General features: G+C 63.1%; 97 protein-coding genes, 1 tRNA gene and 3 pseudogenes (2 of these 101 only partly in view). 50 read left to right on the top strand and 51 right to left on the bottom strand.

Features of this window, described 5'->3' with window-relative positions:
* The 7 genes from AC1VON_RS10615 to AC1VON_RS10585 form a co-directional block, all read right to left on the bottom strand.
* Positions 1–284: the 5' end (the start) of an ROK family protein gene (locus AC1VON_RS10615; RefSeq protein ID WP_483122012.1), read on the bottom strand. The gene continues 577 nt to the left of window position 1, outside the view; only the first 284 of its 861 coding nucleotides appear in the window; the start codon lies at positions 282–284; its stop codon lies beyond the left edge, outside the window.
* Complete coding sequence (locus tag AC1VON_RS10610; RefSeq protein ID WP_483122010.1) at positions 281–1390, bottom strand: L-tyrosine/L-tryptophan isonitrile synthase family protein; 1110 nt, start codon at positions 1388–1390, stop codon at positions 281–283. Before AC1VON_RS10610 ends, AC1VON_RS10615 begins: the two co-directional genes overlap by 4 nt.
* Before the next feature lie 34 nt (positions 1391–1424).
* Positions 1425–2213, bottom strand: a complete 789-nt coding sequence (locus AC1VON_RS10605) for an amino acid ABC transporter ATP-binding protein (protein WP_483122008.1) — start codon at positions 2211–2213, stop codon at positions 1425–1427.
* Between the two features lie 8 nt (positions 2214–2221).
* Positions 2222–3109, bottom strand: coding sequence for an amino acid ABC transporter permease (locus tag AC1VON_RS10600; protein ID WP_483122006.1), 888 nt, complete (start codon positions 3107–3109; stop codon positions 2222–2224).
* Between the two features lie 10 nt (positions 3110–3119).
* Positions 3120–4022, bottom strand: a complete 903-nt coding sequence (locus AC1VON_RS10595; RefSeq protein ID WP_483122005.1) for an ABC transporter substrate-binding protein — start codon at positions 4020–4022, stop codon at positions 3120–3122.
* 56 nt (positions 4023–4078) lie between these two features.
* Entirely contained in the window at positions 4079–4549 is a 471-nt protein-coding gene (locus AC1VON_RS10590; protein ID WP_483122003.1) for a hypothetical protein, read from the bottom strand.
* 169 nt (positions 4550–4718) lie between these two features.
* Positions 4719–5468: a GntR family transcriptional regulator gene (locus tag AC1VON_RS10585; protein ID WP_483122001.1), complete on the bottom strand. Its 750-nt coding sequence runs from the start codon at positions 5466–5468 to the stop codon at positions 4719–4721.
* A 153-nt stretch (positions 5469–5621) separates the two neighbouring features.
* Between AC1VON_RS10585 and AC1VON_RS10580 the strand changes: the two genes are divergently transcribed.
* From AC1VON_RS10580 to AC1VON_RS10555, 6 genes are all read left to right on the top strand, one after another.
* The gene (locus tag AC1VON_RS10580; protein WP_483121999.1) at positions 5622–6869 is read left to right on the top strand and encodes an enolase C-terminal domain-like protein; all 1248 of its coding nucleotides are present in this window, start codon (positions 5622–5624) and stop codon (positions 6867–6869) included.
* Positions 6870–6932: 63 nt separating this feature from the next.
* Positions 6933–8021: a substrate-binding domain-containing protein gene (locus AC1VON_RS10575; protein WP_483121997.1), complete on the top strand. Its 1089-nt coding sequence runs from the start codon at positions 6933–6935 to the stop codon at positions 8019–8021.
* Between the two features lie 13 nt (positions 8022–8034).
* Complete coding sequence (locus AC1VON_RS10570) at positions 8035–9525, top strand: sugar ABC transporter ATP-binding protein (RefSeq protein ID WP_483121996.1); 1491 nt, start codon at positions 8035–8037, stop codon at positions 9523–9525.
* A gap of 46 nt (positions 9526–9571) precedes the next feature.
* Positions 9572–10492, top strand: a complete 921-nt coding sequence (locus AC1VON_RS10565; protein WP_483126303.1) for an ABC transporter permease — start codon at positions 9572–9574, stop codon at positions 10490–10492.
* Positions 10489–11427, top strand: a complete 939-nt coding sequence (locus tag AC1VON_RS10560; RefSeq protein WP_483121994.1) for an ABC transporter permease — start codon at positions 10489–10491, stop codon at positions 11425–11427. The genes AC1VON_RS10565 and AC1VON_RS10560 overlap by 4 nt, the downstream gene beginning before the upstream one ends.
* Entirely contained in the window at positions 11424–12137 is a 714-nt protein-coding gene (locus tag AC1VON_RS10555; RefSeq protein WP_483121992.1) for a cyclase family protein, read from the top strand. Before AC1VON_RS10560 ends, AC1VON_RS10555 begins: the two co-directional genes overlap by 4 nt.
* Before the next feature lie 5 nt (positions 12138–12142).
* Here the strand turns inward: AC1VON_RS10555 and AC1VON_RS10550 are convergent, their stop codons facing one another.
* The 10 genes and pseudogenes from AC1VON_RS10550 to AC1VON_RS10505 form a co-directional block, all read right to left on the bottom strand.
* The gene (locus AC1VON_RS10550; RefSeq protein WP_483121990.1) at positions 12143–13159 is read right to left on the bottom strand and encodes a Zn-dependent oxidoreductase; all 1017 of its coding nucleotides are present in this window, start codon (positions 13157–13159) and stop codon (positions 12143–12145) included.
* Between the two features lie 362 nt (positions 13160–13521).
* Positions 13522–14649, bottom strand: coding sequence for an ABC transporter ATP-binding protein (locus AC1VON_RS10545; RefSeq protein WP_483121988.1), 1128 nt, complete (start codon positions 14647–14649; stop codon positions 13522–13524).
* Between the two features lie 40 nt (positions 14650–14689).
* Positions 14690–16093, bottom strand: a complete 1404-nt coding sequence (locus AC1VON_RS10540; RefSeq protein ID WP_483121986.1) for an NAD(P)/FAD-dependent oxidoreductase — start codon at positions 16091–16093, stop codon at positions 14690–14692.
* A gap of 547 nt (positions 16094–16640) precedes the next feature.
* Positions 16641–16958: pseudogene (locus AC1VON_RS10535) on the bottom strand (PfkB family carbohydrate kinase); the annotation flags it as partial.
* Positions 16955–17800 (bottom strand): sugar phosphate isomerase/epimerase family protein, encoded by an 846-nt coding sequence (locus AC1VON_RS10530; protein WP_483121984.1) that lies wholly within the window; start codon positions 17798–17800, stop codon positions 16955–16957. The pseudogene AC1VON_RS10535 and the gene AC1VON_RS10530, both read right to left, overlap by 4 nt.
* Before the next feature lie 10 nt (positions 17801–17810).
* Entirely contained in the window at positions 17811–18671 is an 861-nt protein-coding gene (locus tag AC1VON_RS10525) for a carbohydrate ABC transporter permease (protein WP_483121982.1), read from the bottom strand.
* Positions 18668–19633 carry a carbohydrate ABC transporter permease gene (locus tag AC1VON_RS10520; protein WP_483121980.1) on the bottom strand — a complete coding sequence of 322 codons (966 nt, stop codon included), beginning with the start codon at positions 19631–19633 and terminating at the stop codon, positions 18668–18670. The genes AC1VON_RS10525 and AC1VON_RS10520 overlap by 4 nt, the downstream gene beginning before the upstream one ends.
* Before the next feature lie 13 nt (positions 19634–19646).
* A complete protein-coding gene (locus AC1VON_RS10515; RefSeq protein WP_483121979.1) occupies positions 19647–20972 on the bottom strand; it encodes an ABC transporter substrate-binding protein in 1326 nt (441 codons plus the stop codon).
* A gap of 83 nt (positions 20973–21055) precedes the next feature.
* The gene (locus tag AC1VON_RS10510) at positions 21056–22069 is read right to left on the bottom strand and encodes an SIS domain-containing protein (RefSeq protein WP_483121977.1); all 1014 of its coding nucleotides are present in this window, start codon (positions 22067–22069) and stop codon (positions 21056–21058) included.
* Between the two features lie 164 nt (positions 22070–22233).
* Entirely contained in the window at positions 22234–23253 is a 1020-nt protein-coding gene (locus AC1VON_RS10505) for a LacI family DNA-binding transcriptional regulator (protein WP_483121976.1), read from the bottom strand.
* Positions 23254–23550: 297 nt separating this feature from the next.
* Here AC1VON_RS10505 and AC1VON_RS10500 point away from each other — a divergent pair, with 297 nt between their 5' ends.
* The 6 genes from AC1VON_RS10500 (at position 23551) to AC1VON_RS10475 (ending at position 29792) form a co-directional block, all read left to right on the top strand.
* The gene (locus AC1VON_RS10500; RefSeq protein ID WP_483121975.1) at positions 23551–24633 is read left to right on the top strand and encodes a LacI family DNA-binding transcriptional regulator; all 1083 of its coding nucleotides are present in this window, start codon (positions 23551–23553) and stop codon (positions 24631–24633) included.
* Between the two features lie 90 nt (positions 24634–24723).
* A complete protein-coding gene (locus AC1VON_RS10495) occupies positions 24724–25749 on the top strand; it encodes an ABC transporter substrate-binding protein (RefSeq protein ID WP_483126302.1) in 1026 nt (341 codons plus the stop codon).
* Positions 25750–25820: 71 nt separating this feature from the next.
* On the top strand, positions 25821–27344 hold the full coding sequence (locus AC1VON_RS10490) for a sugar ABC transporter ATP-binding protein (RefSeq protein ID WP_483121974.1): 1524 nt from the start codon (positions 25821–25823) through the stop codon (positions 27342–27344).
* Entirely contained in the window at positions 27341–28378 is a 1038-nt protein-coding gene (locus AC1VON_RS10485) for an ABC transporter permease subunit (RefSeq protein ID WP_483121972.1), read from the top strand. The genes AC1VON_RS10490 and AC1VON_RS10485 overlap by 4 nt, the downstream gene beginning before the upstream one ends.
* A gap of 63 nt (positions 28379–28441) precedes the next feature.
* On the top strand, positions 28442–28909 hold the full coding sequence (locus tag AC1VON_RS10480) for a hypothetical protein (RefSeq protein ID WP_483121971.1): 468 nt from the start codon (positions 28442–28444) through the stop codon (positions 28907–28909).
* A gap of 82 nt (positions 28910–28991) precedes the next feature.
* Positions 28992–29792, top strand: a complete 801-nt coding sequence (locus AC1VON_RS10475; protein ID WP_483121969.1) for a hypothetical protein — start codon at positions 28992–28994, stop codon at positions 29790–29792.
* Positions 29793–30824: 1032 nt separating this feature from the next.
* On the opposite strand, the gene AC1VON_RS10470 is transcribed toward AC1VON_RS10475, so the two are convergent.
* The 3 genes from AC1VON_RS10470 to AC1VON_RS10460 form a co-directional block, all read right to left on the bottom strand.
* Positions 30825–32147 carry an integrase gene (locus AC1VON_RS10470; protein WP_483121967.1) on the bottom strand — a complete coding sequence of 441 codons (1323 nt, stop codon included), beginning with the start codon at positions 32145–32147 and terminating at the stop codon, positions 30825–30827.
* 169 nt (positions 32148–32316) lie between these two features.
* Positions 32317–32393 (bottom strand) — tRNA-His (locus tag AC1VON_RS10465).
* 355 nt (positions 32394–32748) lie between these two features.
* Positions 32749–33207 (bottom strand): phasin, encoded by a 459-nt coding sequence (locus AC1VON_RS10460; RefSeq protein WP_056566362.1) that lies wholly within the window; start codon positions 33205–33207, stop codon positions 32749–32751.
* A gap of 247 nt (positions 33208–33454) precedes the next feature.
* Here AC1VON_RS10460 and AC1VON_RS10455 point away from each other — a divergent pair.
* A pseudogene (locus AC1VON_RS10455) lies at positions 33455–37397 on the top strand (PAS domain S-box protein).
* Positions 37398–37642: 245 nt separating this feature from the next.
* Here the strand turns inward: AC1VON_RS10455 and AC1VON_RS10450 are convergent.
* Positions 37643–39613 (bottom strand): acetoacetate--CoA ligase, encoded by a 1971-nt coding sequence (locus AC1VON_RS10450; protein WP_483121965.1) that lies wholly within the window; start codon positions 39611–39613, stop codon positions 37643–37645.
* Between the two features lie 199 nt (positions 39614–39812).
* On the opposite strand from AC1VON_RS10450, the gene AC1VON_RS10445 reads away from it, so the two are divergent.
* Positions 39813–41666: an AsmA family protein gene (locus tag AC1VON_RS10445; RefSeq protein WP_483121963.1), complete on the top strand. Its 1854-nt coding sequence runs from the start codon at positions 39813–39815 to the stop codon at positions 41664–41666.
* Positions 41667–41755: 89 nt separating this feature from the next.
* On the opposite strand, the pseudogene AC1VON_RS10440 reads toward AC1VON_RS10445, so the two are convergent.
* The 6 genes and pseudogenes from AC1VON_RS10440 to AC1VON_RS10415 all read right to left on the bottom strand — a co-directional run bounded on the left by AC1VON_RS10440 (position 41756) and on the right by AC1VON_RS10415 (position 48724).
* Positions 41756–42572, bottom strand: a pseudogene (locus AC1VON_RS10440) (ABC transporter permease).
* Positions 42569–43537 carry an ABC transporter permease subunit gene (locus tag AC1VON_RS10435; protein ID WP_483121961.1) on the bottom strand — a complete coding sequence of 323 codons (969 nt, stop codon included), beginning with the start codon at positions 43535–43537 and terminating at the stop codon, positions 42569–42571. Before AC1VON_RS10435 ends, AC1VON_RS10440 begins: the two are co-directional and overlap by 4 nt.
* 9 nt (positions 43538–43546) lie before the next feature.
* Positions 43547–44686, bottom strand: coding sequence for an ABC transporter ATP-binding protein (locus AC1VON_RS10430; RefSeq protein WP_172352197.1), 1140 nt, complete (start codon positions 44684–44686; stop codon positions 43547–43549).
* An 81-nt stretch (positions 44687–44767) separates the two neighbouring features.
* Positions 44768–45865: a polyamine ABC transporter substrate-binding protein gene (locus AC1VON_RS10425; RefSeq protein WP_172352198.1), complete on the bottom strand. Its 1098-nt coding sequence runs from the start codon at positions 45863–45865 to the stop codon at positions 44768–44770.
* Between the two features lie 321 nt (positions 45866–46186).
* Positions 46187–47140, bottom strand: coding sequence for a DMT family transporter (locus tag AC1VON_RS10420; protein ID WP_483121959.1), 954 nt, complete (start codon positions 47138–47140; stop codon positions 46187–46189).
* Positions 47141–47275: 135 nt separating this feature from the next.
* The gene (locus tag AC1VON_RS10415) at positions 47276–48724 is read right to left on the bottom strand and encodes a helix-turn-helix domain-containing protein (protein ID WP_172352200.1); all 1449 of its coding nucleotides are present in this window, start codon (positions 48722–48724) and stop codon (positions 47276–47278) included.
* A 227-nt stretch (positions 48725–48951) separates the two neighbouring features.
* Here AC1VON_RS10415 and aceA point away from each other — a divergent pair, with 227 nt between their 5' ends.
* The 3 genes from aceA to AC1VON_RS10400 all read left to right on the top strand — a co-directional run bounded on the left by aceA (position 48952) and on the right by AC1VON_RS10400 (position 51227).
* Positions 48952–50241, top strand: coding sequence for an isocitrate lyase (aceA, locus tag AC1VON_RS10410; protein WP_172352201.1), 1290 nt, complete (start codon positions 48952–48954; stop codon positions 50239–50241).
* Positions 50242–50298: 57 nt separating this feature from the next.
* The gene (locus AC1VON_RS10405; RefSeq protein WP_006202762.1) at positions 50299–50541 is read left to right on the top strand and encodes an SMc00767 family acetate metabolism repressor; all 243 of its coding nucleotides are present in this window, start codon (positions 50299–50301) and stop codon (positions 50539–50541) included.
* A gap of 242 nt (positions 50542–50783) precedes the next feature.
* Complete coding sequence (locus AC1VON_RS10400) at positions 50784–51227, top strand: response regulator (RefSeq protein ID WP_172352202.1); 444 nt, start codon at positions 50784–50786, stop codon at positions 51225–51227.
* Between the two features lie 11 nt (positions 51228–51238).
* Here AC1VON_RS10400 and AC1VON_RS10395 read toward each other — a convergent pair whose 3' ends face one another.
* Positions 51239–51955, bottom strand: a complete 717-nt coding sequence (locus AC1VON_RS10395; RefSeq protein WP_172352203.1) for an HAD family hydrolase — start codon at positions 51953–51955, stop codon at positions 51239–51241.
* A gap of 147 nt (positions 51956–52102) precedes the next feature.
* Between AC1VON_RS10395 and AC1VON_RS10390 the strand changes: the two genes are divergently transcribed.
* The 3 genes from AC1VON_RS10390 (at position 52103) to AC1VON_RS10380 (ending at position 56151) form a co-directional block, all read left to right on the top strand.
* On the top strand, positions 52103–53539 hold the full coding sequence (locus AC1VON_RS10390; protein WP_172352204.1) for a glutamine synthetase family protein: 1437 nt from the start codon (positions 52103–52105) through the stop codon (positions 53537–53539).
* 93 nt (positions 53540–53632) lie between these two features.
* A complete protein-coding gene (locus AC1VON_RS10385; protein ID WP_172352205.1) occupies positions 53633–54919 on the top strand; it encodes an NAD(P)/FAD-dependent oxidoreductase in 1287 nt (428 codons plus the stop codon).
* 377 nt (positions 54920–55296) lie between these two features.
* Entirely contained in the window at positions 55297–56151 is an 855-nt protein-coding gene (locus tag AC1VON_RS10380) for an SH3 domain-containing protein (RefSeq protein ID WP_483121954.1), read from the top strand.
* A gap of 188 nt (positions 56152–56339) precedes the next feature.
* Here AC1VON_RS10380 and AC1VON_RS10375 read toward each other — a convergent pair whose 3' ends face one another.
* Positions 56340–57086 (bottom strand): SDR family oxidoreductase, encoded by a 747-nt coding sequence (locus AC1VON_RS10375; RefSeq protein ID WP_483126301.1) that lies wholly within the window; start codon positions 57084–57086, stop codon positions 56340–56342.
* A gap of 309 nt (positions 57087–57395) precedes the next feature.
* Here AC1VON_RS10375 and zwf point away from each other — a divergent pair, with 309 nt between their 5' ends.
* The 3 genes from zwf (at position 57396) to edd (ending at position 61457) form a co-directional block, all read left to right on the top strand.
* The gene (gene zwf / locus AC1VON_RS10370; RefSeq protein ID WP_172352207.1) at positions 57396–58865 is read left to right on the top strand and encodes a glucose-6-phosphate dehydrogenase; all 1470 of its coding nucleotides are present in this window, start codon (positions 57396–57398) and stop codon (positions 58863–58865) included.
* Positions 58847–59563 carry a 6-phosphogluconolactonase gene (gene pgl, locus AC1VON_RS10365; protein ID WP_483121952.1) on the top strand — a complete coding sequence of 239 codons (717 nt, stop codon included), beginning with the start codon at positions 58847–58849 and terminating at the stop codon, positions 59561–59563. Before zwf ends, pgl begins: the two co-directional genes overlap by 19 nt.
* Positions 59564–59633: 70 nt before the next feature.
* Positions 59634–61457, top strand: coding sequence for a phosphogluconate dehydratase (gene edd, locus AC1VON_RS10360; protein WP_483121950.1), 1824 nt, complete (start codon positions 59634–59636; stop codon positions 61455–61457).
* Positions 61458–61522: 65 nt separating this feature from the next.
* Here edd and AC1VON_RS10355 read toward each other — a convergent pair whose 3' ends face one another.
* From AC1VON_RS10355 to AC1VON_RS10335, 5 genes are all read right to left on the bottom strand, one after another.
* Entirely contained in the window at positions 61523–63190 is a 1668-nt protein-coding gene (locus AC1VON_RS10355) for a vWA domain-containing protein (protein WP_483121948.1), read from the bottom strand.
* Between the two features lie 86 nt (positions 63191–63276).
* Entirely contained in the window at positions 63277–64659 is a 1383-nt protein-coding gene (locus AC1VON_RS10350) for a tetratricopeptide repeat protein (RefSeq protein ID WP_483121946.1), read from the bottom strand.
* Between the two features lie 202 nt (positions 64660–64861).
* Complete coding sequence (locus AC1VON_RS10345) at positions 64862–65860, bottom strand: GlxA family transcriptional regulator (protein WP_246740789.1); 999 nt, start codon at positions 65858–65860, stop codon at positions 64862–64864.
* 28 nt (positions 65861–65888) lie between these two features.
* Entirely contained in the window at positions 65889–66788 is a 900-nt protein-coding gene (folD, locus tag AC1VON_RS10340) for a bifunctional methylenetetrahydrofolate dehydrogenase/methenyltetrahydrofolate cyclohydrolase FolD (protein WP_483121944.1), read from the bottom strand.
* A 183-nt stretch (positions 66789–66971) separates the two neighbouring features.
* Positions 66972–69539, bottom strand: a complete 2568-nt coding sequence (locus AC1VON_RS10335) for a GumC family protein (protein WP_483121942.1) — start codon at positions 69537–69539, stop codon at positions 66972–66974.
* A 199-nt stretch (positions 69540–69738) separates the two neighbouring features.
* Here AC1VON_RS10335 and AC1VON_RS10330 point away from each other — a divergent pair, with 199 nt between their 5' ends.
* Entirely contained in the window at positions 69739–71034 is a 1296-nt protein-coding gene (locus tag AC1VON_RS10330) for a lipopolysaccharide biosynthesis protein (RefSeq protein ID WP_483121940.1), read from the top strand.
* A gap of 13 nt (positions 71035–71047) precedes the next feature.
* Here the strand turns inward: AC1VON_RS10330 and AC1VON_RS10325 are convergent, their stop codons facing one another.
* The 3 genes from AC1VON_RS10325 to AC1VON_RS10315 are packed head-to-tail and all read right to left on the bottom strand — an operon-like array spanning position 71048 to position 73934.
* Complete coding sequence (locus AC1VON_RS10325; protein WP_483121938.1) at positions 71048–71974, bottom strand: DUF6492 family protein; 927 nt, start codon at positions 71972–71974, stop codon at positions 71048–71050.
* Complete coding sequence (locus AC1VON_RS10320; RefSeq protein WP_172352217.1) at positions 71971–72765, bottom strand: WecB/TagA/CpsF family glycosyltransferase; 795 nt, start codon at positions 72763–72765, stop codon at positions 71971–71973. The genes AC1VON_RS10325 and AC1VON_RS10320 overlap by 4 nt, the downstream gene beginning before the upstream one ends.
* Complete coding sequence (locus tag AC1VON_RS10315; RefSeq protein ID WP_483121937.1) at positions 72762–73934, bottom strand: glycosyltransferase family 4 protein; 1173 nt, start codon at positions 73932–73934, stop codon at positions 72762–72764. The genes AC1VON_RS10320 and AC1VON_RS10315 overlap by 4 nt, the downstream gene beginning before the upstream one ends.
* 171 nt (positions 73935–74105) lie before the next feature.
* On the opposite strand from AC1VON_RS10315, the gene AC1VON_RS10310 reads away from it, so the two are divergent.
* From AC1VON_RS10310 to proC, 3 genes are read left to right on the top strand one after another with little or no spacing between them, the layout of a single operon-like run.
* Entirely contained in the window at positions 74106–75104 is a 999-nt protein-coding gene (locus tag AC1VON_RS10310; RefSeq protein WP_483121935.1) for a glycosyltransferase family 2 protein, read from the top strand.
* Complete coding sequence (locus AC1VON_RS10305) at positions 75073–76437, top strand: O-antigen ligase family protein (RefSeq protein WP_483121933.1); 1365 nt, start codon at positions 75073–75075, stop codon at positions 76435–76437. The genes AC1VON_RS10310 and AC1VON_RS10305 overlap by 32 nt, the downstream gene beginning before the upstream one ends.
* A gap of 24 nt (positions 76438–76461) precedes the next feature.
* On the top strand, positions 76462–77277 hold the full coding sequence (gene proC, locus AC1VON_RS10300) for a pyrroline-5-carboxylate reductase (RefSeq protein ID WP_483121931.1): 816 nt from the start codon (positions 76462–76464) through the stop codon (positions 77275–77277).
* Between the two features lie 2 nt (positions 77278–77279).
* On the opposite strand, the gene AC1VON_RS10295 is transcribed toward proC, so the two are convergent.
* Positions 77280–78596 carry an NAD(P)H-dependent oxidoreductase gene (locus tag AC1VON_RS10295; protein ID WP_483121930.1) on the bottom strand — a complete coding sequence of 439 codons (1317 nt, stop codon included), beginning with the start codon at positions 78594–78596 and terminating at the stop codon, positions 77280–77282.
* A 340-nt stretch (positions 78597–78936) separates the two neighbouring features.
* On the opposite strand from AC1VON_RS10295, the gene AC1VON_RS10290 reads away from it, so the two are divergent.
* The 3 genes from AC1VON_RS10290 (at position 78937) to AC1VON_RS10280 (ending at position 81187) form a co-directional block, all read left to right on the top strand.
* Complete coding sequence (locus AC1VON_RS10290; protein ID WP_483121929.1) at positions 78937–80343, top strand: PTS galactitol transporter subunit IIC; 1407 nt, start codon at positions 78937–78939, stop codon at positions 80341–80343.
* 74 nt (positions 80344–80417) lie between these two features.
* Positions 80418–80879: a PTS sugar transporter subunit IIA gene (locus tag AC1VON_RS10285; protein WP_483121927.1), complete on the top strand. Its 462-nt coding sequence runs from the start codon at positions 80418–80420 to the stop codon at positions 80877–80879.
* Between the two features lie 20 nt (positions 80880–80899).
* On the top strand, positions 80900–81187 hold the full coding sequence (locus AC1VON_RS10280; protein ID WP_140513359.1) for a PTS sugar transporter subunit IIB: 288 nt from the start codon (positions 80900–80902) through the stop codon (positions 81185–81187).
* Positions 81188–81226: 39 nt separating this feature from the next.
* Here AC1VON_RS10280 and AC1VON_RS10275 read toward each other — a convergent pair whose 3' ends face one another.
* Positions 81227–82621 carry a multicopper oxidase family protein gene (locus AC1VON_RS10275; RefSeq protein ID WP_483121925.1) on the bottom strand — a complete coding sequence of 465 codons (1395 nt, stop codon included), beginning with the start codon at positions 82619–82621 and terminating at the stop codon, positions 81227–81229.
* A gap of 230 nt (positions 82622–82851) precedes the next feature.
* Positions 82852–83670, bottom strand: a complete 819-nt coding sequence (locus AC1VON_RS10270; protein ID WP_172352226.1) for an alpha/beta fold hydrolase — start codon at positions 83668–83670, stop codon at positions 82852–82854.
* Between the two features lie 191 nt (positions 83671–83861).
* On the opposite strand from AC1VON_RS10270, the gene AC1VON_RS10265 reads away from it, so the two are divergent.
* From AC1VON_RS10265 to AC1VON_RS10245, 5 genes are read left to right on the top strand one after another with little or no spacing between them, the layout of a single operon-like run.
* Positions 83862–85115, top strand: a complete 1254-nt coding sequence (locus tag AC1VON_RS10265; protein WP_172352227.1) for an ABC transporter substrate-binding protein — start codon at positions 83862–83864, stop codon at positions 85113–85115.
* Positions 85116–85118: 3 nt separating this feature from the next.
* Entirely contained in the window at positions 85119–85856 is a 738-nt protein-coding gene (locus AC1VON_RS10260) for an ABC transporter ATP-binding protein (RefSeq protein ID WP_483121923.1), read from the top strand.
* Positions 85853–86566, top strand: coding sequence for an ABC transporter ATP-binding protein (locus AC1VON_RS10255; RefSeq protein WP_483121922.1), 714 nt, complete (start codon positions 85853–85855; stop codon positions 86564–86566). Before AC1VON_RS10260 ends, AC1VON_RS10255 begins: the two co-directional genes overlap by 4 nt.
* Positions 86567–86576: 10 nt before the next feature.
* The gene (locus AC1VON_RS10250; protein ID WP_115144875.1) at positions 86577–87452 is read left to right on the top strand and encodes a branched-chain amino acid ABC transporter permease; all 876 of its coding nucleotides are present in this window, start codon (positions 86577–86579) and stop codon (positions 87450–87452) included.
* Positions 87449–88483, top strand: a complete 1035-nt coding sequence (locus tag AC1VON_RS10245) for a branched-chain amino acid ABC transporter permease (RefSeq protein WP_483121920.1) — start codon at positions 87449–87451, stop codon at positions 88481–88483. Before AC1VON_RS10250 ends, AC1VON_RS10245 begins: the two co-directional genes overlap by 4 nt.
* A 21-nt stretch (positions 88484–88504) precedes the next feature.
* On the opposite strand, the gene AC1VON_RS10240 is transcribed toward AC1VON_RS10245, so the two are convergent.
* From AC1VON_RS10240 to AC1VON_RS10200, 9 genes are all read right to left on the bottom strand, one after another.
* Entirely contained in the window at positions 88505–89821 is a 1317-nt protein-coding gene (locus AC1VON_RS10240) for a M20 family metallopeptidase (RefSeq protein WP_483121918.1), read from the bottom strand.
* A 41-nt stretch (positions 89822–89862) separates the two neighbouring features.
* Positions 89863–90768, bottom strand: coding sequence for a MurR/RpiR family transcriptional regulator (locus tag AC1VON_RS10235; protein WP_172352231.1), 906 nt, complete (start codon positions 90766–90768; stop codon positions 89863–89865).
* A 170-nt stretch (positions 90769–90938) separates the two neighbouring features.
* A complete protein-coding gene (locus AC1VON_RS10230; RefSeq protein WP_483121916.1) occupies positions 90939–92588 on the bottom strand; it encodes a peptidoglycan L,D-endopeptidase MepK in 1650 nt (549 codons plus the stop codon).
* Positions 92589–92826: 238 nt separating this feature from the next.
* On the bottom strand, positions 92827–93969 hold the full coding sequence (locus tag AC1VON_RS10225; protein ID WP_483121915.1) for a hypothetical protein: 1143 nt from the start codon (positions 93967–93969) through the stop codon (positions 92827–92829).
* A gap of 213 nt (positions 93970–94182) precedes the next feature.
* Positions 94183–94722, bottom strand: a complete 540-nt coding sequence (locus AC1VON_RS10220) for a prepilin peptidase (protein WP_172352234.1) — start codon at positions 94720–94722, stop codon at positions 94183–94185.
* A 9-nt stretch (positions 94723–94731) separates the two neighbouring features.
* Complete coding sequence (locus AC1VON_RS10215) at positions 94732–95286, bottom strand: tetratricopeptide repeat protein (protein ID WP_483121912.1); 555 nt, start codon at positions 95284–95286, stop codon at positions 94732–94734.
* Positions 95287–95338: 52 nt separating this feature from the next.
* On the bottom strand, positions 95339–96286 hold the full coding sequence (locus AC1VON_RS10210) for a type II secretion system F family protein (protein WP_445299289.1): 948 nt from the start codon (positions 96284–96286) through the stop codon (positions 95339–95341).
* A 19-nt stretch (positions 96287–96305) separates the two neighbouring features.
* A complete protein-coding gene (locus tag AC1VON_RS10205) occupies positions 96306–97277 on the bottom strand; it encodes a type II secretion system F family protein (protein WP_172352236.1) in 972 nt (323 codons plus the stop codon).
* Complete coding sequence (locus AC1VON_RS10200; protein ID WP_483121910.1) at positions 97277–98665, bottom strand: TadA family conjugal transfer-associated ATPase; 1389 nt, start codon at positions 98663–98665, stop codon at positions 97277–97279. Before AC1VON_RS10200 ends, AC1VON_RS10205 begins: the two co-directional genes overlap by 1 nt.
* Positions 98666–99196: 531 nt before the next feature.
* Between AC1VON_RS10200 and AC1VON_RS10195 the strand changes: the two genes are divergently transcribed.
* From AC1VON_RS10195 to AC1VON_RS10145, 11 genes are all read left to right on the top strand, one after another.
* On the top strand, positions 99197–99376 hold the full coding sequence (locus AC1VON_RS10195; RefSeq protein ID WP_172352238.1) for a Flp family type IVb pilin: 180 nt from the start codon (positions 99197–99199) through the stop codon (positions 99374–99376).
* A 117-nt stretch (positions 99377–99493) separates the two neighbouring features.
* Entirely contained in the window at positions 99494–99673 is a 180-nt protein-coding gene (locus AC1VON_RS10190) for a Flp family type IVb pilin (protein WP_483121908.1), read from the top strand.
* Positions 99674–99747: 74 nt separating this feature from the next.
* Positions 99748–100803, top strand: a complete 1056-nt coding sequence (gene cpaB, locus AC1VON_RS10185; protein WP_172352240.1) for a Flp pilus assembly protein CpaB — start codon at positions 99748–99750, stop codon at positions 100801–100803.
* Positions 100804–100858: 55 nt separating this feature from the next.
* Entirely contained in the window at positions 100859–102304 is a 1446-nt protein-coding gene (locus AC1VON_RS10180; RefSeq protein ID WP_483121906.1) for a type II and III secretion system protein family protein, read from the top strand.
* Positions 102305–102308: 4 nt separating this feature from the next.
* On the top strand, positions 102309–102587 hold the full coding sequence (locus tag AC1VON_RS10175) for a hypothetical protein (RefSeq protein WP_246740790.1): 279 nt from the start codon (positions 102309–102311) through the stop codon (positions 102585–102587).
* A gap of 78 nt (positions 102588–102665) precedes the next feature.
* The gene (locus AC1VON_RS10170; protein WP_483121905.1) at positions 102666–104147 is read left to right on the top strand and encodes a TadE/TadG family type IV pilus assembly protein; all 1482 of its coding nucleotides are present in this window, start codon (positions 102666–102668) and stop codon (positions 104145–104147) included.
* 6 nt (positions 104148–104153) lie between these two features.
* Entirely contained in the window at positions 104154–104702 is a 549-nt protein-coding gene (locus tag AC1VON_RS10165) for a TadE/TadG family type IV pilus assembly protein (RefSeq protein ID WP_172352244.1), read from the top strand.
* A 2-nt stretch (positions 104703–104704) separates the two neighbouring features.
* The gene (locus AC1VON_RS10160; RefSeq protein ID WP_483121903.1) at positions 104705–105343 is read left to right on the top strand and encodes a TadE/TadG family type IV pilus assembly protein; all 639 of its coding nucleotides are present in this window, start codon (positions 104705–104707) and stop codon (positions 105341–105343) included.
* Positions 105340–106491, top strand: a complete 1152-nt coding sequence (locus tag AC1VON_RS10155; protein WP_483121902.1) for a CpaE/TadZ family protein — start codon at positions 105340–105342, stop codon at positions 106489–106491. The genes AC1VON_RS10160 and AC1VON_RS10155 overlap by 4 nt, the downstream gene beginning before the upstream one ends.
* Positions 106488–107078 (top strand): L,D-transpeptidase, encoded by a 591-nt coding sequence (locus AC1VON_RS10150; RefSeq protein WP_483121900.1) that lies wholly within the window; start codon positions 106488–106490, stop codon positions 107076–107078. Before AC1VON_RS10155 ends, AC1VON_RS10150 begins: the two co-directional genes overlap by 4 nt.
* Positions 107075–107650 carry a hypothetical protein gene (locus AC1VON_RS10145; protein WP_483121898.1) on the top strand — a complete coding sequence of 192 codons (576 nt, stop codon included), beginning with the start codon at positions 107075–107077 and terminating at the stop codon, positions 107648–107650. The genes AC1VON_RS10150 and AC1VON_RS10145 overlap by 4 nt, the downstream gene beginning before the upstream one ends.
* Positions 107651–107721: 71 nt before the next feature.
* Here AC1VON_RS10145 and AC1VON_RS10140 read toward each other — a convergent pair whose 3' ends face one another.
* Entirely contained in the window at positions 107722–108258 is a 537-nt protein-coding gene (locus AC1VON_RS10140) for a hypothetical protein (RefSeq protein WP_483121897.1), read from the bottom strand.
* 446 nt (positions 108259–108704) lie between these two features.
* Between AC1VON_RS10140 and AC1VON_RS10135 the strand changes: the two genes are divergently transcribed.
* From AC1VON_RS10135 to AC1VON_RS10120, 4 genes are read left to right on the top strand one after another with little or no spacing between them, the layout of a single operon-like run.
* Positions 108705–110153 carry a TolC family protein gene (locus AC1VON_RS10135; protein WP_483121895.1) on the top strand — a complete coding sequence of 483 codons (1449 nt, stop codon included), beginning with the start codon at positions 108705–108707 and terminating at the stop codon, positions 110151–110153.
* Positions 110154–110193: 40 nt separating this feature from the next.
* Positions 110194–112326 (top strand): type I secretion system permease/ATPase, encoded by a 2133-nt coding sequence (locus tag AC1VON_RS10130; RefSeq protein ID WP_483121893.1) that lies wholly within the window; start codon positions 110194–110196, stop codon positions 112324–112326.
* Positions 112327–112371: 45 nt separating this feature from the next.
* Positions 112372–113661, top strand: coding sequence for an HlyD family type I secretion periplasmic adaptor subunit (locus AC1VON_RS10125; protein ID WP_483121892.1), 1290 nt, complete (start codon positions 112372–112374; stop codon positions 113659–113661).
* Positions 113651–114292: a ribbon-helix-helix domain-containing protein gene (locus tag AC1VON_RS10120; protein ID WP_172352253.1), complete on the top strand. Its 642-nt coding sequence runs from the start codon at positions 113651–113653 to the stop codon at positions 114290–114292. Before AC1VON_RS10125 ends, AC1VON_RS10120 begins: the two co-directional genes overlap by 11 nt.
* 147 nt (positions 114293–114439) lie before the next feature.
* On the opposite strand, the gene AC1VON_RS10115 is transcribed toward AC1VON_RS10120, so the two are convergent.
* Positions 114440–115343, bottom strand: the 3' portion of a protein-coding gene (locus tag AC1VON_RS10115) for a transglutaminase-like cysteine peptidase (protein ID WP_483126300.1). The gene runs 41 nt beyond the window's last position; 904 of the gene's 945 nt are visible here — the last part of the coding sequence; the start codon falls outside the window, past its right edge; it ends in the stop codon at positions 114440–114442.

The following is a 115343-nucleotide window of genomic DNA, read 5'->3' as shown; positions in this document are numbered from 1 at the left end:
TCCGTCAGGAAGGTTTCGAGCGGAAAGCCGACGCGGCCGCCCATCAGCGAGGAATAGATCACGGTGCCTCGGTCGAGTACGCCGTTGAGGCTGACCGCCACGCGCTCGCAGCCCGGCGGCGCGACCGAGCGGACAAGCTGGGCGAGGTCGCTGGCGAAGGCCGTCGTGCCCCGCCGCATAAGCGCGCTCGGCGTGCGGCCAAGTGGCGTCACGCTCATGTCAGCCCCGATCGCGCAGAACTGTATCTTGGTGCCGCCGATATCGACTCCGAGCGCCGCGCTCATGCCACGGCCCTGTAGGCGATCGGTAACGGATCGGCATCGCCGCTGAGATGCAGCGCCTCGAGCCGGCCATAGGACGCGCCCAGCGCGCCGAAATAGGCGATCTCCCAGCGGTCCTCGGCCGTCAGCACCGGCACGCCGTGATAGGGCAACACCCGCGACCAGCCATTGACCGGCACCACCGCCAGATTCTCGGGCTTGGGCGAGACGGTCAGCTTGAGCGCGTGCGGGCGCAGATCATGCAGATAGCCGGTGGAATCGCGCAACGACAGCAGCGAGCGATAGGCGAAGAACTGCCGGTGGGCGACCTTGTCGACATAGTCTCGAACATAGCGCAGGGCGGAATCGCTCTGTTCGGGATCATAGGCCCTGGCCAGCACCTGCGGATCGTAATCGAATGTCGGCACGGAGGTCCGCGATGCCGCCACGGTGGTCGCATAGGTCGCGCGGACGTCCGCATCGCCCTGCTGCCAAAGCTCGCGCATCCGCTCCTGCTCATGGATCCAGCGTGCTTCAAAATTGGGAATTGTCGTCACCATGTCGTCAAGGCTGTGGAAGCCGATCCGGTCGGGATCAATGCCCGAAAGGGCCGCAACGCCGGAAATGCCGGCCCGATAGGCGGCGATGCGGCGTGGGTCGACGCCCTGGCAACGTCCCAAGATGCCTTCCTCGAGGATGGTCAACCGCCCGCCTGGAGGGTAGACGGCGCCGGTCGCGTCGAGCACGGCCTGGAAGCGCCGCAGCATCAATGCCTCGCCAAGGTCGGGCGCCTGCCGCTGCGTTTTCAACGGATTCGGCACCTTGTAGGGGAAAGCCATGGCGACGAATTCGATGGGTTTGTTCCTCGCAATGAAGACGTTCAGCCGATCGAGCCACATCTGACGGTTGGCGACGATGAAGGTCGGGTCGCCGAACAGCACCTCGGGATGGCTGAAGATGGACAGCAGCCGCTCGGCGACGCCCCCCTCCCCCGTGGCCGCGATCGCGACATCGTTGACACTCATCAGTTCGCGCAGCCCGGCGGCGTCCAGCTCCGCCTTGCCGGCGATTTCAGGCGGCGTGAAAGTTCTGGGCAAGGTGGCGTTGATATAGATGTAGGGGCTGGACATGCTCATGCTTTCGGAAAGTCAGGCTTTCAGTCAATCAGTCGGGCTTGCGGATGCGGGCCAGGAATTCGGCGGTGCGCGGGTTGTTCGAATGGCGGATCAGATCGGCGGGTCGGCCCGATTCCGCGACCTTGCCAGCGTCGATGAAATGCACGACATCGCCGACATCCTCGGCAAAGCTGATCTCGTGGGTGACGATCAGCATGGTCATGCCGTCACGGGCGAGATCGCGCATCACCGCCAGCACCTCGCCGACCAGTTCGGGATCGAGCGCCGAGGTCGGCTCGTCGAACAGCACGATGCCCGGATTGGCGGCAATCGCCCTGGCGATTGCGACACGCTGCTGCTGGCCGCCGGACAGTTGCGATGGGTAGGAATCGCCGCGGTCGCCGAGGCCGACGCGTGCCAGCAATTCCCTGCCCCGTTCGAAGGCCACTCTTTCCCCCTGTTTGAGGACCAGGCGCAGGCCGGCGGTCACATTCTCCAGCGCCGTCATGTTGGGAAACAGGTTGAAGCGCTGGAACACCATGCCTATGCGCGCCCGACGCGCTGCGGTGACCTTGGCCGAGGCTTCGATCCAACCGCCGCCGCGCCGTTCGGCGCCGACCAGATAGTCGTCGACCCAGAGCTCGCCGCCATCATAGCTCTCCAGGCTGTTGACGCAGCGCAGCAGCGTGCTCTTGCCGGACCCGGAAGGCCCGATGATGAAGGCCACCTGGCCCCGCGCCACCGTCAGGTCGATGCCGTTGAGGGCGCTATAGCTGCCGAACGATTTCCTGAGGCCATTGATGCGGACCGCGTCCGACTGGGGATTTGTCGCCATCATCGCCATCCCTAGAGGTTCGGCCTGGCGGTTGGGCTCGGCCCCGCGCCCACGCCCTTGGCCAGGTGCGCCTCCAGCCATGACTGGCCGGCCGAGGCGATGGAGACCAGCACCAGATACCAGAGCGAGGCCACGATCAGCATTTCGATGACGTAGAAATTCTGCGCGGCGATGCCTTGCACCGTGCCCAGTATCTCCTTGGTGCCGATCACATAGACAAGCGAGGTCGCCTTCAGAAGGTCGATGGCGAGATTGCCCGCCGCCGGCAGGATGACACGGATCGCCTGTGGCAGCACGATGCGCAGCAGAGCGCGGCGCGGCGTCATGCCGATCGACAGCGCCGCCTCGGTCTGGCCGGTATCGACGGCAAGAAGTCCACCACGGATCACCTCACACATGAAGGCACTGACATTCAGGAACAGGCCGAGCAGCGCCGCCGTGGTCGGCGTCACCAGCGTGTTGGTCGAGACTGTGAAGCCGGCAATGCTGAGCCGCGGCAGGAACAGTCCGAGATTGAACCAGAACACGATCTGCACCAGAAGCGGCGTGCCACGGAAGAACCAGATATAGCCCGCCGCTATGACGCGCAGCACCGAGTTCTTCGAGATCCGCATCGCCGCCAACAATGTGCCAAGCACCGCCGAGCCTGCAAGCGACACGACGGTGAGCATCAGTGTCGTGGCGACGCCGCTCAGCATCACCGGCGCGAAGAAATATTCGCCGATTACTTCCCAATGGATGCTGCCGCTGCCGACGACGATCCCTGCCAGCGCCAGCACCACGACCAGCGCGGCGACGGCGGTGAGGGTCGAGAAGATCCGGGCGCCTGGCCGGCGGCGGATGTGCGGGCCAGGTGCCGCGTCCACGCTGCTGGGAGAGATCTCGGTGACCAAGGTCAAGGCAGCGGGTCTAGAAGAGCGCCGCATTGATCAGGATGGGGTTGAGCCCGCCATCGCCGACCTGCCACTTGTCCATGATCTTTTTGTAGGTGCCGTCCTCGACCATCCCCTGCATGGCGCCGGCGAGTGCCGCCACCAGGTCCGGCGTCTTCTTGGAGAAGGCGATACCCTGGTTCGCCGGCGCGAACAGCGCCACCGGCGACAGCTCCAGCTTGGTCTGGATGCCTTCGGTCGCGGTCTTCAGCGTATAGTTGCTGACGCCATAGGTGTTCATGGTCGCGTCGGCCTGGCCGCTGGCGACGGCAAGATAGGGCCCGGTCTGGTCAGCGGTTTCGCTAAGCACCACCGGCGAAGAACAGCTCTCGTTCAGCTTCTTGACAATATCGGGGAATAGCGAGCCGGTGACGATCGCGACGCGTTTGCCGCACAGATCTTCCATCTTGGCGATGTTCTGCGGATTGCCTTTCGGCACGATGACGCCAGAGCCTTCCTTGGAGTAAGCGATGAAGTCGACGACCTTCTCGCGCGCCAGCGTGTCGGCCATGGCGCTGACATAGAAGTCGAAGCGTCCGGACTGGACGCCGGGGATGCCGGCAGTGAACTGAACGTCGCTCCAGTTGACGGTGAGCCCGAGCCGCTTTGCCGCTTCGTTGAGGAGATCCGCGTCGACGCCAGCCGGTTTGCCGGTGGCCTGATCGATGAACGACCAAGGCGCATTGCCATCGGTGGTCGCGCCGTTGAGCACGCCGCGCGCCTTAACGTCACTGGGCAGACGCTTGGCGAGATCGGCGGATGCCTTCATGTTTCCCGTGATCTCGAACGGCGCCTGCGCCGCACTGGGTCCGGCCGAAAGCAGGAAGGCGGCGATCACAGCGGCGGCAGCAAGGCTGCCTCTTAAGCGTGGTGAGTTCATCTGGCTCTCCCTTAGCCTTGAAAACAGGTACGTTAAAAGGGATACTCTTTTTACCTTTAAAGTGCAATAGAGTTTCTCTTTGAATGTTCCATGCTGGAAACCCCGACTCTCGTTGCGGCGGCCGCATTCCACTTGCCCGCGACTTCCGTCGAGGCCAGCCACCTTGTTGAGGTGAAGTCGCCAGAGTCCGAAAGGCTGTTGCCGGAGCGGCCCCAGCCGGCCCGCAGCATCCAGAACATCTGGTCGGTGAGGCTCACAGTGGCATACGGGCCGGCCATCCAGCCGGTGCCGGAAGCCGTCGTGCCGGATGTCTGGTTCATCGTGTCGACCTGGGTGAACCCGCCAATCAGCAAATTGGGATTGATCACATAATCCGTGCCGACGGTGAACAGGCCAAACCGGCCGCTGCGTTCGCCATTGTAACCGGCATAGGTGCCCTCCACCCAGAGGTCGAAGGGCGGGTAGGAATGCGAGACGCCGCCATCCGAACCGTTCACGCCAAGTGCCGCATCCTGCCACTTCCTCATCTGTGACAGCGAGCCGTGGAACGAAGCGGCAAAGCCGTCACGGGCATTCAGCGTGGCATCAAGGTAGTCAACACAAAAACGGACGGACGATCGCCCGATCCCAAAGCCCATTACCGCCACTCGGCATCGCTGGCTCACGTTCGCCGTCGGGAGAGGCGCTTCTTATCAGTTATCCGAACAGATCGGGACGCGTCGCGTTTAGGTGCTGCACGGTGCGCAGCACTTCGCGCAGATGCGCCGTCATATGCTGGCCGGCCTGTTTGGGATCGCCTTTTTCGATGGCCTCGAAGATCGCCGCGTGCTGGGCGAGCAGTGTTTCGAGGTGGCCGGGATCGGGCAAGCTGAGATAGCGCACGCGGTCCATCTGCAGCTTGACCACCTGGATCACCCGCCAGCTTCTTGACAGGCCGGCCTCCTCGCACAGGCTGCGGTGGAAGGCTTCGTCGAGTTCGAGGAACTGCTCGCGATCGTCACCGGCCACGGCCTGCTTCTGCAGGACGAGATTGGCCCTGACGGCGGCAAGGAAGCCATTCGAGCCATGGCCGGCCAGCCGCTGCACGACCGCCACCTCCAGCGCCTCGCGGATGAACTGCGCCTCCTCGACATCGCTCAGCCTTATTGGCGCGACGAAGCTGCCGCGCTGCGGCAGGATGTCGATCAGCCCCTCGTCGGCCAAGCGGATCAACGCCTCGCGCACCGGGGTGCGGCTGACGCCGAGCTGCTGGGCAAGATCCTGCTCGCTCAAAGCCTCCGAAGGCAGCATGACCAGCGTGGTGATGGCACGGCGCAGCCGCTCATAGATCTGCGGCGAGATCGGCAAGCGGTTGTTGACCGGCTCCAGCACCCGCGACGGATCGCGCTGGCCGGCGGTCTTGCCGCGGCCGGTTGAAAGCCTCGTCTCCGGAAGCTTGGTCTCCATGACTAAATCCTGCCGCCGATCCGACGTCTCCCTCTGCTCCGGTCATGACACCGCGCGCGCCGCAACTCAAGCGCCAAAGCCCGCTTCATTCACAATTGACATACTACCATGGTAGTGTGTATGACACCTCCAGCTGATGGGTGAGGAGCCGGCATGAAGATCACGGACATCAGGGCGACCACGGTCACCGTGCCGCTGGAGGCGGCGCTGCGCCACAGCAACGGCACTCATTGGGGCCGCTTCGTGCGCACCGTGGTCGAGGTCGAGACCGACGAAGGCATCACCGGTCTCGGTGAAATGGGTGGCGGCGGCGCCAGCGCGGAAGCGGCCTTCGCCGGGCTGAAGTCCTACCTCGTCGGCCATGACCCCTTCGATCTCAACCGCATGCGCTATGCCATCTGCAATCCGACGGCATCGCTCTACAACAACCGCACCCAGCTGCATGCGGCGCTGGAATTCGCCTGCCTCGACATCATCGGCAAGAAGCTCGGCGTACCCGTCTACCAGCTGCTCGGCGGCAAGGTGCGCGACAGTGTCGGCTTCGCTTCCTATCTGTTCTTCCGCTATGCCGACCGCCGCACCGGCAAGGGCGAGGTGCGTACCGTCGAACAATTGCTCGACCACGCCCGCACGCTGAAGGCCGAGCACGGCTTTCGCGCCCACAAGCTCAAGGCCGGCGTGTTCCATCCGGACTTTGAGTTGGAGTGCTTCCGGGCGCTGGCAGCGGAATTCCCGGGCGACACGCTGCGCTACGACCCGAACGCCGCACTCTCGGTCGAGCAGGCGCTGCGCTTCGGCCAGGCAATCTCGGACCTCAACAACGACTATTTCGAGGACCCGACCTGGGGGCTCGCCGGTATGCGGCGGCTGCGCGAAAAACTCTCCATCCCGCTTGCCACCAACACGATCGTCATCGATTTCGAGCAGCTTGCCACCAATGTGCGCGACCCGGCGGTCGACGTCATCCTGCTCGACACCACCTTCTGGGGCGGCATACGGGCCTGCGTGCGCGCCGCCCAGACCTGCGACACATTCGGCCTCGGCATCGCCGTGCATTCGTCCGGAGAGCTTGGCATCCAGCTCGCCTCGATGCTGCATCTCGGCGCCGTGCTGCCCAATCTCGTCTTCACGGCCGACGCGCACTACCACCATCTCCGAGACGACATCATCGTCGGCGGCAAGATGCGCTACGAGAACGGCGCCATCGCCGTGCCGGAGGCGCCGGGCCTCGGCGTCGAACTCGACCGCGACAAGCTCGAGACCTATGCCGAGCTCTACCGCTCGCTTGGCGGCTATGCCTATGACCGCGATCCTGGCCGCCCAGGCTGGTATCCGCTTTTGCCCAACACCGACTTCGCCGACCACAAGGATGCAGCCGTGCCCGATCTCGGGCTCGGCTGACGATTTTTGCCTCGTACGGGTCGGCGGGAGGACGCTATGACTACCAACCGGAGGAGAACGACAATGACAAGCACCAGAACGGCCCGCACAGCCTTGTTCGCCGCAGCTCTGCTCGGCTGCACCTGCCTCGCTGCGATCGGCGCGCGCGCCGATGACGGCATCGCTAAGGGCGACACGTCGGCCAAGAAGATCGCCTTCAGCAATTCCTACGCCGGCAATTCCTTCCGCCAGGTGATGATCAAGAGTTTCGAGGAGATGGGCGCCAAGGCCGTGGCCAACAAGCAGGTCGCCGCCACCGCCGTCGTCAGCTCCAACAATTCGGTGACCGAACAGGCTAGCCAGATCGAGAACCTGATCCTGCAGGGCTATGACGCGATCATCGTCCTTGCCGGCTCCGACACCGCGCTCAACGGCGCCATCAAGGATGCTTGCAATGCCGGCATCACCGTGGTCGCCTTCGCCAGCGGCGTCACCGAACCCTGTGCCTACGTCGTCGACTACAACCTCGATTCCTATGCCAAGGCCGAACTCGATTTCATCTCCAGCAAGCTCGGCGACAAGCCGGCCAACATCCTCGAAATCCGCGGCATGGCCGGCGATGGCTTCGACAAGCGCCTGCATGAAGGCGTCGAGAAGGCGATGAAGGCTCACGCCAGCTACAAGGCCGTCGGCGAGGTCTATGGCCAGTGGACGGCGACCGTGGCGCAAAAGGAAGTGTCGGGCATCCTGCCGTCGCTGCCTCAGGTCGACGCGGTGCTGACGCAGGGCGGCGACGGTTATGGTGCCGCGCAGGCATTCAAGGCCGCCAACCGGCCGCTGCCGATCATCATCATGGGCAACCGCCAGGATGAGCTGGCGCTGTGGAAGCAGGAGCACGATGCGAGCGGCTACCAGACCTTCTCCTTGGGCGCGACGCCGAGCGTGTCGCAGGTCGCCTTCTGGGTAGCGCAGCAGATCCTGGCCGGCAAGAAGGTGCCAAAATTCGTCGAGGTGCCGCTGCTGCAGATCAACCAGCCCGATCTCGACGCCTGGCTGAAGACGGTGCCGGAAGGGGGCGTCGTCAATGCCGAATATCCGCAGGAACTGGTGGCCAAGATCATCGACGCCAACGTAAAGAAGGAGCCTCTGCCGGGCGTTCCCGCGCCGAAATGAGCAGCATGGCTGAATGATGAACGATCCCACGCCGCCCAAGATGGACTCAGCAGAGACATGCAATGCTGACAGCCTCCTCATCGAGGTACGCGATGTCCGCAAGCACTATGATGCCGTGCATGCCCTGGGCGGCGTGGATTTTTATCTGAAACCCGGCGAGGTCGTCGGCCTCGTCGGCCACAATGGCGCCGGCAAGTCGACGCTGATGAACGTGCTTGCCGGCACGGTCGAGCGCAGCAGCGGCGACTTCCACCTCGGCGGGCGCGAGATTGGTGCCTGGAGTGCTGCTAGCGCCCAGCAGGCCGGACTGCGCTGCATCTTCCAGGAACTGTCGCTTTGCACCAACCTGACGTCGGCGGAAAACACCCGCATCGTACACAGGCCTCTGCGCGGACCGGGCTGGCGTCGACGCGCCCGCCAGGTGATCGGGCCGGTGCTGGACGAGATCTTCCCCGGTCACGGCATCGATCTCGACAGGAAAGTCGCTGACCTGACGATCGGCGAGCGACAGATGGTCGAGATTGCGCGCGCCTTCACGCAGACCGGCATCAAATTGCGCGCCGTCATTCTCGACGAGCCGACCTCGGCGCTCGGCCACGAGGCGACGGAACAATTGCTCGCTCATATCCGCCGCGCGGCAGGGCGCGGCATTGCCTGCATTTTGATTACTCATCGCCTGAACGAGATCCTCGCCGTCTGCGACCGCACCGTCGTCATGGTCGACGGCAAGGTCGTCGCCGAGCGACCGACCGCTGGCCTGTCACGCACCGCACTGGTCGAACTGATGGGCAGCATCGAACGGCCGCGCGACCGCTCCGGCGGCAAGGCGGCCTCGGTGCAAGGTCCGGTGATCCGGCATGCCGGTCGCGACACCGCCGATCTGGCCATTGAAGTCGGCAAGGGCGAGATCATCGGTTTCGCCGGGCTCGATGGCCACGGCCAGCGCGAGCGGCTGCGCGCCATGTTCTATGCCGCGCGCCGTCAGCGCGAGCCCTTGCCGGGCGCCTATGTCGCTGGCGACCGTGGCTCGGAAGGCGTGTTCTCGCTGTGGTCGATCGCCGATAATCTGACCATCCGCAGCCTGAATGCGCTGACGCGCGGCGGCATGATTTCAAGCGCCGCCGGCCGCAAGCTGGCCGAGACCTGGTCGGAACGGCTCAAGGTCAAGGCGCCTTCGATCGACACGCCGATCCTGTCGCTGTCCGGCGGCAACCAGCAGAAGGTGCTGTTCGCCCGCGCGCTGGCGTCGGACGCGCAAGTGATCTTCCTTGACGATCCGATGCGCGGCGTCGATGTCGGCACCAAGCAGGAGGTCTACCGGCTGATCCGCGCCGAGGCCGAGAACGGCCGCTCCTTCGTCTGGTACACAACCGAGCTCGAAGAGCTCACCAATTGCGGGCGCATCTACGTTTTTCGCGAGGGCCGCGCAGCCACGCGGCTGGAGGGCGATGCCATCGAGACCGGCAGCATCCTGCAGGCCTCGTTCGGAGGGGAGCATGGCTGAGGCCGCCGCAGCCCGGTTCGGCGCCCCACGCGCGACGCGCACGGGCATGCTGCTCAACGCGCTGCAGGTCGGCCTGCCGGCGATCGCGCTTTTGGCGATGCTGGCGGTCATCTTCTGGATCCGGCCAGCGGCGATGAGCTATTTCGGCTTCAACCTTCTGTTCAAGCTCTCCGTACCGCTGGTGCTGGCGGCACTTGCGCAGATGATGGTGATCATGCTGGGCGATATCGATCTGTCGAACGGCGCCTTTGTCGGCCTCGTCACCTGCGTCACCGCGCTCTACCTCAATGACTGGCCGGCGCTGACGATGCTTGCCTATCTTGCAGCGGTCGCCGCCTATGCCGGTTTCGGCCTGCTCATCCATACCAGGCAACTGCCGTCAATCATCGTCACGCTCGGCATGTCCTTCGTCTGGCTGGGCATCGCCGTGATCCTTTTACCGGCGCCGGGTGGCCTGGCGCCGGCCTGGCTCTCAGGCTTCATGAGCTGGCAGCCGCCGCTGATGCCCCTGCCGCTCTGGCTGGCGCTGATCGCAGCAGGGGCCGGGCATCTAGTCATCACGCGTTCGTCCTATGGCGCGGTGCTGCGCGGCGCCGGCGGCAATCCGCGTGCGGTGGAACGTGCCGGCTGGTCAATCACCGGTATCCGCGTCGCCGTATATGCCGCCGCCGGCCTGCTTGCCTGCCTCGCCGGGCTGACGCTGACCGGGCTCACCACCTCCGGCGACGCCAATGTCGCGCCGGCCTACACGCTGCTCGGCGTCGGCGCGGTGATCCTCGGCGGCGGCGCCTTCACCGGCGGAGTGGTCTCTCCGGTTGGCACGGTGATCGGCGCGCTGACGCTGTCGCTCGCCGGCTCGCTGCTCGCCTTCCTGCAGGTGCCGCCGACCTGGCAGATCGGCGCACAAGGCGTCATCCTGTTCCTGGTGCTGGCCGGGCGCGTACTACTTGCGGAGCGCACCCGATGACAGGCCGCCTGAGCCTTGCGCCCTGGACCTACGGCTTCATCGTGGCTTTGGCCATGTGGGCGGCGACGACCGCCTATTCGGGCTTCGGCAGCGCCGGCGCTACACTTGCCGGGGCGCTTGCCTTCGGCGCCTTCAGCGTCGTCGTCGGCACCGGACAGATGCTTGTCGTCGCCTCCGGACCGGGCAACATCGACCTGTCAGTGCCGTCGGTGCTGACCCTTGCCGCCTATGTGTCAATGACGGTGATGCAAGGCGCCGACGGCATGCTGCTGCCGGGGCTGCTTGCTGCGCTGGCCGTCGGCGCAGCGGCGGGCACGGCAAACTACTTTGCCATCGCAATGCTGCGGCTGCCGCCGATCATCGCCACGCTTGCCTGGAGTTTTGTCTTCCAGTCACTAGCCTTCAATCTAGGCGGCCAGGCGACGCTGAAGCCGCCGGCCGCCCTGTCCCGTTTCACCGCGATGAACATAGCCGGCGTGCAGGTGATGCCGGTGGCGGTGATGACGCTGACGTTGCTCGCAATGCTGGTGCTGAAGCGCAGCGTCTGGGGCCGGCAGTTGCTAGCCACCGGACAAAGCGAGGCGGCGGCGCGACTTGCCGGCATCGAGGTGGGGCGCGTGCGCCTCATCGCCTATATGCTTTGCGGCACAGCCGCGGCACTCGCCGGCTTCCTGCTTGCCGGCTTCAGTGGGGGAGCCGCCCTTAACATGGGCGATGCGTATCTGCTGGAATCGATCGCTGTCGTCGTGCTCGGCGGCACCAGCGTCGCCGGTGGACAGGCCAACGCGTTGGGCATATGGGGAGCGGCACTGTTCTTCAATCTGATGTCCACCATGCTCAACACCTTCGGCATCCAGGCAGGCGTGCGCTTCCTTCTGACTGGAGCGCTGATCATCCTGATCGTGGCGTTGGTGCCGAGGCCCCGCGCAAGATGAGCGACACGCTTTCCAAACTGTTCGACACCAGGGCCGTGAGTTTCGTCGATCTCACGCACCCGATGAAAGTCGGCATGCCGGTGTGGCCGACGCATCCGCATTATTGCCAGGAGATGGTCGAGAGCTGGGACCGCGGCGATCCCGCTTGCAACCACGCGCTGGCGATGAGCGAGCACACCGGCACGCATTTCGACGCGCCGGTGCATTTCATCCGCGGCGGCGCGACGATTGCCGAAATCCCGGTCGAGCGCTTCTTCGGCCGCATGGTCAGGATCGACGCGCGCGATTGCGGGCCAAGGCAAGCGGTGGAACCGGAGCGCATGCTCGCTTTCGAAGCCGAGCATGGCGCTATTCAACCCGGCGACGCCGTCTTCTTCCATTTCGGCTGGGACAGGTTCTGGGACGACCCGGCCGACCATGCTTCGTTCCTCGCCGACTGGCCCGGCCTGTCGCGGCAGGCCTGCGACCTGCTGATCGAGCGCGGCGCGCGCATCGTCGGCACCGACTGTCTGTCGGTCGACTGCTTCGGCAACGAGGATTTCCCCGCGCATAACGCGCTGCTTTCGGCCGGCATCCTGATCGGGGAGAATTTTGCCCGGCTCGGCGAGCTGCCGCCCTTCTCGTTCCTGATCACCTTGCCACTGCCGATCGAGAACGGCACGGGATCGCCGCTGCGCGCCGTGGCTTTGATCGACGGTTCGGCTTCCTAGCCGGCTCAGGAAAAATGCAACTGCACTTTAAGCGTGCGCTGCGGCTCCTTCTCGATCAGCTCGAAGGCGGCATGCGCATCCTGCGCCGGAAAGACCTGCGTGATCATGTCTTGCGGATCGAGGCGCTTTTCGGCCAGCCATTCGACGACGCGCGGCAAGAGCCGCCGGTTCAGCCGTGAACCGACGATTGTCAGTTCCTTGCGTACCACCTCCTGCTGGCTGAGATTGGATGGCGCATCGGAGAAGCCGAGCAGGCCGATGCGCCCGGCCGGGCTCACCACCCGGCAAGCTTCGTCGAGCAGTGCGGGAATGCCGGCGCCGTCGATGACCAAAGTCGGGCCGAGACCATCATTTTCGGCCCGCACCGCTGCCGGCACCTTTTCTCGCGCCGAGTCGATGACCCGATCGGCGCCGAAGCGGGTTGCCCGCTCAAGCCTTGCTTTGTCGATATCGGCGACGATGCAGCGCGCACCGCAGAGTTTTGCGACCTGCAGCACGGTGACACCGACGGTGCCGGCGCCGTAGATCAGCACGGTATCCTCCGGCCCGCATCCCGTGCGGTCGAGCACGTTGGCGGCGATGGAAAACGGTTCGGCAAGTGCTGCCAGCCCGAACGGCATGTCGGCCGGCACCGGCACGGCGTTTCGCGCCGGCACGGCGACATGGTCGCGAAAGCCGCCGTCGCGATGGACGCCCATCACCTCGAGGTTGGCGCAGACATTGGAGCGGCCGATCCGGCAGGGATAGCAATGGCCGCAGGACACGACGGGATCGACCACCACATGGTCGCCGATGGCAAGACCGCTGACGCCCTCGCCCAGCGCCGTCACCGTGCCGGCGAACTCATGGCCGATGATACGCGGATAGACGGCGAATGGATTGGAACCATGCAGGATGTGAATATCGGAGCCGCAGATGCCAGCTTGATCGACTCGAATGACGACATCTCCCGGACTAGGTTCGGGCATTGATCCCTGACGGATCTGCAAGTCCCGCGGTGCATGGACAATGATTTCGATCACGTGGCGCCTCTGACTTGTATACTAGTCGACAATTGCTCATGACAGACTAAGCGTCAAGCGTTCGGCGCTGAGCACACCACATAAGCTCCTGAGATCATTGGAAAAGCAGACTGAACGGGAGTGCCATGCGTCGGGGCCGTCGTCCGGAAAGCCCGTGTGCCTTTAAACCAAAAACCGTCCCGGTTAGACCGGGACGGTTATTGATTTATGATGAAATTGGTTGCGGGGACACGCGTCGCGGGGTAGGGCGGAAGAAGCAAATGGGGCTGCAAGTGGCGACCATGGCTATTGCTAAGTTGATTTGCTGAACCGAGTTCGAATTCCGCCTGAAGTGCCTGGGTACGGGCGCGATCGGGTTATAGTTAGTCGTCGGTTAGACTGTCGAGCCCGCTCACAACCGGAACGACGTATCCACAGGCGTCAAAGATGTGTATATCCCGCCGCCGCACGGTGAAATGGACGCTCTGCGAGCGCGCAACGGAACTCTCCCCATCCACCTTGACCAGGAACTTTTCGCTGACGCCGGGCAGGTCCACATAGAGGATCTGCACCTCTCCGAGATGCTCGACGAGATCGATGGATCCGACAAATGCAGGATCGGGCCCCTTGCCCTCGGCGATCCGCAGGTTTTCCGGGCGGACGCCGATGCTGACGGCCTCGCCTTTCGAAACCCTGCCAGGTTCCACAGCGAGATCGAGAGTGATGCCGCAGTCGAGTTGGCAGCGCGCCGATGTCCCGGTGCTGTCGACGACCGTTCCTTTCAGGATGTTCATTGCCGGCGAGCCGATGAACTGGGCGACGAAGAGGTTCGCGGGCTTCCGGTAAAGATCGGTCGGTGTGCCCAACTGCTCGATATTGCCATCCTTGAACACGACGATCCGGTCCGCCAGCGTCATCGCCTCGACCTGGTCGTGGGTGACGTAGATCATCGTCACGTCGGGCATGCTCTGCTTCAGCTTGGCGATCTCGATGCGGGTGGCGACGCGTAACGCGGCGTCGAGGTTGGAGAGCGGCTCGTCGAACAGGAAGACACGCGGATTGCGCACGATGGCGCGGCCGATCGCCACGCGCTGCCGCTGGCCGCCGGAAAGCGCCTTCGGCAGGCGCTCGAGATATTTGTCGAGTTGAAGGATTTCGGCGGCCTTGCGCACCCGCTCATCGATCTCGGCCTTGATCATTCCGGCTATGCGCAGCCCGAAAGCCATGTTCTCGTAGACCGTCATGTGCGGGTAGAGCGCATAGGATTGGAACACCATGGAGATGCCACGCTTCGAGGGCGCGACGGCATTCATTCGCTCGCCATCGATGACGAGTTCGCCGGAGGTGATCGTCTCGAGGCCGGCGATCGATCGCAGCAATGTGGATTTTCCGCAGCCCGACGGGCCGACGAAGACGATGAGCTCTCCCGACTTGATCTCAAGGTCGATGCCGTGCAGGACCTCCAAATCGCCATAAACCTTGCGAATGTTTCTTAGCGACAAATCGGCCATCGTTCCCATCCCATTGGTTTGATTTCGGAGGCATGCACAGTCAGGGAGCTAGCCCGGCCAGAAATCGCGTCACCGCGTCCGGCCTCCTGTTGAGGATTTCGAGGTCGTTCTTTCGCCGGATGGCGCGGCGCACGACTCGGGCGCCGAGATAGCGCAGGGGTTCGGGCGGAAGCCGCGTGCGCTTGCCGATGCCGACGAGCCCGCACCGGCTCCACGCATCGTCACGCCCGAGGACGAGGCTTGCCATGATGCGGCCGGCGACAGGGGTCTGCGCGATCCCCGTGCCGTTGAAACCCATCGCGTAGAAGATGTTCGCGTGGTCCTTCAGATGTCCGAAGACCGGCAGGTGCTCCGCCGTGCAGTCGATCGGGCCGGTCCAGTCGCAAAGCACCGGCACGTCCTTGAGTTGCGGATAGACCCGGTGCAATTCCCGGATGTTGTCCGCGCCGCCGTCGCCGCTGCGGTTGAACCGGCCATCGATGCGGTCGCCATAGGCGATGCCGCCCGTGCCCCGCCCGAAGATGACCGTGCCTTCCGGCGTGCGCTGGTAGTAGAGTACATGGTGCTGCGCGTCGCAGATCGAGGCGCCCTCGGTCCAGCCGATCCGCTCGAGAATGTCGGGCGCCGGCGCGGTCGCGATGACCTGGCTGCTCACAACATAGAGGTAGGGATGCAGTTCCGGAATGGCCGAAAGCCAGGCATTGGTGGCGAGCACCACCTTGCCGGCGGCAAGCACCCCCCCGGCCGTGCGCAGTCGTGGCCGCGGACCGGGCGTGATTTCGACGACCGGGCTCCGCTCGTGGATGACGATGCCCCTTTCAAGGGCTAGCCGGCGCAGGCCGATGGCGAGCTTGGCGGGCTGCACGGTCCCCGCCCTCTCCTCGACGATCCCGACATAGGAAACGTCCGAGCCGGTGCGGCGCAGGATGTCGGCGCGCTGAAGCGGCTGGAAGCGCTCTTCGCCGAGCGCGAGGCAGAGGTCGCGGGCGGCGGCCCAGGCCCCTTCCTGCGCGGTCGAACTTGCGGTCCACAGCCAGCCGTCCAGCCTGAGGCCCATATCCACGGCGCCGGAGGTCTGGAGGCCGTTCAGTTCCTCGATGGCGTTGGCGGTCGCCCGGCACAGCATCAGCGCATCGTCCTCGCCGACAAGCGCGCGCAACATGTCGATCTCGGCGAACCAGCTATGAACCTGGCCGCCATTGCGGCCTGAGGCGCCGGAGCCGCAGAAATCGGCTTCGAGCACGGTGACGCGCGTTTCAGGCGACTGTTCCTTGATCCGCAGGGCCGTCCACAGGCCGGCATATCCGCCGCCGACGATTGCCACATCGCAGTCCGCCGCGCCCTGCAAGGACTCGGTGGCGGCGTCGGCCGCAATGCTGCACAGCCAGTAGGAACGGTCGGCCTTCGCCGCCGCGACGGGCGGCCGCATCGTGATGGTATTCATGTTCCGGTCCTCTGCGTGCCGCGGATGACATCGTCATATTTGGCGAGCAACCATTGCGGGATCGCCCGGATGGGCTGCGGGAAGCCGCCGAGATGGGTGCAGGTTTCCGATGCCCTTTCGGCGGCGAGATCGAGAGCGGCCCTGCCCGAACGCTCCGCGAAGAAGCGCGACGTGATGAAGGTCGCGATGAAGCTGTCCCCGCGCCGCAGGTGTCGACGACGGCGACCGGCACCGAACCCGCCTCGGTCACGCTGCCGCCGTCATCGTAGAAGGAGCCGCGCTTGCCGCAGGTGACCACGATCTGGCGCGCGCCCGCTGCCCTGAACCGCGCTATCAGCGGTTCCACGGCCTCGGCCGGATCGTCCGGGCCGGAGGCGAAGACCAGCGGCACGCCTTCCAGCGAAAGCTCGAAATGCCGGGTGGACACATCGATGCTGAAGGGCATGCCATCCGCGACGAGCCTGCGGACGAGCTCTTGGCCGGAGTTCGTCCCGAGATGCACCCAATCGGCCTGCCGCAGCGCCTCGTAGCGTTCGGGGCTGGGAACGTAATTCTCGCCCACGCCAAGCGACTCGAGAAGGAACCGTCGTTCGCCGGCATCGTCGGCAAGCAGGGTTACAGCGGAAGAGCCGGGACGTATTTCGACATCGCTCCTGTCGAGCCCCGCCTCCGCAATGGCCTCCAGCATGATGTCGGCTTCCGTATCCTGCCCCAGCGCCCCGAAATAGCGGGCGTTCAGCCCGTGCCGCCGCCATTGCACGGCGACATTGAGCGCGTTGCCGCCCACGGTGACGAAACCCTTGGTCAGGTAGGCGTCGAGACAATTGTCGCCGACGGCGATCAGCTTGGGATTGGCTTTTGTCATTCCTGGTCCGCCCGATCGAGATGAGGTGCGATCGCGTCCAGGCATCGCCGCCAGGCGGAAACGGGATCGAGCGCATAGGATCCGTTGCCGAAGGGTTCGAAGGTCAGCGTGCCGGCAAACCCCTGCGCGCGAAGCTGGCCGAGATGGTGGTCGAGCGGCAGGTTGCCGTCGCCCCACGCAAGGTGGCCCGCCGGCGTCCCGTCGACGACATGGACATGCGCGACGCGCTTTCCGAAGCGCTCGAAATAACCGCCGACGCTGTCGCCGGCTGTCGCCATGGCAACAAGATCGAGCACCACGTCGATGTCGTCGCCGTCGAGCGCGCGCCAGAAGGCGTGAAGCTCATCCGCGTTGGTGACGATGTTGCTTTCGAGGCGCTGAAGCGGCTCCAGCAGGCAGGAAACCCCGAGCGACCTCGCATGCGCCGCGATCCGGTTGATCGAGACGACCGAATGCTCCCAGGCGGTTTGCCTGCTTTCGCATTCGAACCCGCGGCCCGGCGTCAGGAAGAGATAGGTCGCGCCGAGTTCGGCGCTGATATCGGCCGCGCGCATGAAGCGCTCGACGCTGGCCTCCCGATAGGCGCCGTCGCCGGACGCGATGTTGATCGGATAGAGAACCTGCTCCGGCGTGAAGCAACGGACGGTCAGGCCGTTGTCGGCGAGAATCGCCTTTACCTCGGCGAGCCGCGCGCGGTTGTCATGGAAGAGGTCGAGATGCGGGGCGACGCCCCAGAATTCCATCCGGTCGAACCCCATGGCGCTGAGCTTTTCGGCGGCCCAGCGGAAGGGATGGTGCTGAAAGGAGAAATTCGCACCGATGAGCTGTCTGCGTTTCAACATGAACCTTGCCCTATTTCCCGATGCCTTCGGCAAGCCCGCGGATGAAGAAGCGCTGAGCGGCGAAGAAGACCATGACGATGGGAAGCGCCGAGAGCGTCATGGCGGCGAAGACGACGGCATAGTTCGTGCCGTGTTTCGCCATGATGGAGGTCAGGCCGACGGGCAGCGTCTGAAGGTCCGCGCCGCTGGTGAAGATCATCGCGAAGAGATACTCGTTCCAGGCGAAGAGCACGTGCAGGATGACGCAGGACACCAGGATCGGCTTGCACAGCGGCAGCGTCACCTTCCAGAAGATCTGGCCTTCGCTGGCGCCATCCATGATGGCGGCTTCGTCGAGGTCGCGCGGCAGGCCGAGCATGTAGGCGCGGATCAGGAAGGTTGTGAAGGGGATGCGGAAGGCGGTGTAGAGGATGATCAGCGCCCAGTAGGTGTTGTAGAGGCCGAGGTCCTGCATCATGCGCACCAGCGGGATGACGGCGACCGTCGGGCTCAGCATCAGGCCGCCGAGCACGATGCCGACGAAGAACGGCTTGCCCGGGAGCTTCGAGCGGGTCAGGCCGTAGGCGGTCCAGGCACTAACCAGCACGGTGCAGAAGGCCGATCCGATCGTGACGATGACGCTTGTCGCGATATAGTTGCGAATGCCCTGGTTCCAGGCGGCGATGTAGTTCGTGATGTTGAAGCCGCTTGGCAGCGCGAACGGGTTGCCGAAGATCTCCGCGTTGGTCTTGAAGCCGTTCAGGGCCATCCAGAACAGCGGATAGAGCACGACGATGCCGAGGCTGGTGAGGAAGGTGACAAGGCAGACCTTCGCCAGCACGGCGACGAAGTCCGTTCGCTCCGTCTGGCGCGGCTCATAGGAGTGGCTCACAGCTCGACCCTCCGCCTTTTCGTGTACCAGAGCTGTGCAAAGCCGGTCATGAGCGTGATGACGAAGATGACCGATGCGATCGCCGCGCCGTAGCCGAAGTCGTTCTCGATGAAACCCTGCTGATAGAGCCACGTGCCGAGCACCTGGCTGCTGTTGTTGGGCCCGCCGCCGGTCATCACCATGACCTCGTTGAAGACCTGGAACGCGCCGGTGATGGTGATGATCACCATCAGGCCCGTCATTTCCCGCGTCAGCGGAAAGGTGATGCTCCACAGGCGCCGCCAGGTTCCGGCCCCGTCCATGATCGCCGCGTCATAGAGATCGCGCGGGATCTTCTGGATGGCGATGGCGAACAGCAGCGTCGAATAGCCGAAACCCTGCCATTGGCTCATGGCGATGATGGCATAGATGGCCGTCCCTTCCTCGCCGAGCCAGGCGCGCGACCATCCCGCAAGGCCGACCTGTGTCAGCGCCGAATCCAGAAGGCCTATGTCCGGTTGATAGATGAAGTAGAAGAGAAGGCCGGTCACGGTGATCGAGATGGCCGAGGGCACGAAATAGACGGCGCGCCAGAAACGCCGCCATCTCTCCTCGGCGAGCCCTTCGATCAACGCCGCCAGCACGAAGGCGCCGAAGACCTGGAAGACGACCGAGATGACGGCATAGAGCGTGTTGTTGACGATCGAGGTCCAGACCACCGGATCGGCTTGCAGGCGGCGGTAGTTTTCCAGTCCGACGAAAGCGGTTTCGCCGGTGAAGATGTCCTGGTTCTTCGTGCTGACGACAAAGTTGTCGATGATTGGATAGTAGACGAACCAGAGGATCAGCACGAAGGCGACGAGGATCCAGCGGAACGACCAAACCGCGGCCAGAGGGCCGAGCCAGTCCCTCGCGGACCGGCTCGGCCCGGCAAAGCCGATTCTGACGGCTTCACCCTTGTGCCCAGGCTGCATGGCGGTCATCGCTGGCCAATCCCTACTTCGACGAAACCGCCGCTTCCTTCACGCGTTCCATGACCTGTTCCGGGGTCATCGAGCCGCCGATCAGCGCCTGCAGGCCGGAGAGCCAGGCGGCCGCCACGCGCGGCGGGTTCGCCGTATCGAGCCAGGGCATGAGGTAGGAGGAATTGGCGATCACCTTCAGGCCGTCGACGACGGTCGGGTTCATGCTTTCTGCCGAATAGCCGCCGACCGTTGCGCTCGGCTGGCCATAAGGTGGCGCCGACAGAATCTTACCGTTTTCGGCCGAGGTGACAAAGCGCATGAAATCGATCGCCAGAGGGACGTTCTTCGAGGCTGCGTTGATCATGTAGCCTTCCGGCGCGCCTTCTATGGCCTTGACGTCGCCCTTGGCATCCTTGGGGACGGGCAGCTTGAAGAAACCGAAATCCTCGCGCTTCAGCGCGCCGTCGGCCGTCGACTGATCGAACTCGATGATCTCCTGATAGTACATGGCGGACTTACCGTTGCTGAACTGCTGCAACGCCGAGGCATAGGAGGAACCGTTGGTGCCCGGTCCGTCCGAACATTCATCGATGATCTGCTTGTATTGCTTCAGGCTCTCGACATAGCCGGGATCGGTATATTCGGCCGTGGCCGGAACGAAATCCTTCTCGAGGATCGCCTGAGGCACATTGTAGGCGAGGAGCTGCCCCGCATAATGCACGCCTGGCCACCCTTCCTTGTTGCCGAAGGAGATTGGCGTGACGCCGGTCTTCTTGAGGGCCGCGCAGGCGCTCAGCAAGTCATCGAAGGTCTTGGGCTCGGCAATGCCGGCCTTTTTGAACAGGCTCTTGTTGTAGCCCATGAACTTGGCGTCGAGATAAAGCGGAACGCCGTAGAGCTTGCCATTGTACTGGAAGGCGGAGACGGCGGCGGCCGCGAGCGTCTTGCCCCATTCCGTGTCCGGTCCGATAACGGGGGTTAGATCGACCGCGCGCTTGCCGCGCACGAAGTTCTCGCCCCAGCTACCTGTCCAGGTGAAGTAGACGTCCGGCAGAGAATTAGAGGCGACGAGCGCCTTGGTCTTGCCCTTTACGCTGTCGTCGCTTTCCTGGATGAGCTCGACCTTCACGCCGGGATGAAGCGCCTCATATTTCTTCGCGGCATCGACGAAGAAAGGAGAAAGCTGCTGCAGGCCGAATTTCGTCAGGACGCTGACCGTGCCGGAATAGTCAACCTTCGCATTGGGATCAGCCACGGCCGCGTCTCCAGCCGCTGCGGCACTGACGCCGCCGAATACAAATGCGGCGGCAGTGATTGCGGCGAGGCTGGGCGTGATCAAGAACATATTGGCTTTCATTTGGCAGTTCCTCTCTGTTGTTTTTGTCTCGTCAGGCATGCAAGGCAGGCGTGCGGTCCGGCGGCTCCGCCGGACCGCAAAGCTCAATATTCGACGCGCTTGTAATATCGGCGCGTGGTCAGCGGATGGTCGCGCAGCACCTCCAAATGGGCGCTGAGGCGCTCCAGCATGGTTGCGAGGATGATCGGTGATATGAGGCCGCGCGTTTTGGCCGATATACCCGGCAGGTTGGCGGAAGCTGCATCGAGGACGCGCACCTTGCTGGTGTAGCGCTTGGCGAAGTTCTCCACCCGGTCAGACAGCGGCCGGAACGCATCCTCGCCCTTGAAGACGAAGAGGCTGACGCCCGGCTCCACCAGTTCGAGCGTGCCGTGGAAGAAGTCGGATGCCTGCACCGGGCGGGTGCGGATCCACTGCATCTCCTCGAGGATGCACATGCCGTAGTAGTGGGCTTCCGGCCAGACGGAACCGGCGCCCGTGAAGATGTGGTAGGTCTCGTCCTTGATCTCCTTGGCGAGGGCGGCGGCCTCGGCCTCATAGCCTCCCTTCACCGAAACCAGCAGCTTCGGCAGCAGCGCCAGCTCGGCCACCGTCGCATCGAAATCGGCATATTCGCCGCGTTCGGCCAGCAGGGCGAGGACGATGAGAAGGGCCTGGAGGTAAAAGGATTCGGAAGACGTGTCGTCCTCGGCAAAGTTGGTGAAGTTGTAGTCGGCGTCACGGCCGAGCGGCGTATCCTTGTGGCCGGTGAGCGACAGCGTCTTGACACCACGCTCCTTCAGGAAGGCGAGGAGTTGCACGCTTTCCTTGGTGGTGCCGGACAGCGAGGGCAGAACGACCAGCGCCTTCTCGTCGAGGCCCGCCGGGGGTTCCAGCACGACCTGCGCGGAATAGGCCGCGGAAACCGGGAAAAGTGTCGTGTTGCGGGCAAGCTCGATGGCCGGCAGGGTCAGAAACTGCACGCCGCCGGTTCCCATGAAGAAGATGCGTTCCAGACCGCCGTCCAGCAGACCGCGCATCAGGACACGCACGTCATTGGCGATTGCAACCGCGCCGCTTTGGATCTTCACAAAGCGATCCCTATCGAAGTTGAGCATTTGAACCTTCCCGTTTGCATTCCGCACTGGTCTCGAACCACGCGGGCGTCTTCACGCGATGATCTTGAGACAATGTGAGATCGATCTCACACACATTTAACGCATGAGAACTCGGTGCTGGCAAGGTAGGGTTTCAAAAAAATCTGGCCGGGCGCTTTTGCGGTTCAGCCGCGCCGACTCACGGACCCGCGAACGATCAGCTTTGTTTCAAAGCGAACTTTTTGCGGCGCATCGGTTTTTCCGGAAATCCGGTCGAACAGCAGCCGCGCCGCCGTGCGTCCGATTTCCGAGACCGGTTGCGAAACGACGGTGATCTGCGGATCGGTGAAAGTCGCCAGGTTAAAATCGTCGAAGCCGATCAGCGAGACGTTGTGGGGAATGGAAAGCCCCATCGAACGGAAAGCGAGAAGCGCGCCCTGCGTCATGAGGCTGTCGACCGTGAAAAGCGCCGTCGGCGGCGTCCTCTGGCTGAAGAGGCGTATCGTCGCGTCGACGGCATGTTCCACCGTGGATTGCGAGACCGCGATCATCCGTTCGTCGGGCGCAATGCCGGCGGCGCCAAGGGCCGTTTGATAGCCGGTCATGCGCTCGCGCGAGGTGAAGATACGCATGTCGTCCTGCAGCAGCCCGATACGGCGGTGGCCCATGCCGATCAAATATTCGACCGCCTTGCGAGCTCCTCCCTCGTTGTCGACCACGACGCTGTCGCAGTCGACGCCTTCAGCGACACGGTCGATCAGGATTAGAGGCACGTTTTCCGCGATCAGGTCCTGCAGATGCGCATTGTTGTCGGCTGATGTCGGCGCAACGATGAAGCCTCGTATGGAAAGCGACCGGAGGCTTGCGAGGAGCGAGACCTCCTGTCCCAGCTGCTCCTCGCTGCTGCCGATGACGAGATTATACCCGCACTCGCGGGCAAGCACCTCGATGTCATGTGCGATGCGCGCGAAGAACGGGTTCTGGATGTCGCCGAGAATGCAGCCGACGATCGGCAACTGCCCGTTGCGCAAGGCTTGCGCCAGACGATTGCCCCGATAGCCAAGCTTTCCGGCCGCCGCCTGCACTTTCTGGGCGGTCTCGTCGCCAACATAGCCATAGCTGTTCAGGGCGCGGGCCGCGGTTGCCCGCGATACATTCGCAAGTGCCGCCACATCCTTCAAAGTTGCCGGTTTGCTGCGCGCCATTCGACCCTTCGATTCTTTGGGCAGGACCCTCCCTGCGGTCGCAGTTGTAGCTTTGGGTCCTGGGCTAGCATAGGCCCCTCGTCGCGAGGGAAAGCGACTGGCAGGCCGCCAGGTCAAGCCTCGCCCCACAGACCCACCATGGTCGCCGAATATCGCAACCTCGTCACGATCACTTACCGGAGATTCGCGGCTCTTGTTGACAGGCGGCTCAGCGCCCCCTAATTTACCCTAAACGTTTAGGTAAAAGCTGCGGCTAAGCCTCGACGACGGAGGTTTCGACCCTTGGCAAGATCGACGATGCGCGACATCAGTCGCGCCACAGGCCTGTCTTTGTTCACCGTATCGCGCGCGCTCAGCGGTGCCGATGGCGTGTCCGAGGCGAGCCGCGAACAGGTGCTGAAGGCCGCCAGCAGTCTCGGCTATGTGCTCAACCGTGCCGCCCAGGAACTGCGTCGCGCCAGCCGTGATTCGGTCGCCGTCATCACCGCAAGCACCTCGAACTCCTACTATCTCGACCTGATGGCGGGCATACAGCAAGCGCTCGAGCCGTCGGCCTGGACGGTGGTCGTCGGCGACGTCGCGGTCAACGGCGCCTATGACTCCCGCCTCGAGGATCGGATGATCCGCCGGCTCATCGAGTCGCGGACCGCCGGCGTGATTTCGACATTGACGCTCACGGCCGACAATGCGCAGCTGCTCGAACGCTGGGACATTCCGCTGGTCTTCGTCGACTCTTCGCCACCGGCCGAAGCCGCGCATATCCCGAGCGTGACGACCGACAACTACAATGCCAGCCTGATGGTGGGCAAACATCTCGCCGACCATGGCTACAAGGACTGGCTGTTCCTGGTCTATCCGTCGAAATGGTCGACGCGGTTCGACCGCGAGCGCGGCATAAGGGAGGCGGCGCGGATCCACGGCGCCGACCTTGTCGTGCTGGAATCGGAGAACGACGCGACGTCCGGCTACAGCACGCTGGCGCGCCACATCGATGCCAGCGGCAGGATTCCGCGGGCGCTGATCGCCGGCAACAATCCGCTGCTGCTCGGCTCCATGAAGCTTGCCGCCGAGAGGTGCATCGCGATCCCGGATGAATTGGCGGTGGTCGCCTATGACGAATTCGCCTGGTCGGAGCTGACCGATCCGCCGATGACGGTGCTGAACGAGCACAGCGAACAGATCGGCCTGCTTGCCGCGATGACGCTGCGCAGGATCATCGGCAAGCAGGTCGAAGCCGAGAAGAAGGGCGAAGCGCCGACGCCTATCTATCTTCCCGAGGACCAGCAACGCGTGCCCGCGCGGTTGATCATCCGCTGTTCCTGCGGCTGTGCGAGAGATGGCGCCCACGCACGAGGCCCCGTGGCCTCGCAGGCTGCTTAGCCACAAATGATCGGAGAGACGATGATCGGTTTACTTCACGCTTTAACCTAAACGATTAGGGAGCTCGGAAGCCGGGATCTGGCCGTGGTGATGCTCGCGGTTCGACAGTCGAAGAAACGAATTGCCGTCACATCACGGCGGCGACAACGAAGGAGGATCAACATGAAAGCAAACACCACCCTGCGGTTCATCGCCGCCGCATCGATTCTTGCGCTTGGCCTGTCGTTCGGCGCGGCTCCGGCCATGGCCGACGGCAAGGTTCCCGCCAAGGTCGAGAAGATCGGCCTGATGGTGCAGGACATGTCCAACCCGTTTTTCTCGGCCATGACCAAGGGCGCGCAGGACGCGGCCAAACAGATCGGCGCCTCTGTCAACGTGCAGGACGCCCAGCTCGACCTCGCCAACCAGAACACCCAGATCGACGCCTTCATCCAGCAGGGGGTCAACCTGATCGTCATCTCGGCGGTGGACGAGGCGGGCATCGAACCGGCCATCCTGCGCGCCAAGGAGGCCGGCATCATCGTCATCGCCGTCGATACTCCGGCCCACGGCGCCGACGCGGTGATTATGACCAATGCGGTTCAGGCGGGCGAGAAATCCTGCGAGTATCTGTTCCAGCAGATGGGCGGAAAGGGTCAGGTGCTGCTGGTGGACGGCACCCCGATCCAAACGATTATCGACCGCATCAATGGCTGCAAGACAGTGGCCAAGAAGTTCCCGGACGTCAAGATCGTCGGCCAGCAGGCCTCGAAGAACGACCGCGCCTCCGGGCTCGCGGTGACGACCGACATGCTGACCGCCAATCCGGACGTCACCGGTATCTTCGGGATGAACGACCCCTCCGCGCTCGGCGCCGTGCTCGCGGTCGAACAGGCTGGGAAGACCAGTCAGATCAAGGTCACCGGTGTGGACGGCAGCCCCGAAGCGGTCGCCGAACTGAAGCGGGACGGCTCGCCCTTCATCGGCTCGGCCACGCAGAATCCGGCCGAGATGGTGCGTCAGGCAGTCAAGGTGGCGCAGGACATTGTAGCCGGCAAGGCACCGACGGAAAAGACCATCCTGATTGAAAGCGTGCTCGTCACCCGCGACAACGTCGCCCAATATCCGGGCTGGTAAATCTCCCAGACCAGCCTCGCGGGAAGCGGCCTTGCGCCGCTTCCCGCGCCCCAAGATCTGATGAGGCTGCCATGAACATCCAACCTCCGCTGCTTGCCGTCGAAGACGTCTCCAGGCGCTTCGGCGCCACGCTGGCGCTGAACAAGGTCCGTTTCGACCTGAGGCCCGGCGAAGTGCACGCGCTGATGGGCGAGAATGGCGCCGGCAAATCGACGCTGATGAAGATCCTGGCCGGCAATATCCAGCGTGACTCGGGGCGCATCCTCATCGACGGCCGCGACGTCGAGATGCGTTCGCCGATCGAGGCCGCCGCCAACGGCATCGCCATCATCCACCAGGAGCTCAACACCGTGCGCGACATGACGGTCGCCGAGAACCTGGCGCTCGGGCGCGAGCCGCGCACGCGGCTTGGCATGCTCGACCGCCGCCGCATGGATGAGCAGGCGCATGAGAAGCTAGCGCGCATCCACTCCACCATCGATCCGCGGCGGCCGCTCGGTTCGCTGAGCGTCGGCATGCAGCAGATGGTCGAGATCGCGCGCGCGGTGAGCGAAAACGCACGCGTCCTTGTGCTCGACGAACCGACCGCCGCGCTGTCGCGGGCCGAAGCGCAGGAGCTTTATCGCATCATCGGCCAGATGCGCTCGGCGGGCGTCGGCCTGATCTATATTTCGCACCGCATGGAAGAGGTCTGGCAGTTGGCGGATCGTGTCACGGTGTTCCGCGACGGCGGTTATGTAGGCACTGGAACATTGGCCGAGATCAACCCGCCCGACGTGGTCCGCATGATGGTCGGCCGTCAGGTCGCCGATCTCTACCAGCACGACAAGCGCGACCCGGGGGCCATTGTCCTCGACGTCAAGGGACTGGCGGCCGAGGCGGTCGGCCCCGTCGATCTGTCGGTCCGCGCCGGCGAAGTGGTTTGCATGGCCGGACTGATCGGGTCCGGCAGGACCGAAGTCGGCCGCCTCCTGTTCGGGGCCGACCCCCGCACCGCTGGTTCGGTCCGCATCGAAGGTCGTCCCAGCCGCCCCGCGGATCCGTTCGAGGCGATTGCTGATGGCATCGGCATGGTACCAGAGAACCGCAAGGAGCAAGGGCTGTTCCTCGACCATTCGGTGGAAGACAACATCGCGATCAGTTCGCTCGATCGCTTCGTCGCGGCGGGCGTCGTCGACCGCACGGCGCGACGCGACGCGGTTCTGGCGCAGATGAAGCAGCTTGGCCTCAGGCTCAACGCGCTTTCGCTGCCGGTGAAGGCCCTGTCCGGAGGAAACCAGCAGAAGGCGGCGCTCGCCCGCTGGCTGCTGCGCGATTCCAGGGTGCTGATCCTCGACGAGCCTACCCGCGGCGTCGACATCGGCGCGAAGCGCGAGATCTACGAGGAGATCGACCGGCTGACGCGCGCCGGCAAGGCGATCCTCGTCATATCGTCGGACCTGCCGGAAGCGATCGGCATAAGCGACCGCCTCCTGGTCATGCGCCAAGGCAGGATCGCCGCTGAACTAGTTTCGGAAAAGACATCGGAAGAAGAAGTGATGCTTCACGCGACGGGCACCGCGACCCGCAGCGGCAGCCAAGGAGCGAAGCCATGAACACTGTTCGAGACGAGATCCACCAGGCGAAGGCGATTGCTGCCGAACAAGCTCCGTTCGATTTCGCCAAATGGTGGGACCGGGTCGGCATCCTCATGGTGCTTGTCGCTCTGGTCATCCTGATGTCGGCCATCGCGCCGAACTTCAACCGTGTCGACAACCTTCTCAACATCGCGCGCTCGATATCGGTGAACGCCATCCTGGCGGCCGGGATGACGCTCGTCATCCTGACCGGAGGCATCGATCTGTCCGTTGGATCGATCGTCGCCGTTTCGGGCGTGGTCTCGGTCATCGCGGCCATAGCGGGCGTGCCGGCACCCGCCGCCATCTGCATCGGCCTTGCCGTCGGCGCGGCTTGCGGCCTGATCAACGGCGCGCTGACCGCCTATCTTTCGCTCGCCCCGTTCATCGTCACGCTCGGCACGATGACGTTCCTGCGCGGTCTCGCCTATACCATCACCGAAGGCCAGCCGATCGTCTCCAGCTCGCTGAATTTCAAGGATATCGGCAACGGGTATCTCTGGGGAATCCCGATGCCGGTCATCGTGATGGCGGTCGTCTACCTGATCGTCTGGTTCATCCTGGAACGGACGCGCTACGGCCGCCACGTCTATGCCGTGGGCGGCAATGCCGAGGCGGCGAAGCTGGCTGGCGTGCGCGTCAAGCGCGTCGTCACATCCGTCTATGTTCTGGCCGGCGCCTGTGCCGGGCTTGCGGGCGTTATTTTCGCCGCCCGGGTGATCTCGGCTCAGCCCACCGCCGGCACAGGCTATGAGCTCGACGCCATCGCGGCGGTGGTGCTCGGGGGCACCAGCCTTGCCGGCGGCCGCGGCCGGATCGTCGGCACGCTGATCGGTTCGGTGATCCTCGGCGTCCTAGGCACCGGCCTGATCCTGCTCAACGTGCCCTTCTTCACGCAGCTGCTGATCAAGGGCGTGGTGATCATCCTCGCCGTCGCCATCGACAGCCTGAAGCAGCGGCCGGGGCTTTTCCAGTTTCGCAGGACCAGGCCGCCCGGCACATCCGGCCGATAGCCGTAAAGGCCGGCGCCGGCCACTCCCTATCCCTGCTCACCCCTTTGCATTGGAAGATGTCCCATGACCCTTGCCGTCACCATCACGGATCCCCTTGCCGGACAGCGCGATCGCGAACCGATCGTCTTTTCCGTGGCCGCTGACCTGCCTCAGGCGCTCTGGTGGGCCTGCGACGACGGCGGCAACCGCGTCCTCTGCCAGCGGCTGGCGCAGGACGCCAAGCCGGACGAAACGCGTTTCATCGCGACGGTGAGCTTCAGCGGTCGGTTGCGGCTAACGCTGGAGGAACCCTGCGAGCCCGGCCCAGCCGACCTTTGCGGCATCAGGGTCCTGAAAGGAAAGGAGGCCGATTGCTTCGTCCGCCTCGATACCGGCGCATTCGATCTTCGAGCTCTGCTCCGGCACCGCCCAAGGCCTCGGTTCCTCCAAATGGGGGATCCGCCATTTCCGCGCGCTGGCCGACGACTTCGAGCTGCTGCCGTCCGGCAACAATGCCATAGGCGGCTTCTACGGGCCTTTCTTCACGCCTGAGAACGGACTGATCAATCCTCCCGAGCACACGACCGTCGAGATCGAGACGCTGGAGCGCGGCCCGGTTCTCCACCACTATCGCATGCACGGCACGATCCCGGACGGGTTGCTCCAGGAGCTCAAAGGCAAGCGTTTCTCGATCGACTGGATCTTCACCCATGGGACCCCCTTCTTTCAGCGCCGCTACCAGGTCGATCCTTTTCAGACCGTCATCAATGGACGCTCGGTTACCAACAAGATCACCGTCGGCGATGAGTTCGAGGGTGGCCAGGGCAAGCTGGTCTTCGACCGCTTCGCCGCCTATGGCGGGACGCGCTACCGCTCAGGGGACCCTTATGCCGGCGAGCTCGTCGCCATGGTTGCCGACACGGTGACCAACTCGACCAACCAGAGCCGGAAGTTCGAGGAATTCCGCTCCAGCCTGAGCGACATCGAATCTGCCCACTGGGATCTCTACTGGCGCCTGTTCTGCAAATGGGAGGGCGTGCTCAGCGAAGACGAGCTGCGTGAACGGCTGGCCCGCGTGCGCGCGGCATCCCATGTCAAGGCCGACCTCACGGATCGCCAGTGGACGCTGACGGATCAGCCGGTCGACGTGTCGGCGGTGGAGCACGAAACGATATTTCCCGGTCCGGCGGACAAGACGGTGGAGTTCGACACGGCCAGCGGCCGCGCCATGGTCTGGTGGACGTCGCAGCCGTCCGGCGCCTTCCAGATCGTGCAGCGGCGCCAGTCCGGCTGGGTGAACTGGGGCAGCAATGGCGAGAATGAATGCCCCGAACTTCCCGTCGGCGTTCAAATTAAGACCGCATACGGTCGTTTCGCAGATCGCTGGCAAGAGGTGGCAGATCAGTTGGAGAGTCCACCTAAACTATCTGCATAGATGTAGCTAGCCACAGTAAAATCACGGGCGCGCGAAGGGGGTCCCGCCTCCGCCCTGCACACAAATGAATGCAGAAATCGGTAATTGGCCAGACCAGACGAGACGGCGAGTTTGAACGTGGTCGCGGGTGCGAATTAGTCTGGTGATCTGGATATCTTGCTCACTTTGCAGCGCCCATCTTTCCCCCCGGTACGCTGGCGTCCCGCAGGATGCGCTGTCGTCGCTCTACGCCGCGGAGCGAAAGGTGACTGGGGTGCGGGTCGGCGTTGTTGCAGCGCGTCATCCCAGTAAGAACACTCGGCCGTTGTGAGCGTTATCGCCCCGGGCGAGCCTAACCACCGTGGCAAGGGGGCATGAGCCAACGCCTCGGGTCGATATGACGGCCGGAGGATGAAAGTCGGCGTTCCTCTATTTGCTACACGACGGCTCACCGGCACCCCGCACGTCGAGCGCGCAGTGCTCAAGCAGGATGTTGGTTTCACCGCTGCTATCTCTGCGTGTTGGCCCGGCGGCGCTCATCCGGCATGCCCGGAACGCAAAAGACCGCCCCGGTTAGACCGGGGACGGTTATTGATTTATGACACAATTGGTTGCGGGGGCAGGATTTGAATCTGCTGACCTCGCTTGCGAAGTCCCTTCAACAGACGAACTCGGTTGCAGCGCTGTATTGGCGGTAGCGCTCTCCCGCTACTAACCCCCGACGGGTAGAGAGCCTTTCCCATTTGCACGCCGCAGCCGCCGATTAAAGCCTGAGGCGAACGCAGGCCCTTCACTGCACCAGGAAAGTCCGCCTACGCATAGGGCATGGTACATTCCTGGCCCTGCAGCAAGGCGAAGCCGTGAGGCGATATTCGCGCACGCTTCTACCAATCACTACGCAGCGGATTGAGCGAGCGCTCGACCGCGTCGCCGAGATCATCTTGGCGAGAGGCGACCATGGTGAGGCATGGCTTCCGCTCTACGAGCATTTGGAGCGCGCCCTGCAGGATCATCAAGCGAAGGAAGAACGCCTCGCCGCAGTGCGCCAGCGTGTCAAACGATCGCTGGATCGAACGGCAGCACGATCTTCATAAGTTCCTCTTGCCACATCTTCATGTCGCCGCCCTCGCCGTATTTCGGACGGTCGATGGTGTGGCCCATCAGCATGCGCCGAAGCTCCTCGTCCAGCCTACCGTTCTTCATGCGATCTTCGAATGAATGGCGCAGTGAATAGACGCTGTGACTATCGGTCGGGAACAATTTATGGCTCTTGAAGTGCTTGTTGAGCACGGCTGACAGCGACGCCTCACGATCCTTGTACCGTGGGAAGCCTTTGGGATGCTTCTTGAACACCTCAAGCGCCACACCGACCAACGGCACCTTGCGCACCGACGAGGCGGTCTTGATCTCTCGTGGATCGTCAGGATCGTCGCGGGGCTCGACTGAAATATGCGGCACCTCATGATCAACATGGATGACACCCTCATGCAAGTTCGCAAGTTCGCTCGGCCGGGCTCCGGTCTCAGCGAAGGCAAGCACGATTCCTCGCGCCTCCTCATTAAGTGCCGCAAGCGCGCCAGGCGCAAATATCTTGTCGCGAATCCAGTCGGTCGGGAACGGCGGCCGACTGCGCTTCGACCTGTCGGTGAATGACAGATCGGCAAACGGGTTTTTCTGTTCGGGGAAACCGAGGTGGCGAAAGTAGTCGGCGTAGAGGGTTCGAAGGTTGCCCATGTTTCGGTTGCCTGTCGATGCGGAACGGTCCGCTTTGCCTTTTTCGGGTGCAATTCGGTCCAGCCAGTATTTGTGCACCACTCGCGCGTCATCGCGCGTGATCTCACTCATCGCCCTGTCGCCGACCAAGCCGATAAACACATCAACGCTCATTTCGCGTTTTGCCTTCCAGCGCTTCTTTTGGTCAGGGCTTTTCGTGCGGATTTCGTCGCGAGCAATCTCGTTGAAATACAAATTCAGCGCTTCCGATATCTTGTCGTCAGGACGGGAGACTGCGCCGCCGACCGCGTCGACAGATGGTGATTTGGCAGGCTCGCCTATTGTGCTCTCGACCCGCTGCAGAATCGTATCAAGCGGCTCGGCGACCAGGATCTCGGCGAGTGGTCGATAGATGAATCCCAGCGACTCGGCACGCTTGATGGCCTGGCGGTATCGGACACGCGCCGCCTGTGGATTTTCACCCAACATCAACGAAGCCCACAAAGCGTTGTCAGCTGCCTCGTGGAGATCTCTGGCGGTGCGCGCCTTTATGCGGTCAGTCGTGTCGAGGGCACGGCGCACGAACACGCCGCGCTCGTCGAGGTCCCTGACCTCTCTGGGCACCCGCCGGTAGTAATGGAAATGATCGCCCCTCAGTTGCAAGAAGCGGTCAGGATCCTCTGCTTCGCGTCGCCTTCCCACGCCTCTTGAGACCCCATTTGTATCACAATAGGTAACACAATATGTAACACAAAATCGAGAATTGCCGCAATACCGACCACTGGAACCGTTAAATTCTTTAACATATTCAATTACTTAGCGGGAGAGCCGATGGTACCGTTGGCTGGGATCGAACCAGCGACCTCCGGATCCACAATCCGGCGCTCTAACCAGCTGAGCTACAACGGCACATTTGCCTGAGGGTGATCTCGTCGGAAACGCGTTCCACTTGACCCACTCTGTCGTTCGGCGATGCGTCCTTACGGGCTTATGGATTTTAATTCAAGGCTTTTGCGAAGCAAAGACCACTTCCTCACATGTCGCCGCGCCGAGCAGTATCCACCGGGCAAAGAAAAAGGCCGGCGGGAGGAGGTGCCGGCCTTTTCCTGTTACGAGCCAGCGGGAGGAGGAGCTGGCTGGTCACCCCGGGGAGCAGAGGGAGGAGGTTCCACTCGCCGGGTATTCCTTGCTGGCTGGCATCATACGCTTGATCAGTTTGAAGAAAATGCGACCTTTTGTTGCATCTCCTGATCATGCGCAAATATTAGGCAGCCTTAATGTCCTTGATCGCCTTCTCGAAGGCGGTCTTGATCGGCTTGGAGACGTCTTCGGCCGCCTTGGAAGCGACAGCCTGCAACTCCTTGGCCTGCTCGACGGACAACTCGACGCGTTTGCGCAGGAAGGCGGTCTGCAGTTCAATGACTTCCGACAGCGACTTGGCGCCGATAAGGGCTTCGAGATGCGAGAAACCGGCTTCGGCATTGGCGCGCAGTGCCGCGATGGTCTTGAGCGACAGGTCGCTGGAAACAGTCTTGGCGGTCTCGTAGGTCGACTCCAGAGCCTTCTGGGTCTCCTCGGCGCCGGTCTTGAGCTTGGCATAGGCCTCTTTCGACTGCTCAACACCCTTTTCGGCGAAAGCTCGGATCTGGTCGGTGGCCTTGGAAGCGTCGAAGCTCGGGAATTCAACGTTTTCGATCGTCTCGGCAGTCTTGGTCCTGGACATTTTCCATCCTTTCAGCGGCAGCGGCTTTGACAGAAAGCCGTCTCGTTCATGTATGATGGCAATATAAAGGCAAATTTTGTGCATTGCAATATCTTTGTTGCAGTGCACAAAAAAATCTTTCGGGCCGTTAACCAAGAGCCCAAATTCCAGCCTTTGCACGTTCTGGCTTGTGGACCTTCGTGGCTGCGGCTTTTATTAACAAAGCGTTAACTGCAATTTCGCCGCTCCGTGAGGGTTCGCCAAGCGCATGCCGTCCGAATATTCCTTCCTCGACGTCGCCGTGCTCGACGCGGTCCGCCAGCGTTTTGCCGCCGGCGACGCGATCGCGATCCTGTCGGGGGACCTGGAGCAGGTGATCTGGGCCAACGGGCCGGGCGCAGCCGTGTTCGGCTATCCCGACATTGAAGCGATCATCGGCGCCTCGGCGCGGCTGCCGCTGATCGCCCGCCGCCAGATCATGGCGACCAGCGGCTTTCCCGAGATCGGCAGCGATCGCGCCATCATGGTGCGGCTGGCAACGGGAATGACCAGTCGCGCTGTCAGCTTCCTTGCCAGTGCCGTGGCGCTGCCCGATGGCGAGAAGGCGATCATGCTGGCGGTGCCGGCGGCGCAGACAGGCTCGCGCAGTGCCGCCGAGATCGCCAGCCGGGCGATCGGCGGCTTCACCGAAGACGGCCATTTCATCGCCTTCATCGATGCGGGGGGCAATGTCGAGGCGGCATCGGACGGGTTTTCGAGGCTCGGCATCCAGCCCGCGACGCTGGCCGCCCTGGTGGCGGATGTGACTGCCGAAGGCGAGCGTATCGTCAAGCGCCTCGTTCCGGGCGGCAGCACCTCCTACCCGGCCGGCCTAGCGCGGCTGACGCCGGAGCGGCATCTCCTGGTGGTGATCGACGAGGATCAGCTCGAGGACAACATGCCTGCCGCAGAAGCTTCGGCGGACGGACTGCCCGAAGCGACGGAGAGCCCCGCCAACCAGATTGGCGGCGCGACAACAGCGGCCAAAAGCGTTTCCTTAGAATCCGAGTCTCCACCAGGACAATCAGCCGCCGGCGGCTGTTTCACAGACAAAGGCGATCGAGGGACCGACGGGCACTGCCGCGCCTGAGCAGCAGCCAGCCCTCTCCCCAGCCGGGCCAATACCAGCTGCCGCCGACAATGATCAGCCGGTCGCGGGCGGCACGACTGCACAGCATGATCATTGGTATTTCAATGCGGGTGAGGACAACGCGCCAGCCGCGCCGGAGCCAGAAGCCGTGGCCGAAGCAATCGGCACCGAGGCTTCGGTGGACAGCGCGAAAAAAGACGAGGCCGCCTCCCCGGCTGTCCCGGCCACAAGCTCGGCCGCCCGGACGATAGACCGCTCGGCGGCGCCGATGCGCTTTGTCTGGCGCACCGACGCCGAGGGCAGGTTCAGCGCGCTGTCGCCGGAATTCGCCGATATCGTCGGCAAGCCGGCCGCCGACGTGATCGGCCGTCGTTTCAGGGATGTCGCGGCGACCTTCGGCCTTGACGCGTCCGGCGAGATAGCCGGCCTGCTGGAGCGGCGCGACACCTGGTCCGGCCGCTCCGTGCTGTGGCCCGTGGTCGGCACCGACCTCAAGATCCCCGTCGACCTCGCGGCTTTGCCTGTCTATGGCCGCAACCGCGCCTTCGAAGGTTTTCGCGGCTTCGGCGTTGCGCGCGCCAGTGACGCGGTCGTCGATCCGGAAGCGATCGGCATGGCCCTGATACCCAATGGCCAAGCCCCAGCATCGTCCGTACCGGAAACCGTCGAAGCTTCCGCCAAAGAGCCCAAGGCGGAAGTGCCGAAGGCCGAGGAGCCGAACGCGGCGGACCCGTTCAAGGGCGAGGTGCCAGCGCTGACCATCGTGCCAAAACAGGAGCGGCGCTTTGCCGACAAGGTCATCCGGCTGGCCGAACACCGGCAACCGGCCAATGACAAGGGACTGTCGACCCTGGAGCGTAGCGCCTTCCGTGAGATCGGCGAGCGGCTGAAGAAGGAGAGTGCGCCGGCCGAGCCGCCGGAAACCGACAGGCCTGGCATCGAAAGCCCGACGGAACCGGCGATCAAGACGCCGGCTGAGCCCGCGGCTGAGGCCCCGACCGCGAAGACGGAGGCTCCGATCGTACCCGCCGGCGAGGTCGCAGCGGAGCCTGATGCCGTGCCGGATCAGGAGGATGCGGCGCTGGCCGAGCCATCCGAGACCGATGCCGAGGACGAGGCGGATCTCGCACGGCTTGATGGCGGTCACCCGGACGAAGTGGATGATGTGCCTGGTGTGAGCGGTTCGTTGCTTGACTACGCCGACCGGAATGATGAACCCGGTCCTGTCGCGAACAATGACGAGCCCCCGGTTTCAGAACCCGCGGTGGCGGAGCCGCGGGGGACCGAGCCGCGGGGGACCGAGCCGGTCGCGGCCGAACGACCTGATACCAAAGACGCCACGCATGATGCCGTCGATGATGACGACAGCATGACATCGGCCGATTTTCGCGATGCCGAGGACAATGAGGACTGGGCCGACGGCGAGGAAGCCGCGGCCGCTGATGGGCGGGCCGCCGCACTCCACGGTGAAGCCGCCAGTGCAGCCGACACCGTCGAGAGCCCGGCTGGACGCCCACGCCTGCGGGTGCCGCCGCTCAAGACCGAAGGGTTCGTGCCATCGGCCTTTTCCGTCGGCGACGAAAGCAAGGCTCCGGACACCTTGCTGCTCGGCAAGCTGCCGGTGCCGCTGCTCATCCATTCGGGCGACCAGTTGCACTATGCGAACGAGGAGTTCCTGAACCTGACCGGTTACGCAGCACTCGAGGACCTCGCGGATGCCGGCGGCCTGGGTGCGCTGTTTGCCGACCCCTATGGGGATGACGGCGCCTCCGACGGGAGCGACCGGGCGCTCCGGCTGAAGACGCGCGATGGCCAGGAATTCCCGATCGACGCCATCCTGCGCTCCGTGCCCTGGCGCGACGGCAAGGCCCTGATGCTGGTCGTGCGCCGTTCCGGCGAGGATGACGCGCCGGCGGCCCTGCACGTGGTCGGCGAGGAGCCGACGCAGCCTGACATTTCGGAACTCAAGGCACGCATCGCCGAGATGCGCACCATCATCGACACCGCCACCGACGGTGTCGTGCTGATCGGCAGCGACGGCACCATCCGCTCGATCAGCCGCCCGGCCGAAGCGCTGTTCGGCTTCGACAGCGACGAGGTGACCGGAAAGCCATTCGCCTCGCTGTTTGCCATCGAAAGCCAGCGCGCGGCACGCGACTATCTCACCGGCCTGTCCGAGCCCGGCGTGGCAAGCGTCCTGAATGACGGCCGCGAGGTGATCGGGCGCGAAGCGCAGGGGCGCTTCATCCCGCTGTTCATGACCATCGGCCGGCTGCCCAACGACAGCGGCTTCTGTGCCGTTGTGCGCGACATCACGCAATGGAAGCGAGCCGAAGAGGATTTGACGCAAGCACGCGCGGTGGCCGAACGGGCGTCCTCGCAGAAGACCGATTTCCTGGCTCGCATCAGCCACGAGATCCGCACGCCGCTCAATGCCATTATCGGCTTTTCCGAATTGATGGTCGACGAGAAGTTCGGGCCGGTCGCCAATGACCGCTACCGCGACTATCTGCGTGACATCAACCGCTCGGGCAACCATGTGCTCGACTTGGTCAACGACCTGCTGGACATCTCGAAGATCGAAGCCGGCCAGCAGGAAATGGCCTATGAGGCGGTGTCGCTCAACGACACGCTGGCCGAGACGGTGGCGATGATGCAGCCGCAGGCCAACCGCGAACGCGTCATCATCCGCTCAAGCTTCGCCTCGCGGCTGCCGGAAGTGGTGGCGGATCTGCGCTCCGTGCGCCAGATCGCGCTCAACATCCTGTCGAACGCCATCCGCTACACCCAGGCCGGCGGCCAGGTGATCGTCTCGACCGCCTACGAGACCTCGGGGGATGTTGTCATGCGGGTGCGCGACACTGGTATCGGCATGAGCCAGGCCGAGATCGAACAAGCGCTGAAGCCGTTCAAGCAGATCAATGCGCTGAAGCGCGGGCGCGGCGACGGCACCGGCCTTGGCCTGCCGCTAACCAAGGCGATGGTGGAAGCAAACCGCGCTCGCTTCACCATCAATTCGACACCTGGCGAAGGCACGCTCGTCGAGGTCGCTTTTCCCTCGACCCGGGTGCTCGCGGAATAGCGGCTCCAAAAGAAAAGGCGCCCAAAGGACGCCTTAAGAGATGGGATTGCTGTCACAACGGGGGCTTGAGCGAATTCAGATCCTCCGGGGGCTGAGGAACGGGATTTCTCCCTCAAGTTACATGCGACTATCGAGGTCGGGCCTTAACAAGTCCTTACCGGGCCGCCAAAAAATTTACGAATGTGTACCACTCGTGAAATCTAGGTAAATTCCCGAGACATAATCCGTTAACCATGACGGGCGGGTCATTCGGCAAGCTGCGGCAGGTTGCGGAAGAGCTCCAGCGCCTCCGGGTTGGCAAGTGCTTCCTTGTTCTTGATGGCGCGCCCATGCACGATGTCGCGCACGGCGAGTTCGGTGATCTTGCCCGACTTGGTGCGGGGAATGTCCGACACGGCGACGATCCTGGCCGGGACATGGCGGGGGCTGGCGCCGCCGCGGATCTTGGCACGAATGCGTTTTTCCAGATCCTCGTCCAGATGGACGCCCGCGGCCAGCCGCACGAACAGCACGACGCGCACGTCATTGTCGAAATCCTGTCCGATGCACAGCGCTTCCAGGATTTCCGGCATCTGTTCGACCTGGTTGTAGATCTCCGCCGTGCCGATGCGCACGCCGCCCGGGTTGAGCGTGGCGTCGGAGCGGCCGTGGATGATCATGCCGCCATGCTCAGTCCATTCGGCGAAATCGCCATGGCACCAGACATTATCGAAACGCTCGAAATAGGCCGCCTGGTATTTCTTGCCGTCGGGGTCGTTCCAGAAACCGATCGGCATGGACGGAAAGGCCTTGGTACAGACCAACTCGCCCTTCTCCCGCCGGATCGGCTTGCCGTCGTCATCCCAGACATCGACCGCAAGGCCAAGGCCAGGGCCCTGGATCTCGCCGGTCCACACCGGTTCGGTCGGTACGCCGAGCACGAAACACGAGACGATGTCGGTGCCGCCGGAAACCGAAGCCAGATGCACGTCCTTCTTGATGCCCTCGTAGACGAAGCGGAAATCCTCGGGCGACAGCGGCGAACCGGTGGAGGATATCGCCCGCACGGTCGACAGATCGTGGCTGCCGATCGGCTTGAGACCGGCCTTGCGCACGGAATCGATAAACTTCGCCGAGGTGCCGAAGAAGGTCATCTTCTCGGCATCGGCGAAGTCGAACAGGACATTGCCGTTGGGGTAGAAGGGCGAACCGTCATAGAGCAGCAGCGTCGCACCGGAGGCGAGGCCCGACACCAGCCAGTTCCACATCATCCAGCCGCAGGTGGTGAAATAGAAGAAGCGATCGCCGTCGACGAGCCCGGCATGCAGTCGGTGCTCCTTGACATGCTGGATCAGCGTGCCGCCGGCCGAATGGACGATGCATTTGGGAATGCCCGTGGTTCCGGATGAAAACAGGATGTAGAGCGGATGCGAAAACGCCAGCCGCTCGAAGGTGACGGGCTTGACGGCAAAGGGCGCCAGCGCCTCCTCCATCGCCACGGCCTTGTCGATGATCGCGGCCACGTCGACCGAGGTGCCGAGATAATCGACGAGCAGAACCTTGCGGACACTGCCGAGCTTGGCCGCGATCGCCGCGACCTTGTCGGCGACCTCGATCGCCTTGCCATTGTACCAATAGCCGTCGGGCGCAATGAAGATGACAGGCTCGATCTGGCCGAAGCGGTCGAGCACGCCCTGCTCGCCGAAATCGGGGGAGCAGGATGACCACACCGCGCCGATCGAGGCCGCCGCCAGCATCGCCGCGACGGTTTCCGGCATGTTGGGCATCATCGCGGCAATGCGGTCACCCTTCTTCACCTTGAGCGACAGGAAGAGCTGCTGCAGACGCGAGACCAGGCCATGCAGCTCATTCCAGGACAGCCGCCGCTCGACCTTGTCCTCGCCGCGAAAGACAATCGCCTCGCCGGCGCCGGTCTTCTTCAGCAGGTTCTCGGCGAAATTCAGCGTCGCGTCGGGGAAGAACGAGGCACCCGGCATTTTGTCGCCATCGGCCAGCACGCGCTCGCCCCCATTGGTCCATTTGTCCCCGACGATGCCGGAAAAGTCCCACATCAGGCTCCAGAACGCCTCGCGATCCTCAATCGACCAGCGGTGAAGGTCGGTATAGGAAGAGAATGTGGCGCCCGCTTTCGCCTCCGCGGCCTTCAGGAAAGCCGTCAAGGGCAAAGCATCGATCCTGTCTTGCGTCGGGGTCCAGAGCGGTACTTCGGCAGCCATGATCGATCCTCCCACGGTCGTCATCGCTTATGCATATCGCAGCGCAGCAGAGCAAGATTTTGTTGGGCCGAAGCGACCAGGTGTGCGCAAATGCCATCGCCGGGCCATAAAGACTTGAAATGCCTCAGTCCTAAGTCGTAGTGACGACTGGGGTTACACCCGTCGGGCGATTAATCGGAACGGAAGCATATAGGGCGAAATGCCATCATCCTTGATCCGCCGCGGAGTATGGGCGATCGGCGCTGCCGTGATCGTCATTGCTCTGGTGGTCGCCGCGCTGCCGCTGATCGCCTCGACGCGCATCGTGCGCGACCGTATCGCCTGGGAAATGAGTGCCTGGAGCGGCTTCCGGGTCGCCATCGAAGGCTCGCCGCGCATCGAGGTCTGGCCGAAATTCCGGGCAATCCTGACCGATGTGACGCTGTCCAAGTGGACGGACACCGATGCACCGCCGGTCGTCGAAGCCGAACGGGTGGAAATCGACCTCTCGGCCATGGCGGCATTGCAAGGCGACGTGGCGTTTTCCACGGCGCGCCTGGTGCGTCCGACGATCCGGGTCCAGCGCACGGCCGATGGCCTGTTCCTGCCGACCGCACCGACGGGCGGTCGCATCGCGCGCTCCATCGACACGGCGCGCGGCGTGGTCAATGCCGATCCCGCCAAGCCCGACCTCGACAAGCTGCCGACCGACGCCTTCGGCACGGTCGAGTTCAGGGACGGCCGCATGGTGGCTTCCGTGAACGGCAAGGACGTGGAGATCCTCAGCAGCCTTAGCGGCCAGGCGACCTGGGCAGCGATGAACAGCAATGCGACACTGTCGGCAACCGGTATCTGGCGTGGCGAAAGCGTCGCCTTGGACGCGGCCTCGCCGAAGCCGCTGGTGCTGTTTGCCGGCGGCATGGCGCCGCTCACCCTGTCCTTCAAGGCAGCGCCCGCCACCTTCTCCTTCGACGGCACCGCCAACATGTCCCAGAACGCCTATTTCGACGGCCAGGTGAAGTTCGCGGCCCCCTCGCTGCGCCGGGTGCTGGAATGGTCGCAGGCCGGCATCGCACCGAGCGCGGCGATCGGTTCCGTCAGCATTTCCAGCAAGGTCACGGCGTCGGCCGGACGCGTCAAATTCGAGAACACCGCGCTGGCGCTGGACAACAATCCGGGTATGGGCGCGCTGGACTTGTCGCTTGGCGACGCCCAGCCGGTGATCTCGGGCACGCTCGCCTTCGATACGCTCGACCTCAGATCGTTCCTGTCCGCCTTCACGCCGCTGGGGCCGGCGAGTGGGGCTGGACCGGGTGATGTCGACACAAGCTTCGCCGATCGGATCAATCTCGATCTCAGATTGTCGGCGGCACATGCCACGGCTGGCACTATCCAGCTCGCCGACGTCGCCGCCACCGCCCAGGTCAAGGACGGTCTTTCCGTCTTCGATATCTCCGACGCGTCGGCCTTTGGGGGCAACATCCAGACCAGCCTTCGTTTCGACCGCAAGCCCGAGGGCACCCAGGTCGAGATCCGGCTGCTTGCTTCCGATGTCGATGGCGGGGCATTCGGTACGGCGGCCGGGATGACCCGGCTGGTGCCGGTCGGCACGGGCACCGTATCGGTCATCCTCAAGGGACCGGGCAGGACCTGGGATTCGATCTTTGAGAACGCCGACGGCTCGGTCACGGCGACCTTCGGACCCGGCGCGCTCAGCAAGTTCAACCTGGCGGCTTTTCTCAAGCATACAGAACAGGGCGGCTTCTTCGCGCTCGACGATGTCTCGGACGGGACACTGCCGATCGACGGCGCTGAAGTGAAGGCGACCATTTCACGCGGCGTGGCGAGGCTGGACAAGGCCGAGGCCAATTCGGCGAAATACAAGATCTGGCTTTCCGGCATCGCCTCCTATGCGGGACGTGGGCTGGCACTGTCGGGCGGCGTCATCCAGCCTGACCAGGCGGCGGCCCAGAAGAACGGCCAGCAGGGGCCCAACCAGTCGTCCTTCTTCGTCGGCGGAACCTGGAGCACGCCGTTCATTTCCCCGATTAGCCGCGGCGTTTCGGGTGAATAGAAGCGCGTTTTCCTTCAGTTGAACATCGTCTCGTCCGAAAACCGGCTTTCACCCTCGAGGCCAGACCCGAGGGCGCGCTTTCGAGATGCTCACCCGCGCTGCGCCGCCTGTTCGTCGAGCTGACGCTGCACCTCCCGCCGCTTGTTGGCGATCGAGGCGACGATGACACCGACCGCGACGACGGCGATCAGGATGGTGCAGGCGGCATTGATCTCCGGTGTCACGCCGAGGCGGACCTGGCTGTAGATCTTCATCGGCAGCGTCGTGGCGCCCGGGCCAGGGTGAAGCTGGCGATCACAAGATCGTCGAGCGACAGCGTGAAAGCCAGCATCCAGCCGGACACGATCGCCGGCAGGATGACCGGCAGCGTGATCTGGAAGAAGGTCTTCGCCGGCGTTGCGCCGAGATCCATTGCCGCCTCCTCCAGCGAACGATCGAAGGAGACCAGGCGCGATTGCACCACGACGGCCACGAAGCACATTGTGAGCGTGATGTGGGCGAGCGTTACCGTGAAGAAGCCGCGGTCGAGGCCGACTGCAACGAAGAGCAGCAGCAGTGACAGGCCGGTGATGACCTCCGGCATGACCAGCGGCGCGAAGACCATGCCGGAAAACAGCACCCTGCCCCGGAAGCGGGTGTAGCGCGTCAGGGTGAGCGCCGCCAGCGTGCCGAGCACGGTCGCCACCGTCGCCGAAATGACGCCGACACGCGCCGTGACCCAGGTGGCGTCCATCAGGCCCTGATTGTGGAACAGCGACACGTACCATTTGGTCGAGAAGCCCCCCAGACGGTGACGAGCTTGGATTCGTTGAAGGAGAAGACGATGAGCAGCACGATCGGCAGGTACAGGAAGGCGAAGCCAAGCACGATCGAGGTAACGTTGAAGCGGCTCCAGGTGGCGTTCATTTGCCCTGCTCCTGGGCACGTGCCTGTGCCTGCTGGAAAAGCATGATCGGCACGGTCAGCAACAACAGCAGGATGACGGCCACGGCAGACGACACCGGCCAGTCACGATTGGCGAAGAACTCATTCCAGAGCGTCTTGCCGATCATCAGCGTCTGTGATCCGCCGAGCAGATCGGGGATGACGAACTCGCCGACAGCCGGGATGAACACCAGCAGGCAGCCGGCAATGACGCCGGGCAGCGACAGCGGGAAGGTGATCTTCCAGAAAGCTGATGTCGGCGGGCAGCCGAGATCCTTGGCGGCCTCGATCAGCGAATAGTCCATCTTCTCCAGCGACGAATAGAGCGGCAGCACCATGAACGGCAGATAGGAATAGACGATGCCGATAAAGATCGCCGTGTAGGTGTTGAGGATGATCAGCGGCTGACTGATGATGCCGGTGGCAAGCAACAGTTGGTTGAGCAGGCCCTCGGGCTTGAGAATGCCGATCCAGGCATAGACGCGGATCAGGAACGAGGTCCAGAACGGCAGGATGACCAGCATCAGCAAGGTCGGACGGATGGTGGCCGGCGCACGTGACATGCCATAGGCGATCGGATAGCCCACGATCAGTGTCAGCACGGTCGAGATGGCGGCAATGATGACGCTCGTCACATAGGCCTTGAAATAGAGCGCGTCCTGCGTCAGCCAGACATAGTTGTCGAAATTGAGGTCGCGGAACCCGGCGAAGAAGCCGGAGACGCCATCGCTGAAATCGAGCACCGGCGTGTAGGGCGGCATGGCGATTGCCGTCTGCGACAGGGAGATCTTGAAGACGATGATGAACGGGATGAGGAAGAAGAACAGCAGCCAGAGGTAAGGGACGATGATGACGAGCCGGTTGACAAAGCCGGCACCCAGCCGCGTCAGGAACGGCTTGGCGACAGTCGATGGCCCGGCGGCATCGGTGACAGCGATGTTGGACATATCAGCCCCCTACCGCGCCAGCACGACGCCGGCGTCGGGCCGGAAGGACACCCAGGCGCGGTCGTTCCAGGTCAGCGGATCGTCGGTCACCCGCGCCGCATTGAGCGCGCTTGCCCTGATGATCTGCCCGTCATCCAGCCTGATGTGGTAGACGGTCATGTCGCCGAGATAGGCGACGTCGTAGACCTCGCCTTCCAGCGCATTGACAGCGTCCGCGGGCTTCTTCGACGACACCTTGATCTTCTCCGGCCTGATGGCGAAAACGATGTCGGAACCGGCCGCGGTATCGGCGCTGTTTTCAACGACGATCTGGGCACCTGTCGCGCCAGTGATGCGGGTGGTGTTGGCCGACCGCTCGGCGACCTTGCCCTCGAACATGTTCACGTTGCCGACGAAATGCGCGACGAAGCGCGAGGCCGGGGCTTCATAGACTTCCGCCGGCGTCGCCACCTGCATGACCTCGCCCTTGTCCATGATGGCGATGCGATCGGCCATGGTCATCGCTTCTTCCTGGTCGTGGGTGACGACGACGAAGGTCAGCCCAAGTTCCTGCTGCAAATCCATCAGTTCGAACTGGGTCTCCTCGCGCAGCTTCTTGTCGAGCGCCCCCAGCGGCTCGTCGAGCAGCAGCACCTTCGGCCGCTTGGCGACCGAGCGGGCGAGCGCGACGCGCTGGCGCTGGCCACCGGAAAGCTGGTGCGGCTTACGCTTGGCGAACTGCTCGAGCTTGACCAGCTTCAGCATCTCGGCGACGCGCTTTTCGATGTCGGGCTTGGGCATGCCTTCCTGCTTGAGGCCGAAGGCGATGTTGTTCTCCACCGTCATATGCGGGAAAAGGGCATAGGACTGGAACATCATGTTGACCGGCCGGCGATAGGGCGGAATGCCGCGCAGGTCCTGGCCGTCGAGCAGGATGCGGCCGGCCGTCGGTTCCTCGAAGCCGGCAAGCATCCTGAGCAGCGTCGACTTTCCGCAACCGGAGGCGCCGAGCAGGGCGAAGAATTCGCGCTCGAAGATCGTCAGCGACAGATTGTTGACGGCGATGAAGTCACCGAACTTCTTGGTGACGTTGTCGAACTGGATGTATGGCTTGGCGTTCGGGTCGTTCCATGGCGCGAAATCCCTACGGATGCTGCCAAGCGATTTCATATCCCCACTCCGTGCTGTTTCTTGCTTCGTGCCCCAAAATACGCGACCCCGGCAGTTGTCTGCCGGGGGTCGCTTCAGATGCTATTGGCCGGTGACGATCTTGGTCCAGCTGCGCGTGATGATACGCTGGGTCTTGGGATCGTAAGGGGAGACCGTGTAGAGCTTCTGCAAGGTCGCGTCGTCCGGATAGACAGCCGGATCCTCCAGCAGCGCCTTGTCGACAAATTGCTGCGATGCCTTGTTGCCGTTGGCATAGAGCACGTAGTTCGACGATTTGGCGATCACTTCGGGCGTCATCATGTAGTTGATGAATTCAAGTGCCTCGGCGACATGCGGCGCATCGGCCGGGATCGCCATCTGGTCGAACCACATCTGCGCGCCTTCCTTCGGCACCGAATAGCCGATTTCAACGCCTTGCTTGGCCTCGACCGCGCGGTTGCGGGCCTGGAACACGTCACCCGACCAGCCGACCGCGAGGCAGATGTCGCCGTTGGCGAGCGCGTTAATGTACTCGGACGAATGGAACTTCCTGATGTAGGGACGAACCTTGAGCAAAGCTTCCTCGGCCTTGGCGATATCGTCGGGCGAAGTGCTGTTCGGGTCGAGGCCGAGATATTTCAACGCCGCCGGTATGATGTCGGCCGGCGAGTCCAGCACGTAGACGCCGCAGTCCTTCAACTTGGCAAGACTATCCGGATTGAAGAACACGTCCCAGCTGTCAATCTTGTCGGTGCCCAGTGCCGCCTGCACTTTCTTCGTGTTATAGCCGATGCCGACCGTGCCCCACATGTAGTTGACCGAGTATTCGTTGCCGGGATCATATTTGGCGGTCCGCTCGGAAACCGTGTCCCACATGTTGGAGAGGTTCGGCAGTTTCGACTTGTCGAGCTTCTGGAACACACCGGCCTGAATCTGGCGGGCGAGGAAGTTGCCGCTCGGCACGACGACGTCATAGCCGCTGCCGCCGGCGAGCAGTTTGGTTTCCAGGATCTCGTTGGAATCGAACGTGTCGTAGACGACCTTGATGCCGGTCTTCTTGGTGAAATCGTCGATGATCGAACTGTCGATATAATCCGACCAGTTGAAGACATTGACGACGCGATCCTCGGCATGCCCGGCGGGCGTGAACAATGTCAGAAATACCGAGGTCGCCGAAAGCCAGAGCGCTTTGCGGATCATGCTATTCTCCTTTGGTGAGTGTTCCATCGCCGGCTCGTCGCGACGCGCGCCCGGGCATTTGCTTCAGACTATTGAGCTTTCCAGGGGACAACAAGCGGCGATTGGCGCGCCAGTCGCGACCACGCAATTGACCCGGACTGGAAGGAATCGCGGTGCCGTCAGAAGCTTTCGCCGCCGCGCGGACAGAAATACAGAAATATGGTCCGGTCTCGATCGGGCCGCCGGGGAGACTTGGCAAGATACGCCTGTCTTGTTGTTGCCGTGCTCCCAGCCTGCCCGGGCGGCGGCGAGGTTGTCAATGGCAAAGCATCGGCGCCAGTATCAATTCGGCGACGGCACCCCGGTGACACCTGCTCGCTGCGGCCGTGCCTGGCGTTTGAACTCGAGACCGATATGGACAAGCAGCGCCGTGACCACCACCGTGCCGCCGATGATGGTGCGTCCGGACGGCACTTCGGAATGGATGAGCCAGACCCATATCGGCCCAAGGATCGGCTCGAAAGTGCCAAGCAATGCCGCGATGGCAGCCGGGATCAGCCTCGCGCCGGTGGCGAAGAAGGCAAGACCAATGCCGAGATTGACCACGCCGAACGCGAAGAGAAAGCCCATGTCGCCGGCCGAGACCGTGAAGGTCGACGCCTGCGAGGCGGCAAGGCCCGCGGCCAGGATCGTGCCGAGACAGGTCGCCGGCGTCATCCTGACGCTGGCGTACCGCCTTGTGATGACGGTGGCGATCGAGAACATGAACGCGATCAGCAGCGCCAGCCCGTCGCCTATGGGCGAGACGGCGCCATTGATCAATTCCGACACCATGATGGCGACGCCGGCGATGACGGCGGCAATCGCCACCCAGGTCACGACACCAACCCGTTCGCGAAACAGCGCCCAGGCAAACAGCGCCGCCAGAAGCGGCACGCCGGCCTGCATCAAAAGGATGTTGGCGACAGTGGTGTAGGCTAGCGCCACGACGAAGGAGGTCGATGCGATGGCGAAGCAGAAGCCGACGGCAAGGCCAGGCAGGCCCATGTCGCGAAACGATCTCAGCATGCCGCGCCAGCCGTCACGCCAGGCCATGAAGGAGAGCAGGAAGGCGGCGGCCCAAACCGAGCGCCAGAAGATAACCGTCCAGCTGTCACCGACGGTGATGAAGCGGGCGATGGTGCCGCCGAAACTCCACATCAGCGCCGAGAGGAAAACCAGAAGCATGCCGACGCGTTCCTCGCGCGGCGAGGAGGTCGAAGCGACAGGGGCCGGTGATGATGCTGCGTCTGTCATGGGCGCGACTGTCGAGCTTTTGTGGACGGGACGATGCGCAAGGGACGACAAAGAACTGCCCTGTTCGCGTAACGCAAAGACTTCAGCCGCGGGTGATCCAGACACAGGCGACGATTGTGGCACCTTGCTGCCGCGTTACTGGAAGTCGAAGGCGCTCAGGCCCGTCACCATCTCGTCGAGGCCGAGCGGGCGTGTCACCGGCGGTTCGGCACGCGCCAGGCAGCCGACGCGCTCGCAAAGCCGGCAGGCGGGTCCGACCGGTGTCGCCACGACGGCGCCTGTTCCCGACTTTCCGGCGGCGGCCGCGCCGGGCAGCGCCGCGCCATAGACGATGTCGTCGCGAAAGCCGATGTCGCAACCGAGCAGCAGCGCAGTGCGCCGCGGACGCTCCGAGAATGCGCCCTGCGGCCCCTCCAGCGTGCGGGCGAGGCACAGGAACTCGGCGCCATCGGGCATTTCCACAGCTTCGACGAAAACCTGGCCGGGCTGGGTGAAGGCGACGTGCACGGGCAGCTTCGGACAGCCGCCGCCGAAGCGGCTGTGCGGAAAGCCCTGGCTGCCGGCCCTGCGGAAGCGGTTGCCCGCATTGTCGACCTCCAGCATGAAGAACGGCACGCCGAGTGCGCCCTGCCGCTGCAGCATCGTCAGCCGGTTCGCCGCCTGCTCGAAGGAGACGCCGAAGCGCGAGCGAAGGACGTCGATGTCGTAGCGCGCGCGGACGGCGGCCGCATGAAAGGCCTGATAGGGCATCATCAGCGCATGCGCGGCATAGCGGCCGAGTTCGAAGCGGGCAAGGCGACGGGCTTCATCGGTGCTCAGCTTGAGCGCCTGGATTTGACCGGCGACCGCGACCGTCATGCGGATCAGGCAGGCCTCCATCGCCACTTCGCGCAACTGGTCGAACGGCGACAGCCGCTCCGACAGGAACAGGCGCTGCGAATGGCGATCGTAGCGGCGGCGCCAGTTCGGCATGGTGGCGACCGGCAGCACCTTGACGACGATGCCGTATTCTCGCTTCAGCCAGGCCTTCAGGGCACCGAACAGGTCATCACCGGGATCGAGCACCGCGGTGAACGCCTCCGCCTCCTCCTCGAGTGCAGTAAAATGGTTCGGCCGCCGCTCGAAGGTCTCGTGCACCTCGTCGATCGGCAGGCGGGCGCCCGAAAGCGCCGTCGCCCGCCCCTCGCGCGCCAGAAGCTCGTTGAGGTCGGACAGCCGCTCGGCCTGCTCGCGATAGGCGCGGAACAGTTTTATCACCGCGGCCGACGCATTTGGCGCCGCCTCGGCAAGTTCGATCAGCTCTTGATCTCCCGGCAATTCGCCGACCAGCAGCGGGTCGGTGAACACCTCCTTCAAGGCCGCGACCGACCCTCTTGCCTCGCCCTGCAGCTCATGCGGGTCGACCTTGTAGACGGAGGCCAGCTTGAGGATCAACTGCACCGTCAGCGGCCGCTGGTTGCGCTCGATAAGGTTGAGATAGGACGGCGAGATGCCGAGCCCCTCGGCCATAGCCGTCTGGGTGAGGCCCTTGGCGTTGCGGATGCGGCGAATGCGCGGCCCCGCGAAAATCTTCTGGTCAGCCATCGACTGTCCTTGACAGGAATTTACACCGCATTCCATCGCTCGCCAGTTTTACAATCATGACAAATTTACAGCGACTGCCTGTCAAACACAACACAGGTTTTCCCTTATCTTCTGCCGTAACTGCTGATTTTTCTAGCTGATTTTGCGCTGCAATGTAAATTCAGTCACATCGCAGCTCGCCAAAAAAGTGGTGCGCGGACAAGTACAGCAATTCTTCGGAGTGACCCATGACTGATTTTTACAACCTCGTTCCCTCGGCGCCGGAAGGTCGCTTCGACGGCATTGAACGCCCCTATTCGCCGGAGGATGTGAAGCGGCTGCGCGGTTCGGTGCAGATCCGCCAGAGCCTGGCCGAAATGGGTGCCAACCGGCTGTGGAAGCTGATCCACGAGGAGGATTTCGTCAACGCGCTCGGCGCCATGTCCGGCAACCAGGCGATGCAGCAGGTGCGCGCCGGACTGAAGGCGATCTATTTGTCGGGCTGGCAGGTCGCGGCAGACGCCAACACCGCCTCGGCGATGTATCCCGACCAGTCGCTTTATCCGGCCAATGCCGCGCCGGAACTGGTCAAGCGCATCAACCGTACGCTGCAGCGCGCCGACCAGATCGAGACCTCCGAGGGCAACGGGCTTTCGGTCGAGACCTGGTTCGCGCCGATCGTCGCCGACGCGGAAGCCGGCTTCGGCGGACCGCTCAACGCCTTCGAGATCATGAAGGCGTTCATCGAGGCGGGTGCCGCCGGCGTCCATTACGAGGACCAGCTGGCGTCGGAAAAAAAGTGCGGCCATCTCGGCGGCAAGGTGCTGATCCCGACCGCCGCGCATATCCGCAACCTCAACGCCGCGCGGCTCGCGGCCGACGTGATGGGCACGCCAACTCTCGTCGTGGCGCGCACCGACGCGGAAGCCGCCAAGCTTCTGACATCCGACATCGACGAGCGTGACCAACCCTTCGTCGACTACGATGCCGGGCGCACGGTGGAAGGCTTCTACCAGGTCAGGAACGGCATCGAACCCTGTATCGCGCGGGCCGTCGCTTATGCGCCCTACGCGGACCTGATCTGGTGCGAAACCTCCAAGCCGGACCTGGCGCAGGCCAAGAAATTCGCCGAGGGCGTGCGCAGGCACCATCCGGGCAAGCTGCTCGCCTACAATTGCTCGCCCTCGTTCAACTGGAAGAAGAATCTCGACGACGCGACGATCGCGAAGTTCCAGAAGGAACTCGGCGCCATGGGCTACAAGTTCCAGTTCATCACGCTGGCTGGCTTCCACCAGCTCAACTACGGCATGTTCGAGCTGGCGCGTGGCTACAAGGCGCGGCAGATGGCGGCCTATTCCGAGTTGCAGGAAGCCGAGTTCGCCGCGGAGGCCAATGGCTACACCGCCACGAAGCACCAGCGTGAGGTCGGCACCGGCTATTTCGACGCCGTGTCGATGGCGATCACCGGCGGCAAGTCATCGACCACCGCCATGCATGAATCCACCGAGCACGCACAATTCAAGCCGGCCGCCGAATAGCGGCTCAGAAAACACCGAGGAAACGCCCAGCAGGGCTTCAGAAACAGGAGAAGACCAATGGCATCGATAAGCCGCGTCAAGGAACGGGCGGAAGAGCAATCGACCACGATGAGCGTCGACCAGCAGGCGACGATCCGCATGCTCGCCAACGACCTGCACAGACTCAACCAGTCGGTGATGAAGGCGGTCGAGGCGGGCGTCTCTGTGGAGCTGGTGCGCTCGGCCAGGCACCATGGCGGCGACGGCAATTGGGGCGATCTGCTGATCCCGGTGATCGTCACACAGCAGAGCCATGGCTGACCGGCAATCGTTGCAACCGACCTCTCACCTGCGCAGCGTATGCGCAGGTGAATTTTATTTTTATGCAACCGATCCATGGACAGGACAGTACAGTACTATTGCTTGACTCCATTGTTGGAGGAGGCGTCTCCCAAGGTCCTTTATTTCAACTTGACATGGGGTGCGATCTCACGCCAATTGTCACCCAGATTTCAACTCTGCATTGAAATAGGGGCGAGCTTTTTGGCCGACTTGGGTGCCCAGTGAGTAGCAAGGGCGAGACCGCGAAACATCCGAATCTGGTGACCCAGGGTTCAAGCGCCGAAACGATCCGCAGTCCCTCGCAAGTGCTTGTTGTCGGGAAATCGCCGATCAATCGTGTGGTGGTGTCGAAGATCGTCGAGCGATCCGGGCTCCGGCCAATCTCGGAATCGCCTGACATGGCGGTGAAGACATTGCGAACACTTGTGCCAAGCGTGATTGTCCTGGACGGCGGCGCGGACAACAAGGACTGCGATAATCTGATGTCCGGCATCGAAACGTTGCGTCGGGGCTCGGGCAAATCGCTTCCTCCCGTCATCCTGCTTTCAACCAAGAACGGCACGCCGGAAAGCTTGGGCCTGCCGAGCGTGATTGACGTCGTGGTCGCGAAGCCGATCACGCCCGAGCGGCTGCAACCGGTGATCGAGCGCCTGATCAGCCGCTAGCCAAAGCGCGATCAATCTCGCTTCGTGATGTTTTGTATCAGTTCGGGCAATTGCCCAAGGTCGGATATCTGGCGGAAACGCGGGGCGGCGACCGGCGCCTCGACATGCTCGAGCACCCAGGTCAGTTCGTGCGGCACATGGACACCCCAGCCGCCGGCCTCGATGGCCGGCACCACGTCCGACTTCAGCGAATTGCCGACCATCATGCTCTTTGCCGGACCGTCGCCGTGGCGGCTGAAGAGGCGGGCATAGGTGGCGGCATTCTTGTCGCTGACGATCTCGACCGCATCGAACAGGTCGCCGAGGCCGGAGCCAGCCAGCTTGCGCTCCTGGTCGAAGAGATCGCCCTTGGTGATCATGACGAGGCGGTATGCGCCGGCGAGCTTCTCCACCGTCTCACGCACATATGGCAAGACTTCGATCGGGTGGCTCAGCATCTCGCGGCCGGCATCTAGGATCTGCGCTATGACCGAAGCCGGGACCCGTCCGTCGGTTACCTCGATCGCTGTCTCGATCATCGACAGCGTAAATCCCTTGATGCCGAAGCCATAGACGGCAAGGTTGCGCCGTTCGGCGTCGAGCAACCGAGCCGAGATCTGTTTCTCCTCGCCATGGTCGGCAAGCATGGCGGCGAAGCGCTTCTCCGTCATGCGGAAGAACTGTTCGTTCTGCCAAAGCGTGTCGTCGGCGTCGAAGCCTATCGTGGTCACTTCGCTACTGGTTCGCATCGTCGAGCTCTTGAGTTCAGGGACAGGCCGAGCCTAAGCCGAGCCGGGCGCGATTTTCAACCGCGGCGGCAAATGCCGGCAGCGGCTCCCCTTCCCTTCCACAGTGGGGCACGGCTATACTCCGAAATCCGCAACCCAATCTGGTGAATGATGCCGCCTGCAAAAAAGGAAGTCCGTCCGTCGAGCCGCGGAGGACGGGCTCGCACGCCTGCCTTCGTGAAGAACCTGCGTGGTGTGAAGAACTGGAAGGAAGTCAGCGAATGGCTGGAATGGCGCGGCATCGAGGATATCGAATGCATCACGCCTGATCAGGCAGGCGTGGCACGCGGCAAGATGATGCCGTCGAAGAAATTCACCTCCAACACCTCGCTGGCGCTGCCTTCGGCCGTCTTCATGACGACGATTTCCGGCGGCTATCCCGAAGATGGCAACGGCTTCCACTATCCCGAGGATGACGGCGATCTCAAATTGATGCCGGATCTTTCGACACTGACGGTGGTGCCGTGGGAAGAAGACCCAACGGCGGCCGTCATCTGCGACCTCGTCCACCAGGATGGCCGCTCGGTCGAATTCACGCCGCGCAATGTGTTGAAGCGCGTGCTTGCAGCCTACGACAAGCTTGGGCTGAGGCCGGTGGTGGCGCCCGAGATCGAATTCTACCTGGTGCGCAAGAATCCGGACCCGGACTACCCGCTCACCCCGCCCGTCGGCCGCTCGGGGCGCGCAATCGGCGGCGGCGCCGGCTATTCGATCGCCGGCGTCAACGAGTTCGACGAACTGATCGACGACATCTACCATTTCTCCGAAAGCCAGGGCCTGGAGATCGACACGCTCATTCATGAAGAGGGCGCGGGCCAGCTCGAGATCAATCTGCGCCATGGCGACCCGATCGAGCTCGCCGACCAGGTGTTCATGTTCAAGCGCACCATTCGCGAAGCCGCGCTCAAGCATGAAATCTATGCGACCTTCATGGCCAAGCCGATCCAGGGCCAACCGGGTTCGGCCATGCACATCCATCAGTCGATCGTCGACAAGAAGACAGGCAGGAACATCTTTTCGGCCGAGGACGGCTCGGAAACCCAGGAGTTCTTCCATTTCATCGGCGGCATGCAAAAGCACGTGCCGAACGCGTTGGTGATGTTCGCGCCCTATGTCAATTCCTATCGTCGGCTGACACAGGCGGCCTCGGCTCCAGTCAACAACAAATGGGGCTATGACAACCGCACCACGGCGTTCCGCGTGCCGCGTTCGGATCCTGCGGCGCGGCGTGTCGAAAACCGCATCCCGTCCTCCGATGCCAATCCTTACCTGGCGCTGGCGGCTTCGCTCGCTTGCGGGCTGATCGGCATCACCAGGAAGATCAAGGCCGAGCCTCCGGTGCTGACGACCGCCAATGCGCACGAGATAGACCTGCCGCGCAGCCTGCTCGAAGCTGTCGACCTGTTCGAGGGCGACGAGGAACTCTGCGCGCTGCTGGGCAAATCCTTCGCCGCGACCTACGCGGCGATCAAGCGGGCGGAATTCGAGACGTTCATGGAAGTGATCAGTCCGTGGGAGCGGGAGTACCTTCTGCTCAACGTTTGAAGAAGCGAACAGCGAATAGAAACAATATCGGCTCTTCCCTATTCGCTACTCGCTCCTCTACCCCCTCCAAATCTCCCGAGTCTTCGCCTCATCATGCCCTACCAATCCCCAATTTCCCCTGGCCGGTCTTGGTACGAAGACACGGTTGGCCCGCGGCCGGAGTATCCTGCGCTTGACGGCGACCGGACCTGCGACGTGGTCGTCATCGGCGGCGGCTTTACCGGGCTGTCGGCGGCGACACATCTAGCCAAGGCTGGAACCAACGTCGTTCTGATCGAGGCGTATCGCTTCGGCGACGGCGCTTCCGGGCGTAATGGCGGGCAGCTCGGCACCGGCCAGCGCGCCTGGGCCGAAGACCTGGAAGCGGAGTACGGCTTGTCCCGTGCCAAAGCTTTGTTCGATCTTGCCGAGGAGGCGAAGGCGCATCTCATCGAATTCGCCGCCGCCAACCAGATCGATATCGATTATATGCCGGGCCAGCTCTCCGTGGCGCACAAGCCTCGCTATGTCGACGACTACAAGGCGCATGCGGAGATCATGGCCAGCCGTTTCTCCTACCCGCACATCTCGTTCATGGATGCCAGGGAGACGGCGGAGCGGCTTGGCTCGACCGCCTATTTCGGCGGCACGCGCGACACCGGCACCGGCCATATCCATCCCATGAAGCTGGTGATCGGAACGGCGCGGGTGGCGGCGCAGGCGGGCGCGCAGCTGTTCGAAGGGACGCCATCGACCGGCATCGTTTCGACCGGCGGCAAGGTCAGGGTTTCGACGCCAAGAGGCACCGTGACGGCGCAGAAGTGCCTGATCGCGGTCAACGCGCATGGCGGCACACTCGAGCCGGTGAGTGCGGCGCACATCATGCCGATCGGTTCCTTCATCGGTGCGACCGTGCCTTTGGGGGCGGACTTGAAAGTGCTGCCCGGCGGCGAAGCGGTCGACGATTCCCGGTTTGTCGTGCGCTATTTCCGCAAGTCGAGGGATGGACGGCTGTTGTTCGGGGGACGCGAAGTCTATGGGGTCAACGACCCCAAGGACATCCACATCCATATCCGCCGTCAGATCGTCGAACTCTATCCGGCATTGAAGGATATCGAGATCACCCATGGCTGGGGCGGCTATGTCGGCATCACGGTGCCGAGGAAACCGTTCGTGCGCGAAGTGATGCCCAATGTGATCTCGGCCGGCGGCTATTCCGGCCATGGCGTCATGCTGTCGAACTTCTTCGGCAAACTCTATGCCGAGACCGTTGCCGGCAACCGCGACCGGCTGAAGCTGATCGAGGACCTGAAAATTCCGCCATTTCCGGGCGGCCGCCGTTTCCGTACGCCCCTGCTTTTCCTGGCGCTCAACTGGTTCGCGCTTCGCGACAGGATCTAGTGCATCTCCCCCAAACTGGCTCCGGGGTTTGGGAGATCAACATCAACAAAAAGAAGGCCTGAAGCGCGTCCCTGAATCCGTTTCGGCGCGACGCCCTCGGGCGGGATCGGATCGCCATCACGATCTCATGTAATATTGTAATATTCATTGTAACATTTGTTGCCCTAGCGGCACATTGCGGAAATGCCGGCAAAGGCGCAGAATCCCCTATAATGGCGTACTGATGCCACAATCGCGGGCGAAAGGTTCCCGCTTCTGGGCGATTATTCGGGGATTGCTGCGGGCTTGCCCGTGTTGATTAGGGACCGATGCCGATCAGACGCCGGACTTCCGGCACCGATCGAAAGAACATTGGCCCGCTTATGGAGGTGGCGAGAGTGAGAGAGCCCTTCAGTTTCGGTACGCCGGAACGTCGGCGCTTTGCCATGCAGTTTGGATACGACATGCGGCCGTCCTTCTGGCAGGAAGTCCGTTCGAACTCGCATCTGGTGATTGCCGCGGTCGGCACCGCCGCGCTGCTTGGTGTCGCCGCGGTGGCGCTCTGGCTGGCATTGCCGACGAGCGAGCGGCAGGCAGCCGCCAGCCCGGAACAAAGCATTCCGGCCATTCCGGTGAAGACGACGAAGATCGTCCCCGCAGGAACCACGGTGGCCGCGGCGGTCGTGCCTGCCCGCAAGCCCGACCAGGTTTCATCGACCGTGGCGCCAGCGAAGGCAAGCATACAGGCGCTTGCGGCCAACGATCCCCGCTGGACCGAGGCGCAGCCGGAGCCCGCTTCCGACTCCACTGCCCCCAATCAAACGGCCAATCAGGCTGAGCCGGCGGCGGGCAAGGCAGTGGCGTTCGCGCAGCCGTCAACCAGTACCGATGCCGTCAACGAACTTGCCAAGGTTGCCACGCCAGGGCCGTCTGCGAATGGCAGCAAACCCGATGACGCGCAGACCGCTGCCATCCCCGAGACGCAGCCGCAAGTGCCGGAACAAAAACCCGCAAATGCACAAGGCGACGATGGCGCGGCCAAAGCGAAGCCGCGAAAAGTGGCGGCGGCAGGCACCGGCCGCGTCCTGCGGGCTGTGACCATGCGCAATGCTCCGAAGAAGGGGGCTACCCCCATCGGCACCGTGCCCGCCCGGACTTCAGTGCAATTGATGGGCTGCAAGCAGTGGTGCGAGATCGTCTACAACGGCAAGCACGGCTGGGTCTACAAGAGCTACATCAAGCCCGGCGCGTGAGGCTTAAACCGCCAAGCGACCACCCAAAGCGACGCCTGCTGCCTTGCTATTTGTGAGCCTGCACGGTCCGATGGCGCCGCGCTCGACGTCTCAGGTCGTTACGGATTTTTCCGCGGCCTGATCGATACAGGCTCATCGGCTGAAGAGCTGCCGGAAACGCTGCAGGCGACGCGCCGATTTGCGTTGCATCAGATGCAGCGGCCGCCATCGACCTCCAGCGCCACGCCGGTGATGAAGGCGGCTTCATCCGATGCCAGCCAGAGCGCGGCATTGGCGATATCGAGCGGGGTCGAAAGCCGGCCGAGCGGGATCGAGGCACGGAATTTCTCGCGGATCTCGGGGGTGTCGGCGCCCATGAACTTCTCCAGCATGCCGGTCTCGCCGGCGACGGGGCAGAGGCAGTTGACGCGGATGTTCTTGGGCGCCAGCTCCACCGCCATCGATTTGGTGGCGGTGATCGCCCAGCCTTTCGAAGCATTGTACCAGGTGAGGCCGGGCCGCGGCCGCAGGCCCGCGGTGGAGGCCGTGGTCAGGATGACGCCCCCGCCTTGCCGGTCCATGATCGGCACCACGGCAAGGGCCGCGTGATAGATCGCCTTCATATTGACAGCGGTGATCAGATCGAAAGTCTCCTCGTCGACCTTGAGCATGTCGCCGTTGCGATGGGTGTAACCGGCATTGTTGACCATGATGTCGATGCGGCCGAAGGCGCTTTTTGCGGCATAGACCATCTCGTCGAATTCGGAGCGCAGCGAAACGTCGGTCTGCGTCCAGATCGCCGCCTCGCCGATTTCATTGGCGACGCGCTCCGCGCCCCTGGCATTGAGATCGGCGACAACCACCCTGGCACCCTCTTGCGCGAAGCGCTTGGCCATGCCTTCGCCAAATCCCGATGCCGCGCCGGTGACGACGGCAACCTTGTTTTCCAGACGCATGCTTTTTCCGCTCATTGATGTCTTCCCGGAATTAATAGGGCGGCCGACCGCCATGGCCCACTCGGCAACAGACGGCGCCCCATTTCTCCCTTAGCTTTCGTCACATTCACGTTCTATGCTGCAACTGCGAAAGCTTCCGGGGTCTTCGTCCACCGACAAGCCTCCGGCAAGCGCCAGTGTCAACCGCACATATGGACCCAATCAATATCCTGCGATTGGTCCTTGATGTGACACCATGGCACTGGAAAATTTAAATCGATTAGAATATATCAGCCGCGTACTCGCGACCGGCGTCAAAGCGGACAGACCATGACCAGCCAGATCATTCCCGTCGATCCTTTCGACTTCATCATTTTCGGCGGCACCGGCGACCTGTCGGAACGCAAGCTGCTGCCGTCGCTCTACTACCGCCAGCGTGACCATCAATTCTCCGAGCCGACGCGCATCATCGGCACCTCGCGCTCGAAAATGAGCGACGAGGAATTCCGGGCTTTCGCCAGCCAGGCGATCTCCGACCACGTCAAGCCGGCAGATATCGACGCCAAGGAGCTGAAGACCTTCCTGGCGCGGCTTTCCTACGTCTCGGCCGACGCGACGAGCGGTGCGGGCTTCGACAAACTGAAAAAAGCGATCGGCGAGAGCGGCAGCATCCGCGCCTTTTATCTCGCCGTTGCGCCGGCGCTGTTCGGCGATATCTCGCACAAGCTCAAAGAGCACAAGCTGATCACGCCGAATTCACGCATCGTCCTGGAGAAGCCGATCGGCCGCGACCTTGCCTCGGCGCAGGCGCTCAACGATTTGGTCGGCGACGACTTCCACGAAAGCCAGATCTTCCGCATCGACCACTATCTCGGCAAGGAGACGGTGCAGAACCTGATGGCATTGCGCTTCGCCAACGCGCTCTACGAGCCGCTGTGGAACTCCGCCCATATCGACCATGTGCAGATCACCGTCGCCGAGACAGTCGGCCTGGAAGACCGCGTCACCTACTACGACAAGGCCGGCGCGCTGCGCGACATGGTGCAGAACCACATGCTGCAGTTGCTCTGCCTCGTCGCCATGGAGGCGCCGTCGTCGATGGACGCGGACGCCGTGCGCGACGAGAAGCTGAAGGTGCTGCGCGCGCTGAAGCGCATCAACGGCAACGAGGCGCCGAAACACACGGTGCGCGGCCAGTACCGCGCCGGTGCCTCTGCCGGCGGACCGGTGAAAGGCTATGTCGAGGAGCTCGGCAAGGACAGCAACACCGAGACCTTCGTCGCCATCAAGGCCGAGATCGGCACCTGGCGCTGGGCGGGCGTTCCGTTCTACCTCAGGACCGGCAAGCGGCTGGCGACCCGGGTTTCGGAGATCGTCATCGAGTTCAAGCCGATCCCGCATTCGATCTTCGGCGACAGCGCCGGGCCGATCTTCGCCAACCAGCTGGTCATCCGGCTGCAGCCCGATGAAGGCGTCAAGCAGTTCATCATGATCAAGGATCCAGGCCCGGGCGGCATGCGGCTGCGCCAGATCTCGCTCGACATGAGCTTCGCGCAATCCTTCGATGGCCGTGCGCCCGATGCCTATGAACGGCTGATCATGGATGTCATCCGCGGCAACCAGACGCTGTTCATGCGCCGTGACGAAGTCGAGGCGGCATGGAAGTGGATCGACCCGATCCAGAATGCCTGGGAGGGCGCCAAGCAGGAGGCGCAGGGCTATACGGCAGGGACATGGGGGCCATCGGCCTCGATAGCGCTGATCGAACGTGACGGGCGGACATGGCACGAGAGCAATTGACCAGCGCCAGCTACAACTGGAACGCTTTCCCCGACCGGCCGCAACTGGCCGCGGCGCTGGCCGGCCGCGTTGCCGATCGCCTGACCAGGGCGATCGCCGAACGCGGCACGGCAGTGCTGGCGGTCTCCGGCGGTACGACGCCGGCAAAGTTCTTTGCCGCGCTTTCGGTGGCGCCGATCGCCTGGGACAAGGTGATCGTAACGCTCGTCGACGAGCGTTTCGTGCCGGCCTCCTCGCCGCGCTCCAATGCCGGGCTGGTGGCCGCCAATCTGTTGCAGAACGCGGCCAAGGCAGCACGCTTCGTGCCGCTCTACCATGAGGCATCAGGTATCGAGGATGCTGCCGCATCCGACGATGCGGCACTGCGATCCCTGCCCTGGCCGCTCGATGTCGTGGTGCTCGGCATGGGGCCGGACGGCCACACCGCCTCGTTCTTTCCCGATGCCGACGATCTGGCAAGGCTGCTCGACCCGGCCTCGGACAGGATCATCCTGCCGGTTCATGCGGCCAGTGCGGGCGAACCGCGGCTGACGCTGACGCTCGCGCGCATCATCGATGCCGGCTTCATCGCGCTACACATTGAGGGCGAGGACAAGCGCACTGCCTTCGACGGCGCGGTTGCGCCCGGACCACGAAAGCCGATCCGAGCCGTGCTCGATGCCGCACCCAGGCCCGTAGAGGTTTTCTGGGCGCCCTGATTTTACATTTAGTGGTCCCGGCAACGGCGGGAGGATGTTTCCGGGACCTCGCCTGAAAGGACCGACCGCCATGACCGCAAGACGCGACATCGAAGCCATCACCGAGCGGATCCGCCAGCGCTCCAGACCGGGCCGCGAGCGCTATCTCGGCCGTATCGCGGAAGCGTCGAACCAGACCGCCAACCGCTCGGTGCTGTCCTGCGGCAACCTCGCCCACGGCTTCGCGGTTTGCAGTCCTTCGGAAAAGCTGGCGCTCGGTGCCGACAAGGTGCCCAATCTCGGCATCATCACCTCCTACAATGACATGCTTTCAGCGCATCAGCCTTTCGAGACCTTCCCTGCCCTGATCAAGCAGGCAGCGCGCGAGGCCGGCGGCATCGCCCAGGTGGCCGGTGGCGTGCCGGCGATGTGCGATGGTGTGACACAAGGCCAGCCCGGCATGGAGCTGTCGCTATTTTCACGCGACGTGATCGCCATGGCCGCGGCGGTCGGCCTGTCGCACAACATGTTCGACGCCGCGGTCTTTCTCGGCGTCTGCGACAAGATCGTGCCGGGCCTGGTGATCGCGGCATTGACCTTCGGCCATCTGCCGGCGGTGTTCATCCCGGCCGGGCCGATGACAACCGGCCTGCCCAACGATGAGAAAGCCAAGGTTCGCCAGCTTTATGCCGAGGGCAAGGCGGGACGCGCCGAACTTCTGGAAGCCGAGTCCAAATCCTACCATGGGCCGGGCACCTGCACCTTTTACGGCACGGCCAACTCCAACCAGATGCTGATGGAGATCATGGGCCTGCACACGCCGGGCGCCTCCTTCGTCAATCCCGGCACCCCATTGCGCGAGGCCCTGACCCGCGAGGCTACGAAGCGGGCATTGGCGATCACCGCGCTCGGCAATGCCTATACGCCGGTCGGACGGATGATCGACGAACGCTCGATCGTCAACGGCGTCGTCGGCCTGCACGCAACCGGCGGCTCGACCAACCACACCATCCACCTGATCGCGATGGCGGCTGCAGCTGGCATCGCCCTGACCTGGCAGGACATTTCCGACCTCTCGGAAGCAGTGCCGCTCTTGGCGCGCGTCTACCCCAACGGCCTTGCAGACGTGAACCATTTCCACGCCGCAGGCGGGCTCGGCTTCCTGATCCGCGAACTGCTCGACGAGGGCGTCTTGCACGAGGATGTGCAGACGGTGTGGGGCGAAGGCCTGCGGCCCTACGCGGTCGAGGCAAAGCTCGGCGCCGATGGCTCCGTGGTGCGTGAGGCTTCGCCGCGTGCCAGCGGCGACGAAAAGGTGCTGGCGCCGTTCAGCAAGGCCTTCCAGCCGACCGGCGGCCTGAAGGTGCTGGCTGGCAATCTCGGTCACGCCGTCATCAAGACTTCCGCCGTCAAGCCGGAACGACGTATCATCGAGGCGCCGGCCAAGGTGTTCGACAGCCAGCAGGGCCTGAACAATGCGTTCAAGGCCGGTACACTCACCGGCGATTTCATCGCCGTCATCCGCTTCCAGGGGCCGAAGGCCAATGGCATGCCGGAACTGCACAAATTGACCACCGTGCTCGGCATCCTGCAGGATCGCGGCCAGCGCGTCGCACTGGTCACCGACGGGCGCATGTCGGGCGCCTCCGGCAAGGTGCCGGCGGCGATCCATGTGACACCGGAAGCGGTCGAGGACGGGCCGATCGCCAGGCTCCATGACGGCGACATAATCCGCCTCGACGCCGATGCCGGCACGCTCGAAGTGCTGGTGCCAGGGACCGAGTTCGCGCTGCGCCGTACCGCCGAAGCCGATCTCATCGGCAACGAGTTCGGCTTTGGCCGCGAGCTTTTCGCCGGCTTCCGCCAGTTGGTGGGCCGTGCTGACCACGGCGCCAGCGCCTTCGGAACGGCTTGAGCTCTCTCATGCCCAAACAAAAAAAGGCGGCCCTTGAGCCGCCTTTTTTCTTGTCCTGCCGGATGCTATTCGACTTTGAGCTCACTGCGCTCGCCGGCCTTGACCGTAAAGGGCGTCTCCTTGTCGGCCTTGTCGGTGGTGAAATTGGTTACGAGCACGTAGTCGCCCGCCGCCAGCGTGGTCTGCATCTTCTCTCCATAGGCGTAGGTCACCTGCTTGCGCTCGCCCTGGATGTTCTTCTTGGCCTCAAAGATCTTGAAGCCATCCGCGCCGGGCGCGTCGACGGCGAGGACGCCCGCGTTCAGCGTCACGTTGACGTCGGTCATCTGCCCGACCGTCACGCTGAAGGGCTGTTCCGTGGACACGGCCTGCACATCGACGCCCATCACATAGTCGCCCGGGGGCAGGTCGAACTGGCTATCGGGGCCGTAGGCGTAGGTCACCTGATCGCGGGTGCCGTCGAGCTTCTTGGCCGCCTTGTAAACCTTCCAACCCACATCGGTTTCGGCCTTTTCGCCGCCCTGCGTGTAGAAAGCGTTAGCCTTGGCCTTGCCGACACCGACGATGATATCCTTGTCGACGACCTGGCCGGCGACGAGTTGCATGGTCTCGCTCGCCTCGCCGGCTCCCAGCTTCACCGTGACCTTGGTCTCGCCGGCCGGAACGACGTACTTGACCTCGCCGTAATTGCTGTCCGACGTGCCGCCGGGATAGGCGATGCTGATCTGCGCATTGCGGTCGACATCGGCCCCAGGGGCCGGCCGCGCATGGATGGAGATCTCCGCGGCATTCAGGTTAAGCGCCACCTCCGTCGCCTTGTCGGCTGTCAGCGAGACCTTCTGCTCGGCCTTGGCGGCGCCGCTAGTGACGACGACGATGTAGTTGCCGGCAGCAAGATGGAACTTGACGACGTTGTAGCCGGAGTCGACATGGTCGCCGCCGCTCCCCTTGGCATCATCCTTGAAGATTTCGAAGTAGACGTCGGACTTTGGTGCCTGACCGCCATCCTTCAGCAACGCGGTCGGGATCAGATTGTAGTCGACCTCGGCTGCTTTCGGTTCAGGCGCGGGAGCCGGGGCTGGTGCTGGAGCCGGCGCGGGAGCTGGTTCGGGAGCCGCGACGGTTTCGACCAGCGCTTCCTGCAGCGCCTTCTCGTCGGAGGCCTGAATGTACTTGCCGCCGGTGTTGTCGGCAAGGCAGGCGATCTGCTTGCCTTCATCGGCGGTCAGGCCGAAGCCGACGACGTCGGCGGTGAAGTCGACGCCGGACGCCTCGAGTTCCTTGCCAAGCGCACACGGGTCGCCGCCGCAGGTCTCCAGCCCGTCGGTGATGAGGACGACGGTCGCCTTGTCCTCGGTGTATTTCAGCGCTTCGGCCGCCTGCTTGACGGCCGCCGTCAGCGGCGTCTTGCCGAGGAATTTCAAACTGTCTGCGGCATCCGTGATGGCGCTTGCCGAGCCCGCCTGGGGCGGCACGATCAGCTGGATATCCTCGCAGCTGCCTTTTTCGCGATGGCCATAGGCCATGAATCCGATCTCGTCGTCGGAGGGAACGGATTGAAGCACGGTCCTTAGCGATTCCCTGGCGATTTCGAGCTTGGGCTTGCCATCGATCTGCGCCCACATCGACCCGGAAGCATCGAGAATGATGATGACCTTGTTCGCGGCAAAGCCGAACGTCGTCATCGACAAAAGGAGGATCGCCGCAGCGATGCTCCGTGCAAGTCCCACCATCAAAATCTCCTGAGTAGCCGCCCCGCCTGCGGCCCAAAACTATTTGAGCGCGCGTCGCGACACAAGCCCGGACGCGGCCATCTCGCTCAGGCGCCAACCAGTGGAGCTGGCCTGAAGCCTTCATGTTCGACGATGGCGCGGTATCGGGCATCGGACCGCAATCCCTTGAAGGGAGGCTCTATGCGGATGCCCAGCATATCGTCCTCCTTGCGCCGCATCGCCTCTTCGAGGTAGCGGATCGCTTCGTCATAACGCCCGAGCATCGCCGCCGTACCGGCCACTTTGTAGGCGGGCTCCAGGTTCCTTTCATACTGGCGTATCTGCTCGGCATACATGGCCGACAACAGGCCCTCGCCGCCGGCTTCGCTCAAACCCTTCTCGGCTGCATTGGCAATGGCCAGGCGGGCATCATTGTTGGCGATCTCGGCGGCGCGCCGGTATTCGCGCAGGAAATCGGTGAAGCGGCCCTGATCGAGATAGATGGTGGCCAGATATTCGGGCGCGGAGCGCAGATTCGGCTCGGCCTTGGCCAGTTGCTGCAGGATCATCACGGCGTCGTCGACGCGACCGGCATAAAACAGGATGAGCGCCTTGTTGGCTATGATGGCGCGGGATTCCGGATTCAACTGCTGCGCCTTGCCTATCTCGGCCAAGGGCGCGGCGGTCTCGCCTGTCACCATCAGGGTCAAGGCGTACCAGTGATGGGTCTGGGCCGCGTTCGGATCGAGCCGGATCGCGCGTTCGAACAATTCCCTCGATCTCGGAAAATCCTTTGTCCAGTAGAAGGTGGTGAAGGCAAGGGCGGCATAGGCACCGGCATTGTCGGGATCGAGCGCGATCGCCCGCTCGGCGGCGGCGACAGCGCGTGGATAGGCCTCGTTCGGCGGCATCAGCGTGAACTGGCTGATCGTGTTGTAGGCCTCGGCAAGCTTGACATAGGCATCGGCATAGTTCGGGTCGAGCGTCGTCGCCTCGGTCAGCAACTGGATCGCATGGGTGAAGCCGTCCGCCTGGCGGGTACCGAGATGATAGACGGCATCGAGGTAGAGATCCTGGACCCGGGAATCGGGCCGGTAGATAGTCCATGCCGGAGGCGCATCGGCACGTTGCATGGCGAGGGTGCCGGCAACCGCGAGCAACACCAATCCGACCGCACCGAGCGCCAGCAGCGAGATTTGGGGCCATTTCGAGAATCTGGCCGAAACACCTGGAGCAGTCATAGCCAAGGGCGGCGAGACCGGCTCCTCGCCCGGAGGCTCGACGTTGTCGGATACGACCGGCTCACCGCCACGCAGCCACGCATCGAGCTCGTCCGTATAGGCAAACACCAGGCTCCTGGCGCCGCCCGAAATGCGGTGCACGGGCAGCCCGCGCTGTCGCTCCCAACGCCGCACCGTGCGTTCGTCTCGTCCGAAGAACGCGGCGATTTCCTTCCAATCGCGAAGGCGACGATCGCGCTTGTTTGCCAAGACCAGCCCCATTGTCCCCTAACGCCCGTATCTGCCCGCTTTCGCCTGATGCCCTCCAACACCAGAGCGGGCTATCATCGCCATCGACATCAGCGCTTCGATGCCGACCGACGGTCCCTGCCGGCGGGCAGCATTGCTTGACCTATCGCCGTTTTCAACCCGGCGAAAAGGTGGGGGAAGTCGGAGCTGCCTTCCAGGCGGCTCAGTAGGTGGTGCGGCGCTCTTCGGACGGCGGACGGCCAAACTGCAGCCGGTAGCTCTGGGCAAAATAGGAATGCGAGGTGAAGCCGGTGGCGATCGCCACGTCGAGGATCGGCATGTTGGTCTGGCGCAGCAATTCGCGCGCCCGCTCCAGCCGCAACCGCATATAGTAGCGGCCCGGCGTGACATTGAGGTGGCGCAGGAAAAGACGCTCCACCTGGCGCACCGATAGACCCGCCGACTTGGCGAGTTGCACCGCTGACAAGGGTTCATCGAGATGGTCGGCCATCAGTTCGACGATGCGCCTCAACTTCTCCGACTTGCCGGTCAGGTCGCGCTCCGGACCGACGCGCTGGCGGTCCCCGGCCGAGCGGATGCGCTCGTGCTGGAACTGGTTGGCGACGCCATTGGCGAGGTTCGAGCCGAAATCGCCACGCACGATCTCCAGCATCAGGTCGATCGAGGTGGTGCCGCCAGCGCAGGTGTAGCGCTTGCGGTCGATTTCGAAGACATTGCCGGTGCAATTGATGTCGGGGAAGCGCTCCATGAAGCCGGCGCGGTTTTCCCAATGGATGGTGCAGCGGTAGCCGTCGAGCTGTCCGGCCTCCGCCAGCAGGTAGGAACCAACCGACAGCGCGCCGAGCGCGTTGCCGCGCCGGCCCCAGCTGCGCAGGGCCGCCAGCACCTTGCTCTTGCCTGGAAATTCCGTCGTCAGGCCGACCGAGACGAAGAGGATGTCGACCGGCGGCAGGTCGGCGACGCTATAGTCGATCTTGAGCGGGAGGCCGTTGGAGGCCATCACCGGATCGCCGTCTGCCGACACCGTGGTCCAGCCATAGAAATCGCGGCCGAGCAGACGGTTCGCCGAACGGAAGGTGTCGATGGCGGCAGCCAGCGAGAACATGGAAAACTTGTCGACCAGCAGGAAGGCGAACTGCCGGCCACCTTGAACGGGATCACTCGTGACCGGCCGTTCCGGGGAAATGGTGGGATTCGGCAAAACTGGCGCTTTCAGGGTCAACCCGGGCTCAGAAGGAGGGCCGCTTCAATCCGGCCGCAAGGTAGGCGGAAGCTAACGTATTGGCCATCAGCATGGCAATGGTCATCGGCCCGACACCGCCAGGCACCGGCGTGATGGCGCCGGCGACCTTGGCCACCTCGGCATAGGCGACATCGCCGACGAGGCGCGACTTGCCCTCGCCCTTCTCGGGTGCGGGAATGCGGTTGATGCCGACATCGATGACGGTGGCGCCGGGCTTCACCCAATCCCCCTTGATCATCTCCGGCCGGCCGACGGCGGCGACTAGGATGTCGGCCGTGCGGGTAAGCGCCGGCAGGTCCTTGGTGCGGCTGTGGGCGATGGTGACGGTGCAGTTGGCGGCAAGCAGCAGATTGGCTATCGGCTTGCCGACGATGTTGGAGCGGCCGACAACGACCACGGCGAGGCCGGACAGGTCCTTGCCGCGCACGCGCTCGATCAGAAGCATCGAGCCGGCCGGCGTGCAGGGCACAAAGGCCGTGTCGAGCTCGCCGGTGCCGAGCTTGCCGACATTGATGAAATGGAAGCCGTCGACATCCTTCTCCGGCGCGATGGCCTGGATGATCTTGCCTGCGTCGACATGGGCGGGCAGCGGCAGCTGAACCAGAATGCCGTTGATGGCCGGATCGGCGTTGAGGTCGCCGATGATCTTGAGCAGCGCCTCCTCGGACGTCTCGGCCGGCAGCGTGTGCTGGAGCGAGTGGAAGCCGCATTCCTTGGCGGTGCGCGACTTGGACGCGACATAGACCTGGCTCGCCGGATCCTCACCGACGATGACCACGGCGAGACCGGGCTTGGCCTTACCCTTGGCGACCAGTTCGGCAGTCAGGGTCTTGACCGTCCGCACCACATCCTCGGCAACGCTCTTTCCGTCAATCACTTCGGCCATGAACCATCCTCAACCCTGTTTCGCCCAACGCCGCTTTCGGGAACACTATGCAACGGCGCCGGCAACATGCAGCGCGGCATTGTCACGAAAATTCCGGCACGCAATCCCGTCAAAGCGCCGTCCCATGCCGTTTACGCGAAAACCGGGATGGTTTTGTTCGGCCTCGACGACGTATCTTGTGGCTCAGAAGTAGCGGCGACGGGCGCGGCTCTCGGTGAGTTCGCGAACTGCCTCGCGAAATTCGCGCAGGCTGGCGCGGATTTCCTCGATCGGCGCGTGTTCGGCGCTTTCCTCGGCCTGCGGAGGCTCCACCGGTGGTTGAGCCGGATAGGCCGGTGACTGCGGCGGAACGGGCTGCGATGGATGCGGCATTTGCCCGGCATAGGGCGCCATGGCCTGGGCGTAGGGATTGCCAGCCGGCGACCGCGCCTGCCACGGCTGCATTTGCGGATAGCCGGCCTGCTGTGCATGGGGATAGGATGGCGGCGGCGGATAGAGCGGCTGCAGCGGCATTATCGGCGACCGGGACGGCGGCCCCATCGGCTGGGAATAGGCGGCGTCGAAGCCTGGCGGGAAAGGCGGCCGCGCATAGTCCGACGACCGAGGCATGAAGGCGGAATCCGGATTCGGAAAGCCGGAAGGCATGGCAGCATCCGCCGGCTGCGCGCTTTCACCGAAGGCGGCGAACTCGCTGGCATCATCCGCCTCTGCGGAAGGCTTGCGGGACACGGCATCGCGCAGCTTCGCCATGAACGCACCGATACGGCCAGGCCTTTCGACGGGAGCGGCTTCGGTCTGCACGACGGGCGGCGGTGATGCAGGTGGCGGCGGCGGCGGCGTCGGAGGCACCGGCGCTGCCGGCATTGACGGCGCGGGCGGCGGCGCTGTCCGCAATGCCTGGTCTTCGGGAGGCGGCTTGCGGTCGCGTCGCGACCGCGATGTCGCGGTCTCGCGCAGGCTTTCATAGGCGCCGCGCATGGCGCCGAGACCAATTCCAGAGGCAAAACCCAGGAGCAGGCCGGCAAGCGCCATCAAGGCCCGCGACGGGCCTTTCGCTTCAAGCGGCGCGAAGGCCTTGGAGATGACGTTCATATTGGCGGTGTTGATGTCCTTCTGCTCGCCAGTCTCCTTGGCGCGCAGAAGGTACTGTTCATAGACGGAGCGCTTGGCGCTGGCCTCGCGCTCCAGTTCACGCATCGACACCAGGTCATTGTTGACGTCGCCGCTGCGCACCTTGAGCTGGGCAAGGCGGGAGGAGAGATCCTGTTCGAGCTGGACGGCGCGTTTCAGGTCGACCTGCAGCGAAGAGGCGATGCGGCGCAATTCACCCGCGATGCGGTCGCGCGCGCCGGCGATCTGCGCGTTGAGCGCCTGAAGTTCGGGATGACGCGGGCCGAGCCGGATGGCGGCGCGGTCGGCCTCCTGCTTGAGCGTCGCATATTGCGAGCGCAGGTCGCTCATCGTGTTGGAGTTGATCTCCTCCGGCAAGGTGCCGGAAAGAACCGAATTGACGTCGATCGAGCGCGCCGAAGCCGCCCTTGCATTGAGCTCCAGTGTACGGGCGCGGGCGACCGAGAGCTGCTCGTTGAGCTTCAGCATCTCGTCGTCGCTGATCAGATGACCCTGTGCGTCGACGAGGTCATGCGAAGCCCTGAAATCCTCGACCTTGCGCTCTGCCGCCTCGACGCCCTTGCGCAGTTCATCGAGCCTTGCCGTCAGTTCGTCGGTCGCGCGGCCGGCCGTGTCCGACTGGATCTGGCCGAAAGTCTGCAGAAACACATCCGTCATCGTGTTGGCGATGAGAGCCGATTTCTCGCCATTCTGCGTGGTCGCGCTGACGGTGATGACGAAGGTCTTGCCGCCGCGCTCGACCGAAAGGCTTTCGGCCAGATTGCCAACGGCGAGCGCGCGCCGGCGAACCTCGTCGGCACCGCTCGCGCCATCCTGGCGCGACAGAACCGAGCGAATGAGAGACCTGATGCCGAGCCCGCCAGCACCCTGGCCATTGAACTCCGGATCGTTGGTCAAGTTGAGCTTGTCGACGACCTTGTTGAGAACGGTACCCGAGGTCAGCACCCTGACCTGGTTCTCGACAATGGCAAGGGTGGCGTCGGAGGCGACAACATTCTGGGTGAGGTCGCGATCGGTGAGCTTGAGGTCGCGCGGATCGACGATCAGTTCGGCGGTGGCTTCATATTTCTTCGGTGTCGACAGCGCGATCGCGATGCCGAGCCCGGCACCGATCAGGGTGGTCGTGATGATCAGCAGCTTTGACCTGGCAATGCCGCGCACCACCTGCATCGGATCGATCAGCGGTTTCCATTGCTGGTCGTCCCCACGCCCGCCGAAAGAGGCATCCGTTTCGCCGGATCGGCGGGATGTGTCACCAGATCGAGCGCTGCCGTAAGTTTCTTCAGGTGCCATCCGTGCGCGCTGCACGGCCGGCGGCAGATCGCCGCTGCCGGCGTCCTCCCGCGAGCGCCAGGCGTCGTCCTGTGCGGTCGCTTGCGGCTGCTCGTCCGGCCGGAACAGGTCAGTTTCGACGGCGGCCGCCGATGGCGTTGGGTTCGTCCGCGCCTCACGTCGTGAACGGGCAAGGCGATGGGGCGTGGCGGCATCTTCGCGCCATGACGGGTCCGCCCGATCCCCTATCGAGACCAGGGACGCGTCGTCCTCGCCGCGCATGGCCTGGCCGAGCGCCAGCAATGAACGCTCGCGCCTCCAGTCTTCACGGTTTTCCCTGTCGACCATTGTCTTGGAGCTTTACCCTTTGGCCACTTGGCAGCGGCGGTCGGCTATTCGTTAAGCCACGCTAAACAAGCATAGGAAACAAAAGGTTAATTTCGGCAGGCCGGCGTGTAAGCTTTTCATAACCTCAAGTGCCGGAATTGCCGCGCATTCGAGCCTCAGAACGGCACGTTAAGCTTTCCCGCCTATGGCTTCGCGGCACATGACCGAAACTCGCGGCATACCGCAAAGGCGTACTTTCGCCCGGGTCGGCACTTTCGTGGCCGAGCGACGGGGGCTGGTCCGCGACTATTTCTCGGCGATCAGCGGCGCGGGCGGGCGACTGGTGTTCTCGCTGGCCTATTTCATCGCCCTTGCCAATACGCTGTCCATCTCCGAGTTCGGCATGTTCGCGACCGCTTCGGCGGCCGGCGTGATGCTGTCGCGGATCCTGGCCTTCGGTTTCATTTCGGCGCTCTATCGCACCGCCACCATCCGCCCCAATTTGATCGGCACCTTCACAGCCGGCTTCCTGCTGCTCGGCATCGTCTCGCTGCCGTTGCTGGCCGCGGCCTCGTTCGGTGTCTACCTGATCTTCTTCGCCGGCACGGTGCCGCTGTCGGTGTTTTCGGCGATCGTCTTCGCCGAAGCGCTGTTGTGGCGGCCGGTGGAGGTGGCGCTGATCGTCAACAACGGGCTGGGCAAATTCGGCCGTGCCGCCGTGCTGGCGATCCTGGCCACTGCGTTGCGGGCGCTTGGCGCGGTGCTGTTCATGCTGTGGGCCCAGCACAGCATCTGGATCTGGTCATGGTTCTATATCGGCGCCAATGCCGCCTCGCTGGTTCTGGCTTTCGGCTGGTTCTATCCGCGCCAAAGACTGCGGCTGCGCATCGAGCTTTACTTCAGGCGACTGGCGGATTCCCTCTACGTGGCCGGCGCCGAAATTCTGTTCTACCTGCAATCGGAATTCGACAAGCTGCTGGTGCTGGCGATCGGCGGCCCGCATCTGGCCGGCATCTATGCCATCATCATGCGGCTGGTCGACCTGACCGCGATCCCGATCCGCACCTTCTCGATGATGCTGGTGCAACGCATGATGCGGGCGCCGGACCTGTTGTCGCGGCTGACGGTCAAGAGCGGCATCGAGGGCGGCGTCTTCCTCGTTTCGACGCTGGCGCTGCTGGCGCTCGGCATCGTGCTGCACTTCTTCCCCAACGCGCTTGGCAGGAATGTCTCCGAGGCCGCGCCGCTGGTGGCGCTGGCGATCTGCGTTCCGGGGTTGCGCAATCTGGTCGAATACCAGGCCGAGCTTCTGTTCGCGCGCGGCCAGACGGCGGTGCGGGCGCTCAATCTCGGCCTGCTCGCCGCGCTTAAAGCGCTGTTGCTGACCTATGTGCTGACCACCATCTCCGATACGTCGAAGCTGGTGCTGTCGCTCAACGTCGTCTTCCTGCTGCTCTATCTCGCATCGATGCTGCTGACCTATTCGGCGCTGCGCAAGCCGGCGAAGGCAATCTAGGAAAGGCCAGAGGTCAGCGGTCGAGCCCAATCAGGCGACGGATACGGCCGATATCCGTGCCGATGAAGGATTGCATGCCGATCGCCACCTGATCCGGCGCCATGCCGGCAACGAAGCGGCGGAACTCGTCGTCCGACAACGCTTCGCCCGTCCAGTGGACCCGGCAGAATTCTTCCGAACCGTGGAAGTGACCGGCGCCGTCGAGCACATCGTCGACATAGCGGCCGTAGATCATGCATTCGGAGAATCTGCGCGCCGAGCCGACGACCTCGACCCAATCGCGGCCATGCACCTTCTCGATCTCACCGCACATGGCAAGCACGGTGTCGCGGCGCCAGGCAATCAGGGTCGAGATGTAATCGTGGGTCGACACGCGGGACGGGTCGATGCCAAGTGCCGAACCCGCATTGCGCGACCAGATGCGATGCTCGTCATGACCTTCATCCGCCAGCACGCCGTCGCGGCGGAACAGGCGCGCCTTGCCGTCGCGCCAGAAGGCGGCACAGTCGAAGGGCTTGAGGAAAGCGACGTCGGAATCGCAGAAGACCAATATGTCTTCCCTGGCATGGGCCGATATGGCGATGCGGCGCAGTTGCTGTACGTGCCAGCCGCGCAGCGGCTGCGTCTTCAGGCTGAGCCAGACACGCCGGCGAAACAGGCTGAGCGGGTCGTCCAGGGCGCGCAGCCAGTGCGGCAGCAGGTCGCGCTCATCGACGACAGTGCGCCGGTTCGTTTCCAACTGGCGGAAAAGCGCAACGTCTCGATGCTCGACCAGGATGTAGTGGTGCGCGGCCCCCGAGACATGCCGGTCGAGGGTCTCGCACAACAGACGGCAGCGTTCGAAATCCGGCGCGTAGCTTGCCGTCACCACCGCCGCCGTCGGCGTCTCCGGCAACAGGCCCGGACCGGCAAGAGCGTCTGGAACGAACCGTTTGTTCAACGGAGTTCTCCCGCCGTCTCGGCTCCGCGCGACCATCTCTGCTTGACGACCCGCCACAAGAACACCGGATTGCCGACCACATAGCGGCGCCAGAGCCGGCCCGGCTCGACCGCCAGCCGGAACAGCCATTCCAGGCGCAGGCGGCGCATCCACAGCGGCGCGCGCGGCACCGAGCCGCTGAGGAAATCGAGCAGCGCACCGACAGCGACCGGCATGGTGCAATGGCGCTCATCGATATGGCGCGCTATCCACAGTTCCTGTCTTGGCACGCCCATCGCGACCAGCAGCATGTCGGGCCGCAGCGCCGCGATCCGGCCGATGATCTCCGGTTCCTGCGCGGCGGAGAAATAGCCGTCATGAACGACCACGAAATTGTGCTGCACGGCAAGGGCGGCCAGCTTGACCGACGCCGCCTCGGCATTGACGCGCGTCGCGCCGAGCAGCCCGACGGTCAGCGGCCGCGTCGAGGCCTGCAGGAAGGCCGGCACGAAATCGGTGCCGTTGAGATTGTCCGGAAACGGCGCCCCATAGAGAAGCTTGGCGGCGAGATCGACGCCGATGCCGTCCGGCAGGATGAGGAAATCATCGAGCGCCTCGGCGAAGACCGGGTCCGTATAGGCGATGTTGGCGTTGTGGGCGTTGAGGAAACTGACCTTGGTAAAGCGCCGCTCGGCAATCAGTCGGTTCAGCAGGGCGATCGCATCGTCCCAGCGGATGGCAAGCACCGAAATGCCAAGGACCGTCTTCAGGCTGTCGAGGCCAAATGCGGCGCGGGCGGTGTGCATGTTCATGCAAACACCTCCCGCCTGACCGCCCCCAGCTTTTCCAGGCCGAGTTGGATGGCGGCATCAAGGGCCTTGACCTGCCGGCGATGGAACGCGCTGCCGTCAACGTCCCGGATGTCGGCCGCGGCAGCCTCCAGCGCCCTGGCGAAAACAGCTGGATCGTCGGTGACGACGCAATTGTCGGGACGATGGTCGATGCCGCGCAGCGAGCGGCCGGTGGCGACCGACGGCAGGCCGAGTTCGAAGGTTTCGATGGTCTTCAGTTGCACGCCGCTGCCGGCGGTGCTGATCAGCGGAATGACGGCCGCGCCGCTGACGAATGCCCTTGCATCCGGGACACGGCCGACAAACTCGACACCCGGATGCGCCGAGGTCACGCCGGACGGCATGTGGCCGGCGATGCGGATGCGGAAATCCGGCCGCAGATGCGGCACCACCTTGCCCAGGAACCAGTCGAGGCCGATGCGGTTCGGCTGCCAGGTCCAGGTACCGATCAAGGCGGCGTCGCAGTCGATCTGGCGCGGGCCTTTCCGGGCGGGCGCCCTGGCGCCGGTCACCAGCGGCAGCACCGCCGAGCGGTTGTCGGTGGCGACGCCGAGTGCCGCGCGGTCTTCCTCGGCCAGCGTGAAGACGAAGCGCGCGCGGCGGCAGAGACGCTCTTCGATGATCTTGAGCAGCCTTGCCTCGCGGCGGAACAGCAGGCGCTGGAAGAGGCCGCCGGCGGCGGCCGCATTCTCCCGCGCCGAGAGATGCTCGACATTGTGGGCGACGAAGATCGAAGGCCGGTCCTCCAAGAGCTTTTCGAAGGCACCGGCGAACTGCACGGAGTTCAGCACATAGCCATCGAACGGACCAGCCCGTTCGAGAGCGGCCTGAACACCGCGGTCGGACACCGCGCGCAACTTGACCGATGAGAAGGTGAGGCCCGATAGCATCGCCTTGCCGACCCAGGCGAGCTTTTGCAGCGCAGAGGCACTTTCGGTGCGGACGTCGATGGCACCCAGCACCACGGTGTTTCCGGGGTCGGCGGCGTCCTTCCCGGGCCAGGTGAAGCCGATCACCGTGACGCGCGCGCCAGCGCGCCGCAAGGCGGCGATGATCGCAGCATTGGCGATCTCGTAGCCCGAGGCGAGAGCACCGTCGGGCACGATCGATGTGGCGAACAGCAGATGCATCTCACCTATCCTGTGGTGTAGCCGGTAGCAAAACGCGGTGAACCCTTGATTAAGCGAGCACAATCAACGCCCGAAAGCCCCTGCCCGACGGGCTTCTCCGTGCAAGGTGATTAACGAAACCTTATCACCGTGATGCTACCAGAACCCAACTCACCATGTGGCTGGACACGGATGATCCCTTTGCCATCGGATGGTTCGGTATCGATCGCTGGACGGTCTCCCCGGCTTGACGTCGAGGCTGTCGAAGCAGTGGTCACCTTGCCGACCTTCAAGCGGCCCGAGCAGGTGCTGGAGACGCTGGCGTCGTTGCGCGCCCAGCGGACCGGCAGGCGCTTTGCCATCATCGTCATGGAGAACGAAGCCGAGGCGCGTGACGGCGCCAAGGCGGTGCTGCCACTGTTCGAGAGCGGCGAGATACCGGGCATGGTCATCATCGCGCATGAGCGCGGCAATTGCAGTGCCTACAATGCCGGCTGGCAGACGGCGATCCTGCACTTCCCGAACTTCAGGCATCTGCTGGTTATCGACGATGACGAGATCGCCGATCCACACTGGCTGGAACGCATGTGCCTGGCCGCCGAGACGCTCGGCGCCGATATTGTCGGCGGCCCGCAGCTGCCTGTCTTCGCCGACCCCGCCCATGCGAAATGGGTCGAACATCCTGTCTTCGCGCCACCCTACCGGAAGACGGGGCGCGTGCCGGCGCTCTATTCGTCGGGTAATCTCCTGGTCGGTCGCAACGTGCTGATCGCCATGGGGCCGCCCTTCCTCGATCTCAGGTTCAACTTCATGGGCGGCGGCGATTCCGACTTCCTCAGCCGATCGGCGCAAAGAGGCTTCGTGCTCGGCTGGTGCTCCGAGGCCAAAGTGCACGAAACCGTTCCGGCGCGGCGTGTCGAAGCCGACTGGATCCGGGCCCGCAGCCTGCGCAACGGCGTGATCTCGACATTGGTCGAGAAGAAGAAGCGCACCGGCACGCCGCTGGCCAGCACGAAGGTATTCGCGAAGAGCCTGGCGCTGCTTGCCGCGTCGCCGTTTCGCGGCCTGATCCGGCTGGCGCGGACCGGATCGCCGGCGATCGCCATCTATCCCATCCATGTAGCGCTCGGCCGCGTGCTGGCCGAATTCGGGTATGCCAATGAGCAGTATCGCCAGCCCGAGAAAAACTGAGCGCGCCCCGCTCAGCGCCGCGTTCACGCGCGACGGCGTGGCGACCGCGATCGCCGCACTGCTGTTCACCGTCATCATGGTGTCCTTCCGCCCGTTCCAGCCGGCGGGCGCAGAACTCACTGGCGAGGGCGGCGACATCGTCAACCAGCTCGGCTTTGGTTCGCTCGGCGCCATTTCGATCTTCTCATTGATGGCCTTCGCCGATCCCCGCATCGTGCGCTCGCTGCTCAGCCCCTCCTGGGTGCTGATGCTGGGTTTCTTCTTCCTGTCGGTGGTACTGGCGACCGACCCGCCCTCGGCCATGCGCGCGGCTTCCTTCACCATGATCGGCATCCTGACCATGGCAACGATCCTGGCGCTGCCCCGTGACGCCGAGTCCTTCTCGAAAGTCATCATCTTCACCGCCGTCGTGGTCATGGGCCTTTCCTATCTCGGCCTGATCGTCTTTCCGCACGAAGCGCTGCACACGGCCGACTCCCAGGAACCGGAACATGCCGGCCTGTGGCGCGGCGTTTTCACCCACAAGAACATCGCCGGCCCGATCATGGCCTGCTTCAGCTTCGCCGGCCTTTACCTCTACCGGCGCGGGCAGCGCTGGTGGGGCGCGGGCATCTTCTGCGCGGCGATGATCTTCATGCTGCATACCGGCTCCAAGACCACCGCCGGGCTGGTGCCGTTCTCGATCCTGATCGTGGTGCTGCCGAGCCTGATGGGCATGCGGCTAGGCACCCCGATCCTGTTTGCGCTCGCGATCATCGCGACGGCGGTCGGCACGCTGGGCATTGTCTTCCTGCCGCCGGTGAAACATCTGGCGGCGATCTATTTCCCCGACATGACCTATACCGGCCGCACGACGCTGTGGGAGTTCGCCGGCTCGATGCTGGCGAAGAAGCCCTGGACCGGTTACGGCTATGAGAGCTTCTGGGGCACGCCGCTGCTGCTCAACCAGGATCAGCCCTTCGATCGTCCCTGGGACATCAGAACCATCGTGCACGGCCATGACGGCTATCTCGACATCGCCGTGCTGATGGGCGTACCGGCGCTTTGCGTGGCGGTCTACACTTTTCTCATCGCGCCGCTGCGCGACTACATGCGCATTCCCCTGCGCAAGGAAAACATCTATCTCGGCGACTTCTTCATGATGGTGGTGCTGTTCACCGCGCTGAACGCTTTCCTCGAAAGCTTCTTTTTCCACCGCGGCGATCCGGTCTGGCTGTTCTTCGTGCTTGGCGTGCTTGGCCTGAGGCAAGTGTCGCTACGTCCGATCGCGGTGCGCAACCCTTCCCGCCCAGTCCGACGGGGCTTTCCGGACGCGGCGCGAACGTTTATGTGAGGCCTTTCCTCGGAGGGCTTTCAGATGACGATCAGGCTTGTTCTCGCTGGCTGCGGCAATATGGGTTACGCCATGCTCACGGGCTGGCTGAAATCCGGCAAGCTTGCGCCGTCAGCGGTTTTCGTCGTCGAGCCCAACGCCGATCTTCGCCAGCGCGCCGCCGCACTCGGTTGCGGCACGGCTGGAGATGCCGGCGCTCTTCCTGCCGACGCAGTGCCTGATCTGGTCGTCATCGCGGTGAAGCCGCAAGTGATCCGCGACGTCACCGCCGGCTACAAGCGTTTTGGCGACGGGCGCACGACGTTCGTCAGCATCGCCGCCGGCACACCAGTGGCGACCTTCGAAGAAATCCTGGGAAACCGCGCGCCGATCGTGCGCTGCATGCCCAACACGCCTGCTTCGATCGGCAAGGGCATGATGGTGGTGTTCTCCAATCAACTGGTTTCCGACGACACCAAGCGTTTCGTCGCCGACCTGCTGTCGGCCAGCGGCGAAGTGGCTGATATCGACGACGAGGGCTTGATGGATGCCGTGACCGCCGTGTCGGGATCGGGGCCGGCCTATATCTTCCACTTTATCGAAGCGCTGACCGTGGCCGCGGAGAAGGCAGGCCTGCCGCCGGCAACCGCCAAGCTGCTCGCGATGCAGACGGTCTATGGCGCCGCCTCGCTCGCCGCCGAAAGCCGGGAGGAACCGGGCGTGCTGCGCCAGCAGGTGACCAGCCCGAACGGCACGACGGCGGCCGCCCTTGGCGTGCTGATGGGCGAGGACCGGCTGACCACTCTGATGACGCAGGCCGTGGAGGCAGCGCGGCTGCGGTCGATCGAACTGGGGAGATAAACTCAGGTCGGCCCGTACAGCATCTCGTCCTGCAGCCGGCGCAAGGCGAACAGCCTCGTCGTTGGGTCGGGCGCGGCGTTGTCGGCGCTCAGCAGTTCGCCTTTCCTGACCGGCTTCAGCACCTTGCCGCCCTCGAGCAGGCCGACCGGCAGGGCGCGCTGGGCGCGGGCATCCTCGACCGTCATCGTCCAGGAGCGATAGCAGGTCTCGCCGATCGCATCGAAAATCTCGCCGATAGCCAAGTCCCGCTTGGCGACGGCGCAGACTTCGGCGACGGGCCTTGGCAACGGCACCATGTCGGGCTTGCCGAAGAGCATGATGCGGGCGGCGGTCAGCGGCACTTCCAGCGATGTCAAATGATAGGGCCGGAACAGGCTGTAATAGGGACCGTGGCCGATGTGCAAATCGTCCATGCGCTCGATGATGCGCGGATGCGTCGCCTCGACGATGACAAAGACGCCGGGCGCGACGCCCTTGCCGATGGTGTAGTCGACGACGCCCTTTTTCGTGAGCAGCCCGCCATCCTCGCGCGGGATCAGCACCTTGACGAGGTCGTCGCGGTCGGCCTTCGGGCCGTGCATGCCGGGCACGTCGGGCACCAGGCCGGTGGCGTTGGCGATGGCGCACATCTCGACCATGGTCTTGGAACCGTCGACGAACTCGACCAGCATGCGCGGGTTCATGTTGCGGCGGACCGCTTCCTCGCGATAGTCATCGGGCACGGCGTCACGATTGAGCGGGTTGTTCTTGCCCTTGCCGGCCGAGACGATGGTCAGGCCGAGCGTGGAAGCAAACTCGATCAGCTCCATGCAACTTGACGGCTCGTCGCCTGCGCCGACCGAATAGACCACGCCAAGCCGGTCGGCCTGCTGCTTGAGGTAACAGCCGATGGTGACGTCGGCCTCGACATTCATCATCACCAGATGCTTGCCATGCTCCATCGCCATCAGGTCGAAATCGGCGGCGACGCCCGGCTTGCCGGTGGCGTCGATGACGACGTCGATGAGCGGATTGGTGACCAGCATCTCGTTGGAGGTGATGGCGATCCTGCCGCTCTCGATGGCGCCGGTGACTTTCGACGCGGTATCGGCTTCGACCGCCATTGCTTCATCGCCATAAGCGATGCGAATGGCCTCGCGCGCGGTGTGCGGACGCCGCGTGGAGACGGCGCAGACCGAAATGCCCGGCATCAGCATGCCTTGCGTGACCAGATCGGTACCCATTTCGCCCGAACCGATGACGCCGATGCGCACAGGGCGGCCCTCGGCGGCGCGATGGGCGAGATCGCGGGCAAGGCCGGTCAAGGCGACATTGGTCATGCAGGATGTCCACAGCTTCTTGATTTGCGGCCGGATTAGCAGGGACCGGTCCCGTGTGCCAACGAAACCGCTCGCAAGCCGCGATTCCCAGCCCAAAATGCCCGAAAAAGGCGCCTTCGCCTGATCGATTGGCCCAAAGGGTTGCCAATTGACATTGTTGTGAACAGTCTGAATAAAACATTCGTTTGCTGACAAAGGCAAATGTTCACCAGACCGATAGGTCGACGGACATTCGCCGAGGGGCAATTTGGGGAGTGCCTTTGCGCCAAACTGGCGGCAAAGGCGTGGATGAGATCAAGGAGCATTGCGAGGCGTAGGCTCGGGCTCCAGGGGAGGAAGAATGGATACAGTTCTCGCTGGCCTGAAGGGGGCTATCGACACGCTCGGTGCGACAATCCTGCTGCCGATCGTCATTTTCATCATAGCCGTGGTCTTGGGTGCCAAGGTCAGCAAGGCCTTCCGTGCCGCCGTCACCATCGGCGTCGCCTTCATCGGTATCAACCTTGTGCTTGGGCTTATGTTCACGTCGATCGGCGACGTCGCAAAGGCCATCGTCACCAACACCGGCATCCATCGCGACATCATCGATGTCGGCTGGCCCTCGGCGGCGGCGATCGCCTTCGGCTCGTCGGTCGGGCTGTGGGTCATTCCGGTCGGCATCCTGGTCAATATCGTGCTGTTGCTGACGCGCATGACGCGCACGCTCAATGTCGACGTCTGGAATTTCTGGCACTTCGCCTTTGTCGGCTCGCTCGTCGTCGCCGCCACCAACAATCTGGCCTACGGCATTGCTATCGCAGCCCTGGTCGCAGCCCTGTCGCTGCTGTTCGCCGACTGGTCGGCGCGCGCGGTGCAGCAATTCTACGGCGTGCCCGGCATTTCGGTGCCGCATCTCGCCTCGGCGCAGATCCTGCCGATCGCCATCATCCTGAACTGGATCATGGACCGCATTCCCGGCATCAACCGCATCAACATCAACACCGAGACCATCGAGCGCCGCTTCGGCGTGTTCGGCGAACCGGTTGTGCTTGGGCTGATCATCGGCCTCGTCCTCGGCGCCATCGCCTTCTACAACGCGGGCGATCTCGGCACGGTGCTGGCCAAAGTGCTGGGCACCGGCATGACACTGGCGGCTGTCATGCTGCTCCTGCCGCGCATGGTGAAGATCCTGATGGAAGGCCTGCTTCCGGTTTCAGACGCGGCGCAGGAGTTCGTGCGCAAGCGCACTGGCGACCGCGAACTGCTCGTCGGCCTCGATTCGGCGATCCTGATCGGCCATCCGGCCGCGATCTCGTCGTCGCTGATCCTGGTGCCGATCGCGATCATCCTGTCGGTGATCCTGCCGGGCAACCGCGTCATCCTGTTCGCCGACCTCGCGGTCATCCCGTTCATCGTCGCCATGACCGCGCCTCTGGTCAAAGGCAATGTGTTCCGCATGGTGGTGATCGGCACGGTGACGCTGGCCATCGGCTTCTATGTCGCCAACGCGCTGGCGCCGCTGTTCACCAGCGCGGCCGTCGCATCGGGCTTCAAACTGCCGGCGGACGCGCTGCAGATCACCTCGGTGGTCGACGGCTTCCTGTGGGTTCCCTATGTGATCATCGAGGCGATCCAGGGACTTGGGCTGGTCGGCATCATCCTGATCGCAGTCGTCATCGCCGCGCTGTTCATCCTCTACCGCCGCAACTCGCTCGGCTGGGAACGGGCAGCGGGCGCCGAGGACGAGCCGGCCGAAGGCACCGCTTAAGCGCCATCGCGCCTTGAATTTGAAACGGTCGTGCGCCCTCCTCGGGCGCACGACTTTTATAGACGGAGCAGTACATGTCCGACAGCCTCATGCAGCTTCTGGATCCCGAAGCGATCGTGCTCGGATCGGATGCCTCGACCAACGAGGAGATCATCCGCGTCCTGGCCGGCCGGCTCGAGAGCCTTGGCTATGTCAAAAGCTCCTATGCCGACGCGGTCGTGCGCCGCGAAATGATCATCCCGACGGGACTGCCGCTGGAGCGCGCCGACAATGTGGCGGTGCCGCATACCGACCCCGAGCATGTGCTGAAGCCCGGCATCGCGATGGGCACGCTGAGAAAGCCGGTGACGTTCGCCAACATGGAAGATCCCGACGAGAAGCTGCCGGTCGGCTTCGTCTTCCTGCTTGCCATCAATGACAAGGACAAGCAGATTGAAGCGCTGCAGTCCGTCATGGCCACCATCCAGAATCCAGAGGCATTGGACGGCTTGAGGTCCGCCAGGACGCTTGACGACGTACGTGCCGTGCTCGGCTGATAACCAGGGAGAAGCAAGAGATGTCCAGACAGAAAACTATTCTCTTTGCCTGCGGCACGGGCATCGCGACATCGACGGCGGTCAATGTCGCCGTCACCGAGGCCATGAAGCAGCGCGGCCTGACCTTCAACGCACAACAGGCGAAGGCCACCGAAGTGCCGGGGCTGGCCGACAGCGTCGACTTCATTGTCGCCACCACCCCGATCTCGGCTTCGGTGACCAAACCGGTCATCAAGGGCCTCGCCTTCCTCACCGGCATCGGCAAGGACAAGGTGCTCGACGAGATCGAGGCGCAACTGCGCAAGTAGATCACCGACGACGCGGCTCCGGCGCGATGTTGCTCGGCTTCAGGCCACCCTGACGTAGCTCGTCATGCCCGATTTCTGGTGCTCGATGATGTGGCAATGCAGCAGCCAGTCGCCCGGATTGTCGGCGACAAAGCCGAGCTGAACCTTCTCATTGGGCTGGATGAGATAGGTGTCGGAAATCAGCGGCTGCACTTGGCGTGTCGAGGACGACAGCACTTTGAAGCTCATGCCGTGCAGATGCATCGGATGCGACTGCGGCGTCAGGTTCTCCATGTCGATGACATAGCTCTTGCCGAGCTTCAGCTCGGCCAGCGGCGCGGTCGGGTCCGGCGTATCGCCTGGCCACGGCACCTTGTTGATGGCCCAGAAACTGTAGCCGAGCGAACCGCATATGCCATCGCTCGGGATGTTTTCAGCCGTGGCGCTAAGCGCCAGCGAAATATGCTGGGCGGTGGTGAGGTCCACTTCCGCGACCGGATTGACCTCCAGCGGCGCAACATCACCAATGGCGCGCTTCAGCGAGCGGCCGACCGCGCGCAAGGTCGTGAGCACCTTGGGCTTGGTGCCCCTGACGTCTCGCAGGCTGACGACCGCGCCCTCCTCGTCCGGCATGCGGATGGCGAGTTCCATGCGCTGGCCGGGCCCCAGCAGCAAGGCATCGGGCGAAAAACGCTGCTGCACAGGATTGCCGTCCAGCGCCATCACGATCGCCTCGGCGCCATCGACCCGAAAGGCGTAGATGCGGGTAACATCTGATATCGCAACCCGCAGGCGCACCAGCCCGCCGGCCGGCGCGTCATATTGTGGCTGATCGAGCCAGTTGGCGGTGCGCACCGTGCCGTAGGTGCCGGTCCTGGCGGCATCGCGCGGCCGGAACTGGTCGATGAACTGGCCGTCGTCGCCAAGACGCCAGTCGCGCAGATTGAGGACGAATTCGGCGTCGAATTTCGGATCGTTCGGGTTCTCGACCACGATCACGCCGGTCAAGCCGTGGCCCATCTGCTCCAGCGTGTTGCAATGCGGGTGATACCAGAAGGTGCCGGCGTCGGGCGGGGCGAAGACGTAGTCGAAATGATCGCCAGTGTAGACATAGGGCTGCACCAGGAAAGGCACGCCATCCATCTTGTTCGGCAGACGAATGCCGTGCCAGTGGATGGTCGTCGGATCATCGATGGCGTTGACCAGGCGCGCGGCAAACGGTTCGCCCTTCTTCATCCTCAGCACCGGCGGCATTCCGGCGCTGCCATAGGTCAGCACATTGTTGGTCGGGCCGACGTCCATCAGCCTGGCCTGGATTTTCGTCGTCTGCAGCACCACCGGTTCAGGACTGGCGGTGGCCCAACTGCCAAACCTGCCGATGGCGGCCAGCCCGACACCGCTGGCGCCAGCAACCGCTGCTGTTTTCAAGAGCCTGCGGCGTGTGAATACGGTCATTTAGCGGTCCAACTGCTGAGGTGCCCGGCATCAGTGCCGCCTTCGACCACAGGCGAGCCACCGGCGCAATGCCGATACTTTGCATATTGGCGATTGCTTGCGCCATAACTTCGCAACCGAAGACGGTTTTACGTGCATGCGCCTATTGAAGGCACCGGCAAGATCGGAGCCATTGCCTCACAGTATTCCGCCTGCCGACAGCTGTCGGCCGCGAAGGCCGTCCTGCGAAGTTACCCCTTGTCGACGCTCGCCACGAAGCGGGCGAGGATTGGGTCGAAGCGGTCGGGCGAATCCCAGAACGGCGCATGGCCTGAATCGTCGAGCAGATGCGCCTTGCCTTCCCACAGGTTGGAAATCTTCACGGCCGCGACGAAATCGGTGTTGACGAACGGTTCGTCGATGCCGTTCAGAACGGCAATCGGCGGCGTCTTACCGGCGACGATCTCGCGCTGGTTGCGGCCGGTGCCTGCCGCGAATTTCTCGAACATCAGGCGCCGTGCGCGACCGTCTGTGCGTGCGACAGTGTCAAGGAGAAACGGCTCGAACGGCTCACCGCAGGTGCTGCGCGCATAAGCCTCGACATCAGCGGCAGTGAAACTTTCCTGTCCGGCAAGGTGCATGTGCGGGCTCGGTTTAAAGCCGTCGCCGACCTCCGAGGGCGCCACTGGCGGGGTGCCGGTAATCATCAGGCCGAGCAGGCCGGGAAAGCGGTCGATCATCTCCAATCCGATATGGCCGCCAAGCGACCAGCCGAAGACGATGGCCTTGTCTATGCCGAGCAGCCCCAGCACTTCGGTCATCGCATCGGCATAACCCTCCATGCTGTAGGAGCGGTCCGGATCTATCGCATCACCTGATGCCCCGTGGCCCGGCAGATCGGGGGCGATGATGCGGTAGCGCTCGCCCAGCGGGCTCTCGAGCTGGTTGCGGAAAACAGCTCCGGAAGAGGAATTGCCGTGGATCAGCAACACGGCGGTGCCTTTGCCACCGGTCTCGCGAACGGCGATCTTGCCGTGGCTGGTTTCAAGGGTCTTCTGCGAGATCGTCATGGTCCGCTCCGTCTGGAATTGCCTTGTTTTAGTGCAGATGCGCAGCAAAGCGCCACCGCTTCCATACCTTTTGCCGGAACCGTCTTCCCGGTCAGGTTGCGTTGAAAAATCCTTTTCAAATAAGAACAATTATGCGTAGATTGTCAATTATCCAACTCCCGATGAACGGGAGGAAAACAGGGAACCGCACGATGAAATCCAAATCCGCAGGCAACAGAATCCGCCATATGCTGATGAGCAGCGCGCTGATCGGCGTGTTTGCCACGGCGAGCGCGCCCGCTTTCGCCGACGTCGTCAAGATCGGCCTGCTCGCGCCTATCACCGGGCCCGCCGCGGCGGACGGCCAGGAATTCCAGCGCGGCGTACAGATGGCGATCGACGAGGCAAACGCGGCCGGCGGCGTTGCCGGCAACACGTTCGAACTGGTGGTCGGCGACGTCAAGGATCAGTCCGCCGGCAATGTCACCAGCGCGGTCGAGCGTCTGCTTGGCGATCCCGGCGTGCAGTTCATGCTCACTGGTTACGCCAGCTTGACGAATTTCGAGATCGACAACATGGCCGAGGCGGAGATGCCCTACATGCTCGCGGCCACCTCGCAGCAGACCAAGGATATCATCGCGCCGAACCCTGACAAGTACATGTGCTGCTGGTCGCTGACGCCGTCCTTCGACGCCTACAACACCGACGTCACCTTGTTCGTCGAGAAGCTCGCGGCCGACGGCAAGATCACCTTGCCGACCAAGAAGGTCGCCATCATCTCCTCGGACAACGCCTATTCCAAGACCATCTCCGAAGGCATGAAGAAGACCTTCAAGGAGAAGGGCTGGACCATCACGGTCGACGAGATCGTTCCGTTCGGCGAAGTGACCGACTGGCGCTCGATTCTCGCCAAGGTGCGCGAGAATGTTCCGGACGTCGTCATCAACACCGACTATCTGCCGGGCAATTCGGCATCCTTCCTGAACCAGTTCCTCGAGCAGCCGACCAAGAGCCTGGTCTTCCTGCAATACGCGCCGAGCGTTCCGGAATTCGTCGAACTGACCGGCAAGAAGTCGAACGGTGTGATCTACAATCTCCTGGGCGGGGCGCTGACGACGCCGAAGAACCCGCGCGCCGACGAGGTAGCGGCCAAGTTCAAGGCGAAATACGGTGTCGAGAGCGGGACCTACGGCGTCGGCCTCTACGAAATGACCAATGTCTATTTCGACGCGGTCAAGAAGGTCGGCGGCGCATCGGACCATGCTGCGATCATGAAAGCACTGTCGGAAACCGACAAGCAGGTCGCCGAGGGCCGGTTGAAATTCGATCCCGCAACCCACCTTGCCACGCAGGGCGACGACTATATCCCGATCACCTTCTTCCAGATCTGGGACGGCCAGCGCGCGCTGATCTCGCCGGAGAAATACGCAACCGGCGCCTTCAAGCCGCAGCCCTGGATGCAGTGAGGAATGGCCCTGCTTGAACTGGACGACGTGTCGAAGGCCTTCGGTTCGCTGAAGGCCGTCGATGGCGTGTCGTTCAAGGTCGAGGCCGGCGAGATTTTCGGCATCGCCGGCCCGAACGGCAGCGGCAAGAGCACGCTGTTCAACATCATCACCGGCATCCCGTTCGGACCTGACCGGGGCCGCATCCGCTTCGACGGGGCCGCCATCAACGGCAAACCAGGGCACGCCATCGCGCGCCTCGGCCTTGCCCGCACCTTTCAGCGTGAAACCTCCTTCGACGGGCTGACCGTTTTCGAGAACGCCTTGATCGGCGCAAGCTACGGCAAGCAGGAAAAGGCGGCCGCGGCCGCCCGCGAAGCCGCCGCCGAAGCGCTGGAGTTCGTCGGACTGGGGTCGGCATCGTTCGGGAGGCTGGCGGGCGAACTGTCCGTCTTCGAGCGCAAATGCCTGATGCTTGCGACCGCGATCGCCATGCAGCCGCGCATGCTGTTGCTCGACGAGCCGGCGTCGAGCCTGACCAAGCCCGAGATCGAGACGTCGATCGGGCTGATCCGCCGCACCGCTGAACGCGGCATCACAATCCTCCTGATCGAGCATGTGCTGACCTTCCTGATGAGTCTGTCACAGCATCTGCTGGTGCTCAACAATGGCCGCGTGCTCGCCGCCGGCGAACCGGGGAGCGTGATCGCCGACCAGCGCGTCATCGAAGCCTATCTCGGAACCAGGAGGGCGGTGGCGTGAATCCCATTCTCACCGTCGAGGGCGTGACCGCAGGCTATGGCCGCGTTACCGTGCTGCACGACATTTCGCTGGAGGCAGGCCGTTTCGGCAATGTCGGCCTGTTCGGGCCCAACGGCCATGGCAAGACGACGCTGCTGCGCGCCATCTCCGGGCTGCTACAGCCGAAAAGCGGCCGCATCCTGTTCGACGGGCATGACATCGCCGGCCGTAGCGCCCGCGCCATCGTCGGCACCGGGCTGATCCATGTGCCGCAAGGCAACCGGCTGTTTCCCGACCTCTCCATCGCCGATTGCATGGCGCTGGGCGCCTATTCGTCGCGCGCCCGCCCGCATGAGGCCGAAAACCGCGAGAAGGTGGTCAAGCTGTTCCCCAAACTGGCGGAACGCTGGCGCCAGCGCGTGCGCACGCTGTCGGGCGGCGAGCGCCAGATGGTGTCGATCGGCACGGCGCTGATGAGCCACCCGCGCCTGCTGATCCTCGACGAGCCGACGCTGGGGCTGGCACCCAAGATCAAGGACGAGCTCTGTGCTTCCGTCATGGACATTTCGCGCGGCGGCGTGCCGCTGATCGTCGTCGAGCAGGACATCGAGTTCCTGCTGGAGCTGACGCAGCAACTCTACCTCGTCAATCATGGCGCGGTGGCGACCGAGATCAAGCCGGGCGAAAGCCTCGACCACGGCGAGATCATGTCGATGTATTTTGGCCATTAGGATTTCGAACATGAGCGCATTGGCGGAAATCCTGTTCGGCGGCCTGTTCCAGGGCTCGCTCTACGCCATGATGGCGGTCGGGCTGGCCCTGGTCTGGACGACGATCGGTGTCTTCAACTTCAGCCATGGCGTGTTCATGATGCTGGGCGCCTATATCGCCTGGCAACTCGTCGAACTCGGCCTGCCGGCGGCGGTGGCCTTTCCGGTCGCCGTCGTCGTCATGGCCGGCGTCGGCTGGATCCTGCAGGCGAGCGTAGTGCGGCCGCTGATCGGCCGGCCCAACATCGTGCTGGTCGTCGTCATCACCACGCTTGCCGCCGGCTCGTTGATCGAGAACGGCGCCTTGACCATTTGGGGGCCGCGATCGAAACAGATCCCGGCGCTGATCGACGGCAACGCCACCATCGGTGGCGTCGGCGTCTCGCTGCACCAGATCGCCATCATCGTCATCACGCCGCTGATCCTGGCGGCTCTCTGGATGTTCCTCAACCGCACCCGGCTTGGGCTGGCACTGCGCGCAGTGGCGCAGAACGAGGATGCCAGCCACCTGGTCGGGCTGAACGTCACCGCGCTCTATGGGCTGGCCTTCGCCATCGCCGCTTCGCTGGCGGGGCTCGCCGGCATCTTCATGGGCGGCTATCGCTTCATGTCGCCTGTCATGGGCAGCGACCCGCTGCTCAAGGCGCTGATCGTTGTCGTCTTCGGCGGCATATCGAGCATATCGGGACCAATCTTCGCCGCCTATCTCATCGGCTTCTTCGAGGCCGCCTGCAGCTACTATTTCGGCCTCTACTGGACGCCGGCATTACTGTTCGGCGTGCTTATCCTGACCCTGATGGTGCGCCCTGAGGGTATTTTCGCCAGCCGCTCGCGAGGCCTCGCATGACCGACACGACCTCGACGATGGCACCAGTCCGTACAGCAGCGGCAACCCCGATCGCGCCCGGCCGCACGCCGTGGAAGCATGAGGCCGTCGGCTTCGTGCTCGGCTTCGTGCTGCTGGCATTGCTGCCGCTGGTCTTCGGCGACACCTATGCCCGCCACATCCTGATCATGGCCTTCATCTATGCCATCGTCGCCTCGAACTGGGACCTCAGCCTCGGCTATGGCGGCGTCTTCAATTTCGGCCATCTGGCGCTGTTTGGCATCGGCGTCTATGCCTACAGCCTGCTGACCAAGCTGGCCGGACTCGACCCCTGGATCGCGCTGTTTGCCAGCGGCATCATCGCCACGCTGGCGGCGATCCTGGTGACCATCCCAATCCTGCGGCTGAAAGGCATCTACATCATCCTGGTGACCTTCGGCTTCGCGCAGCTGGTGATGCAGGTGATCCTCAGCCAGTCCGACATCACCGGCGGCACGCAAGGCATCGTGCGCATTCCCGGCCTCTACTGGTTCGATCACAACATGGTCCGAGACGGCAAGTTCGCCTATTTCTACATCGCGCTGGCGCTGCTGGTGGCAAGCACTTCGTTCCTGCGCGTGTTCGTGCGCTCGCGTGCCGGCGCCAGCATCGTGGCGTTGCGCGACAATGAAGAATACGCCATCAGCCGCGGCGTCTCGATCGTGCGCCAGCGCATGCTGACGCTTGCAGCCAGCGCCTTTTTCACCGGTGTTGCCGGTGCCTTCTATGCCGCTTACCAGCGCAATGCCTCGATCGACGTCTTCGGCATGAGCCTGGCGACCATCATCCTGTCGATGGTGTTGTTGGGCGGAACCAGCACCATCTACGGCGCCATCATCGCCTCCTTCGTGCTGACCGTCTTTGCCGAGTGGATGGCCGATTTCGGGGCATGGCGGCCAATGATCACAGCCGTGCTGATCATCGGCGTGATGCTGGCCTATCCGAGCGGGCTGGCCGGCATGATCAAGGCCGCATGGGGTGCCGTCGCCGGGCGGATCAAGCGCCCGGCCTGACCGCCGGAAACAGAATTCCGCTCAGCGCACCCCGCACCAGTCGATCACCGAAGCGGCAATCACCTTGGCGGTCTCGACCACCGATTCCACCTCGACATATTCGTTGGCGCCATGGAAACCATCGCCCGATGGACCGAAGATGACGCCGTCGACACCCGCGCCAGCATAGTGCGCGGCATCGCAGACGGCGACGAAGCCGCGTGCCTCGGGCGCCTTGCCGACCGCGGCCTTGCGTCTCATCAGCGACGTCACCAGCGGATGGTCGACCGGCGTGTTCATCGGCGGGAAATGCAGACCGCCGAGCTCCCACTGGATGGTCGGCGGGTTGTCGCGCAGCCAGGCGTCGGTTTGAGCGAAATGATGGACGAACGCCTCGAAGTCGCGGCGATAGTCGGCCGAGTTCTCGTGCGGCAGGAACTTCATGTCGAGATCGAGCACGGCGACATCGGGGATAATGGCCGGGTTTGTCATCACGGTCGGCAGGCCATGCTCGCCAAGACCTGTGCCGCCATGCACGACGCCGATATTGATGGTGTTCATGCCGAGCGGCAGCAGCAGGTGCGACTTTGCCCGCGTCCGGTCCAGCTCATACTGGCGGACGGCTGCAATGAAGCGCGCCGCGATCTCGATCGCGTTGACGCCCGGCTTCAGCCGGTCCTTGTCGTGGCGCTGCGGATAGATTTCGTTGTAGCGCAGCGCCGAATGCGCGTTGCGGCCACGGATCGTCACCCGCGCCCATTCAAGACCGCCCTCGACCGGCAGCACGTCGCCCCAGGTCGGCTCCGCGACAAGCACCGCCTTGGCGAGCTTGCCCTTCTTCACCGCGTCTATCGCGCCGAAGCCGCCGGCCTCCTCGTCGACGACGGAATGGATCGCCAATCGGCCTTGCAGCGTGATGCCGGCCTTTTTGATCGCATGAGCGGCGGCGACGCAGGCCGCGACGCCGCCCTTCATGTCGACAGCACCCCGGCCATAGAGCCGGCCATTGGTGATCTCGCCGCCGAACGGATCGACGGACCAGTCCTTCATCTCGCCGACCGGCACGACATCGATATGCCCGCACAGGATCAGGCTGCGGTCTTCGTTTCCGGCCCACTCGCCGACCAGATTGGGCCGGCCGGGCAAGGCATCCCATTGTTCGGTGCGGAAGCCATCCTGCTTGAGGATCGGTTCGAGCAGCGCCTGGACATCCGCCTCGCGGTTGATCGCCGGGTTGGCTTCGAATTTGGGATTGACCGAGGGTATGCGGACCATGTCGCGGGTCAGCCCGATCAGCCAATCGCGGTCGGCCTCGATCTCGGCCTGCACGGCATCGATGATGGTCTGGGTATCGGGCATCGTCGTTTCCTTCCTCGCATCGCCGCGCCGGCGCTTCGACGCTATTTCCTGGGGGTTCTGGGTTTGGCGGTTTCGTTCTCCGGTGCCGACAGGGCGGCATCGAGGGTGACGGCATTGGCGCTGCGGATCTTCTCGATGTCCTCGATGCGCTTGCGCACCCCGGCGCCATGGCCTTCCAGCGCATGGGCGAAGACAGTCTCCATCTGCGCTACGGCGGTGGCCAGCGTGTCGAAGGGCGAATTGGCGTCGATCGCCGCGACCATGGTCAGATCGGCGATGTCGGCGATCGGCGACAACCAGACGTCGGTGAACAGCAGCACGGAGACGCCGCGTTCATGCGCCTGTTGCGCGAAGCTCACCACGTCCGACTGGTAGCGCCGATAGTCGAACACGACGAGAAGGTCGCGCCTGCCAAGGTCGATCAGGAGATCGAAATCGGCAGGGCTGAGCGAACCGATGTCGCGCACGCCGGAGCGGAATTGCAGGAGGTAGCCGGCAAGCATAGAGGCGATATGCCGGCTGAAGCGGCCGCCCAGCAGCACGACCTGGCCCTTGGTCTCGAGCAGCAAATTGACCGCGCGCGTGTAAGCCTGCAGCGGCACCGCCGTGCGCGTGCGCTCCAGACTGTCGGAGACCGAGTGGAAATAGGCCAGCGCCGTGCCTTCGCTGGAGCCGCCCGGGCGCTTGGCCTCCATCATCAGCAGCGGCGAGTGCAGCCTGGATTCGACCTCGGTGAGCAGACGCGCCTGGAAATCGGCAAAGCCGACATAGCCGAGCTTGGTCATCAGCCGTGTCACGCTCGGGTCGCTGACCCCGGCGCGCCGTGCCAGACGGGTCGCTGTTCCAAGCCCCGACATCGGATAATCGGCAAGCAGAACCTGAACGATCTTTTCTTCCGCCGACGTGAACGCCAAGGTCGTGTTGGCCAGTTCTTCGCGGATCGACATGGTCATCGCCTCTCGCTGACGGGAAGACGATTACCTTACAATTTCATGCATGATTGTCAAATTTGGAAAATATCTTACAGAGCCGTCAGCGCGGCTTCGGCAGGGGTGACGGCCCGAGCATCCGTATTGCACCACACCTGTCCAAGCCGGTCGAACGGCTGCTTCCGCCCCTATTTGAAGCTGGCGATGGGCAGGAACTTGACCGCCGAGCCGGTGAAGCGGCGATGATCGGACGTCTGTCCACGCGGCTGGAATCCGTCGAGATAGACCTGCTCCGGCGCCGTGCGGATGAATTTGGCGGCGATGACGGGTGCCGCCGTCGGCCCGGCGGCTGTGCCAAGGCGTGCCGCAAGCGGCCGGCCGGTCGACGCGGCCGGCACGATCATGGCGGTGGCTTCGGGATCGAGACGTGGCTGGACACGGTCGGCCTTCGGGCTCGTCCTGACGCGATCTTCGGGTTTCGATGCAGGGACGGCAACCCGCTGAGCGGCCAGTCCATGCCCATCGTCAGGATGATGCATTGCCAGCAAGGCAGCGACGGCATCGGCGGATTTGGCTGCTTCCGGGTGAGGCGCCAGGCCTGTCTGGCTTTGCGGCCGCCATGTCGGCAAGGGGATGTTGAACGCCACCATGTCCGGCGCGACGGCCGCTGGAGCGGTATCCGTCTTGCCCAAGGGCATTTCGGCATTGGCCACCGCCGGCTTGGCGCCCGGCAATTCGGCATGTGCCGCGGATGCGCTGACTATCGCGACCGGTGCGGTTTGCGGCGTCGGAATGCTGGCCGTTGCCGTGGCGCGTGGGGCGAAGGCCGGCAGCGGTACCGCGCTGGGCGCCATCGCCATGACGATTGCTTCCGGTGTCTTGCTCTTTTGCTCAGCGAGCGGTTCCTCGGCCGCACCGGCGGACGCCACCTGAATATCCGCCCGCTGGGCTGCCTCCGGCGGCACGATGGCGATGCCCTGTCCCGCGGTCTTGGGTTCAACGGACCTAGCCGGTTTGCGTGGTGCCGGCACGGCCTCCGCGACATCCTCCGCGTCGTCCCCACCGCGCCCGCCCAGAAGCGTCGCCAGCAGGCCACGCGCCGGCCTGCGTTGAACGCCGTCGACGCTTGCCAGCTCGATATTGGGCGTGCCGGCGGACTTGCGCGACTTGTAGGCGGCAAGCGCCTGGTCATAGCCGGGAAGCGGTCTGCCGTCGCTCGGCACATGCAGCGTGTTGCCGTTCGGGAAGACTCTGGCGAGCTCCTGCCGGCTGATTCCCGGCCAATGCCGCACATTGCCGACATCCATGTGAATGAAAGGCGAACCGGAGGTCGGGTAGTAGCCCACGCCGCCGCCCTGCATCTTGAGGCCGATGTCCCGCAGCCTCTTCAGCGGCACGTCCGGCAGGAAGAAATCCATCGCGCGGCCAACCATGTGCTGGCTTTCCCGGGCCACGCCCTTCGAGCGGCTGCGCAGCATGGCGTTCGTCGCCGGCGAGCGATAGGCACTGACGACATGGATGTAGGACGTCGAGCCGCTGGCGCGATAGGCCTGCCAGACGAGGTCGAGCAGGCGCGGATCCATCCTGGTCGGCTCGTTGCGGCGCCAGTCGCGCAGCATGAAATTGATCTTCTTCAATCCCGCCTGATCGTAGCGCCCGTTGCGCTTGAAGACGATCTCGGCCTTCTCGCCGGTATGAAGATGTTTAATCCTCAAGGCGCGCGTCTCGGCGGACGCGCTGGTGACGCACAGGCAAAGGAACGCGACCACGATGGCCGGCAGCCATGTCCAACGATGGGAGGCGCCGGGCGCGTTCTGTTCGCTTTCAATCACGTTCATGCCTTGCACATTGTTTCTGTTTCGGGCGATTTGACGTCTTTCGCCAGCTGCTGAGCCTTCTTTTCGAAAACCTCGACCTGACAAGCGGGGTTGAACAGGCAGGGTTGAACAGGCAGACGGGCATCCGTCTCACAAACTCGTCCTGTCGATGAACAGCATCTTGGTTAACGAATCGTGTCCGTACCGGGAATGGCCCTTCCGCACTGGCCGCTGCCCGGACTGAATTCAGCCGATGGCTTCAGCGGAACAGATATTTCGAGACTTCCGGATTGCCGCGCCGCCACATCACATTGTCCAGGAAGTAATGGTGCACGTTGATGAATATCCAGGCGATGAACAGGAACAGCGACGAGCCGAGCACCGCCTTGTTATAGGGAACGATGGCGGTCAGCGCCATCGGCACCAGCCAGAACCCGAGCGCTCCAAGAATTCCGCCAAACACGATGAAGGCCAGGACGCGCAGCCTGTAGAGCGGTCCAAGAATGGACAGGGGCTTCAATCCCGGCTTCGTGACGGCATCCGCCCGGTCGCGCTCGACATTGGTCTGGTAGCGCCAGACCACCGCCAGGTACTGCAAGGAGTGGAGCGCCGGCACGACGAGCAGCCAGAGCGGGTTCAGCGTCACGAACAGGATCCAGGCATAGAGGGACACGACGTAGGCAACGACGCCGTTGTAAGGCAGCGCCCCGCCATGCCTGCGCCAGCGATTGATGAACATCACCGCGGTGGCGGCCGATGAGGCAGCGGCAATCGACATGGCGATGGTGATGAGCCATGGCGGGACCGCGAAGGTGTAGTACTCCAAACCCCAGAATTGCCTCTCGGTGATCACCACATTCGTCTGAAGCCAGGCGAACAGCCACACGGCATAGCCGTTGAACAGCAACACCTTCTTGTCCTGATCGCTGAAGAATTTGCGCTTCAGCACGGCATCCACCATCAGCATGCCGTAGCCTTGCTTGACATAGTGCCAGCCGACGAAAAAGCCCATCGCGTTGGTCGCATAGCCCAGAAGACGGGCGTTGCCCGTCAGCGAGCCATAGGCAAAGAAGGCAATCATGGCGAGCGGGACGACAATGCCCGCGAGAATATAGCGGATCTGGAGATTGCGGCCGTACCCCTCACCGCGCACCTTGCGGGCGAAATTACGATAGAAGATCTGGTACGAATGACCGAAATGCGGCTGGTTTATGAGGTGCGAGAGCAAGAACATCGTCAGCGTAACGGCGGCTTCATACCGCAGAGGCAGAAAATACAGGACCGGCAGGATCAGAAGCGCGCTTCCGCCAAGCATGAAGAAGTCGATGAACGGGCCAAAGAGATATTTTTGTGGCGTGGCCGCGACCGAAGCCGGGGCATCCGCCGAAAGGTGAAGTGCCATAATACCTTCCCCTGTGGATCGTTTATCTAGCCATCGAATTGATTGCTGGACAAGACATGGACCGCCGACAGGCAAGGCGGAGCGGCTAATGTGGGTCGTTTCGAGGCTGGTGATGATGCCCCCTGCCGTACCCGGATTGGGGCATCGGCGAAAAGCCCACGCCGGCTGGACTGATCTTGGTGCGTGAATTCAGCGGGACCGGCCCGTGGAGCTTCAGTTAAGCTGGTCCAGGACTCCAGAATTGGTCGCCTGCACCACATTTTCATAGATAAGGAAGGCTATCGTGCATATCGCGGCCAGCGAGATCGGAACGCCGAACGGCACAACCCCCTTGCGGTCGAGGTGCTGAGCATAAAGGCGGAAGGCGCCCTCGGGCAGCATGAACGGATTTTTCACGATCAAGGCCGTGGTGAGGGCAAAAACCAGCAGGGGGAAAGAAAAGACCGCAAGGCCGCTGCCCCCGATCACGAAAGGCATGACCGCCATCAGCTTGACATCTCCCGCCCCAACCTTGTGCAGGACCCAGAATGGGAACAGCGCGAGAAACAGGAGAAGGCCAGCAAGCGCACTCAAGCCCATATCCCACCATGACCCGGCCTGGACCGATAGGAGCTGGAGCGACCCGAGCCCCATACAAAGCAACAGCAGTACATTTTGGTTGGATATTTTCTGGGTGGTGAAATCGAGCCAGGCGACCCTGGCCAGCAAGGGGATGGCAAGAGCCTTCAGCAGCAAAGATGCGACAAGCAGCATACGGGCACCCTAGCGCTCGATGTTCTGCACGCTCGACGACAGCAGCTTCAGATTGTTGGCCACGGTCGGATCGTTGGGCGCCAGTTCGTAGGCCTTGAGGAAATTGCTGCGTGCATCCTGCAGCTTGCCGCGCAGCAGGTAGGAATAACCGACATTGTTGTAATATTCCGGCGTCGCGCCAACCAGCTTGAACGCCCTGCCATAGGCCCGGTCGGCGAGGTCGAAACGGTGGATGCGATCGCACGAAGCGGCCAAACCCATCCAGGCGTTACCATCATTGGGGGCCAGTTGCGTCGCCTTGAAGAACAGGGCGCCGGCATTGCCGTAGTTTTCCGCGCGGAACTGGTTCTTGGCTTCGGCGACTGCCTGGTCCGAGGCATAATATTCGACGTCGCTGACAGTCTTTAACCCATCGAAGGCATCGCCGAAGGACGTGACGTCGCCTTTCGACGGCTCGTTGGTGCGCACGACACCACCAGTGGTATCCGCCCCGTTTGTTTGACAGCCGGCAAGCGTCATTATCGACAGAATGGCTGCGGCTGCGAGGCGCATTGGCCTTGTCATTTTTGCCCCCAAGAGTCCCCGACCCTATTTTAGAACCAAAGCATATACCTATTCAGAAGAAAATGCCCTTCATGCGAATGATGAGAGGCAGCATGATGACCATCATCACCACCGGGAAAATGCAAAGCCCCAATGGAATCATCATCTTGACCGGCAAGGCATTGGCGCGTTCCTCGGCCTGAAGAATCCGCTGGCCGCGCATCTCGTCGCTGTAGACGCGCAAGGCGTCCGTCAGGCTGGTGCCCAGTTCTTCCGACTGCCGGAACAAAACCGCCAGCGCCCGCGCCTCTTCGAGGCCGATACGGTCCGAAAGCTCATGCAGCGCTTCTCGCAGCGGCTTGCCGGCACGCAACTGCAAATTCATGATCGATAGCTGAATGCCGAGCCATTTGTGGGTGCTGGCCAATTCAGTGCCGACGCGCTCCACCGCCGCCTCCAGGCTCATGCCCGCATCGGCGCAAGTGATCATCATGTCCATGAAGTCGGGAAAGCTGCGGCGATATATCTGCTTTTGCCCATTCTCGAAGCGGTCGAGCAGGATACTTGGCACCACGATGCAGGCGAGACCGAAGAGAGCAGCGCCGGCAAAGGCGAGAAACCCAGGCAATTCGGGCGGCAACAACCGAGACAGGAGCGCATAACCGGCCAGAAAACCGACACAGACCGCACCGAGCCGCGACAGCGTGTAGATTACCGGCGCGCTTGCTTGATGGAACCCGGCTCGAAACAATTTCGCTTCCAGCGCATTCGGCTGACCGCGCTCCTTCTCCAGCGCGCGGAAGTAGGCATCCACCGGCCGCTGCGCCGAAATCCTGGCCAGTTGTTCCTGGCCCAAAAGCGAGCGGCGATTGGTTATTCCCTCGGACAACAGGCTCCGGGCAACCAGCCTTCTGGTCTGGAGGACCGGCGTGATGACGAACGCGGCCACCAGAAAAAGCGCCGCGGCCGCCCCAAAGACGGCAAGAGAGAGCAGCACGGGCGAATTTCCAATATTGGTCACGAAGTCTATGTCCCAGCCCTCAGAGATCGAAATTGACCATCCGATACATGATGAAATCGCCCAGCAGCGCCCAAAGTCCAAAGATCAGGAACACCGGCAGAATGAGCGGGCTGTCCCACACATCCCCATAGAATGTGGGAGCGACGACATAGAGGATGCCGAACATCAGGACTGGAAACAGCGAAATGATCCAGGCCGACACACGGCCCTCGGCTGAAAGCGCCCTTATCTTCAACCGCATCTTGCGCCGTTCGCGCAGCACGGATGACAGGTTGGACAGGATCTCGGTGAGGTTGCCGCCAGTCTTGGATTGGATGGAGAGCGATACCGACAGAAGGTGAAGTCCCTCGAATCCCACCCTCTCCGACAGCTTTCGAACCGCCTGTTCGAGACTGAGGCCGAACGTGATTTCATCGGACACGATGCCGAATTCAGTTCCCAGCGGATCCGGCATTTCGCGGGCGACCAGCCCGATCGCCACGGTGGTCGGATGGCCGGCGCGCAGCGAACGAACGATCATGTCGAGCGCATCCGACAGTTGCGTGGCGAATTTCTGGATACGCTTGTTTCGGGCGCGCCGTAGAGCGAGAACCGGCAGCGCGAAACCGACAAGCAAAAAAACAATGACCGCGACCGGAACGGAAAACCCCAGGAGCAAAGTCAGCACAAATGCCAGCGAGAGGCCCGCAAACAGGAACACGGCCGCGAAAGCCAGTGGGTTACCGGTGATGCCGGACTGGGTGTAGAGCCGGTTCAGCCCTATCGCACCGAAGCTGAAATCGCCGGAGCCTGTCAGACCGCGCTCTTGCAGCAGTCCCTGCAAACTCTGTTCGGCAGTCGATTCTTCTCCCAGACGCTTGAGCCGCCGGTTGATCGCGCCCGCACGCGCCCGTCTTCCGGCGAAGGACAGATAGAAGGATTCGCCGGCAAGGATGACCGACGCCGCCGCCAGCACGTAAATGAAGTAGAGCAAGGTCTGCCCGGTCAGCATCAGAGTGGAACCTGCGGGTTGAAGGCGTCCTTGGCGAACTGATGGCCGAGCGACGCCGCTTCCTGGGCAAAGCGCGGCCGAACACCGGTGGCGCGGAATTCGCCCACGATGCTGCCGTCCGCGCCCATGTCGCGCCGGACGAAATGGTAGATTTCCTGGAGCTGGACGACATTGCCCTCCATGCCGGTGATTTCCGATATGGACGTCACGCGCCGGCCGCCGTCGGAAAGACGTTGCGTCTGCACGATGATGTCGATGGCGGACGCGATCTGCGCCCGGATCGAGTCATGGCTCATCGGCATGCCGGCCATGCCGACCATCTGCTCGAGCCGCGAGATGGCGTCGCGCGGCGTGTTGGCATGGATGGTGGTCATCGAGCCCTCGTGACCGGTGTTCATCGCCTGCAGCATGTCAAAGGCTTCCTCGCCGCGTACCTCGCCGACGATGATGCGGTCGGGCCGCATGCGAAGCGCGTTTTTCAGCAGTTCGCGCTGGCGGACTTCGCCCTTGCCCTCGACATTGGGCGGCCGCGTCTCGAGCCGGCCGACATGCGGCTGCTGCAACTGCAACTCCGCTGCATCCTCGATGGTGATCAAGCGCTCCCTGGACGGGATGTAGCTCGACAGGGCGTTGAGCAAGGTCGTCTTGCCGCTGCCGGTGCCGCCGGACACCAGGATCGACTTGCGCGCCTGCACGGCGATGCGCAGCAGTTCGATCATCGGCTGACGGATTGAATTGAGCGTCATCAATCGTTCGAGCGAATACGGATTCTTGGAAAATTTGCGGATCGACACCAGCGGGCCATCGACCGAGACCGGCCGCACCGCAATATTGACACGAGACCCGTCCTCCAGGCGGGCATCGACCATTGGCGCCGATTCGTCGACGCGCCTGCCGATCGCCGAAACGATCTTGCCGATGACGCGCAGCAGATGCGCCTCGTCGCGAAACCGGATCGCGGTCTCCTCGATTACACCGCGCCGTTCAATGAAGACGCGATCGTGGGTGTTGATCAGGATATCGGAAATCGAATCGTCCTTCAGCAGCGGCTCGATCGGCCCCAGCCCCAGCATCTCGTCGGCAGTGTCGCTGGTCAGTTGATCGAGTTCGCGTGCGTTCAGCGGCACGCTTCTGTTTCGAACGAACTCGCGGACGATCGGGCGGATCTCATTCAGGATCTCATCCTTGGAGGCATTTTCAAGAGTGGCGAGGTTGAACCGATCGATAAGATGGCGATGAAGCTCGACCTTGAGCGTCAGAAAATCGTCGCCATGCGATTCGATATCAGCGGCTGGCGACAGCGACGGAGTGACAGGCAGCACCGCCGCCGAATCGGCCTTTGTCGCCGCCTGCTGTTCGCCTGCCCCCCTGATGAATCGCCCCAGCATGATCGCTTATATTCCCCTCGGACGCATATTAGCGGAAACTAAACGTTAACCACCGCCGGCACAAGCGTCACGATGGCCCGCGAACAGACAATACTTTCAACATAGTTAAAGTCATCGGCCCGGTAATCATTTGTTTATTTGATACGGCTCGCGACATGCAACCATTCGATTCGTGCCCTTTCCATGCCCGACCGTCCCTCCGCCACGGAACCGCCGCGACATGCCTCTTAAGCCCTTAGATATAAAGGAATATGCAGAATAGCTAATACCTACACAATCTCGCCGCATGCCGGGCGGAATTGTGAACGAATGGTTAAGAGTGATCGAAAAATGATAAGAATCAATACCTTGCTAAGATGTTGAGCCGCTGTTTTCTTGGCCAATCAGGTATATGAAAGTTAAGATACCCTTAATCCCGTTTGACTCTGCTTTTTTGCGCGACCTAGGATCAGCGTGACGGGGGATGCTGGGTATGGGGTACATCCTTGGCTCTGTCTCGTCGGGTTCAAACCTCCAAAGGGAGAAATTGACATGAAGAAGCTCATGACGATGACCCGGCAGTTCCGCGACGATGAGAACGGCGCTGCCATGGTCGAATACACGATCCTGCTCGGCATCATCACCGTGGCAGTGATCGGAACGATCGTGACGGTCGGCGGGTGGGTCAACACCAAGTGGACGGCCCTGAACGCTAACCTTACAGGCCACTGAATCTGAGATCCGTAAACAGCCCAAGCCCATGTGGCTTAGGCTGTTTACAAGAGAAAGTCAGGACGGATTGGCTCCTGCTCTTCTCATCCGGTTCAGACCGAAAAAGAGGAAGTTTCCGTGAGAAAGCTCATGACGGTGACCCGGCAGTTCCGCGACGACGAGAACGGCGCTGCCATGGTCGAATACACGATCCTGCTCGGCATCATCACCGTGACAGTGATCGGAACGATCGTAGCGGTCGGCGGTTGGGTCAACACAAAGTGGACGACCCTGAATACCACTCTCTCCGCCAATTGACAGTCGATATCCAGGCCTGAGCGTACGCCCGGGCCTGGATCCTTCCAGATGTATAGCGGCCGAGGGCGGGAACCATGCGCGCTAATACTGTAATCATGATCGTTCTTGCCGGTGTGTTCGGCGTGCTGGCTGTGGTGCTTGCCAATATCTGGCTGGCAAACCAGCGTAGCGCGATTGCGCAGACAAATGACGTTCAGCGCGACACGGTTGTCGTGGCCGCCGTGGCGCTGAAGTTCGGCGATACGCTGTCCGCCGACAAATTGCGCGAGGTCGCATGGCCGTCGGGCGCGGTTCCGGCCGGCGCTTTCAAGACCGCGGAAGAACTCCTGACCAAGGACGTTCCGGCCGGCGGAGGCCCCAAGCAGGCATTGCAGGCGATTGGCGTCAACGAACCCGTGCTCGCCAGCAAGATCACAGGCCCGGGCCAGCGCGCCACGCTTTCGGCGGTGCTCGGCGAGGGCATGAAGGCCGTTTCCATCCGTGTCAACGACGTGCTCGGCGTCGCCGGATTCGTCTTTCCGGGCGACCGTGTCGACGTGTTGCTGACGCGAACCGTGCGCGGCAATGATGGCGCGGACCAGAGTTTTGTCGACGTGCTGCTGCAGAGCATGAAGGTGCTCGCCGTCGACCAGGTCGCGGATGCGAGCAAGGACAGCCCGACTGTCGTCAAATCGGTGACGCTCGAGGCCAGCACCAAGGATGCGCAGAAGCTGACACTGGCGGCGGGCGCCGGCCAATTGTCGCTGGCGCTGCGCCAGGCTGCGGCCAGCAAGGGCGAGACCACCGAACGTGTGACGCTTTCCGACCTGACCGGGGAAACACCGGCCGACGTCGCTGCCAGGCAGGCTGAGCTCGACAAGAAGGCCGCGGCGGAAGCGGAGGCCGCGGCCGAGCGCAAGCGCGCGGACGACAAGATCGCCGGCCTTGCCCAGGCGGTGGAACGGGTCGGCAGCCAGATCGACCAGTTGAGCAAGGTGAAGCCTGCTCCGGCCGTGGCGTCGGCGCCGGAAGTCCACGAAGTCGTCAAGGAAGTCGTCAAGTACGTTCAGCCGGAACCGCCGGCGCGCGCGACGGTGGGCGTCTTCCGAGGTGTGAAGCTCGAGACATATGACGTGCCGCGGCAGCCATAACAAGGGCGCCGCGACCAGGTTGGCGCCGCCACCAGCGGCGATTGGGGAGACGGGGATGCAAAGGTTTTGGGTGAGGAAGGGGGCGGCCGCGTTGTCGGCTCTGGCCATGCTATTGCTATCGAGCCTTGCGGCCGATGCGGCCGACCGCTTCATCGACGTGTCGAACCCCAGCGTCCATCGTATTTTCCTGCCGATGTCGCAATCGGTGACTTTGCAGGTGAATGCCAATCTGGGCGATATCGTCGTTGGCGACGAGAAGATCGCCGATGCCCAACCGATGACCGACCGCACCCTCTATGTCATCGGCAAGGGCGCCGGCACCACCACGGTCAATCTGTTCTCCACCGACAAGCGTTCGCTCGGCGTCATCCAGATCGAGGTCGGCGTCGACGTCTCCGACATGGCGCAAGCCATCAGGCAGGTGGCGCCAAAGTCGCGCATCGAGATCGGCTCGGTCAACGGCAGGGTCAGGCTTGCCGGTCATGTCAAGGACGGCGCCACGCTGGCGGCGATCATGGAAGTCGCGCAGCAATATGGTCCTGACGCCATCATCAACTCGGTCATCGTCGACGACAGCCAGCAGGTCAATCTGGAAGTGCGCGTGCTGGAAGCCAAGCGCAACTCCGGCCGCGACCTCGGAGTGTCGATCAAGAGCACGAACGGCAGCGGCACGACCAAAGTCGGAACGGGTATTGCCGCGGTCGATGAAAACAAGGCGGTGCTCGGCTCGGGAGCTCTGCTCAGCGACCTCCTGTCCACATCCACGCCCTTTGGAGCGCTGCTCACTCGCGTCATCGACAGCAATATAAAGGTCGACTTGTACATTGAGGCGCTCGAGGCCAAGGGCGCGGTGCGCACGCTTGCCAATCCCAATCTCACCACGCTTTCCGGCGAGCAGGCAAGCTTCAACGCCGGTGGTGAAGTCCCTATCCGAACTCTCGACAAGGATGGCCAGATCAGCATCGTGTACAAGCAATTCGGCGTTAATCTTCTGTTCACGCCGGTCGTACTCGACGATGGCAAGATCCACATGAACCTGGCGCCGGAAGTCAGCGACCTGAACGGCTTCACCACCGCCGGCGACCCGATCTTCACCAACCGCAAACTGTCCACCGTCGTGGAATTGCGCGACGGCCAGAGCTTCGCGGTCGGCGGACTTTTGTCCAGCAAGACCACCAAGCTGCAGAACCAGGTGCCGTGGCTTGGCCAGGTCCCGGTCATCGGGACGCTGTTCCGCAATTCAAGCAGCCAGAAGGAAGAGACCGAACTGGTGGTCATCGTCACGCCGCATATCGTGCGGCCGGTAAAACCCGGCGAGCAGTTGGCGACGCCATTCGACAAGACGCGGCCGGCCAACGATCCGGAATTCTTCGTCCTTGGTCAGCTCGAGGTGAACAAGGACATGATCCGAAAATATGAGACCGGCGACGGCGTCACCGGCCCCTATGGGCACATGCTCGACTTCAAATCGAAGGACAAGATGCTCTATGTCAAGAAATAGGATCTTGATCGCCATCCTGTGCGCCAGCGCATTGTCAGGCTGCGCTGCGGATTATCTGAATCACTACGATTCAGTGACTTTGGCGGCCGGCGACACGCAGAGATACAATTCGCTGCTGCAGACGGTCGATCCGTTCAATCCGGCGTCCAGGAATACACACATCGAAGGCGACGGTGCGCGCGCGGCCGCCGTGGCGCACAACTACAAATTTCCACCACCGCCGCCGCCACCACCGGCCATCACGGTCAATGTCGGCGGGGCGGGTGTGACTACAGGACAGTGAACAGAACAGAAGGACGCGGTTTCAGCGCGCCAGGCCATACGAGGGATCCTGGCGTCAGGGGAGCAAGGGGCAAGGGCCATGCTGCGGACCATTCGCGCATTCTGGCGCGACCAGAGGGGAATAGCGCTGATCCTCGTCAGCATTACGCTGCCGGCGATCATCGGCTTTTCGCTGCTGGCGATCGACATGAGCCGGGTGAACAATCTGCACAATGATTTGCAGAAGGGCGCGGATGCGCTGGCATTGGCAGGCGCAGCCGAACTCGATGGGACGTCTGATGCCATCACAAGAGCGGACCGTGCGTTGGCAACGCTGGTGGCCAACAAATATACGTTCTCGACATCTGGGCCGCCGCAGACATTGGCCGCCGCCGGCGTGACGAGGCGCTACCTGAAGTCGTTGCCGACCTCAGACAATCTGCCGATTGCCGCAGCCAACGTCATCACCGATGAAGTTACCGACGCACCCCTCGCTCGCTACGTCGAGATCAAGGTAACGCCGGTCGGATTCGCCGCCATTTTCCCGGCGTCATATCTCACCGGCAATTCAGCCAGCAACGGGTTCAATGTAGGCGCCACCGCCGTCGCCGGCTTCACGTCAAGCGTTTGCGACTACACGCCGGTTTTCATGTGCAACCCATACGAAGACACAAGCATCACCGGCGGCGTGACGCTGGAGCAGGCGGCGCAAAGCAGACAATATCGCCGTCGGCAAATCATCCTGCGCGGAGACGGATCCTACGCCCCTGGCAACTTCGCTTTCCTGTCTTCGCCGTTTGGCAACGGGGCCAACGAGCTCGAAAAGATGCTCGCGGACTCCAAGCCGCAGAATTGCTATTCGCGCGATGGCGTCAACACCGAGCCGGGGCAGAACGCCGGTCCCGTCGAGAACGGGATCAACTCGCGGTTCGGCATCAACTCTTCCAGTTACTCGGACGGACCTGCGGTCAATGTGCGCAAAGGCGCCCAGAACTGGGACCAGTACGTCACGAGCAATAAGGTCAACTACGAAACGGATGCCACCAAGGGAGTCGGTCTTGAACGCAACTCGTGCCAGATCGCCGGCAACTGCACATTGATGGGCGGCCGCATGGGCGCCGGCGACTGGAATTTTGCGCGCTACTGGTCTGTCAACCATCCCGGCCGCGCGGTGCCAGCGGCTCTTTCGGGCACAGGCGCCGACCTGCCGACGCGATACGAAGTCTATCGCTACGAGATCGACCCTGACGGCAATCCTCTCACCAATGACAGCATTGTCGGCGACGCTGCCGTCGGCGGCGAAAAAGGCACCCCACCTGTAGCGGCAGGTACTCCGATCACCACCGTCGACCGCCGCCTGCTCTACGGCGCGATCCTGGACTGCAATGCGCTTCAGGCCAGCGGCGTGAATTTCAAGGGTCGAGCGACAGGTATTCCCGTCAGGCGCTTTGGCAGTTTCTTCGTTACCGAGCCGATCAAGGACGGCAAGAATATCTATGTCGAGCTGGTCGACATCACCGGCAAGGGCGGACGCGGGACACTCGACAATTTCCTGCGCGACGAAGCGCAGCTCTATCGGTGACCGGCGATGATCAAGATGATGCGCCACAGCCTCGACAGATTTCGCCGTGACCAGCGCGGGGCCGTGCTTGTCGAGATGACGCTGATCGCGCCGCTGATGCTGATCCTGTCAGCGGGCGTGTTCGAATTCGGCAATCTGATCCACGACAAGCTTTTGATGGAGGCCGGCCTCGACGATGCGGCTCGTTTTGGCGCTCGCTGCAACAGCCAGATGTACACCGACGTCGGTTGGTCGGCGATCGACTGCGCCGATATCGCGACGAATATCGCGGTCTACGGCAAGGCCTCGTTGACCGTGGCAAATGGCGTGGTGACGGACAGCCCGCGCGTCAGCGGCTGGCAGAAAGCGAATGTGACCGTGACCATAGGCGCCAGCGGCTCCTGCCATGACGCTGTCGTTGCCGGCGTTACCCAATATCGATCGGTGACCCCGCAAGTGTGCATCGTCAGGGCGGCGGGAACCTATCCCTATAGTGGCGTCGGCATGCTGTCGCTTCTCAATATCGGCCCGATCACCTTGAGCGGCGCCCACGAGGAGCGGTTGATCCGGTTCTGATCATGATGAGGCGCTTCGCAAAATCAGAACTCGGCGCGGCAATGGTCGAAATGACCATCGTCGCGCCTTTGCTTTTTGCGCTCGTCCTCGGCTTCGTCGATTTCGGCTACGCCTTCTATCAATGGAACGCGGCGACAAAGGCGGTGCAGGTCGGCGCGCGGCTGGCGTCGATTTCCGACCCGGTTGTCAGCAATCTCACGGCCGCCGCCCCCGTCGCGGTACCTGGTGCGCCAGTCGCGGCCGGCGCCTATGGTCCGTTTGTCTGCCAATACACCGGAACCACCGGTGCATGCAGCAATGGCGGCACATTCGATGCCGCCGCCTTCAGCCGTATCTTCCGCGGCGACACGGCAAACACGACCGATGACGTCTGTCCCGCGCTGGCAGCGAGCCAGCGACCGGGCATGTGTCACTTCTTTCCGGGGCTACACCGCGACAACATCGTCGTCACCTACTCGGCTACCGGCCTCGGTTTCCAAACCCGTTTGGGTGGACCCGTGCCGACCATCACTGTCAACCTGCGGAACCTGACCTTCCAGTTCTTCTTCCTGAAAGGGCTGATGGGTTTCAACGACATCACCATGCCCTCCATGCTGAGCACGGTCACGGGCGAAGACCTGAAAACGAGCGCACCATCATGAATGCCATCAACACCAAGGTTACGCCGACCAAGCGAAAGCAGGTGGCGTTGTTTTCGTCCGATCCGGCTTTCAAGCGCGAGGTGGCGACGCGGCTCGATGCGCTGGCGATCTATGATGTCAGGATCTCCGAGACGGATGATTTTCTGAAAGGTCCGCCCGCCGATACGCGCCCAGGCATCGTCATCCTCGATCTCGGCAATGGCGGCCTGCTCGGCAGACCAGGCATTGTCGAGGCGCGCGCGCTGTGGGCGTCGGTGCCGTTGATCGCGGTTTCCGATGAGCTGACGTCGGAACAGACGCGCGTGCTGGTGCGCATGAACGCTTCGGACTGGCTGCACAAGCCGCTCGACGGCAAGGAACTGCTCAACGCGGTGACCTTCCATGATACCGGCAACCAGGGAACCAAAAGCCGCATCATCACCTTCATCAGCGCCAGCGGTGGCGCCGGTGCCACGACGCTCGCTTTGTCGGCCGGCGAATTCCTGGCCTCGAAATCGACGGAGCGCGCGGCTTCGACCTGCCTGGTCGATCTCGATTTCCAGAGCGCCAATTGCGGCGCCTACCTCAATCTGTTCAACCAGTTCGATCTGGCGGGCATCATCGGCCAGCCGGAAAGGCTCGATGTCGAGCTGATGGACGTCATCAAGCTGTCGCGCCCGTCCGGTCTCACCCTCTACGCGTTCGAGAGGCCGCAGCTGCCGTTCGAGCCGCAAGGCAGCGATTTCGTCTTCCGGCTGCTCGACCTCGTCGCCTACCGCTTCGACGACATCGTCATCGACCTGCCCAATCTCGAAACGCCGTGGCACAATTCGGTGCTTTCGACGAGCGACGAGATCTTCATCGTCTTCGAACTCAACGTCGCTTCGCTGCGGCAAGGCAAGCGGCTCTACAAGAAGATCCGCGAGTTGCGCGGCAATGCGGTCAGCATCACGCTCGTCGCCAACAAGCACAAGCGCAAATGGTTCGGGAACCATTTTTCGCGCAGTGAGCTCGAAGAAGATATTCAAGGCGCCGCACATCAAATCGGTGGCCCTGGACAACACCCTTCTGGCCGATGCCTTGAACCGGGCGATCCTGCCTTCCGAAGTGGATGGCCGGGCGCGCTTCAACAAGGATCTGAAGAAGATGTTCAAAGAGCGGCTCGATGACGCCGCCCGGTAGACATGACGCGGCCGCGAGGCTGATCGGCGCCTGCGTGCTCAGCCTGGCGCTTGCGCTGTCGGCCCAGGACGTCGGCCAGGCGCGATCGAGGCTTTCGGATCGGCCGCCACTGCCGGCGATGGGCCCCAGCCTGCGCAAGGCGGTTGCTTTCGCAACCACGGAGCAGCCGGGAACGATCGTCATCCGCAAGAACGAGAAGGCGCTTTACCTGGTGACCCGCCAGGGCCAGGCGCTGCGCTACCAGATCAGCGTCGGACGTGACGGATTCGGCTGGACCGGTGTCGTGAAGGTCGGCGCGAAAACGGAATGGCCGCAGTGGCGCCCGCCCAGGGAAATGCGCGCCCGCCAGCCGGAACTGCCGGAGCTGGTGCCTTCGGGCCCCTACAACCCGCTCGGCGCACGAGCGCTCTATTTGCTTCGGGACGGGCACGACACGCTCTATCGCATCCATGGCACCAACGATCCCTCGGGCGTGGGGTTTGACGGTACATCTGGGTGCTTCCGCCTTACCAACACGGATGTGATCGATCTTTTCAAGCGCGTGCCAATAGGCACCAAGGTGGTGGTTCAATGACGACGATCAGTGACCCGCACGTGCCGACCGTGGCCGCCGAGCCCATCGAGCCGCAACTGCTCGACAGGGATGCGAGCCGGTCGCGGCTGGCCGTCGTGGTCGGTGTCGGATTGACACTGTTTGCGGTGCTGAACGCGACCGCCGCCATCTACCTCTATCGCGGCATCTCCGACCTGCGCGTCGTGGAGGGACGTCTGGAGGAACTCGGCGCGTTCGAGCAGCGGATCGTTGCCCGGCTCGATACGGTCAACAACGGTTTTCAAAGCCGATTTGAAAGGCTGGACAGCCAGTTGCAAGGCAGTTTCAACGAAGTCAACGACAACCTGGCCCGGTTGGAACAAAGCCCTCCGTCAGCGCGCGACGACGGCAGCGCGGGCGCGGCGGAACCCGTCGTCGTCACCACCAGCACCGTGGCGGACGCATCCTCCAACACCAGCGATATCGCGGCCGAACCCGCGGCTGATACGCCACGGCCACCCAAGCGCAAGAGCACCGCGCCCCCTGCCCCGAACCCCTCCTACCAGCGAACCGAAACGCCGGACGGCAAGGTCTATTATCGCAAGATCAATTGAGGCGGGTCCGGCTTTCGGCGAACCGCCGGATCCGAGAAGCTGGCGCTCTCTCGAATGCCCGATGCGCCAGGCTAGATATCGCGTCCCAAAGCCCTGAGACGCAGGGCCGGAGACTCTCCGCGCAGCCGCGTTTCGCGAAGGAACGCGACATGACAATACGCACAGGCCGCGAAGCCCAGAACAAGCACGAGGCTGTTCTGCCAGGTAAAATCGACTATCAGTGCGAATTGGAGGCCGTTCGACAGCGGGAATGCCGCGACAGTACTCGCCGTCTCCGAATGACTGCTGGACGCGATCATCAGTCCGGCAAAGAGCAGGGCGACGTGATTGGCCAGGAAGAAGGCGGCCGGCCGCCTCATGCGGCAAGCGCCCCAGCACACCGCCGCCGCGGCAACCAGGATGACGGCATCCAGAACCATCGAACCGCCCAGGCCAAGATCGACTTGTTGCCAGAACATCGCCGACAAGGGGTGCAGTTCAAGCCAGATCCGCCACATGACGGGGCTGGCGGCATAGGGTCCGAGCAGCAGGGTCGCTATTCGCTCGCTTGCCAGAAGCATCAGGATGAAAGCCGGAAAAGCGAAGAGTAATATCGACTTGCGCTTCATTTTATCCTCGACAATCTGGCGTCAGCATAGATTGCAGAGATTGCGTGAAGCTTAACGCAGGGCGCGACTGCGGCCTGCTTGGGAACTCATCCCGGCAGCCAGTACTTCAGCATCGGCCCATTCGTCCCGCCACGGCGTGATCTTGGCCGAGATCTCATCAAATTTTCCACGACGGCCTTTCAGTTCATGCGGGCCTACGATTCTCCCGCATCGACCATTTTCGCCTTTCGGCTTTCCGCTCCTGGCGACAGTCAGGCACGCTCCAACGGGCCGGCTGTTGTGCCATTTTTGCTACATTTCACAACCTTATGGTCAGAATCCGCCATTTAGGGACTTCTAATTTAATATTCACTCACGTATCGCATGAAATTGTTGGATAATCAGGCAAGCTGAGGCTTGGTTGTAGCGCTGGAAAAGAGCGCTGGGGAAACGTTGGGGCGGATTAGATGAACACGACAAGCATGTCGACCATTGGCAGGCGCCTTGGTCTTTTGATGGCGGCTACGATGTTGACCTGCGGGGGTGCGAGTGCACTTACGCTCAAGGAAGCAGTGGCGGTTGCCGTCGAATCCAATCCCGAAATCGGCCAGGCCATAGAAAATCGCGAAGCAATCGAGTTCGAATTGCGTCAGGCCAAGGGGCTTTATCTTCCCAGCGTCGACCTGGAAGCGTCGGCTGGTGCTCGCCGTCTCGACAATTCCTCCCGACGCGTGCTCTCCATACAGGACGACGCGCTTTATCCGGCCGAAACCGATCTGACGGTTTCGCAAACGCTCTATGACAGCGGCGCGAGACGGGCCGAGTTGAACCGCCAGGCCTCGCGCGTCGACGGCGCGTCGTTTCGTGTCCTGGAGCGTTCTGAATTCATCGGCCTCTCGGTTGTCCAGGACTACCTCGAATACATGCTTCAGGCCTCGATCGTTTCAGAGGCAAAGAAGAACCTCGGCTTTCATCAAGCAATGCTGCACGACATCCAGGAAGGCATTGCCGGCGGCGGGTTGAACGAAGCCGACCGGCAGCAGGCCGAAGAGCGGCTGTTCGCGGCCAAGGCCCGCATGCAGGAGGCCTCGGAGGAGCTCGAGGCCTCGAGGATACGCTTCTTCAAGACTGTCGGGAAACCGTTGACCAATGCGTCGAGGCCGGCCGATGTTTCCGGCGCGCTGCCAAGGTCTCTGGACGATGCGATCGGCCTTGCGCGGGAGAGCAATCCGCGCGTCCATATGGCCAACAGCGACATCGCCGCCGCAGCCTCGCTGGTCGACGCGGCCCGCGCGAAATACGGCCCCTCGATCGTCGCCGAAGGCGTCGCCCGGGCTGGCTATGACATCGACGGCGACAATGGCGACACATCAGACCTGCAGGCACGCCTGGTGCTGCGATGGAACCTCTACCGGGGCGGCATCGACAAGGCCAACGAGCAGGAGCAGATCCGCCGCACCAGCGAGCAGCGCCTTGCGATGCATCAGGTGCTGCGGGAAATCGAAGAAGCTGTTCGCACCTCCTGGGATCGCCGCTTCCGGCAAGCCGACCTGGCAAAGACCCTGAAGCTGCAAGCCGCCTCCAACGAGAAGCTGGTTGCGTCCTATCGCGAGCAATTCAAGGTCGGGCAGCGCTCGTTGCTCGACGTGCTCGATGCACAGAACACGCGGTTCAACACGGCGACACTGGCGGACACCGCATCCTATGCCTCGCTCTTTGCCCAATATCGGCTTCTGGCGGCGACCGGGCAGTTGCTGAAAACGATGGACATCCACCCGCCAAAGCAGGCCGCGGCCTACGCACGGACCGAGTTCGCCGCACCGGAAACGGCCGACACGGAAACCTATGCGCGCACGCCGTCGGAACAGAAGAACGACCTGCCTTTCGATATCCTGGCGCCGGTCAGGAAAAAATAAGCGGCTGTAAGGGGCGATCGAAAGTCCCTGTGGGCGGATCGTGAACCAGCAACCCAACATCCTCTCCCCGAAGGAGGCGTTCAAGTCCTGCTTCTCGGCCATTGCCGGGTATCTCGGCAGACCGAGCGCGCACACGGTGCTGTTCGCCGGCGTGCCGCTGTCGGACACGCGCATCGACATCGATGCCATCCGGCATCTTGCCGAGCGCATCGGCCTTGAGATCACCGAATTCAGCCATCGTGACTTCCTTCGGGGGCGCATCGATCTTCCCGCCATCGTGTTTCGCGCCGGCCAATTGCCGGTTGCCCTGCTGGCCGAAACCGAGGACGGCGCGTTCACCACCGCTCCCCAGGAAGACGGCCGCGTAACCATCACCAGATCAGAGCTGGCCGCCACTTACATCAGTGGCGGCGTTTCCTTCTCGATAACCTATGCCAACGCCGCCGAAGGGATGAGCGTAGGTTCCGCGCCGAGGATCGAGCGGCGACACTGGCTGACGGGAACGATGGGCCCGTTCTGGCGCACTTATTCGAAGGTCATCCTGTCGGCAATATTCATCAACCTGCTGGCCATCGCCTCGCCGATCTTCACCATGAACGTCTACGACAGGATCCTGCCGAACAAGGCGATATCGACGCTCTGGGTTCTGTCGATCGGCATCGCCGCGGTCATCCTGTTCGACCTGCTTTTGAAGACCGCCAGGGCGTCCCTCATCGACTATGCCGGGCGCAAGGCGGATCTGCGCATCTCATATATGCTGTTCGAGAAAGTGCTGAACTCATCCCTGTCGGCACGGCCGGGCTCGACGGGCGAATATGCAAATCGGGTGACGCAGTATGAGTTCGTGCGCGAATTCTTCACGTCGAACACCATCAGCGTTTTCATCGACACGGCCTTCGTGTTCGTCTTCCTCCTGGTCATCTATGCGATAGGCGGCTGGCTGGTCATCATACCGGCGCTGGCCTTCGTGGCTTCCGTGATCGTCGGACTGGTCACGCAGCGGAGCATTGGAAAACGCGTCGCGGCCTCCATGAACGAGGCCTCGCAACGGCAGGCCCTGCTGGTGGAATCCATCTCCACGCTGGAGACGATCAAGTCGCTGCGGGCCGAGGCGTATCTGTTGCGAAAATGGGGAGAGCATTCCAAGAACGCGTCAAACACGTCCGAGAAGATCAAGCAGCTGTCGGCGGCGGCCGGCAATATAACGCAGGCCATCCAGCAGATGGTCACCGTCGCGCTGATCGTGGCCGGCGCCTACGCCTTTTCTGAAGGGCACGTCTCTACCGGCGCCATCATCGGCACCGTGATGCTGGCCAGCAGGGCGGTGTCTCCCCTTGGCCAGATCGCCATCACCTTGTCCAGACTTCGCCAGGCCATGCTCTCCTTGCGCATGGTCAACTCGATCATGGAGCAGCCGGAGGATCGCCCGGACACGGTGGGTTTCGTCAACCGGCCCATTCGCAACGGCGCCATGGTGTTCAGGAATGTCGGCTTTGTCTATCCGGGCTCCGAAAACGAAGTCCTGACCGGCCTGAATTTCTCGGTAAGGCCAGGCGAGCGGATTGGCATCATCGGCCGCATAGGCTCGGGAAAGACAACCATGGGTCGGCTGATCGGCAGGCTTTTCCTGCCGACATCAGGCGAGTTGCTGCTGGACGGGATCGACATCCGCCAATATCACCCATCGGAGGTACGCGCCGCGGTCGGAATTGTCGCGCAAGCCAACGATCTGTTTTCGGGCACCATCAAGGAGAACCTCCTGATGGCATGTCCGGAGGCGACCGACGAGCAGATTGTCGAAGCGGCCAAGGCTGCCGGCGTCGACGATTTCGTCTCCCGTCACCCGCGTGGCTACGACATGAATGTCGGCGAGCGCGGCACCAATCTCTCGGGCGGCCAGAGGCAGACGATGGCGATCGCCCGGCTGTTGCTGACCAAACCCAAAATCGTCTTCCTGGACGAGCCGTCGGGATCGATGGACCTGGCTTCCGAGCGGCAACTGATCAAGCAGCTCAAAGTGGCTTTCGACCGGAACACGACGCTGATCGTTTCGACGCACCGCTTCAGCATGCTCGAGCTGGCCGACCGTCTTATCGTCATCGAGCAAGGCAGGATCGTTGCCGACGGACCAAAGGACCAAGTGATACAGGCGCTGCAGAAAACAAACGCCTGAAAAACAAACTTATTGAACGTATTCAATGCGTTGGGGTCATATGACATGCTTGCAAGGGAAGACCGGCCGCCGCTCTTCGCGTCGGCGTCCTTATTGATCATAGGGGCACTGTTTGTGTCTTCTGTCGCCTGGGCGTCCTTTGCCGAGGTCGATGAGATCGCACGCGGCGAAGGCAAGGTCATACCGGCATCCAAAACCCAGATCATCCAGGCCAGCGAGCCGGGCGTCGTTCAGGAAATTGCCGTGAAGATCGGACAGATCGTCAAGAAGAACGATCTCATCATTCGCCTCGATAACTCGCTCAACACGTCCAGCCTCGGCGAGCAACAGGCCAAGGCACGGGCACTTGAGACGCGCATTGCGCGGCTCAAGTTCGAACAGGGCGGCAATATCGAGGGCCAATTTCCCTGCCCTCCCGAAATCCAGAAGGTCGCTCCGGAAATCTGCGACAATGAGCAGAAGTTGCTCGTCGCGCGCCGTGACAATTTCCAGGTCAAGCTGTCCGTTCTCAAATCCCGGCTCGATCAGCGCGAGAATGAATTGGACGAAGCCAACGCCAATCTCGATCGCCTCACCAAGAACCTCGAAGTCAGCGACCGGGAAACTGCGCTGGTCGAATCCATGGTCAAGAAGGGGCTGATGGCGAGGACCGAGCAGATCCGCGTCGAGCGCGAGCAGACCGAACTGCATGGGCAGCTGAACCTCGCCGGTGAAACCGTCAAGAAGGCCAAGGCGGCCATCACCGAAGCCCAGCTTCAAGTCAACGAGCTGGGCCTGCAGTTGCAACAGGAGGCGCTGAGCGACCTGACGCAGGCGTTGGCCGACCTTTCGGTTGTCGATGAGACCATACGCGGAGCCACCGACAAGGTAGCGCGCACGGACATACGCTCCCCTGTCGACGGGATCGTCAACACGCTTGATGTCAACACGCTTGGTGCCTTCGTGCAGCCCGGCGCGGTCGTGGCCGGCATCGTGCCGACTTCCGAGACGCTGCTGGTCGAAGCGCGGGTTTCACCACGGGATGTTGCCTTCATCCGGCCGGACCAGGACGCGCTGATCAAGATAACCGCTTATGATTTCTCGATCTTCGGCGGCATCGAGGGCAAGGTCTCCAACATCACCGCCGACAGCCTGGTCGACCAGAAGACGGGCGAGCCTTACTACCAGGTGCGCGTGGCAACAGAGAGGTCGACGCTGACCCGGGATGGCAAGACCTATTCGATCATCCCCGGCATGATCTGTTCGGTCGACATCAAGACCGGGCGCAAGACCATCCTCACCTATCTGCTGAAACCGATCAACAAGGCCCGAGAGGAGGCAATGAGTGAGCGATAGCGCTACCTCCCCCCTCGCCGGTCGCGAGCGGCTGCTTCCACCCATGGCGGCAGAGGATTTCGGGCTGGAATTCCGGGTTGTGGCGCGTGGCGGTACGCGACGCGGCATTCGTCTGGAACGGGCGTTCTGGACCTCGCTGAAGCAGATGGCCGAAAGCCGCAAATGCACCATCGGCATGCTCATCGACGAGATCGCAGAGAGCCATACCAACACAGGAAACCTGACATCGGCAATTCGTGTGGCCTGCATGCGCGGATTGGCCGACGAAAACCAGACCTTGCGAAGGCTAGCGTCGATCAAGACGATCAGCGCCATTCTGGTCGGCTGCCCGTCACCGGCTTTTGCGCTGTCTTCGTCGAAGAAGATCCTGACCTTCAACGCGCCGTTCCAGCAACTGGTCAGACGTCAATTACCGGTGGCGCCAAATGAAGATGCGCGCAACGACCTGAAGCTTGCTCTGGACCTCAATGTCGCGGACATATTCACACGGCTCGACGCCAATGGCGAAGCGCCGGTCGCCACCGGTTTCGTCATCGGCGCGGGCGACCGCCGCTACCGTGGGCAGTTGAACGCGGTGCGGGCGCCAGTGCTCGAGCCGGAGCTGCTGATGGCCTTCGTTTTCGGCGGCTGATGCATGTCGCCCGAAAATGTATCGCCCCGGGAAGACGACAGGCGCGAACACAAGACCTGAAGCGCCTCGCATGAATCTATTCCGACCCGACGCACTACATGGAGAAGACGCACCGAGCCGGGCGCCTCGCCTTGGTCCCGGGAGCGCCTAAGGCTGCAGGCCCTCGCCGGGTGCGACCGTCGCAAGACCGCCCTTGATATCGGCGACTTGGGCCGCGCCGGCCCGGGCGCCGTGGATCCACGCGCGGTCGGTGCTGAACGAGTACAACGGCACGTAGTCGGGGAGATCGCTGTCGCGCGAGACAACGTTGCTCAGGCTGTCCAGGATGAACACACCGCTGCCCGTGCTGACAGACAGCACGGCATGAAAGAAGCCGCGCTTGCGGTCCTGGAGCACAACGAGCGACATGCTCTGTGCCGGAATGCCGGCGCGCAACAGCGCCGCCATCTTGAGAATGGCGAAATCCTCGCAGTCACCTGCCCGCCGCTCGAGAATTTCCGAAGGCTTCGCCCAGTAGTCGAGCTTGCCGTAAACCACGCTGTCCTTCTTGTAGGCGATCGCGTGGTTTATGCTTGAGTTGACGAAGGACAGCTTGTCGATGAACCGCTTGTCCCTGGCAACATCGACGATCGCGGTGAAGATGCTGTTCTTGCCGTTGCACGTGCTGCCCGTGGAACAGTCGACGATGGCCTTGTAGACCGGCGCCCAACGCGCGGAGACCGGGAAATTGTGCATGGACAGCGCAACCGATCCGAACACGCCGGGAATTATCGACGCCGTCTGGATGGGATCGATCCCGACATTGCCCCGCGCTGTCGAGGAGCCGTCTTCCCCATCGATGGCGGCAGGCCCGTAGCTGCCGAAAACCGTGCCGATCCTGTAGGCCGAGGCGGGCTGCCAAGGCTGCGGCCGCAGCAGCGAAATACCACCGAGGGTGGGAGGCGTTTCGACCCTTGCCAGCAGCGAATCGACAGGACCGACGCTCCTCGGGAACGCGCCTGCGGACGACGGCTGCGGCAGGCCCGCGATTCCGATTGCCAGCAGCAGCGCC

It is taken from the genome of Mesorhizobium sp. HAY1-8B (assembly GCF_056868045.1).
Note: the sequence above shows the minus strand (reverse complement) of the source record. Positions and strands in the feature narration are given on the sequence as shown.

Coding starts and splice junctions, on each gene's coding strand:
- AC1VON_RS10610 (WP_483122010.1), bottom strand. CDS start 1,390: ATGTCCAGCCCCTACATCTATATCAACGCCACCTTGCCCAGAACTTTC.
- AC1VON_RS10605 (WP_483122008.1), bottom strand. CDS start 2,213: ATGATGGCGACAAATCCCCAGTCGGACGCGGTCCGCATCAATGGCCTC.
- AC1VON_RS10595 (WP_483122005.1), bottom strand. CDS start 4,022: ATGAACTCACCACGCTTAAGAGGCAGCCTTGCTGCCGCCGCTGTGATC.
- AC1VON_RS10590 (WP_483122003.1), bottom strand. CDS start 4,549: ATGAGGAAGTGGCAGGATGCGGCACTTGGCGTGAACGGTTCGGATGGC.
- AC1VON_RS10585 (WP_483122001.1), bottom strand. CDS start 5,468: ATGGAGACCAAGCTTCCGGAGACGAGGCTTTCAACCGGCCGCGGCAAG.
- AC1VON_RS10580 (WP_483121999.1), top strand. CDS start 5,622: ATGAAGATCACGGACATCAGGGCGACCACGGTCACCGTGCCGCTGGAG.
- AC1VON_RS10575 (WP_483121997.1), top strand. CDS start 6,933: ATGACAAGCACCAGAACGGCCCGCACAGCCTTGTTCGCCGCAGCTCTG.
- AC1VON_RS10570 (WP_483121996.1), top strand. CDS start 8,035: ATGATGAACGATCCCACGCCGCCCAAGATGGACTCAGCAGAGACATGC.
- AC1VON_RS10565 (WP_483126303.1), top strand. CDS start 9,572: ATGCTGCTCAACGCGCTGCAGGTCGGCCTGCCGGCGATCGCGCTTTTG.
- AC1VON_RS10560 (WP_483121994.1), top strand. CDS start 10,489: ATGACAGGCCGCCTGAGCCTTGCGCCCTGGACCTACGGCTTCATCGTG.
- AC1VON_RS10555 (WP_483121992.1), top strand. CDS start 11,424: ATGAGCGACACGCTTTCCAAACTGTTCGACACCAGGGCCGTGAGTTTC.
- AC1VON_RS10545 (WP_483121988.1), bottom strand. CDS start 14,649: ATGGCCGATTTGTCGCTAAGAAACATTCGCAAGGTTTATGGCGATTTG.
- AC1VON_RS10540 (WP_483121986.1), bottom strand. CDS start 16,093: ATGAATACCATCACGATGCGGCCGCCCGTCGCGGCGGCGAAGGCCGAC.
- AC1VON_RS10530 (WP_483121984.1), bottom strand. CDS start 17,800: ATGTTGAAACGCAGACAGCTCATCGGTGCGAATTTCTCCTTTCAGCAC.
- AC1VON_RS10520 (WP_483121980.1), bottom strand. CDS start 19,633: ATGACCGCCATGCAGCCTGGGCACAAGGGTGAAGCCGTCAGAATCGGC.
- AC1VON_RS10515 (WP_483121979.1), bottom strand. CDS start 20,972: ATGAAAGCCAATATGTTCTTGATCACGCCCAGCCTCGCCGCAATCACT.
- AC1VON_RS10510 (WP_483121977.1), bottom strand. CDS start 22,069: ATGCTCAACTTCGATAGGGATCGCTTTGTGAAGATCCAAAGCGGCGCG.
- AC1VON_RS10505 (WP_483121976.1), bottom strand. CDS start 23,253: ATGGCGCGCAGCAAACCGGCAACTTTGAAGGATGTGGCGGCACTTGCG.
- AC1VON_RS10500 (WP_483121975.1), top strand. CDS start 23,551: ATGCGCGACATCAGTCGCGCCACAGGCCTGTCTTTGTTCACCGTATCG.
- AC1VON_RS10495 (WP_483126302.1), top strand. CDS start 24,724: ATGCTCGCGGTTCGACAGTCGAAGAAACGAATTGCCGTCACATCACGG.
- AC1VON_RS10490 (WP_483121974.1), top strand. CDS start 25,821: ATGAACATCCAACCTCCGCTGCTTGCCGTCGAAGACGTCTCCAGGCGC.
- AC1VON_RS10485 (WP_483121972.1), top strand. CDS start 27,341: ATGAACACTGTTCGAGACGAGATCCACCAGGCGAAGGCGATTGCTGCC.
- AC1VON_RS10480 (WP_483121971.1), top strand. CDS start 28,442: ATGACCCTTGCCGTCACCATCACGGATCCCCTTGCCGGACAGCGCGAT.
- AC1VON_RS10475 (WP_483121969.1), top strand. CDS start 28,992: ATGCACGGCACGATCCCGGACGGGTTGCTCCAGGAGCTCAAAGGCAAG.
- AC1VON_RS10460 (WP_056566362.1), bottom strand. CDS start 33,207: ATGTCCAGGACCAAGACTGCCGAGACGATCGAAAACGTTGAATTCCCG.
- AC1VON_RS10450 (WP_483121965.1), bottom strand. CDS start 39,613: ATGGCTGCCGAAGTACCGCTCTGGACCCCGACGCAAGACAGGATCGAT.
- AC1VON_RS10445 (WP_483121963.1), top strand. CDS start 39,813: ATGCCATCATCCTTGATCCGCCGCGGAGTATGGGCGATCGGCGCTGCC.
- AC1VON_RS10435 (WP_483121961.1), bottom strand. CDS start 43,537: ATGTCCAACATCGCTGTCACCGATGCCGCCGGGCCATCGACTGTCGCC.
- AC1VON_RS10430 (WP_172352197.1), bottom strand. CDS start 44,686: ATGAAATCGCTTGGCAGCATCCGTAGGGATTTCGCGCCATGGAACGAC.
- AC1VON_RS10425 (WP_172352198.1), bottom strand. CDS start 45,865: ATGATCCGCAAAGCGCTCTGGCTTTCGGCGACCTCGGTATTTCTGACA.
- AC1VON_RS10420 (WP_483121959.1), bottom strand. CDS start 47,140: ATGACAGACGCAGCATCATCACCGGCCCCTGTCGCTTCGACCTCCTCG.
- AC1VON_RS10415 (WP_172352200.1), bottom strand. CDS start 48,724: ATGGCTGACCAGAAGATTTTCGCGGGGCCGCGCATTCGCCGCATCCGC.
- aceA (WP_172352201.1), top strand. CDS start 48,952: ATGACTGATTTTTACAACCTCGTTCCCTCGGCGCCGGAAGGTCGCTTC.
- AC1VON_RS10405 (WP_006202762.1), top strand. CDS start 50,299: ATGGCATCGATAAGCCGCGTCAAGGAACGGGCGGAAGAGCAATCGACC.
- AC1VON_RS10395 (WP_172352203.1), bottom strand. CDS start 51,955: ATGCGAACCAGTAGCGAAGTGACCACGATAGGCTTCGACGCCGACGAC.
- AC1VON_RS10390 (WP_172352204.1), top strand. CDS start 52,103: ATGATGCCGCCTGCAAAAAAGGAAGTCCGTCCGTCGAGCCGCGGAGGA.
- AC1VON_RS10385 (WP_172352205.1), top strand. CDS start 53,633: ATGCCCTACCAATCCCCAATTTCCCCTGGCCGGTCTTGGTACGAAGAC.
- AC1VON_RS10375 (WP_483126301.1), bottom strand. CDS start 57,086: ATGCGTCTGGAAAACAAGGTTGCCGTCGTCACCGGCGCGGCATCGGGA.
- zwf (WP_172352207.1), top strand. CDS start 57,396: ATGACCAGCCAGATCATTCCCGTCGATCCTTTCGACTTCATCATTTTC.
- pgl (WP_483121952.1), top strand. CDS start 58,847: ATGGCACGAGAGCAATTGACCAGCGCCAGCTACAACTGGAACGCTTTC.
- edd (WP_483121950.1), top strand. CDS start 59,634: ATGACCGCAAGACGCGACATCGAAGCCATCACCGAGCGGATCCGCCAG.
- AC1VON_RS10355 (WP_483121948.1), bottom strand. CDS start 63,190: ATGGTGGGACTTGCACGGAGCATCGCTGCGGCGATCCTCCTTTTGTCG.
- folD (WP_483121944.1), bottom strand. CDS start 66,788: ATGGCCGAAGTGATTGACGGAAAGAGCGTTGCCGAGGATGTGGTGCGG.
- AC1VON_RS10335 (WP_483121942.1), bottom strand. CDS start 69,539: ATGGTCGACAGGGAAAACCGTGAAGACTGGAGGCGCGAGCGTTCATTG.
- AC1VON_RS10330 (WP_483121940.1), top strand. CDS start 69,739: ATGACCGAAACTCGCGGCATACCGCAAAGGCGTACTTTCGCCCGGGTC.
- AC1VON_RS10320 (WP_172352217.1), bottom strand. CDS start 72,765: ATGAACATGCACACCGCCCGCGCCGCATTTGGCCTCGACAGCCTGAAG.
- AC1VON_RS10315 (WP_483121937.1), bottom strand. CDS start 73,934: ATGCATCTGCTGTTCGCCACATCGATCGTGCCCGACGGTGCTCTCGCC.
- AC1VON_RS10310 (WP_483121935.1), top strand. CDS start 74,106: ATGATCCCTTTGCCATCGGATGGTTCGGTATCGATCGCTGGACGGTCT.
- AC1VON_RS10305 (WP_483121933.1), top strand. CDS start 75,073: ATGAGCAGTATCGCCAGCCCGAGAAAAACTGAGCGCGCCCCGCTCAGC.
- proC (WP_483121931.1), top strand. CDS start 76,462: ATGACGATCAGGCTTGTTCTCGCTGGCTGCGGCAATATGGGTTACGCC.
- AC1VON_RS10295 (WP_483121930.1), bottom strand. CDS start 78,596: ATGACCAATGTCGCCTTGACCGGCCTTGCCCGCGATCTCGCCCATCGC.
- AC1VON_RS10290 (WP_483121929.1), top strand. CDS start 78,937: ATGGATACAGTTCTCGCTGGCCTGAAGGGGGCTATCGACACGCTCGGT.
- AC1VON_RS10285 (WP_483121927.1), top strand. CDS start 80,418: ATGTCCGACAGCCTCATGCAGCTTCTGGATCCCGAAGCGATCGTGCTC.
- AC1VON_RS10280 (WP_140513359.1), top strand. CDS start 80,900: ATGTCCAGACAGAAAACTATTCTCTTTGCCTGCGGCACGGGCATCGCG.
- AC1VON_RS10275 (WP_483121925.1), bottom strand. CDS start 82,621: ATGACCGTATTCACACGCCGCAGGCTCTTGAAAACAGCAGCGGTTGCT.
- AC1VON_RS10270 (WP_172352226.1), bottom strand. CDS start 83,670: ATGACGATCTCGCAGAAGACCCTTGAAACCAGCCACGGCAAGATCGCC.
- AC1VON_RS10265 (WP_172352227.1), top strand. CDS start 83,862: ATGAAATCCAAATCCGCAGGCAACAGAATCCGCCATATGCTGATGAGC.
- AC1VON_RS10260 (WP_483121923.1), top strand. CDS start 85,119: ATGGCCCTGCTTGAACTGGACGACGTGTCGAAGGCCTTCGGTTCGCTG.
- AC1VON_RS10250 (WP_115144875.1), top strand. CDS start 86,577: ATGAGCGCATTGGCGGAAATCCTGTTCGGCGGCCTGTTCCAGGGCTCG.
- AC1VON_RS10245 (WP_483121920.1), top strand. CDS start 87,449: ATGACCGACACGACCTCGACGATGGCACCAGTCCGTACAGCAGCGGCA.
- AC1VON_RS10240 (WP_483121918.1), bottom strand. CDS start 89,821: ATGCCCGATACCCAGACCATCATCGATGCCGTGCAGGCCGAGATCGAG.
- AC1VON_RS10235 (WP_172352231.1), bottom strand. CDS start 90,768: ATGTCGATCCGCGAAGAACTGGCCAACACGACCTTGGCGTTCACGTCG.
- AC1VON_RS10230 (WP_483121916.1), bottom strand. CDS start 92,588: ATGAACGTGATTGAAAGCGAACAGAACGCGCCCGGCGCCTCCCATCGT.
- AC1VON_RS10225 (WP_483121915.1), bottom strand. CDS start 93,969: ATGGCACTTCACCTTTCGGCGGATGCCCCGGCTTCGGTCGCGGCCACG.
- AC1VON_RS10220 (WP_172352234.1), bottom strand. CDS start 94,722: ATGCTGCTTGTCGCATCTTTGCTGCTGAAGGCTCTTGCCATCCCCTTG.
- AC1VON_RS10215 (WP_483121912.1), bottom strand. CDS start 95,286: ATGACAAGGCCAATGCGCCTCGCAGCCGCAGCCATTCTGTCGATAATG.
- AC1VON_RS10205 (WP_172352236.1), bottom strand. CDS start 97,277: ATGCTGACCGGGCAGACCTTGCTCTACTTCATTTACGTGCTGGCGGCG.
- AC1VON_RS10200 (WP_483121910.1), bottom strand. CDS start 98,665: ATGCTGGGGCGATTCATCAGGGGGGCAGGCGAACAGCAGGCGGCGACA.
- AC1VON_RS10195 (WP_172352238.1), top strand. CDS start 99,197: ATGAAGAAGCTCATGACGATGACCCGGCAGTTCCGCGACGATGAGAAC.
- cpaB (WP_172352240.1), top strand. CDS start 99,748: ATGCGCGCTAATACTGTAATCATGATCGTTCTTGCCGGTGTGTTCGGC.
- AC1VON_RS10180 (WP_483121906.1), top strand. CDS start 100,859: ATGCAAAGGTTTTGGGTGAGGAAGGGGGCGGCCGCGTTGTCGGCTCTG.
- AC1VON_RS10170 (WP_483121905.1), top strand. CDS start 102,666: ATGCTGCGGACCATTCGCGCATTCTGGCGCGACCAGAGGGGAATAGCG.
- AC1VON_RS10165 (WP_172352244.1), top strand. CDS start 104,154: ATGATCAAGATGATGCGCCACAGCCTCGACAGATTTCGCCGTGACCAG.
- AC1VON_RS10160 (WP_483121903.1), top strand. CDS start 104,705: ATGATGAGGCGCTTCGCAAAATCAGAACTCGGCGCGGCAATGGTCGAA.
- AC1VON_RS10155 (WP_483121902.1), top strand. CDS start 105,340: ATGAATGCCATCAACACCAAGGTTACGCCGACCAAGCGAAAGCAGGTG.
- AC1VON_RS10150 (WP_483121900.1), top strand. CDS start 106,488: ATGACGCCGCCCGGTAGACATGACGCGGCCGCGAGGCTGATCGGCGCC.
- AC1VON_RS10145 (WP_483121898.1), top strand. CDS start 107,075: ATGACGACGATCAGTGACCCGCACGTGCCGACCGTGGCCGCCGAGCCC.
- AC1VON_RS10140 (WP_483121897.1), bottom strand. CDS start 108,258: ATGAAGCGCAAGTCGATATTACTCTTCGCTTTTCCGGCTTTCATCCTG.
- AC1VON_RS10135 (WP_483121895.1), top strand. CDS start 108,705: ATGAACACGACAAGCATGTCGACCATTGGCAGGCGCCTTGGTCTTTTG.
- AC1VON_RS10125 (WP_483121892.1), top strand. CDS start 112,372: ATGCTTGCAAGGGAAGACCGGCCGCCGCTCTTCGCGTCGGCGTCCTTA.